Here is a 115,343-nt window from a genome sequence, read left to right as displayed (position 1 = left end):
TCGCGACAAGGGCAAGGACAAAGGCAAGGAAAAACCTGCCGCTGCAGCCGCCACTGGCGAACGCCCTGCAAGGCAGCCACGCGAAAAAAAACCTCGTGAGGGCACGCCTCGCAGCGAACAGCGTGCATCGCAGCCATCCATACCGCGCCCGGCAGCCGATCGTGCGCCGGACGAGTTCCGCGACGACGAAGTAGACAACTTCGGCAATCGTGCTGACTACGTCAGTCCTTATCAGGGCAAAGGCCAGAACCGTGGTCGTCGCCCTGCGGCCGCGCCCGGTGCAGCACCGGCTGCTGGCGGCGCAGCTCGCCCAGCCAATTCGGGTCGACCTGCGGGCGGCGCTCGTAACGGCTCCGGTACTGGCGCGCCAAAGCGCAACGGTTCGGGTTCGTCGGCTCCGCGTTCGCGTGATGGCCAGCCGCGCGGTCGTCGTCCGGCACGTGAAGACCAGCCTTTGCCACGTGAAGGTCAGGAGCCAGCCGTGCGTGCCCCGCGCGACGGTCAGCCTCAGCCGAAGATCGTGCACAAGGAATCCAAGATCGACCGTTTCCCGTCTGCCGAGCAACTGGACCAGTTGCCAACACGCCCACGCGGTGAAAAACCGGCGCTGCTGACCCGCAATCGCGACAGCTGATAGCCACGCAACACTAAAAACGCCCCGACTCGCTCGGGGCGTTTTTGTTTGTCGTGTCGTTCGTTGTGTCGATGATGATCATCGCTCCCACGCTCCGCGTGGTAGCGCAGTCCTGGACGCTCCGCGTCCGATCTTGAGACGGCAGCGCGGCGCCGATCTGTGACGCAAAGCGTCACGAACTGCATGTCAACGCGGAGCATTGACACGATAGTCATCTCAGGAAGTTTCATCGCACCCACAAAAACGCCGACCCAAGGGTCGGCGTTCTGTCGATCAAGCGTGCAATTACTTCTTCTGTACGCCTTCGAAGCTGATGTCCAGATCCAGCGTCTGCGACGTCGGGCCTGGGCCCTTGATGCCGAAGTCGTTCAGGTTCAGCGTCGAAGTACCGTTGAAGCCGGCACGGTAGCCGCCCCACGGATCCTTGCCTTCGCCGTTGAAGGTTGCCTTGATGACGATTGGCTTGGTCACGCCGTGCAGGGTCAGGTCGCCAGTGACGTCAGCCGTTTTCTCGCCAGTCGATTTGACTGCGGTGGAAACGAATTTGGCTTCCGGGTATTTGGCAACGTCCAGGAAATCCTTGCTGGAGATGTGTTTGTCGCGCTCGGCGTGGTTGGTGAACAGGCTGGCGGTTTTCAGCTCGACATTGATTTTGCTGGCTTCAGGCTTGGCAGCGTCGAAGCTGAACGTGCCGTCCCAGTCCTTGAAGGTACCGTGAATGAAGCTGTAGCCCAGGTGGCTGATCTTGAAGTCAACGAATGCGTGTTGACCTTCCTTGTCGATAACGTAGTCGGCGGCCATGGCCTGGCCAGCAGACAACAGTGCGGTACCCAGAGCCAGAGCGGCGAGAGACTTCTTCAACATGCTTTTATTCCCGTTTTGGTTGAACAATCAATTACGACCCAGCATGCGCTTGAGGGTCACATCGCGATCGATGAAGTGGTGCTTCAATGCAGCAAGACCATGGAGCCCCGCGAATATCACGATGACCCATGCCAGATACAGGTGAATCCAGCCCGCCGTTTCTGCCTGATCAGGAAGGCCCGAAACCAGCGCGGGCACATCGAACAGGCCGAATACCGGAATCCCCACGCCGTCGGCGGTGGAAATGAGATACCCGGCGAACATCACGGCAAACAGTGCGACGTACAAAAACAGATGGCCGAATGCAGCACCGATGCGCGTCAACTTACTGTAGCTGGTCAACGGCGGCGGTGGCGGACTGAGCAGACGCCAGACCACGCGGATCAGCATGATCGCAAACAGCGTGATGCCGATGCTCTTGTGCAGATCAGGGCCCGCCTTGCGCCACGTATCGTAGTAATCCAGCCCGACCATCCACAGCCCCAGCGCAAACATTCCAAACACGACAGCAGCCACACCCCAGTGCAGCACCATGCTGACCAGACCGTAGCGAGAGGATGAATTACGTAGCTGCATTACCAGTACCTTGTCAGAAGTGTTACCAGACTAGCTTTTTATCTATCGAATGAAAGCGCAAAATTTCGCTCGGACGTATCGAACAATACGATAGGTCTGCTTGACCTTTCGTACGCCGGTTCTGCTGGTTACACCAACACCTGACAGGCTTTACAGCATCTCAGGCTGTCCTCGCTGCGGCAGCATCTCGATAATTTGCTGTCAGTAATACTTTGCAATGACCATCGGCCGTTCGATACCGATGAACGGCATGATCCGCTCAGATATCCCCAGCCCACATAGACAGAACGAATTCAGCGCGCATAAAAAAAGGACGCGGTATACACCGCGTCCTCTTTCGCTCAGCTATTGCCCGGTCAGTTGTTAACGTCTGCGGGCGCTGTTTCAGCAGGGGTTTTGGCAGGAGCCGGCTTGCTCTGAGCCTTTTTCGCTGCCTCTTTTTTCGCAGCTTCCTTTTTTGCTGCTTCTTTCTTCGCCGCTTCTTTTTTGGCGGCTTCCTTGCTCTGCGGCTTTTTCGCAGGTTCAGCCTTGGTCGCCGGTTTCTTCGCAGGCTCGGCTTTAACCGGCGGCTTGGCAGGCTGAACAACCGGTGCAACCACGGGCGCCGGAGCAACAGCCGGTGCAGGCGCTGGAGCAAGCTCTACAGCCTTCTCTACCGGAGCAGGTGCCGGGGCCGGTTCTTCAGCACCACCAAACATGCGCGAGAAGAAGCCTGGCTTGTCGGCCTGCGGCTTGGCAGGTTCAGCCGGTTTGTCGGACGAACCGCCAAACATGTTGCTGAAGAAATTGCCTTCGGACTTCTGCGAAGCCGGGGCCGGCGCTTTCGGCGGTGCAACCTTGACCGGTTCGAACGACTTGCCAGCCGCCAGATCCTGGACTTGACCAGCCGCACGCTGACCGCTGCGCAAGGCACCTTCCAGAGTGCCGGGGTACAAGGTGTCGGTGTGCTCGCCAGCGAAGGCTACGCGCAGAATCGGCCGCTCCCACAGACGCCAGTATTTACTGATCTGGCCGGGACCGAATGCCAGGTAGGAACCACCCGTGGACGGGTCGACGCTGTAACGGCGAATTTCATAGCCGGTGTAGGCGCCACGTGCTTCAGGGTAGAACGCATGCAGACGGATCAATACCTGATCAACCATCTGCTTGTCGCCGAAGGCCTGCATGATGCGTGCGTTGTCGCCGGACAGGTTGATCACCACGTTGGCGCCGCCCTTGAGCGCGGGCTCTACCCACAGCATGCCCAGACCGGTGTTGCTGAACACTTCACCGGACATGCGTGCCTTGCTGTCCCAGACCGGAGTCTTGAACTTGAGCATGATCTGGTCGCGCCAGCCGTAGTTGGTGCTCTTGATCGCACCCATGTGCTGAGCGTCCAGCGCAGGTGTCATCTGGATCTTGCCCAGCGAGCGCAGCGGTACGGCCATAACCACGTAATCTGCGGTGTAGCTGGTTGCGCCAGCCTTGACGGTGACCTTGTCCTTTTCCTGAACGACTGCCGTCACCGGCGAGTTGGTCTTGACGGTCTTGAGCTGCTTGACGAACGCCTGGGTCAGCACCGCACTGCCACCGGGCAGGCGCGCAGCACGCAAGTCACGCTCGTCGACCGAGCGATAAACCCGCGATTGCTGGGCGAGGTACAGCAACGACAGGCGCGAAGGCTCGTCGTAGCGGGTACGGATCTGCTGGTTGATCAACTGACGCGCCGTGGCCGGCAGGTTCAGGCGGTCCAGCCAGTTGGCGACGTTGATCTGGTCCAGCGCGAACAAGGTGCTGTTGGACGCCGGGTTTTCCGGGTCGTCAACCGAGCGCGCGAGGTTATCCAGCGTGTCGTTGTAGCGCTTGATGGCTTCGGCGGTCGCAGGCTGTTTGATGGCCAGGTCAGCCTGGGTGAAGTACACACCGTCGATCAGGTAGCCGGGCGTGCGCACGAATTCAGGCGCGGGCACGGTCGTCAGCTTGAAGCTGTCCAGGTAGCGGTTCAGCACCGGCTGAGCCTTGGTGTTGCCGATCCACTCGCTGGGCGCCAGACCGGAACGTCCGCCCAGGCTGGGCTTGGCTTCCAGTAGCGTCACCTGCCAGCCTTTGGCCTGCAGTTCATAGGCAGCGGTCAAGCCTGCCAGACCACCACCGACGACAATGGCGGTTCGTTGTTTTTCATCGGCGAGCGTCGAAACGCTGACCAACCCTGCCACTATCAGCGCACAGGCGCGCAGCCACCCAGAAAGCATTCGGCGAACTCCAGAAAACATAGGGAAGATTGGGCAAGTCAGCCCGGCACATCGACTTGCTGCGCAGGATACGCGAGCCATCAAATAGCCGCCAGCAATGTCCATCAGCCGTTAAAACTGCATCAAAGGTTGTTCCGCAGCCGGGCATTGCATAGGCTTGCGCGATTGTTCGTCCTCGCATCAGGCGAGTCGCTACCCGGAGATTGAAAATGGGCCTCAATGACCAGTGGATGCAACGTGACCTGAAGGTCCTGTGGCACCCCTGCACCCAGATGAAAGACCACGAAAATCTGCCGTTGATACCGATCAAGCGCGGTGAAGGCGTATGGCTTGAAGACTTCGAAGGCAAGCGTTATCTGGACGCTGTCAGTTCCTGGTGGGTCAACGTTTTCGGGCACGCCAACCCGCGCATCAACCAGCGCATCAAGGATCAGGTCGACCAGCTGGAGCACGTGATTCTTGCCGGTTTCAGTCACCAGCCGGTCATCGAGCTGTCCGAGCGGCTGGTTAAACTCACGCCCGAAGGCCTGACCCGCTGCTTCTACGCCGACAATGGCTCATCGTGCATTGAAGTCGCGCTGAAGATGAGCTTTCACTACTGGCTCAATCGCGGCCAGCCGGACAAGAAACGCTTCGTCACCCTGACCAACAGCTACCACGGCGAGACTATGGCGGCGATGTCGGTGGGCGACGTGCCGCTGTTTACCGAAACCTACAAGGCGCTGCTGCTCGACACCATCAAGGTACCGAGCCCCGACTGCTATCACCGCCCGGACGGCATGAGCTGGGAAGAGCATTCGCGCAACATGTTCGCCGCCATGGAACAGACCCTCGCCGAACACCATGCCAGCGTTGCAGCAGTAATCGTCGAACCGCTGATTCAGGGCGCAGGCGGCATGCGCATGTATCACCCGGTCTACCTCAAGCTGCTGCGCGAAGCCTGCGACCGCTACGGCGTGCACCTGATCCACGATGAAATCGCCGTGGGTTTCGGCCGCACCGGCACCATGTTCGCCTGTGAACAAGCGGGTATCCGCCCGGATTTCCTCTGCCTGTCCAAGGCCCTGACCGGTGGTTACCTGCCGCTGGCAGCCTGTCTGACCACCGACGATGTGTACGACGCGTTCTACGACGACTACCCGACCCTGCGCGCGTTTCTGCACTCACACAGTTACACCGGCAACCCGCTGGCCTGTGCTGCGGCGCTGGCGACACTGGATATCTTCGAGCAGGACAACGTCATCGAGAACAACAAGGCCCTGGCGCAGCGTATGGCGACAGCCACGGCGCATCTGGCCGATCATCCGCACGTCGCGGAAGTGCGTCAGACCGGCATGGCCATCGCTATCGAAATGGTTCAGGACAAAGCCACCAAGACCGCCTACCCGTGGCAGGAACGACGTGGCATGAAGGTCTTTCAGCATGCGCTGGAGCGCGGTGCATTGCTGCGACCACTGGGCAGTGTGGTGTATTTTCTGCCGCCGTACGTGATTACCCCGGAGCAGATCGACTTTCTGGCCGAGGTGGCCACCGAGGGCATTGATATCGCTACGCGCAGCAGTGTCAGTGTTGCCGTGCGCGAGAACTTTCATCCGGATTTCAGAGATCCGGGCTAGGGCTGGAATTTGCGGCGCCGCGACTGACGCCTTCGCGGACAAGTCCGCTCCCACGAGCGGACCGGGCAACACCGCATTAATGTGGGAGCGGACTTGTCCGCGAAAGGGCCATCACAAAACAACACCGGAACCGAGACACACCATGAGACTCTCCCGCTTTTTTACTGAAGCGCCGCTTAGCCTGGGCGAGCACGAACTGCCTGAGGCCCAGGCGCATTACATCAGCCGCGTGCTGCGCATGACCGAAGGTGACGCGCTGCAACTGTTCGACGGATCGGGCCAGGAGTTTCGCGGCACCTTGCTGGAAGTCGGCAAGAAGCGCGTGCATGTGCAACTGACCGAAAGCTTTGCCGGGCAAGTCGAGTCAGGGCTGCGCATTCATCTGGGCCAGGGCCTGTCGCGTGGTGAACGCATGGACTGGGCTATTCAGAAGGCTACCGAGCTGGGCGTCGGCGAAATTACCCCGATTGTCAGCGAGCGCTGTGAGGTGCGTCTCAAGGACGAGCGCGCCGAGAAGCGCCAGGCGCATTGGCAACAGATCGCAATCAGCGCCTGCGAGCAGTGCGGTCGCTCGGTGGTGCCGGTAATTCATGCGCCGATGCCGCTGGCCGAGTGGATCAAGCATACCGAGGCCGACCTGAAACTGGTCCTGCACCCGGTGGCCGAGCCGCTGACCAGCCATGACAAGCCAGCCAGCCTGGCCTTCCTGATTGGTCCGGAAGGCGGCTTGAACGACGCAGAAGTCGATCAGGCGCAAGCCGCTGGCTTCCACGCCGCGCGCCTCGGCCCGCGCGTTCTGCGCACTGAAACCGCCCCGGTGGTCGCGCTCAGCGTGGCGCAACAGCTGTGGGGCGATTTTTGATCATTTGATGCGTCCTCAAACGCGCTGCACGCTCAGAATCAGACACCGGCTCGCTCCCACAAGGATTTGCATTTACCCAGCCATTGAGGCCTGAACCTGGCCATTTTCACAGCACATAAAAACAAATCGCCACGAAGTGCATCAAACTGCCGCCAATGACGAACAGGTGCCAGATGCCGTGAAAGTGGCGGATCTGGTCGTAGGCGAAGAACAGAATGCCGACGGTGTACAGCACACCGCCGCCGGCCAGCCAGATGAAGCCCGCCAGGCCGAGCGCAGCAATCAGTGGTTTGACCGCCACGAGGACGATCCAGCCCATCACGGCGTAGATCACGATGGACATGATTCGCGCTTCAGAGCGGGGTTTTATCTCCTGCACAATGCCGATCAGCGCCAGCCCCCAGACAATTCCGAACAGGGTCCAGCCCCATGCGCCGCGCAATGTCACTAGACAGAACGGCGTGTAACTGCCCGCAATCATCAGGTAGATCGAAAAGTGATCGACCTTCTGCATGATCGATTTCGAACGGCCCTTGACGCTGTGGTAGATCGTCGAAACGCTGTACAGCGTGACCAGACAGGCGCCATAGATCGCAATGCTGACCACCTTCCAGACATCGCCGTGCAGACTCGCCATCACCAATAGCCAGATTGCGCCGACACCGGCCAGTACTGCGCCCACCAGGTGGGACCAGGCGTTGAATTTTTCTCCGTAATACATCCGCTCAATACCCTCTTGTGGCAAAACACTGGGAGCAGAGGCTCGCGGTTATTGAAACAAATCGCAACACCCTGTTTCAGTGACGGATATTTTAAGCAGCTATCGGCGCACGACTTGTGCACAATCAGCGCACATCAATAACCAGCGCCACGACATGCAGATCGATGACGAACTGACGCTCAAGAAACTGGAAATATTCCTGGCCTTCATGCGCACCGGCAATCTGGCGCGGGCGGCGGAGGAGTTGCAGACCAGCAACGTCAGCGTGCACCGCGCCATTCACTCGTTGGAAAGCGCCCTGCGTTGCCCGCTGTTCAAACACGAAGGCCGCAACCTTACGCCGCTGGAAAGCGCGTATGTGCTGGAAGAGCGTGCGCAGAAGCTGGTGCAGGATGTGCTCGCCACCGTAGAGCTGACCCGTCAGGCGGCAGGCTTTTCGGCGGCACGCTTCCGCCTTGGGGCTTTGTATTCACTGACCGTCAAGACGGTGCCGCAGCTGATCATGGGCCTGAAAATCCGCCGCAGCGAGCTGAATATCGATCTGATTCTGGGTTCGAACATGGACCTGCTGTACAAGCTCAAGAACATGGAAGTCGACGCCATGCTGGTGTCGCTTGATGAAAGCACCCATGACCCGGACTGCGAGCAGCTGGCGTTGTTTTCCGACGATATCTTCCTGGCTGTGCCCACCGATTCGCCGTTTGCCGAGCACAGCGAGGTGGATCTCAGCGACCTGCGTGAAGCGACATTTATCACCCTCACCCAAGGCTTTGCCACTCATCGCGATGGCATACGGGTGTTTCAGCAGGCCGGGTTCGAGCCCAAAGTAGCGATGCAGGTCAATGACATCTTCACCCTGCTGAGCATGGTCAGTTCCGGCGTCGGCTATGCGCTGCTGCCGGGGCGCATAGCCGCAGTGTATGAAAACCGCGTGCGGCTGATTCCATTGCAGAGCCGCTACCGGATGCAGCAACACATCGGCATGGTCTTTCTCAAGTCCAGAGAGCGAGACCCTAACCTGCTGGCGCTGCTGGCCGAGTGTCGGATGTATGCGAATCGCCTGCTGGAGCAGGCGACCTGATCGAAGGGATCTAACCGACGATTGCGCGCACGATGAAATACAGCACCGACGGCCCCAACAGACAGCCCAGTCCGGTATGAAAAGTGGCGGTCAGCGCGCCATAAGGCACCAGACGCCGATCCGTTGCCGCCAGCCCTGCGGTAACGCCGCTGACAGTACCCGCCAGACCACCGAAAACCATCGCCGAACGCGGGTTGTCCAGCCCCATCCAGCGCGCCGCCACGGGCGTACCGACCATCACCAGAATCGCCTTGATCAGGCCGGTGGCAATCGACAGGGCCATCACGTCGGAGGTCGCACCCAACGCAGCACCGGTCACCGGGCCGACGATGTAGGTCACAGCACCCGCGCCAATGGTGGTCATGCTGATTGCATCGCGGTAGCCAAACACCCAGGCAATGCTCGCGCCCACGATAAACGGCAGAATCGTGCCCAACAGCAAGGCAATTGCTCCGATCAGCCCGGCCTTGCGTGCCTCGGTTGCCTGCACTTCAAAGGCAGTCGCCACGATGGCGAAGTCACGCAACATCGCCCCGCCCATCAGGCCGATGCCTGAGAACAGCGCCATATCGGCAAGCCCCTTCTGGCCGCCGGTCAACGTGCCGCCGACCCAGGCCAGAATCAGCCCGATGACAATCGCGATGGCCGAGCCATGCACCCGGCCGAACGTCAGGCGCTTTGAAAGCACCACCGAGACCCACATGATGATACCGACGAAGGCAAATGCGGTGATCAGCCCGTTGTGTTCAAGTCCTTTCTCGATGAGGTCCCACATATCAGCGACCTCCAGCCGGGGCTATTTCAGGCTTGATCACAGGCGTCAGCAGCGGCTCTTCCTTGGGTAAAGGCTCGCCGCGATTGGTGCGGCTGATCACTGCGATGGTGCAGGCGCAGAGCACCACAGAACCGACAGCGGCCAATACCGCCACCGGCCCGCCCTTGAGTGCGGTCACAACGTTTTGTTGCGCGGCCATCGCCACCACGACCGGTATGTACAGCGCGCCCCAGAAACCCACGCCCATTTCGCAGTCCTTGGTCATGCCGCCGTGTTTCTGCATCCACAGACGTGCGCAGATCAACAGGATCATGGCGATCCCGACCCCGCCCACATTGGATTTCACGCCCAGCAGAACGCCGAGCATGTCACCGAGAATCACGCCCGCGAGCGTGCAGATAGCCAGTAGTGCAACACCATAGATAATCATTGTTGTTATTCCTCTGTTTGCATTGCTGAAGTTGTTGTTTTTGTCCTTCGTAGCAGCTGCACGGCGGCTCTATGGAGTGCGGCGAACCTCCTCGTGCGACAGCGCGATCAGGCTGTCCAGACGCGCAGCCTGAAAGGCCAGCGCTGTTCCTTGCTGGAAGACTTTGCGCGCCAGCCCGGTCAACACGGCACCGGGCGGCAATTCGATGTGCAGGCGCACGCCTCGCTCCCAGGCAGTTTCCACGGTGCTGCGCCAGTCGATGACCCGGCACATGTTGAAGGCCAGGTCATCACGCAGTTTTTCGGCATTCAGCAGCGGACGCGCCGTGCTGCCGCTGAGGTAACGTATCTTCGGCGCCTGCAACGCAACCCTTGAAAAGGCTTCTGCCAGTTGCTGCGCGGGAGCTTCCAGCAAGGCGCAATGCGACGGCACGCTGACCGCAAGACGCTTGACCGCCGCGGCCCCCGACGCCTTGGCCAAATGACTGACCTGCTGCATCGCCTCGACGCTGCCCGAGATCACCATCTGGTTGTCGGCGTTGATATTGGCGAGAAACACCGGCATTTGCGGGCTGTGTACTTGCCTGATCAGCGCCTCGACCTGTGTCTGGTCCAGACCGATCACCGCAGTCATGCCATAACCTTCGGGCCAGGCGTTCTGCATCAACTCGCCGCGCAACGCGACCAGGCGCACGGCATCGTCAAAGGCCAGCGCCCCGGAGATCACCGCTGCCGGATAAGCGCCGATGGACAACCCTGCAACGTAATCCGGCACACAGTCACGCGCCTGCAACAGACGGGCGCAGGCGACACCGGCGATCAACAGGCAAAGCTGGACGGCGCGGGTCGCTTGCAGCGCCTGAGTGCTGTCCAGCGCCAGTACGTCTTCGCCCAGAGCATCGGCAGCTTCCTGCAGGCAATCGTGGACGACAGGGGCGTCGGGTAATTGATGCAGCATGCCGGCCTGCTGCGCGCCCTGACCGGGAAACACCCACAGGCTGCTCATGCGCACGCCCCGATCAGATGCCACGGATCTGCAACCAGCCGCGCCCCTGCTGCGGTCTTGAGCAACACCCGCCCCGCCGGGCGCGCCCATTCACGCAGCGCCACAGCGCCATGATCGAGTTGCAGCTGCACATCGACCCGGCAGACCGATGTTTCCAGCGCCTCGACCAATTCGGCTGCGCAACTGCGACTTAACGGCTCAGACGTACGCAAAATCAGGTCCAGATCGCTGTCCTGATTCAACGCCGCAATACCACTGGCCAATTCGAACCCGGCGCTGCCACCGACACCCCAGACCAGTTCCAGCGCATCCATCACCGGGCGGACCTGGCGCAAGGCACGCAATGCGGGCCAGTCCTGAGTATTCTCGGTCGGGCACAAGACCAGTTGCTCGGGGATTACCCGCCGATAGACATCAGCCAGCAGCATGCTCGCGGCATAGCGCTGCTCACGACCGTAGCCGCGCAACCCTACGGCCACCTGACCGGCTGGCATGGCCTGCCGACGCACCACGACCGGCTGCCCGGCCAACACCGTTTCAACCGCCCATTTGGGCGCATCGTCCGGCAAGGCAGACAGTGGCATGCCCCACAGCAAATCATGGGGCAGTACTGCGCAAGCGCTGTCGATCACCATTGCGCCCGCAGCAACTGGCGTACGGTGGCCGATGCCGCACGATTGCTCGCGCCCAGGCGGCTGCTCAGGTCGACCCCGCTGGCCCGTACGTCTCTGATCGCACTGCTGAGGACATTGCGAACCTGAGTCAGGTCATCCGCAGTGGGCTGCTCGATCTGGCTGACCGAGAGGGTTTCCCACAGCAGACCAAGGCTGGCATAGCTGTCGATGTCGTAGGCCATTGGCGGGATGCTGGCGGCGAGCTTTTCCAGGTCTTCGACACTGCGCAGCGTTACCCGAGCGGCGGAAGCCTTGCCCATCGCATGCACCATCACGCCGGGATCACGCAGTGCGATCAACCGATTGGCCTGATACCCGTGGGCCAGAAATGCGCCGGACATAGCCTTGCCGACCAGCAGACCAATCACCGCATGCCCAGCAAGACGCGCCCGCGCATAGCTGTCCACCGCACCGGCCAGCGCCTGATGAATGCCCAGCGCTTCTTCGCGGCGACCATAGGCCTGGCTCGGCACATCGACAATCGCAATCAGTGCACGTTTTTCGGCGCGGTCGCGGTCCTGCTCGATGGCATCATCCACAGCTTTGGCCAGGCCACAGCCTTCCAGCAGACCGACCTCGCCCTGACGCGCCCGAGGGAAACGATTGCCGGTATCGGCAACCACCGCCACAAAGCGCACTGGCTGGTCGCCCAGCAAGCCATCGGCGACCTTGAGCGAGGCAGGCAGACCGTCAACTTGCGTAGCACCTGCGCTCAACGCGTTGAACCAGTGCAAACCCCGTTGTGAATAGCTCATGACCGGGCTCCTTGATAAAGGGTACGTACACTCTGCGGATCGATTTGCGCTTCGGTGTGGAGGCTGGTGAGGCGCTGCAAAAACAGTTCGTACTGGCTGCTGCGATGCGCTGCCGGTACGCCCTGCTTGAGCCAGCCGCTGACCTGCTGCCGGATATCGGCCACATCGTCTGCGGCAAAACCGTCCACCAGATCACTGGCAAACCGCTGCTCGCCACCGGTCAGGCTCCAGATAAACGGGCGGTCACGGGAATCGTATTCTTCTATGCCGGCTTCCTGCTCGATCACCTGCGGGCCGTTCAGGCCCAAGCGGGCTTCCTGGGTCACCAGCAAATAGCTGCACAAGCCCGCAGCAATGGACATCCCGCCAAAACAGCCGACGCTGCCCGCCACTACGCCGATTACCGGCTGGTACTGACGCAAGTCGACCATCGCGGCATGAATCTCGGCAATCGCCGCCAGACCCAGATTGGCTTCCTGCAAACGCACACCACCGGTTTCCAGCAGCACGATGGCTGCGGTGGGAATACCGTTGCGGTTGTCTTCGGCGGCCAGCTCAAGCGCACCGGCCATTTTCGCACCGCCGACTTCGCCCATGCTGCCGCCCTGAAACGAGCCTTCAATGGCCGCAATGACTACCGGCCGCCCGTCAACAGTGCCCTTGGCAACCACCACGCCATCGTCGGCTTGAGGGACAACGCCTTGTCTGGCAAGCCAGGGCGACATGACGCGATCAAACGGGCCAAGCAATTCGCGGAAGCTGTCGGCATCCAGCAGAGCGCGGGCGCGCTGCCGGGCACCGAGCTCGATGAAACTGTGCTGGCTCAGCAAACGTGCGTTATCAGTCATGACCGATCTCCTCGAAGCCCTGATCCAGACGCAAGCGCACCACGCCGGGCGTGGCCCCGAAGTCGTGGATGTCGATGCTCAGCGCAGGCGGGGTCTGGCCGTCGAACATGCGCTCGAAAAGATGTTTCCAACGCAGCGAGGCACCGTTGACCGAGGTCACCACCTGAATTGATAGCTTGCCTGGCGAACCGGGCTCCAGCAGCACTTCCAGATCGCCCGAGCCAACCACACCTACCAGCGCGCGGCCTTTGGGCGGCTGTCCGGCAGGGAATTCAAAAGACAGGGTTTCCATTTCAGACACTCCTCGAAACACGGCCGAGCGCAGGCTCCAGGCCGTCGATAAACAGGCAGGCAGCCAGCAGATCAGCCGCGCCGCCAGGCGAAGCATTCAGCGCCAGCAGTTGCTGATCCAGTTGGTTCAGTGCGCGGCGCCCGGCAAGGCTGGCACTGCCGCCAACGTCCAGCACGTGCTGAGCGCCGCGCTGCATGGTGTGCAAGCCTTCGATACCGGCACGATGCAGCACGCAGGTGTCGGACAGGGTGGTCATGATCGCCAGCAGCGCATCCAGCCGGGCGTTCTGCTCGCCACTGCCCGCCGCGCGACTGCGTTGCAGTTGCGGCAAGGCGAAATCCCTGACTGCCGGGAAGCCTTGCTGCGCCTGTTCCCGGGCGCCCATTACACCGTAACGGCGAACCACTTCATTACCGTGACTGCCTTGCACGAGCACCTGGCGGTCCTTGATCTGCGCCAGGCTGGCAGCCCGCGCGAAGACGGCTTCGGGTGCGCAGTTGCGGGCATCCAGCGCGGCAGCTGTCACCAGCAGGCCCAGCGCCCAGATCGCACCTCGATGAGTATTCACGCCCAGGGTGGTGCGCAGCATCGTCGCTTCACCTTCGCGACCGAGACGGCCGAGCGCCTCACGTAATGGCTGGCCCACTGTGTTGAATTGCCCAGCGGCGTCAGCCATTAACTTGAAGGTCGGCCACAGTGACAGCGCCGAGGAGTGCATCAGGCCCAGGTGCAGGTCGGTGTGTGCGCCGCTGCCACGCCGGTCCACCAGTGCAGGTTTGGGCGACAGGTCGGCTTCGGCGATCAGGGCATCGACGGCCAGATCGGCCAGTCGCTCGGCAAGCGAAGCAGCTAGCGGTGTCAATTGAAGTGCGCTCATCACCAACTCCTGAATTTGGCAGGCGGGCTGTACAAACCACCGGACCACTGAACCAGATCGGCAATGCTCTTGGCCGCAAGCAGTTCACGGCTGGCATCGGTGCGCCGGATGCCGAGGTCTTCCGGCAGCGCGATCAACCCTTCACGACGCATACGTGCGGTGTCTTTCGGGTTATGGCGCAAGCCGATCACGGTCACGCCCGCCACGGCGGCAATCATCGCCTGACGCTCTTCCAGGCTGCGCGCCTTGTAGAGGTAGGCGATGCCTTCTTCGGTCAACAAATGAGTGACGTCGTCGCCGTAGATCATGATCGGTGCCAGCGGCATGCCGCTTTTCTTCGCCACTTCTACAGCGTCCAGCGTTTCAACGAAGGTCGGCTTGCCGCCCTCCTGAAACGTCTCGACCATCTGCACCACGAGCTTTTTGCCGCGCTCCAGATAGGCATCCGGGCCGCTCTCGTTCTGTTGGCGCATGTCCAGCCATGCCGGGGTGGCATGACGTCGGCCGCGCGGATCATGGCCCATGTTCGGTGCGCCGCCAAAACCTGCCAGCCTGCCACGGGTGACGGTCGAGGAATGCCCGTCTCCATCCACCTGCAAAGTCGCGCCGATAAACAGGTCAACGGCATATTGGCCAGCCAGCTGACAGAGTTGGCGATTGGAACGCAGCGAGCCATCGCGCCCGGTGAAGAACACATCCGGGCGCGCAGCAATGTAGTTTTCCATGCCCAGTTCGGTGCCGAAGCAATGCACGCTCTCGACCCAACCGCTTTCGATGGCCGGGATCAGTGTCGGATGCGGGTTAAGCGTCCAGTTACGGCAGATCTTGCCCTTGAGGCCCAGCGACTCGCCGTAAGTCGGCAGAATCAGTTCAATGGCTGCGGTATTGAAGCCAATGCCGTGGTTCAGCGACTGAACGTTGTGTTTTTCGTAGATGCCGCGAATCGCCATCATCGCCATCAATACGTGCACCGGCTTGATGTGGCGTGGGTCGCGGGTGAACAGCGGCTCGATGTAGAACGGCTTGTCGGCCACCACCACAAAATCGACCCACGAGGCCGGAATGTCCACCCGAGGCAGTTCGCTGACGTCATCCACCAATTGATTGACCTGAACGATGACGATGCCATCGCTGAACGCAGCCGGCTCGATCAGCGCGGGGGTGTCTTCGGTGCTCGGGCCGGTGTAGATGTTGCCTGCCCGGTCGGCCATGAAGCCTGCGGCCAGCACCACGTTGGGGATCAGGTCCACCACCAGCCGCGAATACAGTTCGATGTAGGTGTGGATCGCACCGATTTCCAACAGGCCGTCTTCCAGCAGTTGGCTGATGCGCAGGCTTTGTGTGCCGGCAAACGAGAAGTCCAGTTTGCGTGCGATGCCTTGCTCGAAAAGGTCCAGATGCTCGGCGCGGCCAACGCTCGGCATGATCATGTGCAGGTCATGCACCTTGCCCGGATCGACTTTGGCCAGCGCGCGGGACAGGAAGTCCGCCTGCTTCTGGTTGTTGCCCTCAAGCACCACCCGATCACCGGAAACCAGCAAGGCCTCCAGCGCCGCGACAATCTTGTCGGTCGGCAGCACTACGCCATCGGCCAGCGCCCGCACCTGCTCCAGACGCCGCTGCTTCTCGGTGCGACGACGTGTCCAGTGTGCGTCGGGGGAAGTTGTTGTCATGATCGCTCCACGATTTTGCTGTCGTGGGCCACCTTAGGAGCGATAGGGGCACGCATCAATCAAGCAGCGAGGCGAATCGTTACGGCTGGAGTAACGATAGTAAAAGTGTTCGTTTTTTGATCACCTTTATTGGTGCCCGTAACATCCGCGAAACGCCCTGCTGATCTTTGTGTAGGACCGGTCTTTAACAGAACTTCTGCGCACCTGAGTAGCGGTTTTACGCCTAGCCTTCAGGCTTCCAGAACTCAAAGGAAGCACTGCCATGTCGTTCATAGTCAGGGAAGGCGATCTCACCACCACGGGCGGCTTTGTGCTGGCCGCATCGGCAAGCGAGGTCATTGACCTGCGTCGCGTGGCCCGCATGGGCGACCCGGTGTGGTGTCCGGCATGCGGGGAAATTGGTTTCATTGCCCAGGGCAACCCGACATATGTCGACGATCTGGTGGCGGTTGCCACGCAGGGACATGCAGTGGAGTGCGGCTGCAAACCCGGCAGCAACCGCCTGAGCGCCTCGCAGGAACACGTTCAGGCCGACATGGACGCTGCTGTCACCATCTCCACCGAACTGGCCTCGGCCGCGCGGCTGCATGCAGAGCACCTGGCCTGCTCATTGAGAGACGGCAGCTATACGCCCGAGGTGCTCCGGCCACGATGATTTCTGTGTCTGAGCGTTATGCATAAGTCTTGAGATGCTCACAGATTGGCTTCTGCCCGCAGGGCGTGGGAGCGAACTTGTTCGCGAATACGGTAGTTCAGACGATACATTTTCTGTGACTATACCGGCCCTTTCGTGAACAAGTTCACTCCCACGGCCTTCGGCCAGAATCAAAAGCGGACTTGTGTATAACGCTGAGTGCTACGCGCGGTGCATACCCATCACGGATGGGCATTGGTCTCCAGCAAGTGATGCAGGTCAACGAACTGCTGCGTCAGCTTGTGACGGGGGTCCAGGTGGATCAGCAGCAGGCTGGCCTGATGCGACTCACGCATTTTCACCGATGCGCCCAGGTAGACCGGCAACACCGGCAGCCCCTCGGCTATCAGCTCGTCGAGCATCTGCTGCGGCAGGCTGGCTCGGGGCTGGAACTGGTTGACGATGATGCCTTCAACCTGAAGATCTTCGTTGTGATCCTCTTTCAGCTCCTCGATCTCGCGCATCAGTCCGTACAGCGCCTGTCGGGAAAAGCTGTCGCAGTCGAACGGAATCAATACACGATCAGACGCAATAAGCGCCGAAACCGCATAAAAGTTCAGTGCTGGCGGCGTATCCAGATAAATCCGCTCGTAATCCTCACTCAGTTCGTCGAGCAGTTTGCGCAGCTTGTTGATCTTGTGCTTTGCCTCAAGTTTGGGCTGCAAGTCGGCAAGCTCGGCAGTGGCCGTGACCACATGCAGGTTATCGAACGGTGTTTCATAGATATCGACGTGGTTTTTCTTGGCGAACGGTGCTGCTGACAGTGTGTTCTTGAAGAACTCGGCAATACCCATCGGAATATCCTGACCGGTAAGGCCGGTGAGGTACTGAGTCGAGTTGGCTTGGGCATCGAGATCGATCAACAACGTCCGATAGCCTTCGTGAGCGCTGACTGCAGCCAGATTGCAGGCGATGCTCGATTTGCCTACACCGCCCTTCTGATTGAATACCACGCGACGCATGCTTTGGGTTCCTTGACAGATGAAGAAACAGCAGGTGTGGCCGATAACGACCTTAAGAGGTGTAGAGTCTAGGCAGTACATATGACAACAGCGAGCTTATCGCAAAACGGCACGTACCTGCCTGTCATCCTAAAGCCAGACTTGAACTTTAAAATACACGTCTGTAAACGATTTTTTATGTAACAAATTTGCTAGTAATGACCCCCATCGGGATAATGCGCGCACTCGGTCAAATTACCGCACCCAGGCTGATATCTACCTGATATCGATGTAGCGAGAAACGAGCCCGCAGGGGCGGGAAGAGAAGTTTTGATCACCTTCAACATTGCACGATGGCATGCCTGGGCTCCGGGCCTGGCGAGCGCGGACGACTGGCTGCAATGGAGCCGCAATCCGACGCTACTGGAAACCAGTGATGCCGCGCCAGACGTGTCTTTCCTGCCTGCCATGCAACGTCGCCGCCTGGGCCGCATGGCCAGAATGGCATTTGCCGTCGGCTGGCCATTGACTGAAGGCTTGGGGCGCGTACCGCTGGTGTTTGTCTCGCGCCACGGAGAAACCCCGAGAACGTTTGAAATTCTGCGCGATCTGGCTGCGAACGAGCCGGTTTCACCGACCCAGTTCAGCCTTTCAGTGCATAACGCAGTGATTGGCCTGTGGTCGATCATGCGCGGTGAAACAAGTGAGATGACAGCCCTGGCCGCCGCAGGCGACGGGCTGGAGTATGGAGCGTTCGAGGCCGCAGCGTTGTTGGCCGAGGGTGCAGAAGCAGTATTGCTTGTGGTGACTGAAGAGCAGCCACCACACGCTTATGCACAATGGATTGATGACGTGCCCTTTCCCTACGCGGTCGGCTTGCTGCTGACGCCCGGCAACGAGTGGGAATTGTCTTTGCACAGCGACACACAAGGGAACCCGCAGACTCGATGGCCCCACGCATTGAATCTGCTGCAAGCCTTGCACACTGATCAATCCGTCTGCCTGCACCCCTGGAATAACCGGTTATGGAACTGGCAACGCAAGAACTGAAAAAACGTCAGGATGCTTATTACTGGCGTTTGCTGGCAACCGCCTTCAGCTTTGCCCTCTTCGGGCTCAGCGGCCTGTGCCTGCGCTTGTTCGTTTTTCCGGTACTGAGTTGCCTGCCCGGCAGTGTAGCCAGTCATCAGCGCCGCGCCAGGCGGACCATCAGCCGCCTGTTCTGGCTGTTCATCCGCATCATGGCGCGCATGGGCGTGTTGACCTACGAGGTACAGGGTGCCGAAAAGCTTGGCCGCCCCGGGCAGATGATCATTGCCAACCACCCGTCATTGATCGACGTGGTGTTCCTGATCGGGCTGGTGCGTGACGCCAATTGCGTGGTCAAGCGCAGCCTGTGGGAAAACTCGTTCACCCGTGGCCCGGTGCGCTCCGCAGGTTACATCAGCAACGACGGCAGCATGGACATGCTCGATGCCGCCGTGGAGCGCCTGCAAAGCGGCCAGACACTGATTATTTTCCCCGAAGGCACCCGCACCCAGCCGGGTCAGCCGCCGGTCTTTCACCGGGGCGCGGCCGCCATTGCACTGCGTGGCGCGAGCATGATCACTCCGGTGACCATCAAGGTCCAGCCGACCACTCTGACCAAGGCCGAGCCCTGGTATCGCATTGCACAACGCCGCGTGCACTTCAGTTTGCGCGTCGGTGCCGATATAGACCCCACCGCCTTCAGTTCGCTGGGTCCGCCGCCCGTGGCGTCCCGCAAGCTCAACGATTACCTGCATGACTATTTCACCAAGGAGCTCGCCTCAGATGAGCGATCTGCACCAGGACATTAAATTGTTGATCATCGATGCCCTGGGCCTCGAAGACATCACTCCGGAAGATATCGGCAACGATATGACGCTATTCGGCGAAGGACTGGGACTGGACTCGGTGGATGCGCTCGAACTGGGCCTGGCCATCCAGAAGCGCTATGGCATCAAGATCGATGCCGATGCAAAGGACACCCGTAACCATTTCGCCAGCGTCGACAGCCTTGCGGCCTTCGTCAGCGCCAGACAACCGGCCTGAGAATTGAACATGCAAACCCGTGAAGACATCTTCGAAATCCTGCGCGCCGCAATGGTGGAACTGTTCGAACTGGAGCCTGAGAGGGTCACACTTGAAGCCAACCTGTATCAGGACCTGGAAATCGACAGCATCGATGCCGTGGACCTGATCGACCACATCAAACGCAAGACCGGCAAGAAGATTGCCGCTGAAGAGTTCAAGTCAGTCAGAACCGTGAACGACGTGGTAGAGGCCGTCTACAAACTGGTCAACACGGCCGAATGAAGCGGCTGATTGGCCTGATTCTGGTGCTGGCCGGTGTGCTGTATCCGTTTGCCGTCTACTGGGGAACCGAACACTTCGCCCCGTGGCAGTTCGCGCTGCTGCTGGGCAGCCTGTGGCTGGCGCGCGCACTGACCGGCGAGCGCAAGCCCGGCAGCCTGGCGATGGCGCTCGTCGCCCTGGTTTTTTGCGTGGCGCTGGGCGTAATCGACAGCCACCTGATGTTGCGCTGGTATCCGGTACTGGTCAGCGCGTTCATGCTCGGCCTGTTCGGTTCAAGCCTGGTCTACGGCCCGCCTATCGTAGAAAGAATGGCGCGCATAAACCGCCCTGAACTGCCCGATTCCGGCATCCGCTACACCCGTAAAGTCACGCAGATCTGGTGCCTGTTCTTCCTCGCCAATGGCCTCACGGCAGCCATACTGACGCTCTGGGCACCGTTGTCCTGGTGGACGCTGTACACCGGCCTGGTTTCCTACGGATTGATGGGCCTGTTGTTCGCTGTTGAATGGATCGTCCGCCCACCCTCTGCGGGCGGCAAATGAAATGGATCGCATGAACTGGTTGAACCTTGAACACCTGCTGCTCGACGCCCTGCCCGACCGGCTGCTGACGCTGGCCCCGACCCTGGATCACGCGCAATTTCGTGATCAGGCATTGAGTGTGGCCGCAGGACTGCAAGCCCGCGGTATCAAAAACCTCGCGGTACACCTTGAAGATGCCGCTGACCTGGCTGTCGCCTTGTTCGGTGCCTGGCGCGCCGGTGTGCACGTGTTGCTGCCCGCGGACTTGCAAGGCCAGACCCGCGAGCGCTGGGCCAATCAGGTCGACCTGTGGCTGACCGACCTGACGCAAGACACGCATTTAAGCGATCTGCACGCCGCGCAGTTGGCTCCGGCAGCGCTTGACCTTGACCAGTGCCGGTTGAGCCTGTGCACCTCGGGTTCCAGCGGCGAGCCCAAACTGATTGAAAAACGCCTGCGCCAGCTGGCCAACGAAGTCTGCGGGCTGGAACAGCTGTGGGGCGCGCAGATTGGTTCGGCATGCATGATCGGCAGCGTTGCGACGCAACATATTTATGGGCTGCTGTTCCGTTTGCTATGGCCGCTGTGCGCCGCGCGCCCGTTCGTGCGCCGCCAGTTGCCGTTTGCCGAAGACCTGCAACGCGCCAGCCGCGAATACCCGTCCTTTGCCTGGGTCGCCAGCCCGGCACTGCTCAAGCGCATGGGCGACAACCTCGACTGGAGCAGCCTCAGTGCCGTGCGCCGGGTGTTTTCATCCGGCGGCGCATTGCCAGCCGAAGCGGCGCAAAGTCTGCAACAACGTCTTGGCCAGTGGCCGACGGAAATTCTCGGCAGTTCGGAAACCGGTGGCATCGCCTGGCGGCAGGGCGAACAGCACTGGCAAGCCTTCGACGGCGTAGAGCTGAGTCAGAACAACGAAGGGGCGCTGCGCATCAGCTCGCCCTATCTGCCGCCCGGTCACGTAGAGCAGACCGCCGATGCCGTGCAGATTGGCAATGATGGGCGATTCGAACTGCTGGGCAGGCTGGACCGCATCGTCAAACTCGAAGAAAAGCGCGTGTCGTTGCCACTGATCGAGCAGGCCCTTACGACTCACGAGTGGGTAAATGAAGCGCGCCTTGGCGTGGTTCAGGAAAACCGTGCGTCGCTTGGCGCGCTGCTGGTGCTGAGCGATGCGGGCTTGCTGGCCCTGCGTAATCAGGGCCGTCGAGCGCTTACCGAAGCCTTGCGCCAGTATTTGCGACCGCACTGCGAAACCATCGCTCTGCCGCGGCGCTGGCGTCTGCTGCGGCAAATGCCCCTCAATGCCCAGGGCAAACTGGCGCAGATGGACGTGCAGAACCTGCTCATGGCCTCACGCCCCAGGCAACCGCAAGTGCTTGACCAACAGACGGTCGACGGCGAATTGCACCTGCAACTGATGGTCCCGCCAGATCTGGCATTTTTCAGCGGCCACTTTCCCAAGGCACCGGTCTTGCCAGGCGTGGTTCAGGTCGAATGGGCGATCAGTCTGGGGCAGCGCCTGTTGAATCTGCCAACCGACTTTGCCGGCATGGAAGTGCTCAAGTTTCAGCAACTGGTGCGCCCCGGCGACCGCCTGAAACTGACCCTGCGCTTCGATGCCGCTCGCTCAAAGCTGCATTTCGCCTTTCACAACAGCGAAAACGCACCCTGCTCCAGCGGCCGGATTGTGCTGGAGGGAGATCATGCATAAGCCTTGCGTGATCATTCCGGTGTTCGACCACGAACTGGCCGTGCCCAGCGTGGTCAAGGCCGTCCGCAACGCAGGCTTGCCCTGCATATTGGTGGACGATGCCAGCAGCCCGGCTTGCGCCGCAGTGTTACAGCAGCTGGCGCAGGGTGAGGGTATTTACCTGTTGCGCCTGCCGGTCAATCAAGGCAAGGGCGGCGCGGTCATGGCCGGGTTCCGCGAGGCGGCACGCCTGGGTTTCAGCCATGCGTTGCAGGTCGATGCCGATGGTCAGCATGACCTGAACGATATTCCGGTGTTTCTGGAGCAGTCACGCCAGTACCCGCAAGCGTTGATCTGTGGCTATCCGCAGTACGACGAAAGCGTGCCCAAAGGCCGCCTGTACGCCCGTTATCTCACCCACGTCTGGGTATGGATCAACACCCTGTCACTGCATATTCGCGATTCCATGTGCGGCTTTCGGCTCTACCCGCTGGCCCCGGTTCTGGCGCTGATCGACAGCGTGCAGATCGGCAGGCGCATGGACTTCGACTCGGAAATTCTCGTGCGCCTGTCATGGCGTGGCCAGGCGATGCGCTGGCTGCCGACCCGCGTTCACTATCCGCAGGACGGCCTGTCGCATTTCCGCCTGTTTCACGACAACGCCCTGATCTCGAAAATGCACGCCAAGCTGTTCTTCGGCATGCTGATGCGTCTGCCGGTGATCCTCTGGCGGCGGTGGCGCTCATGACCATTGAAAAGTCGCCCAAGGAACATTGGGCCAGTCACGAAGAGCGTGGCAGCTTCCTGCTCATGAAGCTTACCGCCTGGGGCATGCGCGTGCTCGGTCGTCGCCTGCTCAGCCCGGTGCTGTATGGCATCGTTCTATATTTCTTCGCCTTCGGCCGCCGTGCCCGACACAGCATCTGGGAATACCAGCAGCGCCTGGCGGACTGGAGCGCCAGACCCGAACTGCGCCCCAGCCAACGGCGCGTGTTTGGCCAGTTCATGGCCTTCGCCGAGGCACTGCTCGACAAGCTTGATGTGTGGAACGGCAAGCTGGGCATCGAGCAGATCGAGATCATCGACCCAGCCCTGCTGCGCCACAACCTGCGCGGCGAGCGCGGACAAATGCTGGTCGGGGCACATCTGGGCAACCTTGAGGTGTGCCGCGCACTGGCCGAACTCGGCGAAAAAGTTACCATGAACGTGCTGGTGCACACCAAGCACGCCGAACGCTTCAATCGCCTGCTCGGTGAAGCCGGAGCGACCAACCTGCGGCTGATTCAGGTCAGCGAACTGGACCCGGCGATCATGCTGCAACTCAGCCAGCGTCTGGACGAAGGCGAGTGGCTGGCCATCGCCGGTGACCGCGTTGCCCTGCACGGCGGGCGCAATGTGCGGGTCGACTTTCTGGGCAAGCCCGCGACGTTTCCGCAAGGCCCGTGGCTGCTGGCCGGTCTGCTCAAGTGCCCGGTCAATCTGTTTTTCTGCCTTAAAGGCCCGAACGGCTATCGGGTGATTCTCGAACCGTTCTCCGACGCCATCGAATGGCGACGCAGCGACCGAGCCCAGGTCATCGCCCACTGGGCCACGCGTTATGCCGAGCGTCTTGGGCACTACTGCCTGGAAGCCCCGCAGCAGTGGTTCAATTTCTACCCATTCTGGAAGTCCGATGATGATTCAAGCTCCTGACCCGATCATTTTCGGCGAGCGCGCCCTGTGTATCGAAGACGTGCTGGCCCTGGCCAATCGGCAGGCACCGAGTGCGTTGCAAGGCGACGCTGAATTTCGCGCACGCATTGCCAGGGGCGCGCAGTTTCTCGATTCGTTACTGAACAAGGAAGGCGTGATCTACGGCGTCACCACCGGCTACGGCGACTCCTGCGTGGTGGCCGTGCCATTGGAACATGTCGAGGCGCTGCCGCAGCATTTGTACACGTTTCACGGCTGCGGGCTGGGCAAGCTGCTGGACGCCCAGGCCACCCGCGCAGTGCTGGCGGCACGTTTGCAGTCACTGTGTCAGGGCGTTTCCGGGGTGCGCGTCGAACTGCTTGAGCGTTTGCAGGCGTTTATCGATCAGGACGTGCTGCCGCTGATCCCGGAAGAGGGCTCGGTGGGTGCCAGCGGTGATCTGACCCCACTGTCTTACGTGGCCGCGACCCTGTCCGGCGAGCGCGACGTGATGTTCCGTGGCGAGCGCCGTCCGGCCAGCGACGTGCACCGCGAACTGGGCTGGACGCCGCTGGTGCTGCGCCCCAAGGAAGCGCTGGCGCTGATGAGCGGCACCGCCGTCATGACCGGCATCGCGTGCCTGGCGTTCGCCCGCGCCGATTACCTGTTGCAACTGGCGACCCGTATCACCGCCATGAACGTGGTGGCGCTGCAAGGCAACCCGGAGCACTTCGACGAGCGCCTGTTCGCCGCCAAGCCGCATCCGGGCCAGATGCAGGTAGCCGCGTGGTTGCGTCAGGACCTGGCCATCGACGCGCCAACCGCCCCACTGCATCGTTTGCAGGACCGCTATTCGCTGCGCTGCGCACCGCATGTGCTGGGCGTGCTGGCCGACAGCCTGAACTGGCTGCGCTCGTTCATTGAGATCGAGCTGAACAGCGCCAACGACAACCCGATCATCGAGGCCGAAGCAGAGCGCGTGTTGCACGGCGGGCATTTCTACGGCGGGCACATTGCTTTTGCCATGGACAGCCTGAAAACGCTGGTGGCCAATGTCGCAGACCTGCTCGACCGGCAATTGGCGCTGCTGATCGACGAACGTTACAACCACGGCTTGCCGAGCAATCTGTCAGGGGCCAGCGCCGAGCGGGCCATGCTCAATCACGGTTTCAAGGCGGTGCAGATAGGCACCAGCGCATGGACCGCCGAAGCACTGAAAAACACCATGCCGGCCAGCGTATTCTCGCGCTCCACCGAATGCCACAATCAGGACAAGGTGAGCATGGGCACCATCGCTGCGCGTGACGCCATTCGGGTGCTGGAGCTGACCGAGCAGGTTGCCGCCGCCACGCTGATCGCCGCCAACCAAGGTATATGGCTGCGCAGCAAGGCTGCCGATGCGCTCCCGCTGCCACCAGCACTGGCGGCCATGCACCAACAGCTGGGCGAGGACTTTGCCCCTGTCATCGAAGACCGGGCGCTGGAGAATGAACTGCGCCTGCGCCTGAAACATATTGCCAACCGCCGCTGGAGCTTGCATGCGCAGTAAGGGTTTTCTGCACGTCGACACCGAAATCGTGGTGCCGTTTTTCGACGTCGACATGATGAACATCGTCTGGCACGGGCATTACGTCAAATACCTGGAAGTCGCACGCTGCGCATTGCTCGACCACATTGGTCATAACTACATGCAGATGCTCGAATCCGGTTATGGTTGGCCGGTGATCGACCTGCAACTGCGCTACGTGCGCAGCGCGGTGTTCGGCCAGACACTGAACGTACGCGCCAGTCTGGTGGAGTGGGAGAACCGTCTGAAGATCAACTACCTGATCACCGACGCACACACCGGCGAACGCTTGACCCGCGCCAGCACCGTGCAGGTTGCGGTCGACAGCCAGAGCCGGGAAATGCAACTGGCATCGCCCCAGGTCTTTATCGATGCCGTGAAGAGAGCTTTGCCATGAACCGTCCGTTTCGCGCCTTGCTGCTATTGGGGTTGCTGTGCCTGTCTTCACTGGCGCAGGCTTTCGATCTACAACAACTGAGTGATCAGCTCGCTAAACCTGCGGTGGTGCAAGGGCGCTTCATTCAGGAAAAACACCTGCGCGCCCTGCCGCAACCACTGCTCAGCAAAGGCCGCTTCGTGCTCGCCAGGGATTTCGGGCTGCTCTGGCTGCTGGAAACACCGCTGAAACAGGATTACCGCATCAATGCCAGCGGCATTTCCCGCCGCGAAAGCGTGGGCGACATCAGCACCTGGAAGCCCGTACCAAACAAAAATGCCGGGGCCGAGCAGAACCGCTTGTTCCTTGCTGTACTGCAGGGCGACAGCAGCGGCCTGCAACGGGATTTCGACTTGCAGCTCAAGGGCGACGCGAACGCCTGGCAACTCACGCTCACACCGCGCTCGATGCTGCTGCAACAAGTGTTCAAACAGATCAACATCGATGGCGGAGAACTGGTCCAGCGTATCGAGTTGCTGGAAACCCAGGGCGACAGTACCGTCCTGAAAATGCTCGACAGCAGCAGTGCTTCCTCCCTGACCGATGCGCAGCGCAATGACTTCAACGACTGAGCGGCTATTGCCGCGACTGTTCCTGCTGATTCTGGCAAGCGTGCTGGCGCTGGCCGGCTGGCAGTGGCACGACCGCTCGCCGCTGTCGGCCAACCTCATGGAACTGGTGCCGGGCACTGACAACGACGAACTGGTGGTGAGCGCCGAAAAGCGCATGCAGGAACCGCTCAATCGCGAAATGCTCGTGCTGGTGGGTCACACCGACCGCCAGCAGGCTGTGGAACTGGCTCGCACGCTGGCGGAGCAATGGCAAGCGAGCGGCCTGTTCGAGAAGGTTCAGTGGTCGCTGCAAGCCGATCTGCCCGCGTTGCGCACCCAGTTGCTGCAAGGGCGAATCGCGATGTTGCCGGCAGCGGATCGCGCTCTGTTGATCGATGAGCCGAAGACTTTCATCGAGCAGCGTGTACAAACTCTCTTCGACCCGTTTGCCGGGTTCAGCCTGGTGCCGGGTCAGGATGACTGGCTGGGGCTGACCGGACGTATCCAGAACAGCTTGCCGAAACAGGGCTCGGTCGAGGCGGATCTGGCCAGCGGCGCGCTGATCGCCAGCGCCGAGGGCAAAAGCTGGGTACTGCTGCGTTCGCGAACCCGAACCGATGCTTTCGATCTGCACCTGCCCGGTCAGGTCGCCGACCTGCTGGCGCAAGCGCGGGTGCAGGCGCAGCAGGCCGGTGGGCAATTGCTCGCCGCCAGCGGCCTGCTGTACGCCGCCGACGGGCAGAAGCAGGCCAGCCGGGAAATCACCTGGGTCGGCGGGGGCGCCACACTCGGTATTCTGTTGCTGCTGTTGCTGGCATTCCGACGCTGGAGCGTGCTGCTGGCGTTTGTACCGGTGATAGTCGGCATGCTCTTCGGTGCAGTGGCTTGCGTGGCGCTGTTTGGCAGCATGCACGTCATGACGCTGGTGCTGGGTTCCAGCCTGATTGGTGTGGCGGTGGATTACCCACTGCATTACCTGTCCAAGAGCTGGAGCCTGAAACCCTGGCGCAGTTGGCCCGCCTTGCGCCTGACCCTGCCGGGCCTGACGCTGAGCCTGATCACCAGTTGTATCGGCTATCTCGCCCTGGCCTGGACGCCGTTCCCGGCACTGACACAAATTGCCGTGTTCTCCGCTGCGGGCCTGATCGGCGCTTACCTGACTGCGGTGTGTCTGCTGCCCGCGCTGCTTGCAAAGGTCGAGATCAACCCCGCGCAATGGCCGCTGAAACTGGCGAAACTGATGCTCGATTGCCGCGCAGCGCTGTTGCAGCGCATCAGCACGCCGATTCTGCTGGCGCTGCTGCTGGCCTTCTGCGGCGGCGGGCTCTGGCACCTGACCACCAAGAACGATATCCGCCAATGGGTGGCAGCACCTCAGGCGTTGACCGATGAAGCCCAGGCCATCGCACGGATCACCGGTTATCAGCCCACCAGCCAGTTTTTTCTGGTGCGCGGCAAGGACCAACAGCAGTTGCTGGATCGGCAGTCCGAACTGACCCAACGGCTCGACCAACTGGTCAGCATGGACAAGCTGCAGGGTTACATGGCCCTCAACCAGTTGCTGGATTCGCCTGCCGAGCAGCAACTGACCCGTGATGCACTGGGCAAATTGCCGCAACACTGGGAGCCACTGGTACAGCTTGGCGTTCCGGCCAACGCACTGAAAACCGAACTCGCGCAATTGCAGGCACTGCCAACGCAAGACATTGATCAGGCGCTTCAAGGCCCGCTCAGCGAACCGTGGCGCACGCTCTGGCTAGGCGCCAGCGAAGATGCCGAAGGCGACGCTCAGGTAGCCAGCATCGTCAGCCTGCGTGGCATGAACAGCATGGCGTTGCTGCGCGTGCAGGCCATCGGACTGGAGGGCGTGCAACTGGTCGACCGCCTGGGTGAGCTCAACGAGGTGTTTGCCCACACGCAGATCAGCGCAGCGGAATTGAAACTGGCATCGTGCGTACTGATCGTCCTGCTGCTGATCGCTCCGTTTGGCTTCGGCGGTGCGTTGCGCATCGTCGCCCTGCCCCTGCTGGCGGCCCTGTGCAGCCTCGCCAGCCTGGGCTGGCTCGGTCAGCCGCTGACTCTGTTCAGCCTGTTCGGCCTGTTGCTGGTCACGGCGATCAGCGTCGATTACGCCATCCTGATGCGCGAGCAGATAGGCGGCGCGGCGGTCAGCCTGCTGGGCACGCTGCTGGCAGCGGTCACCACGTGGCTGTCGTTCGGCCTGCTGGCTGTTTCCGGCACCCCGGCGATCAGCAATTTCGGCCTGTCGGTCAGCCTGGGGCTGGCCTTCAGCTTTCTTCTGGCACCGTGGGCCAGCCCGCGTAAAGCGCTTCATTCGCCAGCCAATGCTGAAGGGCCACACGCATGAGTCTTGCAGCGTTGTCGTCACTCCCTGCCACCGCCCAATCGGAAAGGAATACCTGTGCCCATCACTGATAGGGAAATTCGTCAGGTCGTCGTCATCGGTGCCGGCCCGGCCGGTTGCATTGCGGCAGCCCTGCTCAAACGCCAGGGCCACGACGTGCTGATTATCGAGCGTCAGCTGTTCCCGCGCTTCTCCATCGGCGAAAGCCTGCTGTGCCATTGCCTGGACTTCGTCGAAGAAGCCGGGATGCTCGACGCCGTGCAGGCCGCCGGTTTCCAGCTCAAGAACGGTGCTGCCTTTGCGCGCGGCGAGCAGTACAGCGATTTCGATTTTGGCGATACCTTCAGCAACGGCAAGCCGACCACCTTTCAGGTGCAACGCAGCGAGTTCGATAAGCTGCTCGCTGATCAGGCCGAGCTGCAGGGTGCGGAAATCCGCTATCAGCAGGAAATCATCAGCGCCGACTTCGACAGCCTGCAGCCGGTATTGCGGGTAAAACGCGAGGACGGCAGCGAATACAGCGTGCAGGCCAGCTTCGTACTCGACGCCAGCGGCTATGGCCGCGTACTGCCGCGCCTGCTGGATCTGGAAGCGCCGTCGGGCTTTCCGGTGCGTCAGGCGGTGTTTACCCATATCGAAGACCATATCGAAAGCCCGCCCTTTGACCGTCAGAAGATCCTGGTCAGCATCCATCCGCAGCACAGCGATGTGTGGTTCTGGTCGATCCCGTTCAGCGAAGGTCGCTGTTCGATAGGCGTCGTGGCCTCGGCCGAGCGCTTCAAAGACAAGCCCGATGACCTGGACGCCTGCCTGCGCGCCTTTATCGATGAAACACCGCAACTGGCCAGCGTGCTGAAAAATGCGGTCTGGGATACACCGGCAAGGACCATCGGCGGCTACTCGGCGAACGTCACAACCCTGCATGGAAAGGGCTTTGCGCTGCTGGGCAATGCGGCGGAATTCCTCGATCCGGTGTTTTCGTCAGGCGTGACCATCGCCATGCGTTCGGCGAGCATGGCCGCTGGCGTGCTGAATCGACAATTGCAGGGTGAGAGCGTGGACTGGGAAACCGAGTTCGCCGTTCCGCTGAAGCGTGGCGTCGATACCTTCCGGGCCTATGTCGAAGGCTGGTACGACGGCTCGTTCCAGAGCGTCATTTTCTACCCGGGAAGCGCGCCGGATATCCGCCGCATGATCAGCGCCATTCTGGCTGGCTATGCCTGGGACGAGCGCAATCCGTTTGTCAGCGAGCCCAAACGCCGCTTGCGCACGCTCTCGGAAATCTGCGCGGACGGTGACTCATGAATCGACCGTTCCTGAGTGACAGCTATGTCGAGGAAACCCGCTTCGGCCTGTGGTTTCTGCGCAGCCATACTTGGCAGTACCGCGTATTGCGTGTGGCGATAGACGATTTGCGCAGCCTGTTCGATAGCGCGCTTCCGGCCGCACCGGTTTTGCTCGACGCCGGTTGCGGGCAGGGCAAGTCGTTTCAGCACCTGAGCAGGGTTTTTCAGCCTTCAAGGCTGATTGGTGTCGATGCCGACCTGCACAGCCTGGAGATGAGCCGTCAGGAGGCGCGCGCCAGAGGCATAGAGGTCGAGCTGATCGGCAGTGACTGCGCGGCGCTGCAAGTGCCGGACGCCAGCGTCGATCTGCTGTTCTGTCACCAGACCTTTCATCATCTGGTCGAGCAGGAACAGGCGCTGACCGAGTTTTATCGCGTACTCAAGCCAGGCGGTTACCTGCTGTTCGCCGAGTCCACCGAGGCCTACATCGACACCTGGGTGATTCGCTGGCTGTTCCGCCACCCGATGCACGTTCAGAAAAGCGCGGCGCAGTATCTGCATATGATCCGCGACCAGGGTTTCGAGTTCGGCGCACAGCATGTTTCGTACCCTTACCTGTGGTGGAGCCGCGCCAGGGATTTCGGCCTGCTCGAAGCCTTGAAACTGCAAAAACCCAGGCCGTTCGGGCAACGGGAAGAAACGCTGGTCAATGTCGTGGCCCGCAAACCGCTACAAGGTGGCGCATTATGATCCGGGTATTATTTCTGGCCTTTCTGCTGCTGGGCGGCTGCGCTGCACAGGCACCGCTGCCGACTACCGCACCGACGATGCAATTGCCGATGCAGCTGCACATCGAACGCCGACAGGCTGATCAGCGGCAAGACTGGATGCTGGTCATCCAGCGCGAAAACGCCGGGTTGCGCTGGTCGATGATGGACCCGCTGGGTATCCCCCAGGCTCGCCAGTTGCTGATCAACGGACAATGGCAAGCCGACGGTCTGCTGCCCCCCAACCCCGAAGCACGCGAGCTGTTTGCGGCAATAATGTTCGCCATGACCTCGGATCTGGAAATGCATGGCCGCTACCCCACGGCGTACCGCCAGGGCATGCAGCGGCGTCTGGATGATCGCTGGCTGGTCGAATATCAGTCAGCCAACGCCTACACCATCCGTCTCAAGGACGGGTTGAGCTACAGGGTTACACCGCTGAACGACGAGAGCATGCCATGACTGCCTATCTCAATGCGCTGGGCCTGATCTGCTCGCTGGGCGACAGCCGTGAAGAGGTGTCGCGCAGACTGTTCGCAGGCGACAGCTCGGGCATGGTGTTCGAAAGCGGCTGGGTGCCGGAACGCGCATTGCCGGTCGGCGCGGTAAAATCCGCATTGCCGCCCATTCCGCCCGCCATGCAATCGCAGCGCAGCCGCAACAACCAGTTGCTGCTGGCCGCGGCCTTGCAGATCGAAGATGACATTCGTCAGGCTATCGCGCGCTACGGAGCCGGGCGGATTGGCGTGATCGTCGGCACCAGCACCTCGGGTATCGATGAAGCAAGCGAGAGCATGGCAAGCTGGCTGCGTGATAAGACCTTCCCCGACGATTACGATTATCGCCAACAGGAACTGGGCGCACCGGCGAACTTCCTGGCCGGCTGGCTGCAATTGAGCGGCCCGGCCTATGTGATTTCCACAGCCTGCACGTCCAGCGCGCGGGCGCTGCTCAGCGCACGACGGGCGCTGGACATAGGCCTGTGCGATGCGGTGCTGTGCGGCGGCGTCGACAGCCTGTGCAGGTTGACCCTCAATGGGTTCTCGGCGCTTGAAGCCATGTCGCCACAACTGTGCAATCCGTTTTCCACGCACCGCAACGGGATAAACATCGGCGAGGCGGCAGCGCTGTTTCTAATGACCCGCGAAGCTGGCAACAGCCACTCGATTGCCCTGCTGGGCGCGGGTGCCAGTTGCGACGCCCACCACATCTCGGCCCCGGAACCTACCGGCCGAGGTGCGCAGGATGCCATGCTGCAAGCGTTGGGCAGTGCCCGACTCGATGCCGCACAGATCGGTTACCTGAACCTGCATGGCACCGCTACGCCACATAACGATGCGATGGAAAGCCTGGCCGTGCAGGCGGTATTCCCGAACGGTGTGCCTTGCTCGTCGACAAAGCCGCTCAGCGGCCACACGCTGGGTGCCGCGGGAGCGCTGGAAGTGGCGTTTTGCTGGTTGAGCCTGGCACCGGACAACAGCGAACAGGCCCTGCCCCCGCACCTGTGGGACGGCGAAGCTGACCCGCTATTGCCTGCACTGCAATGGACACTGCCAGGTTCGCGCCTGGCACCTGCAAATGCTCGTTACATGATGAGCAATTCGTTTGCCTTCGGTGGCAACAACATCAGCCTGATTATCGGAGATGCCCCATGACCGAGTGGTCGCTCGCCGAACTCATACCCCATGCTGGCGACATGATTCTCATCGATCAGGTGCTGAGTTTTGACCAAGAGCAGATTCAAACCCGCCTGACCGTGCGCGCCGATGGTCTGTTCAACCAGCCGGACGGCAGCCTGCCCGCCTGGCTTGGCATAGAGCTGATGGCCCAGAGCGTCGCGGCCTATGCCGGTTGCCAGGCGCGCACCAAGGGTGAAGCGGTCAAGCTCGGGTTTCTGCTCGGCAGCCGCAAGTTCGAATGCAACGTAGCGCGCTTCCCGCTGGGCAGCGAACTGCATATCCATGCCGTGCGCTCCTTGCAGGACGACAGCGGCATGGGCGTGTTCGAATGCACCCTGACCGGACCGGATATCAAGGCTTTTGCCCGACTCAATGTATATTGCCCGCCCAACACTGCTGACTATCTGGCTGAAGGAGCCCCGGCATGACTGAATCGATACTGGTCACCGGCTCCAGCCGTGGCATCGGCCGCGCCATCGCTCTGCGTCTGGCCCAGGCCGGATACGACCTGATCCTGCATTGCCGCACCGGCCGCAGCGAAGCCGAAGCCGTGCAGGCCGAAGTCGTTGCGCTGGGCCGTCAGGCACGCGTTCTGCAATTCGATGTCTCGGACCGTGCCGCCTGCAAGGCAATTCTGGAACAGGATGTGGAGACGCATGGCGCCTATTACGGCGTGGTACTCAACGCCGGGCTGACCCGCGACGGCGCGTTTCCGGCACTCAGCGATGATGACTGGGATCAGGTGCTGCGCACCAATCTGGACGGTTTTTATAACGTGCTGCACCCGCTGACCATGCCGATGATTCGTCGTCGTGCGGCGGGCCGTATTGTCTGCATCACCTCGGTTTCCGGCCTTATCGGCAACCGTGGCCAGGTCAATTACAGCGCCTCCAAGGCAGGCCTGATCGGTGCCGCCAAGGCCTTGGCCATCGAACTGGGCAAACGCAAAATCACTGTCAACTGCGTCGCTCCGGGGCTGATCGACACCGCAATGCTGGACGAGAACGTGCCAGTCGACGAACTGATGAAGATGATCCCGGCGCAACGCATGGGCACGCCCGAGGAAGTGGCGGGTGCCGTGAATTTTCTGATGTCGGCCGAAGCGAGCTACATCACTCGTCAGGTGCTGGCCGTCAACGGAGGGCTGTGTTGATGAAGCGTGTGGTCGTCACCGGGATGTCCGGCATTACCTCGGTGGGCAGCGACTGGCCGACTATCGATGCGAGCTTCACCGCCAATCGCAGCGGCATTCGCCGAATGGACGAGTGGAACCGTTTCGCCGAACTGAATACCCGACTGGCTGGCCCCATCGACGATTTCGCGGTGCCCGCACACTGGACACGCAAGCAACTGCGCAGCATGGGCCGCGTATCGCGACTGGCAGTGGCTGCTGCGGAACAGGCGTTGATCGACGCCGGGCTGCTGAATGATCCGCTCATTCGCGATGGGCGCATGGGCACCGCCTGCGGCTCGTCAACCGGCAGCACCGACGAGATCAAGGCCTTCGGCAACATGCTGATCAACTCGGTGGCAGTAGGCCTGAACGCCAACTCCTACGTGCGGATGATGCCGCACACCACCGCCGCCAACATCAGCATTTTCTTCGGCCTGACCGGACGCCTGATTCCGACTTCCAGCGCTTGTACCAGTGGCAGCCAAGGCATTGGCTATGCCTACGAGGCGATCAAGTTTGGCCGTCTGCCGCTGATGCTGGCGGGCGGGGCCGAAGAGCTGTGCCCGACCGAGGCCATGGTGTTCGACGCGCTGTACGCCACCAGCCTCAAGAATGACGCGCCACACAGCACGCCACGCCCCTACGACAGCGGGCGAGACGGACTGGTGATCGGTGAAGGCGGCGGCATGCTGGTACTCGAAGAACTTGAGCACGCTCAGGCACGTGGCGCGCACATCTATGCCGAAATCGTCGGCTTCGGCAGCAATGCCGACGGCGCCCACAGCACTCGTCCCGAGCAGGCCACCATGCGTCGCGCCATGGAACTGGCCCTGGAAGATGCCAACCTGTCGCCCGACGCCATCGGTTATGTAAACGGTCACGGCACTGCCACCGAACAGGGCGACATCGCCGAAACCCTGGCCACCAGCAGCCTGTTCGGCTCACGCATGCCACTGAGCTCACAGAAAAGCTTCCTCGGCCACACACTGGGAGCCTGCGGCGCACTGGAGTCATGGTTCAGCATCGAAATGCTCAACAGCGACCGCTATATCCACACGCTAAACCTGGTCGACGTCGACTCACAGTGCGGCGAACTGGACTACATCGTCGGAGAACCCCGGCGGATGAGTAATGAATATGTGATGAACAACAACTTTGCCTTTGGCGGGGTGAATACGTCATTGATATTCAAGCGTTGGGGGTGAGATCACGCACGTCTCAACTCTCTTACGTCGCTCCGCGTCGCATGCCGTTCTGAACGCTCTGCGTCCGGTCTTGAGTCTGCGGCGCGGCGCAGATTTGTGACGCAGAGCGTCACGACAGGCATTCCCACGCGGAGCGTGCGGAACGATAACCTCAACTATCGTGCGACATTGCGCGTTAAAAGCTCGGTAAACGCCTTGGCCATCGGTGACTGTTCGTCCTTGCGCTGTACCAGCCACACCGCGCTTGTAGCGCCGGGGTCGAGGACATTGCGATAGACCACGCCGTCGATGCGCATTCGGCGGTAGGACGCTGGCAGCACGGTGACGCCCAGTCCAGCCGCCACCAGGCCGATGATGGTCATCACTTCACCCGCTTCCTGAGTGATCAGCGGGCTGAAACCCGCGGCGCGCGCCAGACTCAGAACCTGCGCGTAAATGCCGCTGCCATAAGTGCGCGGGAAGAACACGAACGGCTCAGCGGCCAGGGCCGACATATAGATCCCGTTCTCGCTTTCTGCCGCCAGTGGATGGTCAGCACGCATGATCGCCACCAGTGGCTCGTTCAGCAGTTCAAACACCACCAACGAATCGGGTAACGCCAACGGGCGCATGATGCCGACCTGAATGGTCTTGTCCTCAAGCCCTGCTGCCACTTCCTGGCTGGTGATTTCGGTCAGGGTCAGGTGCACATCCGGATAAGCCTGACGGAAGGCAAAAATCGCCTGTGGAATGCTGGAAGTGAACGGTGCCGACGAAGTAAAGCCAATCTTCAGCTCGCCGATTTCACCCAGTTGCGCACGCCGGGCAACATCAGTGGCTTTATCGACCTGCGCCAGCACCAGACGCGCCTCATCCAGAAACAACCTGCCGGATTCACTCAGCTCGACACGCCGGTTGGTGCGATCAAACAGACGCGTGCCCAGCTCCTGCTCCAGCGTCTGGATCTGCTGACTCAGCGGCGGCTGGGAGATACCTAGCGCCTGTGCCGCACGACCGAAATGCAACTCTTCGGCAACCGCGATGAAGTAACGCAGATGGCGCAATTCCATGCGGCCTCCATTAAGTCGTTTTACCTATCAAACAGGTCGAACAATATATTGGATGGAATGATTGGCGGGCTATATGATTTTTTCATTGCCTGCCCAATCGTGCTCCGAGGTTTCCCTTGAATCCTGCCGTCGCCCCGCCCACCACAGACTTGAATGCCTCCGCTAAACCGTCTGGCGACACTTACATCGAGAAAAACACGCCGCTTTTCAAACGCACCGCATTGGCGCTTTTCGCTGGCGGGTTCTCGACATTCACCCTGCTGTATTGCGTCCAGCCGATGATGCCAACGCTGTCCGGCGAGTTCTCCCTTTCGGCAGCCCAGAGCAGCCTGATTCTGTCCGTCGCCACGGCGATGCTCGCCATCGGCCTACTGATCACTGGACCGATATCCGACCGGCTGGGGCGCAAATCGGTGATGGTCATGGCGCTATTCTGTGCATCGCTGTTCACCATCGCCAGCGCGCTGATGCCCAGCTGGGAAGGCGTACTTATCACACGGGCAATGGTGGGCCTGTCGCTGAGCGGTCTGGCGGCAGTGGCGATGACTTACATGAGCGAGGAAATCCACCCCACGCATCTGGGCCTGGCAATGGGGCTGTATATCGGCGGCAGCGCGGTCGGCGGGATGAGCGGGCGGCTGATCGTCGGGGTCATGATCGATTACGTAAGCTGGCACGCGGCGATGCTGGTGGTCGGTGGGCTGGCCCTGATCGCAGCCGTGGTGTTCTGGAAGATCCTCCCGGAATCGCGCAACTTCCGCCCCCGCTCACTGCACCCTCGCAGCCTGCTGGACGGCTTTGTGGTGCAGTTCAAAGACGCCGGGTTGCCGCTGCTGTTTCTGGTCGGGTTTCTGCTGATGGGCGCATTCGTCACGCTGTTCAACTACATCGCCTACCGCTTTTTGAGCGCCCCCTACAACCTGAGCCAGGCCGTGGTCGGGGTGTTTTCCGTGGTGTATCTGTCGGGAATTTACAGCTCGGCAAAGATCGGCTCATTGGCCGACCGTCTTGGCCGCCGACGGGTGCTATGGGCCGTGATCGTGATGATGCTGGCTGGCCTGCTGCTGACCCTGTTCACACCGCTGCCACTGGTTATCACAGGCGTACTGATATTCACCTTCGGCTTTTTCGGTGCGCATTCGGTAGCCAGCAGTTGGATGGGACGCAGAGCGGCAACGGCCAGAGGTCAGGCTGCTTCGCTTTACCTGTTCTGCTATTACGCGGGCTCAAGCGTAGCCGGAACCGGTGGCGGAGTGTTCTGGCATTACGCGGGCTGGAACGGCATCGGGCTGTTTATCGGGGTGTTGCTGTTGATTGCCCTCGGGGTAGCGTTGCGGCTGGCGAGGTTGCAGCCGCTGGGGGCGAAGGTTTAGTCACAGATAGGGCGATGGCGGATAGAGTGAGCCAAGGTACACTGGCGCATCCGCCAGTTCTGGTAAAGGAAACCGACATGCGCCTCGACCACCTCCATCTGCAGAATTTTCGTTGTTACGAAGATGCTCATTTTGATTTCCAGCCGGGGTTCAATTTGGTGGTGGGGGTTAATGGCAGTGGGAAGACGTCGCTGTTGCTGGGTGTCGCGGGATGCTTCGGGAATTTACTTGGAAGCATTGGCGTCCATCAGCCATCGATAGCTGAGTCCGATGTTCGGTTCGCGTTAGTAAAGTTCGAAGACAGGATTCGTTTCGAACGCAGCTATCCTCTTGTATTGACTGCCCAAGGTGGCGCGTTTGAGCGTCAGGAATGGCACGTATCGCTGGAACGCAGCAGTCTTCAGACAAATTTCAGCGCGCTGAACAGTCTCGTATTTTCGGAAAATCTGATTAGCATCGATGTAAGTACCCACGGGGATTTGCCTGTATTCGCCGTCTATCAAGCCAATCGACGCTGGCTGACGATGAGTGTAACCGCTGAGCTTGCTGCACAGAGCAAACCATCAAGACTGGATGCATACACCTCTTGGTTCGATGCCGCCTCCAATTTGAAAAACTTCGAGACCTGGTTCATCGGCAAAACACTGGAGCGCTTTCAAAGACTATCCCGAGCAGGTTCTTCCAGCGTTTTCAACGACGAACTGACCTGGATAAACTCAGCCATCCAATGCGCACTACCCGACGCCAAGGGAATAGAGTACGACATGGAGCTACGTGCGTTGGTAGTCGATATGTATGATCGAAAAATCCCGTTCAACGACCTGAGCGACGGACAACGCGGAATGGTCGCACTCTTCGCCGATATCGCTCGCCGTATCTGCTTGCTCAACCCGCACATGGGGAAGGATGTTCTAAGCAAGACAAACGGCATCATCGTCATCGATGAGCTCGATATCCATCTTCACCCCGGCTGGCAACGCACCATTGCTCCAGCACTGAAAAAAGCATTTCCCAGCATCCAGTTCATCGCCGCCAGCCACTCGCCACAGGTCATCGGCAGCCTGCAACCGGGCGAGGTCATCCTGCTGAATAACCATGACGGCTCTCATCCAAGAGCAACCTATGGCCTGGACTCCAGCACTATTCTGGAAGAAGTCATGGGCGTACTGCAGCGCGAGCCTGAAATTGAAGAACTGCTCGACGAGCTATTCAGCACACTGGAAAACGACGAGCTTGAAAAAGCCAGACTGCAGCTTGATGCGTTAAAACAGAAAGCGCCCGATCTGCCCGAGTTCGCAGGTGCCGAAGCGTTGCTCAAACGCAAGGAGCTCATTGGACGATGAGACGCGTTATCAAGGGAACTGAGCCTGCGTCACTCACCGAATGGAAAGCCAGCGCAAACGAAGACTGGACGCCCACCTATCCAACCCTGCAGAACCCGCAAAAACGCGACTTGCATAATTGCTTGCTGCAAGAGCAGAACTTCTCATGCTGCTATTGCGGCAGGGAAATAGAGCTTGATAGCAGCCACATCGAACATTTCAGACCGCAGGATCATTATCTGCCATTGGCACTGGAATACAGCAATCTTCATGCGTCTTGCCTGCGCGAGACCACACCAGGAAACCCGTTGCACTGCGGCCACTATAAAGGCAACTGGTTCGATGAGGACCTGCACATTTCCCCGACAGAGGACGATTGCGAACAGCGCTTCCGTTATCTGCTAACAGGGAAAATCCAAAGCACGTCCCACACAGATCTTCCCGCCACGACGATGATCGAAAAGCTCGCACTCGATATCGCGTACCTGACAAAAAGACGCCAAGAGGCAATCACGCGCGTGTTTGATGAGCAAATCTTAGCCAGCATCAGCGACACAGAGTTGACACTTTTGGTACAAGGCCTCCGCTCTGGGGATGCCAACAAACAGCTCGCCTTTAGCCACGTTGTCGCCCGCTATGCGGAGCAGTTTCTGGCGTCTTTAAACCCTCCTCCCGAAAAAAGCTCGGTCAAGAATACGTGACACGCGTCGTCCTGCGCACGTACGCGGAAAGAAAATTACTTTCATATATTTGTTTATATTTCATATTCGTATAATTTATTTTCATCACGAAAACAGAGATAAAAATAATGAATACCTGAACCGCCCCGGGTTTCTCGGAGACCCTTTTGTTTGAGTCATGCCACCTGGGCAGACTCGGTGAGTTGCTGATAATAGATTGCTTCTGCTTCGACCGGTGGAATATGACCGATTGGCTCCAGCAGGCGGCGGTGATTGAACCAGTCCACCCATTTCAGGGTTTCCAGCTCCACCGCCCCCCGTGTGGGCCAAGAGCGTCGATGAATCACTTCAGCCTTGTAAAGACCATTGATGGTCTCAGCCAAAGCATTGTCGTAAGAGTCACCGACACTCCCGACCGATGGCTCAATACCGGCTTCGACAAGACGCTCGGTATAGCGAATGGACACGTACTGCACGCCACGGTCACTGTGGTGAATGAGTCCACCCTGCTTGACTGGGCGACGGGCGTAAAGGGCTTGCTCCAGTGCATCGAGTACAAAATCGGTACGCGCTGAACTGGACACCTTCCAACCGACGATGAATCGGGCAAAGACATCAATGATGAAGGCCACGTAAACAAAACCCTGCCAGGTACTGACGTAGGTAAAGTCCGATACCCATAGGGCGTTCGGGCACTCAGCCACAAACTGACGGTTGACATGATCCTGCGGGCACGGCCTGGCTTGGTCGCTGACCGTCGTCTTGACGGGCTTGCCGCGTACCACGCCTTGCAGGCCCAGCTCTCCCATCAGACGTTGCACCGTACAGCGGGCGACTTGCAGTCCGTCACGCAGCAATTGTCGCCAGACCTTGCGCACGCCATATACCTGGAAGTGCTCATCCCAGACTCGCTGGATGTGCTCACCCAGTTCCTGGTCACGCTGCGCACGCGCTGACTGCTGGCTGGGGTCAGCCTGCTGAGCAGCGTACCGGTAGTACGTCGACGGGGCGATTGGCAACACCTTGCAAATCGGCTCGACCCCGTAAGACTGGCGGTTTTCATCAATAAACGTCTTCATCGTTTGAATGGGCGGTCGAGCTCCGCCTGGGCAAAATAGGCTGAGGCCTTACGCAAGATCTCGTTAGCTTGACGCAACTGACGGTTCTCACGCTCCAAGAGCTTGACTCGCTCACGTTCGACTGTGCTCAGCCCATCACGCTGGCCGCTGTTGCGCTCAGATTGGCGAACCCACAGCCGTAATGTCTCGGGCGTGCAGCCGATCTTGGGGGCAATGGCACTGATGGTGGCCCACTGCGACTCGTACTCAGGAAGGTGTTCGAAAACCATCCTGATGGCCCGCTCACGGACCTCTGGGGAATACTTCGGTAGTTTTTTCATCGCTCCATCCTCTCAAAGGTTGGAGTCTCCGAGAAACCCGGGGCGGTTCAACCTGTGATCGCCTCGAAACCTGCTTCACTCCTTTTCCTGCGTCATCCCTGCCGAGTACTCCCGAGTCGCCTTCCGGCTGACGGCTTCAGCCGTCGGTATTGCGCCCTCGCCTACCCATTCTGCAAGGAACCGCCGCTATGTCGCCGTCACCCGGTATTTCGCTGTTGGTCTACGCCGCTGTCGCAATCATTGCCTTGATCGTTCTGATTGCGCGGTATCGCCTCAATCCGTTTATCGTCATTACGCTGGTGTCGGTCGGTCTGGCGCTGGTTGCCGGGATGCCGGCCAGTGGCGTGGTCGCCTCTTACGAAGCGGGAGTGGGCAAAACGCTGGGGCATATCGCGCTGGTCGTCGCGCTGGGCACCATGCTCGGCAAAATGATGGCCGAGTCCGGTGGTGCCGAGCAGGTGGCGCGCACTTTGATTGACCGCTTTGGCGAACGTAACGCGCACTGGGCCATGGTCTGCATTGCGTTTCTGGTGGGTTTGCCGCTGTTTTTCGAAGTGGGTTTCGTTCTGCTGGTGCCGATTGCCTTTACTGTGGCCCGACGTGTCGGGGTGTCGATCCTGATGGTCGGCCTGCCGATGGTCGCCGGTCTGTCGGTGGTGCACGCGTTGGTGCCGCCACACCCTGCGGCAATGCTCGCCGTTCAGGCTTATCAGGCGTCGGTAGGGCAAACGCTGTTCTATGCCATTCTGATCGGCATCCCTACGGCCATTATCGCCGGTCCGGTGTATGCCAAATTCATCGTGCCGCGTATCCATCTACCGGCTGAAAACCCGTTGGCGAAACAGTTTCTCGACCGCGAACCAAGAGCAAAACTGCCCAGTTTCGGCCTGACCATGGCGACCATTCTGCTGCCGGTGGTGCTGATGTTGCTGGGTGGCTGGGCCAACCTGATCAGTACGCCGGGCAGTGCGTTCAATGGCTTTTTGCTGTTTATCGGCAACTCGGTGATCGCCCTGCTGCTGGCCACCCTGCTGAGTTTCTGGACGCTGGGCATCGCTCAGGGTTTCAATCGCGACTCGATCCTGAAATTCACCAATGAGTGCCTGGCACCGACCGCCAGCATCACGTTGCTGGTCGGTGCCGGTGGCGGTTTGAACCGTATTCTGGTCGACAGCGGCGTCACCAACCAGATCGTTGGTCTGGCGCAGGACTTTCATCTCTCGCCTTTGCTGATGGGCTGGCTGTTCGCGGCGCTGATGCGTGTTGCGACAGGCTCGGCAACGGTGGCTATGACCACCGCATCGGGGATCGTTGCACCAGTGGCGATGGGCCTGGGTTACCCGCACCCCGAGTTGCTGGTGCTGGCGACAGGCGCAGGCTCGGTGATCTTTTCCCACGTCAACGACGGCGGTTTCTGGCTTATCAAGGAATATTTCAACATGACTGTAACGCAAACCTTCAAGACCTGGACGGTACTGGAGACACTGATTTCCATCGTCGCTTTCGCCTTGACGCTGGGCCTGGCGCAGGTGCTCTGAGTGGACATTCTGTACCAGATACGTGCCCGTCAGGATTCACTCAGCGCGGGAGAAGGCCGGATCGCCAGGCTGGTGCTCAGCGATATCGCCTTTGCCGCAAGTGCCAGTCTGGACGAGCTGGCCAGCCGCGCCGGGGTCAGCAGCGCGACGCTGTCACGCTTCGCTCGCAGCATCGGTTGTCGGGACCTGCGCGACTTGCGCCTGCAACTGGCTCAGGCGAGCGGCGTGGGCAGCCGATTTCTCAACCCTGAACCGGCCCCGGAGCAGTCGGCCTTTTTCATCCGGATTGTCGGTGACATAGAAGCCACTCTGCATCAGCACCTGGCCGGGTTTGATGAGTCGCGCTTTGCCGCAGCCGTAGCGTGCCTTAGCGATGCACGCATGATTCATGCGTTCGGCATGGGCGGTTGCTCCAGCCTGTGCAGCGAGGAGCTGCAAACCCGATTGGTACGTTTGGGCTACCCGGTGGCGGCCTGCCGCGACCCGGTGATGATGCGCATGATTGCGGCCACGCTTGGTCCGCAACACAGCCTGATTGCCTGCTCGCTCAGCGGGCGCACGCCGGAGCTGCTCGACGCAGTAACCCTGGCGCGTAGCTATGGCGCGCGCGTGCTGGCCATTACCTTGCCTGACTCCCCTCTGGCGCAACTGGCCGAGGTGGTGTTGCCGTTGCAAATTGCTGAGACCAATTTCATTTATAAACCCACCGCCGCGCGCTACGGCATGCTGCTGACCATTGATGTGCTGGCCACTGAACTGGCGCTGCTGAGCCCTGAAGACAATCAGGAACGGCTGCGTCGGATCAAGCTTGCACTGGATGAATACCGTGGTGGCGAAGACGGCCTGCCGTTGGGAGACTGAAGCATGATTTACGACCTGATCATCCGCGATGCGCTGGTCATCGATGGCAGCGATACGCCCGGAGTGCGCGCCGATGTAGCGATTAGCGACGGGCGCATCCAGCGCATCGGCAACCTGATCGATGCCACTGCGCAGGAAGAGGTCAATGCTGCCGGTCGTGTGCTGGCCCCCGGCTTTATCGACGTCCACACCCATGACGACACGGTAGTGATTCGCAAGCCCGACATGCTGCCCAAGATCAGCCAGGGCGTAACCACGGTTATCGTCGGCAATTGCGGGATCAGCGCATCACCGGTCTCGCTGCGCGGCAATCCGCCAGACCCCATGAACCTGCTGGGCGACGCGGCAGCGTTTGTCTATCCGCGCTTCGCCGACTATCGCGCAGCCGTGGATAACGCCCGGCCCGCCGTGAACGTGGCCGCTTTGATTGGCCATACGGCGCTGCGCAGCAATCACATGGATGATTTGTTTCGCAGCGCCAGCCCGGAAGAGATTGACGCGATGCGCGAGCAGTTGCGCGACAGCCTCGAAGCCGGCGCGCTGGGTTTTTCGACCGGCCTTGCTTACGCTTCGGCCTTCTCGGCCGAGACCAGCGAAGTCAAGCAGCTGGCTGAAGAGCTCAGCGCTTTTGGCGCGATCTACACCACCCACTTGCGCAGCGAATTCGAGCCGGTGCTGGAGGCGATGGCGGAGGCCTTCGACATAGGCCGCCATGCGCGCTCGCCAGTGGTGATTTCCCACATGAAATGCGCTGGCGCGGGTAACTGGGGCCGCAGCCCGCAACTGCTGGCGGCCCTGGAAAAAGCTGCGCAGGACCATCCGGTCGGTTGCGATTGTTACCCTTATGCGGCCAGCTCTTCGACGCTGGACCTGAAACAGGTCACCGACGCATTCCGTATCACCATCACCTGGTCAACGCCGTACCCGGATCAGGGCGGCCGGGATCTAAAGGACATTGCCGCCGACTGGGGGTTGTCATTGCTGGACGCTGCACGCAAGTTGCAGCCTGCGGGCGCGGTGTATTACGGCATGGATGAGGGCGACGTCGAGCGCATCATGTCTCACCCGCTGTCGATGATCGGCTCCGATGGCCTTCCGGAAGATCCGTTTCCGCATCCGCGCTTATGGGGCGCATTCCCCAGAGTGCTCGGCCATTTCAGCCGCGACAAAGGATTGTTTGCGTTGCACACCGCCGTACACAAAATGACCGGGCTTTCGGCAACGCGCTTTGCCTTGCACGAGCGCGGCTTTATTCGCGAGGGCTATTGGGCGGATCTGGTGCTGTTCAACCCGCAAACCGTGCGCGATGTGGCGGATTTCAAAGACCCTCAGCGAGCGGCACAGGGCATTGACGGCGTCTGGGTAAACGGCCGATTGAGCTATGCCGAAGGCAAGCCGCAGGGCGAGCGACAGGGTAGATTCCTGCCGCGCAGCGGTTCGCTGCTGGAGGGCTTTACGGATGGAAAAGCGCCGACGTAAGCGTCGGCGCTGAAAAGAGCCGATGAGCCCTGATGTATCGACGCATCGTCAGCCGGACAATTACTGGTGATACTGCGCCGACAACTCATGTACTGCGTTGATGAACGCACCAGCATTGGCCGGGTCGACTTCAGGGGTGATGCCGTGGCCGAGGTTGAAGACGTGGCCGGTGCCGCTGCCGTAGCTGGCGAGGATGCGTGCAACTTCCTGGCGGATGGCTTCCGGGCGTGCGTAAAGCACGGTCGGGTCCATGTTGCCCTGCAGCGAAACCTTGCTGCCGACACGCTGACGTGCTTCGCCGATGTCGCAGGTCCAGTCCAGGCCCAGAGTATCGGCGCCGATGTCGGCGATGCTTTCCAGCCACAGCCCGCCGCCTTTGGTGAACACGATGACCGGCACCTTGCGCCCGTCGTGCTCGCGAATCAGGCCGTTGACGATCTTGCGCATGTAAGCCAGCGAGAATTCCTGATACGCCGCCGAAGACAGGCTACCGCCCCAGCTGTCGAAGATCTGCACGGCTTGGGCACCGGCCAAAATCTGACCGTTCAGATACGACGTTACCGACTGCGCCAGCTTTTCGAGCAGCAGGTGCATGGCTTGCGGGTTGTCGTAGAGCATGGCCTTGGATTTGCGGAAGTCCTTCGAGGAGCCGCCTTCGACCATATAGGTCGCCAGGGTCCAAGGGCTGCCGGCAAAGCCGATCAGCGGCACACGGCCGTTGAGTTCGCGACGGATGGTGCTGACCGCGTCCATCACATAGCCCAGGTCCTTCTGTGCATCCGGGATGGGCAGTGCTTCGATATCAGCCAGCGTGCTGACGGTTTTCTTGAAGCGCGGGCCTTCGCCGGTCTCGAAGTACAGGCCCAGACCCATCGCGTCGGGAATGGTCAGGATGTCGGAGAACAGAATCGCCGCATCCAGCGGGTAGCGATCCAGTGGCTGCAGCGTGACTTCACAGGCGAACTGCGGGTTCTTGCACAAGCTCATGAAGTCCCCGGCACTGGCGCGGCTGGCGCGGTATTCAGGCAGGTAACGGCCTGCCTGGCGCATCATCCATACCGGCGTGACGTCTACGGGTTGCTTGAGCAAAGCGCGAAGGAAACGGTCGTTCTTCAGGGCAGTCATGTCGGCATCCGCAATAAAAGTGCCGGCATTTTCTCAGAGCGCGACGCAAAAGGCACGGCAAGAGCCGTGCCTTTTGTCTATCGTGCCGATTTGCTGTGCCAATACAGCTCCGCGCCCGGCGTAAGACTATGGCGGGCCTGCGCTATTTGTGGGGATCTATGACGTCAAACGCCTTGATAACGCCTTTTTCAGCCGGGGCAAGTATCAGGCGCCAGGCACCTCTGCCGGTACTCCTGCCAATACCGGGAAGGTCCAGCGAGAACTGGCTTTTACCATACTTGTGCAGACTGCCATTGCCATCCAGCACATATCTATCAACTGCTTTTTTGACAGCAGCTTCAAGGTCATCGTTAGGGAGGTCATTTTCCGCATGCCTGAAACGCCGACTTTCAAAAAAGCCATCGATGTCCACTTTGTATCTTTTTATCCGATTGCTATCCGAGGAATCGCCATCACTCCCCGAGCCGTTCGATGGTCTGCCTTTTAATCGTTTGTTGCCGCCGCGCAACCCTGCCGACGCATGTACCCAGACCCCTTGCCTACCAAGTTGAATCGGCAATTGATAATGCGCATCTGGCCGCCGGGGATCGATCACCCTCCATGCTGCGAAATCGGCATCGTATCTGACGGCATAGGTCTTACCTTGTTGCACAGCATAAAAGCGGCTTGGCGCACCTTCCTGGGTCTTTTCATAAACGCCGTTGTCGAGCTGTTTCAATCCACCGGGTGTTTTTGCCACTGCTGTTTTCGGATCAAGGACAGAACGGCCGATTGATGTGGTCGACGATGTCTGAACCCTTCGTGCTCTGGGCAGCGTCAAACCATCAGCCAGCAGCAACGCCGCCTGGACAAAATACAAGGGGCACCTTGCTCTTCACCGCCAGCTTTTGCGACGCCCTGCCAGATGGCATAAAAGCTGCGCAATGCTGCAATCGGCAGCCTTACCTTGAAAGGCGCGAAGGTGAGCACGATGTCGCCAACGACTTTGGTGATTTCCCAGGCACTTTCCCAATAGGTTTCCCAGTTGGTTTTGGTCTGTTCATCGACAGCAGAAATCACCCTCCCGACTTCAGAGTCATAGACGGCCTCAAGAAAACTTCCAGTGCAGGGCTGCAGTTCCATGAACAGCGTTTCACGGCGGACGGTCAGAATATGCCTGACATCGTCCTGGGAGGCCAAAGGCGCCCTGCCCACCAGATAGTCCAGCAAATCCGGTTCAAGCAGTATCCGCTGCTGAAACTCCTGCGGATCGCTCATTTCCCGGAAGCATATTCCGTCAGGAGCCTGCGGGGTAAAAACCACAAAAGCGGCGACGCTGGAGCGCGACTCTGCGCCGATCACCAGTACACCGCTCAATGACACGTCATTGATGGATAACTGGCTGACCTGAATGCGATGCCCCTCCACCGTTGCACGGTCATCACTGTCAATTGGGTGATCAAGCACGGCAGCAACCCATTTGTAGCCCCTGCTCGCCAGCTCGGGAGGAAGTCCGCCATCGCCCAGAAAGTCACCCGCCATCTTCGCCTCTATCACATCGAGGCGCATTTGCGCGCGCATGACGCGCGCATAACGTTCACGGTGCCATTGCCCTGCCGCCGACGTGGACAGTACTGTGCGGAGGTATCTTGAATAATCTTCGCCAATGTTCAGATCACGAATCAGGCCGAACAGATAACCGGCGTTGAGGAAACTGACCAGTTGCCCCTGATCGTCAAACGCGCGGCTGGTGAGCAGAAAGTTGATATTGGTGAGTGCAATGTTTTCCAGCGACAGATCTGTAAGGCTGCGCTTATGCGTTTCATAATGCGGCTCCAGTTCTGAAGGGCCGATATATTCGTAATCGGTATCAATAATAATGCCTGGATCAATCTCGATGCTGACGGTATGCACGCTGATATGGTCAGGATCCACTGCAATACCGTGGTCGAGCAAAATCCGTTCCTGCAGCTTTTGCCGCGCATATTTGCGCAATTGGTCGGGCTGTCCGTAGCCGGAAGGATCCAGCAGGTCAGGTGCCTGAGCTTCGAGCAAGGCTTGGCTGTAGTCCTGCACCGCCATTTTCCAGCTTTGTTTTTCGGCAGCCGTCGCGTTCGCGAACCAATCAGGCAGAAACCCGCTTTCGATTTCGGTTGGTTTGCCGGGGTCGAACCAGCCGCGATTTTCCTCGATCGCGTGCTGGGTCAGAACATCGCGAAAGCCCTGTACGTCCTGCTCGAATTGCATACCCAGCGATGACCGCTCGTCAGCCTTCAATTGCGAACTGATTGCCAGATAGAAGCTGTCGGCGCCCTGTTTGAATGAAGTTATCTCACCGTTGCCGGTGTCCTTTGCGCTGTAATTTCCGTAGTTGTCATGCAGCAGAATAATACGGTTATCGTCAGTATCTGCCGGGGCGTAATTGCTCGCGCCAGCGTCGAATATCAACACGTCCCGGCCCGATTCGGCCGCCAGTAATTTGCGGACAATACTGCGGGCCAGCTCATCCGTGTACGAATTGAAGCTTCGCGTTCGCGACAGCCCATCGATAGCCAGACTGTTGCTCCACTCATCCAGCGAAATGTTCATTGCCTCGCCAAAAGCGTCCGGCAGAACAAGATTATTCAGGAAATCGGCCTCTTCCTGTTCTGTCAGCGGCATCTGCTGCAACAGCTCTTCGAGACGTCCTGCCGGAACCTCGGGGCATAAGGCGCACAGCGCGCTAAGGGCCGGAGACAGCGGCGTCTGCTGACGAACCCACAGAGGCAGGAAAGGATTGCGCGCGCGGATATCCAGCTGGCCCTTTGAGGTGCCTTCATCAGCTGCCACCAGCGCATCGAACAACAGCGGTCTCTGGTCTTTTGCCAGCCCCGCTATTTGCTCACGCAGGGTAACGATTCGTCCGGCATCACTGCTACTGCCCGGAAAGTTACCCCCCATTCCAACGCTGGAACCTGCCGGCAACTGACTGAACACCCAGCGCAGTAACGGCTCGTCATCGGCGACCTGAACATTGTCCGGGACGATGTAAGCGTCGACATTTTGCGTCAGGACAATGCTGTCTTGAACGACGCTTTCATCACTGCCTTTCAGAAAGACCGCGAGTACTTCATCGTTTTCGTTGTGAATCCTGATGGACAGGTCTGCTGGCCAGTCTGGCAACTGAACCAGCAAGGAGAACAGCGCGTCTTCACCGTCCTCAGGAAAAAAATCCTTTTCTGTAAAGCGCTCGACGAACTGGTCGATTATCCGGTCCGCGCGTTCTCGGGTCCGGTGTTCGCGCACGGCAACCGTGCTGGGCGTGAACCTGTCCGGCCCGAGAGATTTCTGCTCATTGGATCGAGCAAGTTTGCCCATGGGTGCTGCTTTCAACATGGCTATTTCCTTATAGCGACATGGATGGCGGGAGTATCTAAGGCGATGAACTCCCCAAAAGGATCAGGAGCCTAAACCTTTTTAAGAGCAGGTACAGAGGGCGGAAAACAGCTGTAAACAATCGCTTGTCGCAGACGCCGGAACAGGCCTCGATCGGGACCTGGACAAGAGGGTTGAAACCTTGATGCGCCGCCTCTGGCGGGGCGACGCAACTTAATGAAAGGCGGTTGTAATTCCGGGACCGGATTATTTCAAAACGCCACAAAACCGTTTTTCCCGAGCCCCGTCCCCGCCATCCAGGCCTGGCCTGCACCAGACTGGGATAGGGAATCAATCAGCCTGGCTGATACCCGAATGAACCGAAGCTGCCGATGTTGCAAGCGCCTGTTCGAGTGCGTAGGCATAGCTCAGCAAAGCACCTTCATCCCAGGCAGTGGAAAGAAAATACAACCCTCTTGGCAGGCCATTCTCTTCGAGCCCGACAGGCACGGTTATTCCCGGATAACCGGCGATAGCGCCAACCGCTTTGAAAGAAACCTCTGACCAGTCAATGAGCACGTCGAGCGAGTGTTGCTGCAAGAGCCCATCGATCAATTGTCGATGAGCAGCACGCAAGCTGGTTGCAATCGACAGGTAATCCTCCTGATCTACAGACACGCTGGAGGAGTCAATCAATAAATCCTGATCATAAGCTTGCGCCCCAGGAAACGCGGTGTTGAATGCAATGATCTCATCCAGCGTGCTGACACCCAGCCCGGTGCGTGTGCTCAAGTAAGCGTTAAGCTCGCGCTTGAAATCACGCAGCAGCACTAAAAACTCTGAAGTGCTATCAATCGACGGAACATCGACGGGAACCAGTATCGCCCCGGCAGCACTCAGACGACTCTTCACCTTTTGGAATTCAGGATCGTCGTCCATTGGCATGCCGTCATGGGTGTGGTTTGGATAGCCCAGGCGCTTGCCGCTCAAGGCGTCCGTTCTGAGGTGGTCGACATAGTTCACTACATCGGTGGAGGCTCGGGCGGTAGCTTCGTCGAGAGGGTCGTTGCCGCTCATCGCCGTCAGCAGGATCGCGGTATCCGTGACCGTTCGCGCCATTGGGCCGGGGGTGTCCTGACGACTGGAGAGCGGAATCATACCGGTACGACTAAGCAGACCCAGCGTAGGCCTAAGCCCTATGACACCACTCGTGGCGGCAGGTTGAATGATCGAACCATTGGTCTCGGTGCCTACCGCCAAAGGTGAAAATCCAGCTGCAAGACCCACTGCCGAACCTGAGCTGGAGCCAAGCGGATCAGCGCTCAAGTCATAGGGATGACGCGTCTGTCCGCCTCGGCTGCTCCAGCCGCTAGGTACCTCGTACCCACGGAAATGCGCCCATTCGCTGAGATTGGCCTTGCCGATAATGATCGCGCCGGCATCGCGAAGCCGCTGCACCACAAAAGCATCGCGTGGAGCAGGCAATCCGACCATTGAGAGAGCGCCCGCAGTGGTCTGCATCTGATCGCCCGTATCAAGATTGTCTTTTACCAGTATGGGGATGCCATGCAGCGGCCCACGTTTCTCCCCGCGAGAACGCTCCCCGTCCATTTGCGCGGCTATCTGCAGAGCGTCGGGGTTGATTTCAATGACAGCGTTGAGCGCCGGGCCATTTTTGTTCAGCACTTCGATGCGCTGAAGCAAGTCTGTCACCAGCCCGACAGAGGTCAGGTTGCCTGCACTCATGCGTCGCTGAAGCTCGACACCGGATTCAAAGTAAACAGCCTTGTTTTCGATGATCGAACCGAAAACAGGTCCATCGAAGTTGGCGGGTGTCTGGCTGGCAAATGCAAAGAGCGCTATCGAGAGCGCGAGGCAGAAACCAAACTGATTTTTCATGATGTCCTTCCCTGGTTGCTAAAACGCTCGTCTTGATCGAGTTACACCAAGCTTAGGAAGGAGGTGGCAGAGGGGATGTCAGAAAAGTCGGTAAATCACCCGTGGTGGGTAGACGCCTGTTGTCAGAGCGCGCCTCAGTAACGGCGCGCTCTGGCAACACAAGGCTCAGACGCCCAGATAATCCAGAATCCCTTCAGCCGCATTACGGCCTTCGAAGATAGCGGTCACCACCAGGTCAGAGCCGCGCACCATGTCGCCACCGGCGAAGATCTTCGGGTTGCTGGTCTGGTGCTTGTACTGTGCTTGTTCCGGGGCCACGACACGGCCCTGACTGTCAGTACTGATCGTGAACTGCTCGAACCATGGCGCAGGGCTTGGGCGGAAGCCGAATGCGATGACCACGGCTTCTGCCGGGATAATCTCTTCGGAACCCGGAATCGGCTCCGGGCTGCGACGACCACGAGCATCGGGCTCGCCGAGACGCGTCTCGACCACCTTCACGCCTTCAACCTTGCCATCGCCCACGATGGCGATAGGCTGACGGTTGTAGAGAAACTTCACGCCTTCTTCCTTGGCGTTCTTCACTTCCTTGCGCGAGCCTGGCATGTTCTCTTCGTCGCGACGATAAGCGCACGTCACCGACTTGGCACCCTGACGGATCGAGGTGCGGTTGCAGTCCATCGCGGTGTCGCCACCGCCCAGAACCACAACACGCTTGCCTTTCATGTCGACAAAATCTTCCGGGGCCTTTTCAAAGCCCAGGTTGCGGTTGACGTTGGCGATCAGGAAGTCGAGCGCATCGTGCACGCCTGGCAGGTCTTCACCGGGGAAGCCGCCTTTCATGTAGGTGTAGGTGCCCATGCCCATGAATACAGCATCGTATTCTTCGAGCAGTTGATCGATGGTGACGTCCTTGCCGACTTCGGTGTTGAGCCGGAACTCGATGCCCATGCCGGTGAACACTTCACGGCGATGGCTGAGTACGGATTTTTCCAGCTTGAACTCGGGGATGCCGAAGGTCAGCAGACCACCGATTTCCGGATTCTTGTCGAACACCACCGGCGTCACGCCGCCACGCACCAACACGTCGGCACAGCCCAGGCCTGCAGGCCCTGCACCAATGATGGCGACGCGTTTGCCGGTTGGCACGACTCTGGACATGTCCGGACGCCAGCCCATGGCAAACGCGGTGTCGGTGATGTACTTCTCGACCGAACCGATGGTGACCGCGCCGAAACCGTCGTTCAGCGTGCAGGCACCTTCACACAGGCGATCCTGCGGGCACACGCGGCCGCAGACTTCCGGCAGAGTGTTGGTTTGATGAGACAACTCCGCCGCCGCGAGGATGTTGCCCTCGGCGACCAGCTTGAGCCAGTTGGGAATGAAGTTGTGCACCGGGCACTTCCACTCGCAATACGGGTTGCCGCAACCCAGGCAGCGATGCGCCTGATCGGCGGACTGCTGGGGCTTGAACGGTTCGTAGATTTCCACGAACTCCTTCTTGCGTTGACGCAGCAGTTTCTTCTTCGGGTCTTTACGTCCGACGTCGATGAACTGGAAGTCGTTACTGAGACGTTCAGCCATTCTCTGGAGCCTCTTTACGGCAGCTTCAGGTTACAAGCCTGAAGCTGCAAAAAATCGTGATCGCAGGCAATTAGCGCACTGCCGTTGGCTTGCGGTTTGAAGCTCACCGCTAGCAGCTGCTTTTATTGCGGATTCGCCCGAGTGCTGGAGAGCAGCGATTTCAGGTTGGCAGCCTTGGGCTTGACCAGCCAGAAACGACGCAGGTAGTCGTCCAGGTTTTCCGCAAGATTGCGGCCCCATTCGCTGTCGGTTTCAGCCACGTACTCGTTGAGAACGCTCTGCAAGTGTGTGCGATAGGCTTCCATCGACTCGCCGCTGATGCGCTGGATCTCGACCAGCTCATGGTTGACCAGGTCAACGAAGGTGTTGTCCTGGTCGAGCACGTAAGCGAAACCGCCCGTCATACCGGAACCGAAGTTGTAGCCGGTCTTGCCCAGTACGCAGACGAAACCACCGGTCATGTATTCGCAGCAGTGATCACCAGTGCCTTCCACAACGGTGTGGGCACCCGAGTTACGCACCGCGAAACGCTCGCCCGCCGTGCCCGCCGCAAACAGCTTGCCGCCGGTTGCGCCGTACAGGCAGGTGTTGCCGATGATCGCGCTCTCGTTGGTCTTGAACGGGCTGCCCTTTGGCGGCACGATCACCAGCTTGCCAGCGGTCATGCCCTTGCCGACGTAGTCGTTGGCATCGCCTTCCAGATACATGTTCAGGCCACCGGCGTTCCACACTCCGAAGCTCTGACCGGCAGTGCCTTTGAAGCGGAAAGTGATCGGTGCCTTGTTCATGCCCTGGTTGCCGTGCAATCGGGCGATTTCACCGGAAATCCGTGCGCCAATGGAACGGTCGCAGTTGCAGATGTCCAGTTCATACTCGCCACCGCTGAGCGATTCAATGGCCGGCTTGGCCATCTCCACCATCTGCTCGGCCAACAGACCCTTGTCGAACGGCGGGTTGCGATCCACCAGGCTGAACTGAGGCTTGTCAGCCGGAATGTGGTCGCTGCCCAGCAACGGTGTCAGGTCCAGATGCTGCTGCTTCTCGGTTTCGCCCGGCAGGATATCCAGCAGGTCGGTACGGCCGATCAGTTCTTCCAGCGAACGGACACCCAGTCTGGCCAGCCACTCACGGGTTTCTTCAGCCACGTAGGTGAAGAAGTTGATCACCATGTCGACGGTGCCGATGTAGTGGTCCTTGCGCAGCTTTTCGTTCTGAGTGGCAACGCCGGTAGCGCAGTTGTTCAGGTGGCAGATACGCAGGTATTTGCAGCCCAGCGCGATCATCGGCGCGGTGCCGAAACCGAAGCTTTCAGCACCGAGAATGGCCGCCTTGATCACGTCCAGTCCGGTTTTCAGGCCACCGTCGGTCTGCACCCGGACCTTGCCGCGCAGGTCGTTGCCGCGCAGGGTCTGATGAGTTTCGGCCAGACCCAGCTCCCACGGCGCGCCAGCGTACTTGATCGAGGTCAGCGGCGATGCGCCGGTGCCACCGTCGTAACCGGAAATGGTGATCAGGTCGGCATAGGCCTTGGCCACGCCAGCGGCAATGGTGCCAACGCCCGCTTCTGCCACCAGCTTGACCGAAACCAGCGCCGCCGGGTTGACCTGTTTCAAGTCAAAAATCAGCTGCGACAAGTCTTCGATGGAATAGATGTCGTGGTGCGGAGGCGGCGAAATCAGCGTCACGCCCGGTACGGCATAGCGCAGCTTGGCGATCAGGCCATTGACCTTGCCACCCGGCAGCTGCCCGCCCTCGCCTGGCTTGGCACCCTGTGCAACCTTGATTTGCAGCACATCGGCATTGACCAGGTATTCGGGCGTTACACCAAAGCGGCCCGTGGCGATCTGCTTGATCTTGGAGCTGCGGATGGTGCCGTAACGCGCAGGATCTTCGCCGCCTTCACCGGAGTTGGAACGCGCGCCCAGGCGGTTCATTGCCTCAGCCAGCGCTTCGTGAGCCTCCGGCGACAAGGCACCCAGAGAAATACCGGCCGAATCGAAGCGCTTGAGGATTTCGCTCAGCGGCTCGATTTCGTCGATGCTCAGCGGCTGGTCAAGCGTTTTGACCTGTAGCAGGTCGCGAATCATCGACACCGGACGCTGGTCTACCAGCGAGGTGTATTCCTTGAACTTGCTGTAGTCGCCCTGCTGCACGGCGGCTTGCAGGGTGCTGACCACGTCCGGGTTGTAGGCATGGTATTCGCCACCAAACACGAACTTGAGCAGACCGCCTTGCTGGATCGGCTTGCGCGTGCTCCAGGCTTCGGCTGCCAGCGCTTTCTGTTCGGCTTCAATATCGACGAAACGCGCGCCTTTCAGGCGGCTCGGCACACCGCGGAAACTGGTGTCGCAAACCTCCTCGGACAGACCGATGGCTTCAAACAACTGCGCGCCACGGTAGGACGCAACGGTCGAGATACCCATCTTCGACAGGATCTTGAGCAGGCCCTTGGTGATGCCTTTGCGGTAGTTCTTGAAGACTTCGTACAGATCGCCCAGCACTTCGCCAGTACGGATCAGATCGCCCAGCACTTCATAGGCCAGGAACGGATAGACCGCCGACGCGCCGAAGCCGATCAATACGGCGAAATGATGCGGGTCACGCGCGGTTGCGGTTTCGACCAGGATGTTGCTGTCGCAGCGCAGGCCCTGTTCGGTCAGACGGTGGTGAACCGCGCCGACCGCCAGCGAAGCATGCACCGGCAGTTTGCCCGGTGCGATGTGTCGGTCGCTCAGCACGATCAGGGTACGACCGGCACGCACGGCCTCTTCGGCCTGATCGGCAACGCTGCGCACAGCGGCTTCAAGACCCAGGCTTTCATCGTAGTTCAGGTCAATGATGTGGCGTTCGAAGCCCGGACGCTCCAGGTTCATCAGCGAACGCCATTTGGCTGGCGAAATGACCGGCGAACTAAGGATTACGCGTGAGGCGTGCTCTGGCGATTCCTGGAAGATATTGCGCTCGGCACCGAGGCAGATTTCCAGCGACATGACGATGGCTTCACGCAGCGGGTCGATCGGCGGGTTGGTGACCTGCGCGAACTGCTGGCGGAAGTAATCGTAGGGCGAACGCACACGACGCGACAGCACCGCCATCGGCGTGTCGTCACCCATCGAGCCCACAGCTTCCTGTCCCTGTTCACCCAGCGGGCGCAGCACCTGATCGCGTTCTTCGAACGTGACCTGATACATCTTCATGTACTGCTTGAGCTGCTCGCTGTCATAAAAAGCCGAGCCGTGGTCGTTGTCTTCCATGGTGGCCTGAATGCGCAGGGCATTCTTGCGCAGCCATTGCTTGTACGGATGACGCGACTTGAGACGGTTGTCGATGGCGTCGGTGTCGAGGATCTGACCGGTTTCAGTGTCCACGGCAAAGATCTGCCCAGGACCGACGCGGCCCTTGGCGATAACGTCTTCAGGCTTGTAGTCCCACACGCCGATTTCCGACGCCAGGGTGATGTAGCCGTTCTTGGTCGTGACCCAGCGCGCCGGGCGCAGGCCATTGCGGTCGAGCAGGCAGACGGCATGACGACCTTCGGTCATCACGATGCCGGCCGGGCCGTCCCACGGCTCCATGTGCATGGAGTTGTATTCATAGAAGGCGCGTAGATCCGGGTCCATGGTCTCGACGTTCTGCCACGCAGGCGGAATGATCATGCGCACGCCACGGAACAGGTCGATGCCGCCGGTCACCATCAGCTCAAGCATGTTGTCCATGCTCGATGAGTCCGAACCCACGCGGTTGACCAGCGGGCCCAGCTCGTCCAGATCCATCAGATCGTTGGTAAACTTGGTGCGACGCGCCTGTGCCCAGTTGCGGTTGCCGGTGATGGTGTTGATCTCGCCGTTGTGGGCAAGAAAGCGGAACGGCTGCGCCAGCGGCCATTTCGGCAGGGTATTGGTGGAAAAGCGCTGGTGGAACACGCAAATGGCAGTCTGCAGACGCTCGTCGCTCAGGTCCGGGAAGAAGGCCGTGAGATCGGCCGGCATCATCAGGCCTTTATAAATGATGGTCTTGTGCGAAAAGCTGCAGATGTAATGATCGGTATCTGCGGCGTTGGACACTGACGAACGGCGGCGCGCGCTGAACAGCTTGATGGCGAATTCCTGATCGCTCAGGCCTTCACCACCAATGTACACCTGCTCGATTTTCGGCAGGCGCTCCAGTGCCAGACGGCCAAGGACGCTGGTATCGATCGGCACCTGACGCCAGCCGACCAGTTCCAGGCCCTCGGCGAGGATCTCGCGGTTCATGTTTTCGCGTGCGGCGTCCGCCTTGGCGTCGTCCTGATTAAGGAACACCATGCCCACAGCATATTGGCGGGGCAGATCGGCACCGAAGTGCTCTTTGGCCATCGCACGCAAGAAGCCATCGGGCTTCTGAATCAACAGACCGCAACCGTCACCGGTCTTGCCGTCGGCGTTGATGCCGCCACGGTGGGTCATGCAGGTCAGGGCCTGAACGGCCGTCTGCAACAGGTGATGACTGGGCTCGCCCTGCATATGAGCGATCAGGCCGAAGCCGCAGTTATCCTTGAATTCATCTGGTTGGTACAGACCTGCTTTCATAGACACTTTCTCACCAGGCTGCCTCTATGCGAGGCAAATTTCCTTTTAATTCAACCAATTACCTGTCACGCCGAACGTACGCCAGCTTCGGACAGGCAAAACGGAGGTCATTGTACACAGCGACACAAGGGCTAACAAATTTAACGACGACTGGTTGATAATTAATGTCGCAATTATGAAAGTTTTAAAACGGGTCGCTGTGCTAGTCAAAGCATTTCTTCAAGTATCTGACTGACGCGACGGGAGACTGTAAAGCGCTTGTAACGCAGACGCCGCAAGGCGCGCACCAATCAGGTGGCGCGCTTTGCGGGTTAAGTCAGGCTGGCTGGGTGAAGCGGCCCGGATAAGGCCGCTGCGACTTCAGCGACTGGCACCAAGCTCTTGTTGGACGCTGGCGACAGTACGGGGCCAAGGTTTACCAGCCTGAACCTTGGCTGGCAATACTTTGATGGCTGCCAGGGCGGCAGCACGGTCAGGAAAGTTGCCATACGTGATGACGTACAGCGGCTTGCCCTGCAGGGTTTTCTTGAAATAACGGTACTCGCCACCTTGCTCTGCGATGTAGGCCTGAGCGGTCGCTTCGGAGCTGGTGCCCAGAATCTGTACCACATAATGGCCTGGCGCCTGACTGCTGTACCAATTGCTACCGGCAGCCGGTTTGGCGGCTGCTGGCGCAGGTTTTTCCGCAGGCTTGGCAGCCGGGGCCGGAGCTGGCTTGGCTGTGGCGACCTGAGCAGGCGCAGGTGCAGGCGCTGGCTTGGCGGCTGGGGCAGGAATAGACGAGGGTGGCGTCTGGGCGGCAGCCTGACCGGCAGGCACGCCCGCAGGCGGCGCAGTGGTGGTCACGGTCGGCGGCTGGGCAGGAGAACCTGTCGGCACCGCGTCTTCGTCGGAATCACTCGACCCGGCCGCTTCAGCCAGCGGGCCGCGCATCACCGGTTGCGAGTTGCCATTCATCGGCAGCGGCATCGGCTGGGAATTGCCCGCGAACTCGATGGCCGGGCTACCGTTGTTCGATTGCTGAGCAGTTGGCTTGCCCTCGCCCAGCGGCAATTGCGCCTGAGCAGAAGCAGGGGCATTGGCTGGTGTGCCCGTTTTGTCACCGCGACCCGGGATCAGCACTGCTGCTGCCACGGCCACTATGACGACGGCACCCAAGGCCAATACGTGTTTTTTCGGCATGTTGAACCCCACACTTGGACGCTTGACCGCGGAACGACTCGCGATCATCGCCTCGATCATTGAATCGCGGGCTACCTGGTTGATTGCCCCAGGCCAGCCATCGGACTGTTCATGAATATCGGTGATCTGGTCGGCAGTGAACAACGCGATTCCTTGCCCTGCACCCTCCAGACGCTGAGCCAGATACTCTCGGGTTTCCTCTTCCGTATAGGGTTGCAGCTCGATGACGTGAAAGCGTTCGCCTTCGACATCGCCCTGCAGGTCGGCACACATCTGATCGAGACGATCGAGCAGCGATGGCTCTCCGAACAGGAATACATGCGGACGCCCTTCAGGCGTTCCCGCAGCAAGACCCAGCAACGCTTCGAGCGCCGAATCGCCCAGTTGTTCCGCGTCGTCAACCAGCAAGTAGACTTCCTGGCCGGTCAGCCCGAGCTGCACGACCTGCGACAGGATCGCCTGCATTTCAGCCTGGGCAACGCTCAGCGCCTGGGCAACCTGCTGCAGCACACCTGCCGCATCGCCAGCGCCGCGTGCAGAAACCACAACGCTTTGCACAGACTGCTTGTTGGTGCTTGCTACCAGCGCCTGACGCAGCAGGGTCTTGCCGCTGCCCTGCGGCCCGGTCACTGCCAGCAACAACTGGCTGTAACGCGCCAGATGATGAAGCTGACCCAGTACAGGCTTGCGCTGGGCAGGAAAGAATTTGAAGCCAGGTACCCGCGCTGCAAAGGGGTCATGACTCAACTGATAATGGCCGAGGAAGGCCTCGTCGGCATGCAAACTAGTCATGGGTTTTCCGTTAACCTCTAAGCTGATCCACCAGGGCGCGATAGTCCGCAACCAGAGTGGCCTGTAATACTTCTTTTGGATAATCGTCCGTGATAACCGCTTCACCCATCTGGCGCAACAGCACCAGACGCAAGCGACCGTCGATGACTTTCTTGTCGATCGCCATGTGTTCGAGGAAATTGTCTTCCGTCATGTCCTGTGGTGGCACCACCGGCAGCCCGGCGCGCTGAAACAGGCGAATACCGCGATCCCGATCCTGCGTGCTGATCCAGCCCAGACGCGAGGACATTTCCAGCGCCATGACCGTACCGGCAGCTACCGCCTCGCCATGCAGCCAGACACCATAGCCCATATGCGTCTCGATGGCGTGACCGAATGTGTGACCCAGGTTCAATGTGGCGCGAACACCGGACTCACGCTCGTCGGCGCCGACCACCAGCGCCTTGGCCGCACAGGAGCGTTCGATGGCCACGGTCAGCGCCGCCTGATCCAGCCCGCGCAGCGCGTCGACGTGCTCTTCAAGCCAGGTCAGAAACGGCTCGTCGCAGATCAGGCCGTACTTGATGACCTCTGCCAGCCCGGCGGACAGTTCACGCTCGGGCAGGGTGTTGAGCGAGGTGGTATCGATCAGCACGACGCTCGGCTGATAGAAGGCCCCCACCATGTTCTTGCCCAACGGATGATTGATGCCGGTCTTGCCGCCCACCGAGGAGTCCACTTGGGACAGCAACGTGGTGGGGATCTGGATGAAATTCACGCCGCGCTGATAACAGGCGGCAGCAAACCCGGCCATGTCGCCAATCACACCGCCACCCAGGGCGATGACCGTGGTGCGGCGGCCATGACGAGCGGTCAGCAGGCCATCGAAAATGGTCTGCAGGGTTTCCCAGTTCTTGAACGCCTCGCCATCGGGCAGAACAATCGGAAGAACGTTGTAACCGGCCAGGGTCTGCGTCAGACGCTCCAGATACAGAGGTGCCACTGTCGTGTTGGAAACGATAGCCACCTGACGCCCGACGATATGCGGGGTCAGGAGCTCTGGCTGATCCAGAAGGCCTTCGCCAATATGGATCGGGTAGCTACGCTCACCAAGCTCGACCTTAAGTGTCTGCATGTGTCCCCACATTGATTACCGGTTGGACGGTTTGTGCTTCAGCAGGTCATGACGCAAGGCCATGCACCGTCGCTGTTTTGCTGGTCGACGAGAATAGCGCATTTTCGCCTGCGCTTTAACGGGGAGGAAGCTCTGCAAGGCGCGCCAATATCTCGAGAACCACCATTCGGGGTGGCCGCTCATCGGTTTCAATCACCACGTCGGCGATTTCCCGATAAAGCGGGTCGCGGATAGCCAGCAATTCACTGAGCACCCGGGCCGGATCAGCGGTACGCAACAAAGGACGATTTCGGTCACGCGCGGTGCGCCCGACCTGCTGTTCTATGGAAGCATGCAGATACACCACGCGCCCACCGGCACGCAACGCCTGACGGTTTTCACCGCGCATGACCGCACCGCCACCGGTGGCCAGAACCAGGCCATCGGCTTCGCACAGCTCGGCAATCATGGCCTGCTCGCGCTCACGGAAACCCGGCTCGCCTTCCTTGTCGAAGATCCACGGGATATTGGCGCCCGTGCGCAACTCGATTTCCTTGTCGGAATCCTTGAACGGCAGTCGCAACTCTTTGGCAAGCAAACGGCCGATGGTGCTTTTGCCAGCACCCATCGGCCCCACAAGTATTAAATTTCGCACAAAATCAACGACTCACAGAAATCGCCTGGTTGTTCATGATACGCGGAGTCAAAAATACCAACAGCTCGGATTTGGACTCGGATACCACATCGCGCCTGAAAAGCCGGCCAAGATACGGTACATCGCCAAGAAATGGCACTTTATCGACAACTTTACTTTGCGTATTTGAGAACACACCACCAATGACGATGGTTTCGCCATCGGAAATCAGCACTTTGGCGTTGACCTCGTTTTTCTTGATCGGTGGTACACCAAGCAACGCATTCAGGTAGTCCGGCTCATCCTTGGTGACCTTGACCTCCATGATGATGCGGTTATCCGGCGTGATCTGTGGCGTTACCTCAAGCGACAGCGAGGCCTCCTTGAAGCTCACAGTGGTTGCACCGCTGGAGCTGGATTCCTGATACGGAATCTCGGTGCCCTTGAGGATCTTGGCGGTTTCCTTGTCGGAAGTGACTACCTTGGGCTGGGAGACGATTTCACCGTTACCGGTCTTCTCCATCGCGCTCAGCTCAAGGTCCAGCAACGTATTGTTGGTGACGAAGCCCAGGCCAATGCCGGAGGTTGCGCCAGATGCGCCCATATCGACAAACGGCACGTTGGAGGTCACGTTGCTGCCAGTGTTACTTGCCTCATCGCCATTATTATCAAGGCCATAGGTTGTCCATTTTCCATTGCCGCTGGTGTTGGTCGAGCCGCCCCAGCGCACACCCAGTTGCTTGTTGTAATCGACGTTGGCCTCGACGATGCGCGCCTCGATCATCACCTGACGCACCGGAATGTCCAGTTGCGAGACGATGCGACGCAGTTCGTCGAGCCGGTCCTGGGTTTGATAGGCAATGATGTTGTTGGTCCGGTCGTCCACAGTGATCGAGCCACGCTCGTCGGTCTTGGACTCGGCGCTGGTCACCGACTGGAACAGCTTGGCGATATCGGCAGCCTTGGCGTAATTGACCTGCAACAATTCACGACGCAGGGGCGCCAGCTCGGCGATCTGCTTGAGCGATTCAAGCTCCTGACGCTCGCGGGCAGCAATTTCATCGGCGGGCGCGACCAGCAGAACGCTGCCGACCTTGCGCTTGTCCAGGCCCTTGGTTTTCAGCACCAGGTCCAGCGCCTGATCCCATGGCACGTTCTGCAGACGCAGGGTAATACCGCCCTGAACCGTGTCGCTGGCTACCAGATTGAGGTTGGTGAAGTCGGCAATCAGTTGCAGCACCGAGCGTACGTCGATGTCCTGGAAGTTCAGCGACAGCTTTTCACCGGTGTACACCGGTTTGTCAGCGGCGCGGCGGTCCAGATCCTCATTGGTCAACGGCCGTACACTGATGGTCAGCTTGTTTTCGGTCTGGAACGCCGAGTAGTCGAAGGCACCCGACGGTTCGATCAGGATACTGGCCTTGTCGCCCGTAGCCGACGCACTGACAAACTGCACCGGCGTGGCGAAGTCCTTGACGTCCAGCCGCACGCGCAGCGGTTCGGGCAGTTGGGTCTTGGCGAAGTCGACGCGAATCTTGCCGCCCTGCTCCTGAATATCCGGGGCAATGCCGGGGTTGCTCAAATCTATGATCACATTGCCTTCACCCAGCTCGCCGCGCTGGAAATCGACATTCCTGATGGCCTTGACGCCCGCGGGGATAAACGGTCTGGCAGATGCCGGAGTGGGTGGCGGCACCGCTACCCGTTGCGCGCCCATCGCGGTGGTTGGCTGGGAAGCCTGCGCAGCGGCTGCGCCCTGACCGATAACCACGTAAAGGTTGTTGCCGTCGACGCGGGAGCTGTAGGGCGAAAGCGTGGTCAGGTTGATGATTACCCGCGTGCGGTCCTGAGCCTGTACAACGACCACGCTGCGTGCGTTACCGTTACCGAGTTCTCGGCTTTTGGTCGCCAACTGACTGGTCACGCCCGGCAGGTCCAGCGCAATACGCGCAGGTTGCGCCGTGGTGTAACCGCGCGGCGCAGGCACCGGCGAGTCGAATGCCAGCTTGAGCTCGATGCGATCACCCGGCAGGGCGGCGACATCCAGAGTCTTTAGGTTGGCAGCCTGGAGAACCGGCGAAAGCATCGCGATGCATAACGACACGCCGATAATCGAGAAAATCCGGGTCATGATCAATTTCCGTTGAGCGCTACTGTGCATACTTGGTCTTGCCCACTTCATGAGCGTTCTTTGAGGGCGATAGTGCGCGGCCTTTCCAGCCAGGCCCCCTCTCCATCAGGAACAATTTCAATGACATCTACCTGCGCATCACCGATTGACACTACCCGGCCGTTGTTACGGCCCAGGTAATCTCCCACCTTGACGCGATGAACGCCTCCCGCACCGCGCAGCAGGGCAAATGTCCCTGACTCGTTGCCAATCGTGCCGACCATCTCGAACGACTCGATATTGAACCCTTCCAGGAACTGCCTGACCCGGTGCTCGTCCGGTGCTACCAGCCGCGAGCCCTTCTGGCGGTTGAGCAGGTCGATCTTGACCGGAGGCTGAAAAGGACTGCGCAGCGTAGAGGCGTTGTAGGTGAACGCTTCATACGGACGAAACTTCGGCAGGGCCTCGATAGTGCCGCTCGGGCGCGCTCTGGCCTGATCCATGAACGCCGACAGGTCGGCAAAATCATTGTCATTACCGCAACCGGCCAACCCTGTCATAACCACACTGACGCACAGCAATCGCGCCGCCCTCATTTCTTCAGCCCTTCATCGTTGTAGCGGTAGGTCTTGGCCAGAATGCTCATGCGCAACTTGGTCGGCACCTTCGGGTCGACCGGTTTGATCTCGAAATCATGCAGCGTGACGATGCGCGGCAGGCTGGCGACACCGCTGACGAAGGTCGCCAAGTCGTGATAACCACCGACTACCGTGATCTGTATCGGCAGCTCGATGTAGAACTGCTGGACCGCCTCGGGCAGCAGCTTGATTTCCTCGAACTCAAGCCCGCTTCCCAGCCCGGTCCGGGTTATATCCTCAAGCAAGCCAGGCACTTCGGTGTCGCTGGGCAATTGCCGCAGCAGAGCACCGAAGGTGTTTTCCATTTCTTCCATCTGCTTCTTGTAAGGCTCAAGGTTGGCAGCCTGGAAGGCCTTGTTGGAAAACTGCTCCTTGAGCGTCACTTCACTGTTCTGTGCGCTTTCCAGCTGGGTTTCCAGGTCCTGGATAAAGAAGAAGTAGCCCAGTGCGAAAATCAGTACCGCGACCAGCACGCCGGCAATGGCCTTGACCGCTGCGGGCCAGGAACCCAGGTTGTTCAGGTCCAGCTCGCTCAGGTCAACCTTGCGAAGCCCTTCCAGCCATTCAGACATATTCATGGCTTGGCTCCTGTAGCGGGCGTGGTTGCGGCAGGTGCAGCCGCGGCAACCGGCGGCTGGGTCTGACGCACTGTCAACTGAAAGACGTTGGCCTGATCCACAGCCCCTGCAGTCGTGGCCTTCACTTCAGTCAGGCTCGGCGCTTCCAGCCAGTCAGAGGCTTCAAGGTTGCGCATCAGGTCGGAAACCCGGTTATTCGATTCGGCAACGCCACTGATGGCAATCAGCTTGTCGGTCATTTTGACCTGCGAGAAATAAACGCCATCCGGAAGAGTGCGCGCCAGTTGATCGAATACACGCCCCGTGATCGGGCGGTTGCCTTGCAGGTCCTGAATGATCTTCATGCGCTCAAGTAACTGTTTGCGACGCGCCTTCAGGTCGCTGATCTCCTTGATGCGTATATCGAGCTGAGCGATCTGCGTCTGCACAAACGCGTTGCGCGCCATCTGATGCTCAATGGCGTTGCTGACGTAACGATCAATCAGAAACAGAATACCGACTGACACCACCAACACGCCGACCAGTGCGGTCAGGAAGCGTTTTTTTCGTTCTTCGCGAAGCTCTTCGCGCCACGGTAATAAGTTGATCCGCGCCATCAGTCGAAGCTCCTCAACGCCAGACCGCACGCGATCATCAACGCGGGAGCGTCACTGGCCAGCGCCCCGGCATTGACCTTGGAGCTCAGGGCCATGTCGGCAAACGGGTTGGCGACCATCGTCGGGGTGCCAATGCGTCGTTGAATCAAATGCTCCAGCCCTGAAATCGAAGCCGTGCCGCCTGCCAGCATGATGTGATCCACGGAGTTGTATTGACCGGCCGCAAAGAAGAACTGCAAAGAACGAGAGACCTGCTGCACCAACGCATCCTTGAAGGGGTCCAGCACCTCGCTGACATAGTCGTCGGGCAACCCGCCCTGCTTCTTGGCAAGCCCGGCCTCCTCCATGGAAAGCCCATAGCGGCGCTGGATTTCGTCAGTCAGCTGGCGGCCACCAAACAGTTGCTCGCGGGTATAGATGATCCGGCCATGATGCAGCACGCTGAGGGTGGTCATGGTGGCACCGATATCGACCACCGCCACGGTAAGCTCGTCATGACCGTTACCCAGTTGCGCAGCCAGCAGGCCGAACGAGCGCTCCAGGGCATAGGCCTCGACGTCCACCACGCGCGCGGTCAGCCCGGCCAGAGCCAGCGCCGCCTCACGCACTTCGACATTCTCTTTGCGGCAGGCAGCCAGCAATACTTCGACGCGTTCGGGATTGCGCACCGAGTAGCCCTGCACTTCGAAATCGATGGCGACTTCTTCCAGCGGATAAGGGATGTACTGATCAGCCTCAAGCTTGAGCTGGTTTTCCATGTCGTCGTCGGAAAGACCGGCGTCCATTTCAATCGTCTTGGTGATCACGGCGGAACCGGCTACGGCGACCGCCACGATCTTGACGCTGGTCTTGGCCTTGGCGAGCACGCGAGACAGCGCCTGACCAACCCCTTCGAGCTCGGCAATATTCTTTTCGACGACAGCGTTGGCCGGCAACGGCTCGACTGCGTAAGACTCGACCTTGTAACGAGTGCCGGAACGACTCAATTCCAGGAGTTTTACCGAGGTGGAGCTAATATCGATCCCTAGAAGGGTGTTGGCCTTCTTACTGAAGAGTTCGAACACAACCTGATTCCTATGAGTTTCCGCCACTTACGGAGTTATTTCGGGCCAACGTCACTGTCGACAGCCTTGACAGTAGCGCAAATCACGCTCGTAGACGAAAAATGCTTATAATGCCCAGCGATTTTTTCATTTAAGAAAGCCTCAAGGCGTGTTCATTTGTAAATGCCTGCGCTTAACCCATTATTTTTTCTGGAAATCCAAAAGCCTTGATACGCCTGCTGAAGTTTTTCTGGTGGTCCCTCGTCGCGGTATTCTGCTCGCTGTTGCTTGGCCTGAGTGGCGCGTTTCTCTACCTGAGCCCGACCCTGCCATCGGTTGAAGCGCTGCGAAGCATTCAACTGCAAATCCCCCTGCGCGTATTCAGCAGCGACGGCAAGCTGATTGCCGAGTTTGGCGAAATGCGCCGCACGCCGATTCGCTTCGCGGAAATTCCGCCCAACTTCATCAACGCCCTGCTATCGGCCGAAGACGACAACTTCGCCAACCACTATGGCGTCGACCCGAGCAGCCTGATGCGCGCTGCCACACAACTGGTAAAAAGCGGCCATATTCAGTCAGGCGGCAGTACCATCACCATGCAGGTCGCGAAAAACTTCTTCCTGACCAGCGAAAGAAGCTTTTCACGCAAAACCACCGAGATTCTGTTGGCCTTGCAAATCGAGCGCCAACTTACCAAAGACGAGATTCTCGAGCTGTACGTCAACAAGATTTATCTGGGTAACCGCGCCTACGGAATCGAAGCCGCGGCGCAAGTCTACTATGGCAAATCGATTCGCGATGTAAGCCTTGCGCAAATGGCCATGATTGCCGGTCTGCCCAAGGCGCCGTCACGCTTCAACCCGCTGGCCAACCCGACCCGCGCCAAGGAACGCCGCGACTGGATCCTCGGCCGCATGTATCGCCTGGGCAAGATTGACCAGACTGCTTACCAGACAGCCTTGAACGAACCACTCAACGCCAGTTATCACGTGCCAACCCCGGAAGTGAACGCGCCGTACATTGCTGAAATGGCACGCGCCGAAATGGTCGGCCGTTACGGCAGCGAGGCCTATACAGAGGGCTTCCGCGTCACTACCACGGTGCCGAGCGACCTTCAGGAGCACGCCAACAAGTCCATCCAGCAGGGCCTGATCGATTACGACCAGCGCCACGGCTATCGCGGCCCGGAAAGCCGCTTCCCGGGCATGACCCGCGCCAACTGGGTACAGGAACTGACCAAACAACGCATGATCAACGGCCTCGAGCCCGGCATCGTGACCCAGGTCGACAAGACCGGCTTGCGCGTGCTGACCCGCAACGGCGAGAAGGAAGAAACCGTCGACTGGGCCACCATGAAGTGGGCGCGGCCTTACCTGAATACCAACAGTCTGGGGGCAAATCCGAAGCAGCCAGGCGATGTTGCCAAGGTGGGCGACCTTGTTCGCCTGTTGCGCCAGGGCGACGGCTCGCTGAAATTCAGTCAAATTCCCGTCGCGCAGAGCGCCCTGGTCTCGCTTGACCCGCAAAACGGCGCCATTCGTGCGCTGGTCGGCGGCTTCGCTTTCGAGCAGAGCAACTACAACCGCGCCATGCAGGCCAAGCGTCAGCCGGGCTCAAGCTTCAAACCGTTCATCTACAGCGCTGCACTGGATAACGGTTACACCGCCTCCAGTCTGGTGAACGACGCACCTATCGTGTTTGTCGACGAGTATCTGGACAAGGTATGGCGTCCGAAAAATGACACCAACACCTTCCTTGGCCCGATCCGCCTGCGCGAGGCGCTGTACAAGTCTCGCAACCTGGTATCGATCCGCCTGCTCCAGGCCCTCGGTATCGACAGCACCATCGACTACATCACCCGCTTTGGCTTCTCCAAGCAAGACTTGCCGCGCAACCTGTCGCTGGCACTGGGCACGGCTACATTGACCCCGATGGAAATCGCCACTGGCTGGGCCACCTTTGCCAATGGCGGTTACAAGGTCAGTCCTTATCTGATCCAGACCATCGAGAACCGTGACGGGCAGACCCTGTTTGTGGCCAATCCGCCAAGCGTTCCGGCCAACGACGTCAATACTGCGCCCAACACGTCGACCTTTGCCGTGCATGACAGCCCGAGCGTGATCGCAGGCCCACCAGGGACACCGGCCCAGCCGCAAGCGCCCGCCGTTGCAGAGCGCGTTGTGGATGGCCGCACGACCTACATTCTGAACAGCATGCTGCAGGACGTAATCAAGCGCGGCACCGGGCGGCGCGCTCTGTCGATGAACCGGCCGGATATCGCCGGCAAGACCGGTACGACCAACGATTCCAAGGATGCGTGGTTCTCCGGTTACAACGCGGACTATGTGACAACTGTCTGGAGCGGCTTCGATCAGCCTGAAAGCCTTGGTCGTCATGAATTTGGCGGTACGGTCTCCCTGCCGATCTGGATGGACTACATGAGCGCTGCACTCAAGGACAAGCCACCGCATCAGCAGGCAGAACCGCCGGGCATCCTCAGCCTGCGTGTAGACCCGTTGAGCGGGCGCGCTGCCACACCTAGCACGCCGAACGCGTTCTTCGAACTGTTCAAAAGCGAAGACACACCGCCAAGCGTCAACGAACTGGGCGGCAGCAGCGCACCGGGCAGCCCGTTGCCAGCGGATGAGTCAGCACCGATCGATTTGTTCTGATAGCACTGCGCAGGTAGGTGACGCAGAGCGTCACCCAAGGCATTCCCACGCTGGAGCGTGAGGAACGATGATCCCCACTATCGTGCGACGCTCCGCGTCGCATGCCGTTCTGGACGCTCCGCGTCCTCTTTTGATTCAGCGGCGCTGCGCAGATTTGTGATGCAGAGCGTCACCCAGGGCATTCACACGCCGGCGCGTGAGGAACGATAATCTCAATTCCAGGCATAAAAAAACCCCTGCATCGCTGCAGGGGTTTTTTATTGCATCAAGGATCAGCCCTTGAACACATCGTCCACGCTGGTCAGCGGGTAGTGCTTCGGATACGGCAGGGTGGCAACACCGCTCTCGATGGCTGCCTTGGCAACTGCATCGGCGATCAAGCCGAGCAGGCGGGTGTCCATTGGTTTCGGGATGATGTACTCACGACCGAATTCCAGTTTGATGCCGCCGTAGGCATCGCTGACTTCCTGAGGAACAGGCAGTTTGGCCAGTTCGCGCAGGGCGTTGGCTGCAGCGATCTTCATTTCTTCGTTGATACGCTTGGCGCGAACGTCCAGAGCACCGCGGAAGATGAACGGGAAGCCCAGAACGTTGTTGACCTGGTTCGGGTAATCCGAACGGCCGGTCGCCATGATCACATCGCTACGGGTGGCGTGAGCCAGCTCCGGGGAGATCTCCGGGTCCGGGTTCGAGCAGGCGAACACGATCGGGTCCTTGGCCATCAGCTTGAGGTTTTCAGCGCTCAACAGATTAGGACCTGACAGGCCCACGAATACGTCAGCGCCATCCAGCGCATCGGTCAGCGAGCGTTTCTCGGTCGCGTGAGCGAACACAGCCTTGTACTGGTTCAGGTCGGTACGGCCAGAGTGAATGACGCCGGTACGGTCGACCATGAAGATGTTTTCGATCTTCGCGCCCATGCTCACCAGCAGCTTCATGCAGGAGATGGCTGCAGCGCCAGCGCCCAGGCAGACGATCTTCGCGGAATCGAGGGTTTTACCGACAATTTCCAGTGCGTTGATCATGCCGGCAGCAGTCACGATAGCGGTGCCGTGCTGGTCATCGTGGAAAACCGGGATGTCGCACTGTTCGATCAGTGCCTTCTCGATTTCAAAGCATTCAGGTGCCTTGATGTCTTCCAGATTGATACCACCGAAGGTGATGGAGATACGCTTTACGGTGTCGATGAACGCCTGCGGGCTTTCGGAATCGACTTCGATATCGAAAACGTCGATACCGGCGAAACGCTTGAACAGAACCCCTTTACCTTCCATGACCGGCTTGGAGGCCAATGGGCCCAGATCGCCGAGGCCGAGAATAGCGGTGCCATCGGAAATAACTGCTACCAGGTTGCCTTTGCCGGTGTACTTGTAAGCCAGCTCGGGGTCACGGGCAATTTCACGCACGGGTTCAGCAACGCCAGGGCTGTAGGCCAGAGCCAGGTCACGAGCGGTTGCAGTCGGCTTGGTGAGTTCGACGCTCAGCTTCCCCGGACGAGGATTGGCATGGTATTCGAGCGCGGCAGTTTTCAAATCTGACATGTATTGGATTCCGCTTTTTTACTGTGGGACAGACGGACCGCCGAGGATACGCAAGATGCATAGTCCTAACAAGACTGACCAGTCACTGCTGTCAATAGGCACAGGATTAGACTTTACGCTTAGATGCCTGAAACGTGAACAACCGGCCACCCATCACCAGACAACTGGCCAAAAGGCAGTATCTATCGACCTGACGGGCTCAGCATCGCGGGGTGGGTCAGTGGCAGCAGCCAGCGTGCCTGCCCTGATTTCAGAGCACCGCGCCGGGACCGATCGACCACCCAGCCGCGCGCCTCGACCTGCCGGCCCTTGAGGCGCTCCAGCATTGCCGTGTCGAATGAGTTCACGTTAGCCGGGGCAACACGCAGGACCAGCGAGCCTTGCAACTCGATCCAGATACCGCCGCGATTGCGCTGCACGCTCTTGACCTGACCGGACACAATCGCAAAGCCGCTTTTGCTCAGCCTGGTCGAGGGCTGAACCGGCGAGTCGCGCCACACACCCAATTGCGCCTGCCGCGCCGCACCTTCGGCAACTTGCTGGCAATCGACCAGCGCAACGTTAGGCGCAACGGCCACCAGATACCCCAGCCCTTCGCTGAGCAACTGCGCCTCAAGGTTTGCCCCCTTGCGATCGTAAACGTTGGCCAGAGTACGACCGTAATGGTCCTTGCCCTGCTGGCCGACACGCAAACCGACCTGACCGCCGCTTTCATCCACCAGTGCCTGCAAACGTCTTTTCGCAGCCTCGGCAAACGGCTCGGCAGACTGGCCTTTCTTGCCGGTTTCAGGCGTGTTGAGCCCAATCATCCGCACGCTGCGGCCATCGCTCAGACGCAGCGTGTCGCCATCAACCACGCGCTGCACCTGTGCAACCGGCAACGAAGCAGGTGCCGGGCAGAAGGCCTGCGCGCCGGACACCCAAATCGCGGGCACAAAAAAGACGCCCACAAGGAGCGCCTTTTCAAGCAGCCTGGAGATGCCCATGGGGCAGCCAGTCTTACTTCGCTTTGGTAGCGCCGAACGCACCGAAACGGGATTTGAACTTGTCGACACGGCCGCCAACGTCAAGCGTCTTCTGCTTGCCGGTGTAGAACGGGTGGCACTCGTTGCACACGTCCAGGCTCAGCGGAGCGGCCAGGGTGGAACGGGTCTTGATGACATTGCCGCAGCTGCAGGTAGCGTCAATGGCTTCGTAAACTGGATGGATATCAGCTTTCATCGGTACTTCCTCGGTCTAACGCGCCGCCATCCAACACTATTGTTGAATACCGCACGGAAATAGGCTGCGGATAGTACCAGACAATTGCAACGACGCAAGCGAACCTTCACACCGGTCGTCTGCTAAGATCGCGCCTCCGTCATCACTCATCATCACAGGGAAACACCGCGTGCCCGACGCCATCCTGCGCCTTGCCCTGCCCTCGCCGCTTCGCCGCCTGTTCGACTACCGCGCTCCTGCGGGCGTGTCGCGTAGCGCCTTGCAGCCTGGCATGCGTCTGCGGGTGCCATTCGGGCGACGGGAAATGATCGGCATTCTGGTGGAAGTGGTCGATCACAGCGAAGTGCCTGCCGACAAGCTCAAACCGGCCATCGCCCTGCTCGACAGCGAAGCGCCATTGCCGCCCGCGCTGTTCAAGCTGTGCCTGTGGACCTCGCAGTATTATCAGCACAGCCTGGGCGACACGCTGAGCTGGGCCTTGCCGGTGTTGCTGCGTCAGGGCGAACTGGCCGAAAGTCGCCAGGAACGCTTCTGGCACGTTGCACCGGGCGCCAGCGTCGGCGACCCGCGCATCGCGCGAGCGCCCAAGCAACGCGAAGCGCTGACCACCCTCGCCCAGCACCCGCATGGCGTGGCGCATCAGTTGCTGAGCAAGCTGATGCTTAATAAAGACAGCCTCAACCTGCTGCTGGCCAAGGAGCTGGTGTATGTCGAGGTTCGCAGCCACGCACCCAGCGCACGCCATGAACACTGGCTGGCCCAGCCTGAATTGCCGCTCAACACCGAGCAACGCGCTGCCTACGAAGCCATCCGTGCCGGGTTCGACAGCTTTCATGCGTTTTTGCTGGCTGGCGTCACTGGCAGTGGCAAGACTGAAGTCTATCTGCAACTGATCCGCGAAACGCTTGAGGCCGGCAAACAGGCGCTGGTGCTGATTCCGGAAATCAACCTGGGGCCACAAACCCTGACGCGTTTCGAACAGCGCTTCAATGCCCGCATCGCGCTGCTGCATTCGGCAGTCAACGACCGCGAACGACTGGATGCCTGGCTGGCGGCTCGCGATGGCGAAGCCGACATTATTATCGGCACGCGCTCGGCACTGTTCACGCCGATGAAGAACCCCGGCCTGATCATCATCGACGAAGAACACGACGGCTCCTATAAACAGCAGGAAGGTCTGCGCTATCACGCCCGTGATCTGGCCCTGGTGCGGGCGCGTCAGGAAAACATTCCGATTGTCCTGGGCTCGGCCACCCCGTCCCTGGAAAGCCTGCACAACGCCTACACCGGCCGCTACGGCCTGTTACGCCTGAACCAGCGTGCAGGCGGTGCGCAACAGCCGCGTTTCATGCGCCTGGACGTCAAAAGCAGGCCACTGGACAGCGGCATTTCCGGGCCGATGCAGCAGGCTATCGGCCAGACGCTTGCGGCAGGTCAGCAGGTGCTGGTCTTCCTCAACCGTCGCGGCTTCGCACCCACCTTGTTGTGCCACGACTGCGGCTGGATGTCTGGCTGCCAGCGCTGTGATGCGCGCATGACCGTGCACCAGCGCTCGGGCGAGCTACGCTGCCATCACTGCGGGTATGTCGAACGTGTACCGCGCCAGTGCCCGTCCTGCGGCAAGGTGGATTTGCGCCCGGTAGGCGCGGGCACCGAACGTGCCGAAGAGCGCCTGGCGATCCTGTTTCCGGACTTTCCCGTGCTGCGCGTGGATCGCGACAGCACCTCGCGCAAGGACGCCATGAATCAGTTATTCGCGACCATCCAGCGCGGCCAGCCCTGCATTCTGGTGGGTACGCAAATGCTCGCCAAAGGGCATCACTTCCCACGGGTAACGCTGGTGTCGATCCTGGATGCCGACGGCGGGCTGTTTTCCGGTGACTTCCGGGCCAGCGAGCGCATGGCGCAGTTGATCGTGCAGGTTGCAGGTCGTGCCGGCCGCGCGGAAGAGCCGGGCAAGGTGATCATCCAGACCCACCTGGCCGACCATCCACTGCTGATCCAGCTGACCGAGCAGGGTTATTTCGCCTTTGCCGAACAGGCCTTGAGCGAGCGCCGTTCGGCGGGTCTGCCACCGTTTTCACACCTCGCACTGCTGCGCGCCGAAGCGCACAAGCCGGGACAGGCCGAGGCCTTTCTCGATCAAGCCTGCAGTGACGCCGAGCAACTGGTTGCGCAAATGGGCCTGGGCGGCATCGAGCTGCTGGGCCCGGTTCCGGCACCGATGGAACGCCGCGCCGGGCGTTATCGTGCGCAACTGCTGGTGCAGTCCAGCGCACGCGCGCCACTGCACAAATTGCTTGCCACTTGGTTGCTCGCGCTGGAGCAAATGCCCAGCGGACGACAGGTCAGATGGTCGCTGGATGTGGACCCGGTGGATCTTTATTAAGCCACGCCGTTGGCAAGCAGGCTTGAGCAACGGATAATGCAGAGTTTTTCCACCCGCGCATCAAAGCGCCACCGCGCTTGCGGTCGAAGAGAGCACAATGAAAGACACCATTCGCCAGCTGGTTCAACAAGCCCTGACCCGTCTCGTCACCGAGGGCGTCTTGCCAGAAGGGCTGACGCCGGCGATTCAGGTGGAAAACGCCCGCGACAAGACGCACGGCGACTTCGCCAGCAATATCGCGATGATGCTCGCCAAGCCTGCCGGGATGAAGCCGCGGGACCTGGCTGAAAAGCTGATCGCCGCCCTGCCTGCCGACGAGCAGGTCAGCAAGGTCGAAATTGCCGGCCCGGGCTTTCTGAACTTCTTCCAGAACACTGCGGCGCTGGCCGCACGCCTCGACGCTGCACTGGCCGACGCGCACCTGTCAGTCCGCAAGGCGGGCGCTGTACAGCGCGTGGTCGTCGATCTGTCGGCACCGAATCTGGCCAAGGAAATGCACGTTGGCCATTTGCGCTCGACCATTATTGGCGACGGCGTGGCGAACGTTCTGACGTTTTTAGGCGACACAGTCATTCGCCAGAACCATGTGGGCGACTGGGGCACCCAGTTCGGCATGCTGCTGGCCTATCTACAGGAAAAACCGGCGACCAGCGACGAGCTGTCCGACCTGGAAAACTTCTACCGCGCCGCCAAGCAGCGCTTTGACGAATCCGAAGAGTTCGCCGAGCGGGCGCGAGGCCTGGTGGTCAAGTTGCAGGCAGGCGATGCCGAGTGTCTGGCCCTGTGGACACGCTTCAAGGACATCTCGCTGTCGCACTGCCAGGAAACCTACGAGCGCCTCAACGTCAAGCTGACCCCGGCAGATGTGATGGGCGAAAGTGCCTACAACGATGACCTGGCCAACGTGGTCAACGATCTGAAAGCCACTGGCCTGCTGGTCGAGAGCAACGGCGCGCAATGTGTGTTCCTCGAAGAATTCCGTACCGCCGATGACACGCCTCTGCCGGTGATCGTGCAGAAGGCCGGTGGCGGCTACCTGTACGCCACCACCGATCTGGCCGCCATCCGCTACCGCAGCAAAGTGCTCAAGGCTGACCGCGTGCTGTATTTCGTCGACCAGCGTCAGGCCCTGCACTTCCAGCAGGTGTTCGAAGTCGCTCGCCGCGCCGGTTTCGTCCACGACGGCATGCAGCTGGAACACATGGGTTTTGGCACCATGAACGGCGCCGATGGCCGCCCGTTCAAGACCCGCGACGGCGGCACGGTCAAACTCATCGACCTGCTCGATGAAGCCGAAGAACGTGCATACACGCTGGTGAAGGAAAAGAATCCGGAAGTCGCTGAAGCAGAATTGCGCAGCATTGCCAAGGCCGTGGGCATCAGTGCGGTGAAATACGCCGACCTGTCCAAGCACCGCGCCAGCGATTACAGCTTCAACTTCGATCAGATGCTCAGTTTCGAGGGCAACACCGCGCCCTACCTGCTGTACGCCTACACCCGTGTGGCGGGCGTGTTCCGCAAGCTGGGCAGCGCGTTTGACGCCAGCAAGGGCCAGATTGTCCTCGCAGCGCCGCAGGAACAGGAACTGGCCGCACGTCTGGCGCAATTCACCGAAACACTGAACAACGTCGCAGAAAAAGGCACACCGCACGTACTTTGTGCTTACCTGTATGACCTTGCGGGTCTGTTTTCGAGCTTTTACGAAAACTGCCCGATCCTTGGTGCGGAAAATCCCGATCAGCAGCAAAGCCGTCTGCGTCTGGCTGCCCTGACCGGCCGCACCCTCAAGCAAGGCCTGGACCTGTTGGGTCTGGAAACTCTGGAGCGTATGTAAGTTGGCAGTTGCGAAGAAGAAACCGGCACCCAAGCGGGGCGCCAGCCGTTATCAGGCACCCGCGAAGAAGCCGATTCCAGGATGGTTGTGGCTGGCGATTGGCTTGACCGTGGGCGCGTTCGTGGTCTTTCTGATGAAGCTTGAACCGGGCGGCGAAGACGTCAAGCGGGTCAAGGCGGACGCCAAGGCCGCGAAGATCGCCGAGGCGAATAAAACACCACCGAGCCCGACGGCTCCGGTCAAGCCGAAGTACGACTTCTACACATTGCTGCCGGAATCGGAAGTGATCGTGCCGAACGAAGCCGTGCCGGAGAAGACCCCGCCGCCTGTGGCACCCACAGCACCGGTCTCGCCGGAGCAGGCAGCCAAGATCGACACGGCACGTGCCCAGGCAGCCCTCAGCGGCTTGACGCCTCCGCCAGCGCCACCGGTTGCCACGACCAAGCCGGCAGCAGTCACGACGTTCTTCCTGCAGGCGGGCTCGTTCCGCAAACAGGCTGACGCCGAGAAAGTCCGCGCGCAGATCATCCTGCTGGGCCAGACGTCTACCGTCGAGTCAGGCACTGTGAAAGATGAAACCTGGTACCGCGTACTGGTCGGCCCGTTCAGCAACCGCGAACAACTGACCACCGCCCAGAAACAACTGGCAAGCGGTGGATTTAGTAACCTGTTGTTGCAACAGCGTCAGAGCCGTTAGTCAAAGCCCCTCTGTTTCCGTGCTCATCGCGATGTTTCGATGAGTACAAAGAACGGAGCTTCTGCCCGCTCGTCGTAGGAGCGGACTTGTCCGCGATCTGCCGGGAACCGGCAGCAAAACCAGCCGCATCGGTTTATCAGGCGCAGCCGAGGCAGCCTATTCTGGGGCCGCTTCGCAGCCCGTCGCGGACAAGTCCGCTCCCACAAAAGCAGGGAGATCGCGGACAAACGAAGCGTCGTCCGGTCCGCTTAAAGGGTTGGGACAAGAATCATACGATCATTTCCCCCCGATTTACCCCCAAGGTTGAAATACTCACCCACACCCCCATATGAGTTTGCATCAGGGCATTTTCGCCCCGCAGTGTGGAGACTCTACCTTGACCACCATCGTTTCAGTGCGCCGCCACGGTAAAGTCGTCATGGCTGGCGACGGCCAGGTTTCTCTGGGCAACACCGTCATGAAAGGCAACGCCAAGAAGGTGCGCCGTCTTTATCACGGCGAAGTAATCGCCGGGTTCGCTGGCGCAACCGCCGATGCATTCACGCTGTTCGAACGCTTTGAAGCCCAGCTGGAAAAACACCAGGGCCATCTGGTTCGTGCAGCTGTCGAGCTGGCCAAGGACTGGCGTACCGATCGCTCGCTGAGCCGTCTTGAAGCAATGCTGGCCGTCGCCAACAAGGACGCCTCGCTGATCATCACCGGCAACGGCGATGTGGTCGAGCCCGAGGACGGCCTGATCGCCATGGGCTCCGGCGGCGCATTTGCTCAGGCCGCCGCACGCGCCCTGCTGCTCAAGACCGACCTGTCGGCACGCGAAATCGCCGAGACCTCGTTGCATATCGCTGGCGACATTTGCGTGTTCACCAACCACAACATCACCATTGAGGAGCAGGACCTCGTCGGCTAAGCCCTTGCCGGGCCGCACAGTCTGCGGCCCCTTCGGCTTGACCGTACCAGAGGACCGTGAATTACCATGTCCATGACTCCCCGCGAAATCGTCCACGAACTTAACCGCCATATCATCGGCCAGGACGATGCCAAGCGCGCCGTCGCCATTGCCCTGCGCAATCGCTGGCGCCGCATGCAGCTGCCTGAAGAGCTGCGCGTTGAAGTGACGCCCAAGAACATTCTGATGATCGGCCCGACCGGTGTCGGCAAGACCGAAATCGCCCGTCGCCTGGCCAAGCTTGCCAATGCGCCGTTCATCAAGGTTGAAGCGACCAAGTTCACCGAAGTGGGCTATGTAGGTCGTGATGTCGAGTCGATCATCCGCGACCTGGCCGATGCGGCTATCAAGCTTCTGCGTGAACAGGAGATCATCAAGGTCCGTCATCGCGCCGAAGACGCGGCCGAAGACCGTATTCTCGATGCCCTGTTGCCGCCTGCGCGTGTCGGTTTCAATGAAGACCCTGCGCAAAGCAATGATTCCAACACCCGTCAGCTGTTCCGCAAGCGTTTGCGCGAAGGCCAGCTGGACGACAAGGAAATCGAGATCGAGATCAACGAAGCCGTAGGTGTGGATATCTCCGCGCCACCCGGCATGGAAGAAATGACCAATCAGCTGCAGAGCCTGTTTGCCAACATGGGCAAAGGCAAGACCAAGAGCCGCAAACTCAAGGTCAAGGACGCGCTCAAGCTGGTACGCGAAGAAGAAGCGGGCCGTCTGGTCAATGACGAAGAGTTGAAGGCCAAGGCGCTGGAAGCCGTCGAGCAACACGGCATTGTGTTCATCGACGAGATCGACAAGGTTGCCAAGCGCGGTAATTCGGGCGGTGTCGATGTGTCCCGCGAAGGCGTACAGCGCGACCTGCTGCCGCTGATTGAAGGCTGCACCGTGAATACCAAACTGGGCATGGTCAAGACTGACCACATCCTGTTCATTGCATCTGGTGCGTTCCATTTGAGCAAGCCAAGTGATCTGGTCCCCGAGCTGCAAGGTCGTCTGCCGATCCGCGTTGAACTCAAGGCGCTGTCGCCGCAGGACTTCGAACGCATTCTCAGCGAGCCACATGCGTCGTTGACCGAACAGTATCGCGAGCTGCTCAAGACCGAAGGCCTGAAGATCGAGTTCAAGCCTGAAGGCATCAAGCGTCTTGCCGAGATTGCCTGGCAGGTCAACGAGAAAACCGAGAACATCGGTGCCCGTCGCCTGCACACGCTGCTTGAGCGTCTGCTTGAGGAAGTCTCGTTCAGCGCTGGCGATCTGGCTATCAGCCCTGACGCAGCACCGATTGAAATCGATGCAGAATACGTCAACAGCCACTTGGGCGATCTGGCCGAAAACGAGGACCTCTCGCGGTATATCCTTTAAAGCTGCAAGCGGTTAGCTACAAGCTGCAAGAGGTTCTCCTCTTGCAGCTTTTTTGCTTCTGCCTGTAGCTTGTAGCTGCTATTCCTTGAGGCTGCTTTCAATGCTCCCCACCGCCATCCAGCTGCACAAAGCTTCCAAAACCCTGACGCTGAAGTACGCGCCGGATGAGGAATATCATCTGCCCGCCGAATTTCTGCGCGTGCATTCCCCTTCTGCCGAGGTTCAGGGCCATGGCAGGCCGATCCTGCAATTCGGCAAACTGGGCGTCGGTCTGAGCAAGGTCGAGCCGGCTGGGCAATATGCACTGAAATTGACCTTTGATGATGGCCACGACTCAGGACTGTTCACCTGGGAGTACCTGTACGAGCTGGCAAGACGCCAGGAGTCCCTCTGGGAGGACTATCTGCAAGAGCTGAAAAAAGCCGGCAAATCCCGCGATCCCTCCGAGCAAGTCATCAAGCTGATGCTCTGATCCCGCCCGCCCGCGCGATCCTCACAGAACATTCAAAACCGTGCAGCCTCACCGCTCGCCGTTTTAGGACGCGCTTTCTAATCGTTTTTGTTTCAATGTTCCGTGCAGCGGCCAATGAGTGGCTGACGCTGCTTGCGATTTTTTGAAATCTCGCGTAACCAATAACCTTGGCAAGTTCCCTGCATCGAAGTCGATGCGAGAAACAGCCTGCAAGGCATGAGTTACACGAGCAGTAGTGCTGGCTAACCGCCTGTGTCACTGGTTCACGGGCAAGGAATGTCAGTGTTCGCATCAAGACAATGGAGCGTCGTAGATGAGTAACGCGAAAGACGATGACCTGCAGCGCCAGGCTTCCGAGCACACCCTGGGCCTCAACCCGGTCGTTGGCCTGCGGCGCAAGGATTTACTGAGCACTGCACGGATGGTTTTGCGTCAGGCTTTCAAACAACCGATCCACAGCATCAAGCACGTCGCACACCTGAGCGTCGAACTCGGCAACGTGATCTTCGGCAAATCTGCCTTGCAGCCAACACCGGATGACCGCCGCTTCGCTGATCCGGCCTGGAGCCAGAACCCGCTGTATCGCCGTTACCTGCAGACTTACCTCGCCTGGCGCAAGGAACTGCATGACTGGATCGGTGGCAGCGATCTCACCCCGCAAGACATCAGTCGCGCGCACTTTGTGATCAACCTCATGACCGAGGCCATGTCACCGACCAACTCTGCCGCTAACCCGGCCGCCGTGAAACGGTTCTTTGAAACCGGCGGTAAAAGCCTGCTCGATGGTCTGTCGCACTTGGCCAAGGACCTGGTGAACAACGGCGGAATGCCTAGCCAGGTCAACATGGACGCGTTTGAGGTTGGCAAAAACCTGGGCACCACTGAGGGGGCCGTGGTGTTTCGCAATGACGTACTGGAACTGATCCAGTACAAACCGATTACCGAGCAGGTTCACGAGCGACCGCTGTTGGTGATCCCACCGCAGATCAACAAATTCTATGTCTTCGACCTGAGCCCGGAAAAAAGCCTGGCGCGCTTCTGCCTGCGCAGTAACGTGCAGACCTTCATCATCAGTTGGCGCAACCCGACCAAGGCGCAACGCGAATGGGGGCTGTCGACCTATATCGAGGCGCTCAAGGAAGCGGTCGATGTGGTGCTGGCGATCACCGGCAGCAAAGACCTCAACATGCTGGGTGCCTGCTCCGGCGGCATTACCTGCACGGCGCTGCTGGGCCACTACGCAGCCTTGGGCGAAAAGAAAGTCAACGCCATGACCCTGCTGGTCAGCGTGCTCGATACAACGCTGGATACCGAGGTCGCGCTGTTCGTCGACGAGCAGACTTTGGAAACCGCCAAGCGCCACTCCTATCAGGCGGGCGTGCTGGAAGGTCGTGACATGGCCAAGGTTTTTGCCTGGATGCGCCCTAACGACCTGATCTGGAATTACTGGGTCAACAATTACCTGCTGGGCAACGAGCCGCCCGTCTTCGACATTCTGTTCTGGAACAACGACACCACACGCCTGCCCGCCGCCTTTCACGGCGACCTGATCGAAATGTTCAAAAACAACCCGCTGACCCGCGCCAACGCGCTGGAAGTCTGCGGCACGCCGATCGACCTCAAGCAGGTAACGGCCGACGTGTTCTGCCTGGCTGGCACCAATGACCACATCACGCCGTGGGCCTCATGCTACAAATCAGCACGGCTGTTTGGTGGCAAGACCGAGTTTGTACTGTCCAGCAGCGGCCATATCCAGAGCATCCTCAACCCGCCGGGCAACCCCAAGTCGCGTTACATGACTCACGACGAGTTGCCAGCAGACCCGGCGGCCTGGCAGGAAAACGCGACCAAGCACACCGATTCCTGGTGGCTACACTGGCAAGAATGGCTGGCCACGCGCTCGGGCAAGTTGAAAAATGCGCCTGCCGGGCTCGGCAACAAAGCCTATCCGGCAGCCGAGGCAGCGCCTGGAACCTATGTTCACGAGCGTTAGACCCGTCAGTCTTGAAAAAAACCGGGGTGCGTTCCCGGCGGTTAAATCAACAGGGCTTAGCGCATGCCGCAACCGTTTGTTTTTCGCTCCATCGACCTGAACGGACACACAATTCGTACGGCCGTGCGCCCAGGCAAGAGCCACCTGACACCACTGCTGATATTCAACGGCATCGGGGCCAACCTGGAGCTGGTGTTCCCGTTTGTCGAAGCACTGGATCCGGACCTGGAAGTCATCGCGTTCGATGTGCCGGGGGTCGGTGGTTCGTCGACACCCAATCGGCCTTATCGCTTTCCGGGGCTGGCCAAGCTCGCAGCGCGCATGCTCGATTACCTCAACTACGGGCAGGTCAATGCGATCGGTGTTTCGTGGGGCGGGGCGCTGGCCCAGCAGTTCGCTCATGACTACCCGGAGCGCTGCAAGAAACTGGTGCTGGCCGCCACGTCGGCAGGCATGGCGATGGTGCCGGGCAAGCCTCGGGTGCTGTGGTTGATGGCCAGCCCGCGTCGCTACATTCAGCCGTCGCATGTGATCCGTATCGCGCCGGAGATCTATGGCGGGGCGTTTCGACGTGACCCCAATCTGGCGGCCAATCATGCTGCCAAGGTGCGCTCGTCCGGCAAGCTGGGCTATTACTGGCAATTGTTCGCGGGCATGGGCTGGACCAGCATTCACTGGCTGCACAAGGTTCACCAGCCGACCCTGGTTCTGGCCGGTGATGACGACCCGCTGATTCCGCTGGTGAATATGCGCCTGTTGGCCTGGCGAATACCCAATGCCCAGCTACACATCATCGATGACGGGCATTTGTTCCTGATCACGCGTGCCGAAGCCGTGGCACCGATCATCATGGGTTTTCTGCAACAGGAACGGCAGCGCGCAGTCATGCACCCGCAGCCAACGCCGCCCAGAACGCGCTGATAGCGCCAGCACGCCCGTTAATGTGAACAGCCCGAGAGAAACAACGTCACCCACTGCGCAACACACTGGAGTTTCAACCGCGCAGAACGACGCCAGCCCCTTCGCAAGCGGACTGGCGCCAACCCATGAGTTGCCTGACGAAGGAGTGTTGCCCTCATGCAAGAAAAATCGGCGAAGGTTGCCAGCGCTGCACCCACAAACTTCATCAACGCGCAGAGCGCCATCACCGGCCTGCGCGGGCGAGACCTGTTTTCTACCTTGCGCAACGTCGCAGCCCAGGGTTTGCGGCACCCGTTTCGTAGCGCTCGCCATGCTCTGGCGCTGGGCAAGCAGTTGGGGCGGGTGGTGGTGCTGGGCGAAACACCCTATCCGCACAACCCCAAAGACCCCCGCTTCGCCGACCCGACCTGGAGCCTCAACCCGCTTTATCGCCGGGGCCTGCAGGTGTATCTCAGTTGCCAGCATCAGGTCAGACAGTGGATCGATGACAGCGATATGTCCACAGAAGACCGGGCGCGCGCGCACTTTCTGTTCACACTGATCAACGATGCGCTGGCCCCTTCCAATACGCTGCTCAACCCGCAGGCCGTCAAAGAGCTGTTCAACTCGGGTGGTACCAGCCTGATCAAGGGCCTGAGCCACATGGCCGATGATCTGTTGCACAACAGCGGGCTACCCAGCCAGACCACCAAAGACGCTTTTGAGGTAGGCCGAACCGTAGCGACCACGCCCGGTGCGGTGGTGTTTCGCAACGAAATGTTCGAGCTGATCCAGTATCGACCGATGAGCGAAAAGCAGTTCAGCCGACCGGTCCTGATCGTGCCGCCGCAGATCAACAAGTTCTACATCTTCGACCTCAGCCCAACCAACAGCTTTGTGCAATATGCCCTCAAGAACGGCCTGCAGACCTTTGTCATCAGCTGGCGCAACCCGGATATCCGCCATCGGGAGTGGGGGCTGTCCAGTTATGTCGAAGCGACCGAGCAGGCGATGAATATCTGCCGGGCGATTAGCGCAGCACGCGAGGTCAATCTGGTGGGCGCCTGCGCGGGCGGTCTGACCGTTGCCGCGTTGCTGGGTCACTTGCAGGCCAAGCGACAGACACGCCGCGTGGCCAGCGCAACCTATATGGTCAGCCTGCTGGACAGCCAGATCGAAAGCCCCGCCACGCTGTTTATCGACGAGCAAACGCTTGAAGCTGCAAAGCGCCGCTCCTATCAGCGCGGCGTGCTGGAGGGCAGCGAGATGAATCGGGTGTTTTCCTGGATGCGCCCCAATGACCTGATCTGGACTTACTGGATCAACAATTACCTGCTGGGCAAATCGCCACCGCCGTTCGACATTCTTTACTGGAACAACGACACCACACGCCTACCCGCTGCGTTGCACGGCGATCTGCTGGACTTCTTCAAGCACAACCCGCTCAGCCATCCGGGTGGCCTGGAGGTCTGCGGGACCCCCATCGACCTGCAGAAAGTCACGGTGGACAGTTTCAGCATCGCTGGCATCAACGACCACATCACGCCATGGGACGCGGTGTACCGCTCTACGCTGCTATTGGGCGGCGAGCGGCGCTTCGTGCTGTCCAACAGCGGCCATGTGCAGAGCATTCTCAACCCGCCGGGCAACCCGAAAGCCAACTATGTCGAGAACAGCAAGCTGAGCAGCGACCCGCGCGCCTGGTACTACGACGCGCAGCATCATGATGGCAGCTGGTGGCCGAACTGGTTGAAGTGGATTCAGGAGCATTCCGGGGCCGAGCACGACACCAGGACGGAGATGGGCAACGCCACTTACCCGCCAATGGAGGCTGCGCCCGGGACTTATGTGCATGTGCGCTGAAACGCTGGATTGCGCCCTGCCCGATCAGGCAAAGCCGGCCCTTTGACTCTTGAACAAGAAGACTGGATGAAAACCCGCGACCGTATCCTTGAATGTGCCTTGACGTTGTTCAACCAGCAGGGCGAGCCGAACGTTTCTACGCTGGAAATTGCCAATGAAATGGGTATCAGCCCCGGCAATCTGTATTACCACTTTCATGGCAAGGAGCCGTTGATTCTGAGTCTTTTCGAGCGGTTCCAGGCAGAGCTGGCACCCCTGCTCGATCCGCCTTCGGATGCCAGGCTTGAGGCCGAAGACTACTGGATGTTTCTGCACCTGATTGTCGAGCGGTTATCGCACTATCGTTTCCTGTTTCAAGACCTGTCCAACCTCGCCGGAAGGTTGCCAAAGCTGGCCCGCGGCATTCGCAACCTGCTCAACTCGATCAAGAAAACTCTCGCGTCACTGCTGGCCCGTTTGAAATCGCGGGGGCAACTGGTCAGCGAAACCCAAGCGTTGGGGCAACTTGTGGAACAGATCACCATGAACCTGCTGTTTTCGCTGGATTACCAACGCATTCTGGGCCGCGAGGGTGATGTGCGGGTGGTGGTCTACCAGATCATGATGCTCGTGACCCCACACCTGCTGCCCACCTCGAGGCAGGCTGCCGAACAGTTGGCGATGGAGTATCTGGGTAGGTAAACCTGGGCACGATAAGAAAACGCATCGGCAGGCTGAACGCAACCCCTTGTGGGAGCGAGCTTGTTCGCGAAGTCGGTGGTTCAGGCGATACATATTCGCGGAATGTGCAGGCCCCTTCGCGAACAAGTTCGCTCCCACGGCCTCCGGCCAGAAGCATTGGCACAGGCGGTGTTCGGGATATCAAAAAAGCCCGGACTGCTTGGCAGGCCGGGCTTCGATGTTGCAGCTGTCTGTCAGGACTGGCTGGCGGGTGTTGCCGGTGCTGATGCAGCGGGGGCCGAACCGGTTGCCGGAGCCGCCGATGCAGCGGGCTTGGCAGCCGGTTTTCTGGCTGCTGGTTTCTTCGCCGTGGCCGGTTTGGCAACCGTCTTGGCCTTGCTGGCGGTGACAGCAGCGGCCTTGCTGGCTGCATCGACCGGTTTGGCCGCAGCTTTCTTGACTGCTGGCTTGGCCGCTGCGGTTTTCTGCGCCGTTTTATCCGCTGTTTTGGCGACGGTTTTAGCCGCAGCCTTGACCAAAGGTTTTGCCGCAGTTTTCGGTGCAGGTTTAGCCGCAGCAGCACGCGAAGCGACCGGTTTGGCTTTCTCACCCGTCAACAGCTCGATCTGCCGGGTCAGTTGGTCGACCTTGCTGTGCAGCGCCTGAACTTCATTGCGGCTCGGCACGCCCAAACGCGAAATGGCACTGTTCAGGCGCTTGTCGAAGGCCCCTTCCAGCTCATTCCATTTACCCACCGCAAGGTCTTTCACATCACCGACCCGCGATTTCGCGGTCTTGGCGGTGTCCTTGACCTCATCCAACTGCTTCTGCGCCTCGACCTTGGTCTGCTTCTCGGCTTTCTCGCCGTCTTTGACCAGTGTCTCGAAAAGCTTGCTGCCGTCATTGCTTATCTTGGAATAAGCGCCCAGGCCCGCCAGCCAGATCTGGCGAGAGTATTTCTCGACCTCACCAATCCATGAGCTGCCGTCTTTGTCGGTTTTTTTCTTGCCAGCCATCCTGCTCTCCTTATTGTCCAGACTCTGAACGTTCGAATCGTTTCGACCCGGAGCGTTCAAGCTTTTTAGGCACGACACGTTCAAGCAATGCCGTCAGCTCGTCGAGCTTGGCAGATAGCGTGTCAACATCATGTTTAGACGGGATTGCGATGCGGTTCAAGGCTTTTGCGACGCGACGGTCGAAAGCACTCTCGATTCTGCCGAGTTGCGCCTCGACACGACCTTTGGCGTAAGACACTTCGCCCTTGATCGAGTCGATTTCGCTGTTGGCCGCAAGACGCTTTTCATCGACCGTTTTGACGACTTCCTTTTCGGCCTGCTCGCCAGTCCTGATCAAGTCCCTGACGTACTGTGTGCCTTCCTCGTTGACCCTGGAATAGGCCCCCAGACCGGCCAGCCAGATCTTGCGGGCATACAGCCTGACGTCGGAAAGCGTGGAGAATTGCTGGTCTTGGATGTTTTTCTTCGTGTTCGCTCTGGCCATGGTGCACCTCATGCTCGAAAGTTGAAGGAACCGCCCAGCTATGGGCATAAGCACAACGTTACGGAGAAAAATTAGAATGCTCACCCTAGGGCGAATGCTCAGGCGGCCAGTGCTTTATCCAGGACGCGCTCGACTTCAGTCTTGATGGAGCCGCTCATGGCCGACAGGATGAAGTTCAGCTCGATGTTGATACGGATCAACGCGTCTTCGACTTCAACCTTGCCCTTGGCCCCCTTGCCTTCCAGTTTTACGGTATCGCCTGCCCATTCGTGGGCCAGTCCGTATTTGTCGGAAAGCTTCTCGACCAGTTGCTCGGCCCTCTCGCGAGCCTTTTCCCGGCCCAGTGCGTGCGGGCGTTCAACGGTTATCTTGGCCATGCAGGCTTCCTTGATGATCAGATGAAATGCGGCGCAACTATATACAGCCGCCTGCATCCAAGAAAGCGTTGCCGGTGAGCCTTGTCAAGACAAAGCCGGCCCTGGCGATTAGAATGACCCGCACTCTATTCCGGTGAAGCGATATGAACGATCAGCGCAAAGGCAGCGATGCCGAACCTACGACTCACTTCGGTTACAAAAATGTACCGGAAAGCCAGAAGGCAGAAAAAGTCGCTGAGGTTTTCCATTCGGTTGCAGCCAAGTACGACCTGATGAACGACCTGCTGTCCGGTGGCATGCATCGTCTGTGGAAGCGTTTTGCAATCGAGCTTTCGGGCGTCCGTACCGGCAATCGTGTGCTCGACATTGCGGGCGGCACGGGCGATCTGACTCGCAAGTTCTCTAATCTGGTCGGTCCGACCGGGCAGGTCGTGCTGGCAGACATCAACGCCTCCATGCTCAAGGTCGGCCGTGACCGCCTGCTGGACCTTGGCGTGTCGGGCAACGTCGAGTTTGTCCAGGCCGACGCCGAGAAACTGCCCTTCCCGGACAACCATTTCGACTGCGTGACCATCGCCTTCGGTCTGCGCAACGTGACGCACAAGGAAGACGCTCTGCGTTCCATGCTGCGCGTGCTCAAGCCCGGTGGACGCCTGCTGGTGCTGGAGTTTTCCAAGCCGACCAACAAGCTCATGTCCAAGGCCTATGACGCCTACTCGTTCGCGTTCATGCCGCTGATGGGCAAGCTGGTCACCAATGACTCGGAAAGCTATCGCTATCTGGCCGAATCGATCCGCATGCACCCCAACCAGGAAACCCTCAAGTCGATGATGGTGGAAGCCGGTTTTGACCGCGTGACCTACCACAACATGACGGCGGGCGTCGTGGCCTTGCATCGCGGTATCAAACCCTGATGTTGCTTCGGGGGCTGCTCGCCAGTATCGAGCACGGCATCAATCGCGTGTTGCGCCTGGACAGCACCGCGCTACCGCGTATGGCGCGCTTGTCCGGGCATGTCATTGCCGTGGACTGTCGCGATCCGTCCCTGAAAATCTTTATCCTGCCCAGTGACGAAGGTCTGCTGCTGGCCGCAGACTGGGCTGCCGACGCCGACTGCACCTTGCGTGCCCCAGTCTCCAGCCTGCTGCGTCTGGCCCTGAGCAAGGACAAGACCGCTGTGCTGCATGGCCCCGACGTCGAGCTGGACGGTGACAGTGGCGTACTGCTGGAACTGGTCGGCATTCTTCAGGATCTGGAACTGGACTGGGAACACGAACTGTCCAACTGGGTCGGCCCGGTGGCCAGTCAGTTGTTCAGCAGCCGACTGCGCAACAGTGGACGCTGGACACGTGAAAGTTTCACCAGCCTCAGCCAGAACGTTGCCGACTACCTCAGCGAAGAATCGCGTACGCTGGTGGGTAAGCACGAAGCTGAAGCACGATTCGCCGAACTCGATCAGATCAAACTCGATCTGGACCGTCTCGAGGCGCGCTTTGCCCGCCTCGCCCACTCCCTCAATACCAGCGATAACGCATGAAGCTGCTTGCCGTCCGCCGTTTGTTTCGCATTCAACGTGTCGTTATCCGCTATCGCCTTGATGACCTGTTGTTCGCCCTGCCCCTGCCCTGGTGGATGCTCGCGGTGCGTTTCGTGCTGCCCTGGCGCTGGCTGCCGCGGCGTAAATCCGAGCTGAGCCGTGGTGTACGCTTTCGTCTGGCATTGCAGGACCTGGGGCCGATTTTCATCAAGTTCGGGCAACTGCTGTCTACCCGGCGCGACTTGCTGCCCGAAGACATCGCCGACGAACTGATGCTGCTGCAGGACCGCGTGCCGCCGTTCGATCAGCAACTGGCGATCAAGCTGATCGAAGAACAGCTCGGCGCGCGCATCTGTGACGTGTTCAGCCGCTTTGACGAGAAGCCTTTGGCATCCGCTTCGGTCGCTCAGGTGCATGCCGCCTGCCTGAAGACCGGCGAAGAAGTCGTGGTCAAGGTGGTACGCCCCGGCCTCAAGCCGATCATCGGCCAGGATCTGGCGTGGCTGTTCATTCTCGCCCGCACCGCCGAGCGCGTCTCCGCCGATGCCCGCCTGCTCCACCCGGTGCAGGTGGTGATGGATTATGAAAAGACCATCTACGACGAACTCGACCTGCTGCGTGAAGCGGCCAACGCCAGCCAGTTGCGGCGCAATTTCGAAGGCTCCGACCTGCTTTACGTGCCACAAGTCTACTGGGACTGGTGCCGCCCGAAAGTGCTGGTCATGGAGCGCATCTACGGGCTTCAGGTAACCGATCTGGCCGCGCTGGCCGATCAGCGCACCGATATGAAACTGCTCGCCGAGCGCGGTGTGGAGATTTTCTTCACGCAGATATTTCGCGACAGTTTCTTCCACGCCGACATGCACCCCGGCAACATTTTCGTCAGCACGGTCAACCCGTGGGCGCCGAAGTACATTGCCATCGACTGCGGTATCGTCGGCAGTCTGACCCCGGAAGATCAGGATTATCTGGCGCGTAACCTGTTTGCCTTTTTCAAACGAGATTATCGTCGCGTTGCGCAACTGCACATCGATTCGGGCTGGGTGCCGGCAGAGACCAAGCTCAATGAATTCGAAGCGGCCATCCGCACGGTCTGTGAGCCGATTTTCGAGAAGCCGCTCAAGGATATTTCCTTCGGCCAGGTGCTGATGCGTCTGTTCCAGACCGCGCGCCGCTTCAATATGGAAGTCCAGCCGCAACTGGTTCTGCTGCAAAAGACCCTGCTCAACATCGAAGGCTTGGGTCGTCAGTTGTACCCTGATCTGGACCTGTGGAGCACCGCGCAGCCTTATCTGGAGCGCTGGATGCGTGAACGGGTCAGCCCGAAGACCCTGCTGGGCAATCTGCAATCACAGGTCGAGCAACTGCCGCACATCGCGGGCATGACCCGTGACCTGCTGGAGCGCATGTCCCGCCCGCACGCCTCGGATCCGCCGCGCCCGTGGCACGATCGCAAGGACGAGCCGGTCCTGCGGCTGATCGGCGCGGCATTGCTGGTCGGCGGCGCGATACAGTACTGGGTGATGAGCGAGGCCGCTACCCAGTTGCTGACGCTCACCGCGTGGCCGGCGGCGATCATGCTCATCGCCGGGCTGTATCTGATCGTTCGCCGATAGCCAGCAGCGGATGGCGCTGGCACACTGTTCAATCCGCCGGGCATGAACGCCGGCTGCCGGAGGAGATATGAAAGACTGGCTGGACGAGATTCACTGGAACAGCGACGGTCTGGTGCCTGCAATTGCTCAGGATCACAAGACCGGTCGAGTATTGATGATGGCCTGGATGAACCGCGAAGCCCTGAGCCTGACGGCGTCGGAGAATCGTGCCATCTATTGGTCGCGTTCGCGTGGCAAACTCTGGCGTAAAGGTGAAGAATCAGGTCATGTGCAAAAGCTGCACGAACTGCGCCTGGACTGTGATGCCGATGTCATTATCCTGATGGTCGAGCAGATCGGCGGTATCGCGTGCCACACCGGCCGCGAAAGTTGCTTTTACCGAGTGTATGAAAACTCAGGCTGGAAGACCGTCGACCCGGTTTTGAAAGATCCTGACGCTATTTACTCAGCAGGCCACTGAACATGACTGATACGTTGTCCCGTCTGGCCGAGGTGCTGGAATCACGCAAGGACGCCGCTGCCGACAGTTCCTACGTCGCCAGCCTGTATCACAAGGGCCTGAACAAGATTCTGGAAAAGCTCGGTGAAGAATCGATCGAGACCATCATCGCTGCCAAGGACGCTGCAGTCAGCGGAGATTGCAGCGACGTGATCTATGAAACCGCTGACCTGTGGTTTCATAGCATGGTGATGCTCGCGGCGCTGGGTCAGCACCCACAAGCCGTGCTCGATGAACTGGACCGCCGATTCGGCCTGTCCGGCCACGCGGAAAAAGCCGCTCGCACGGCAGAATAACGCTCACCCCTTTCAAGCTTGAAATCTTTTACGAGGACTGTTTCATGGGTATTTTTGACTGGAAACACTGGATCGTCATCCTGATCGTCGTGGTACTGGTTTTCGGGACCAAGAAACTCAAGGGTCTGGGCAGCGACGTCGGCGAATCGATCAAGGGCTTTCGCAAGGCGATGAATGACGATGACAAGCCAGCAGAACAGCCTGCACCTCAGCCACAGCAGGCACAGGCTGCCCCTCAGGGTTCGCCATTGAATCAGCCGCATACCATCGACGCGCAGGCGCACAAAGTCGACGAGCCGATCCGCAAAGACCAGGTTTAAGCCCATGTTCGGTATCAGCTTCTCTGAACTGCTGCTTGTCGGCCTGGTTGCCTTGCTGGTACTGGGCCCAGAGCGCCTGCCGGGTGCGGCACGCACCGCAGGCTTATGGATCGGCCGGTTGAAGCGCAGCTTCAATGCGATCAAACAGGAAGTTGAACGTGAAATCGGGGCCGACGAAATTCGTCGGCAGCTGCACAACGAGCACATTATTTCGCTGGAAGACGAAGCGCGCAAAATGTTCGCGCAGAATCAGCACCCCGAGACCACCTACGAGCCGGTTAGCCCGCAGCCGGCCTCGGTGCAGCCCGACGCCGCCAACACCGGTCACAACACCCTCGGCCCAGCGGAGCCTGCGGCACCAAAACCCGCGCTATCGCTGGAGAAAACCGCGAAGCCAGTCGATGCCGATACACCGGTCCCGACGCCTCCCGTCCACGATTCGTCATTGCCACCGCGAGCCCCATGAGCGCTGATACCCCGGAAAACGATCAGCAAATGCCGCTGATCTCGCACCTCACCGAGTTGCGTACACGTCTGTTGCGTTGTGTTGCGGCAGTGTTCCTGATTTTTGCCGGTCTGTTCTACTTCACGCAGAAGATCTACACATTGGTCTCGGCGCCGCTGCGCGTCTATCTGCCTGAAGGCGCGACAATGATCGCCACCGACGTGGCCTCGCCGTTCATCACGCCGTTCAAGCTGACCATGATGGTCGCGCTGTTTCTGTCCATGCCGGTCATCCTGCACCAGATCTGGGGCTTTATCGCGCCGGGCTTGTATAAGCACGAGAAGCGCGTTGCAGTGCCACTGCTGGTGTCGAGCATCATCCTGTTCTACGCAGGCATGGCCTTCGCGTACTTTTTGGTCTTCCCGCTGATTTTCCACTTCTTCGCCAGCGTTACACCGGAAGGCGTGTCGATGATGACCGACATCGCCAGTTATCTGGACTTCGTGATGACGTTGTTCTTCGCCTTTGGCGTGGCCTTCGAAATCCCGGTGGCCGTGGTGCTGCTGGTGTGGATCGGTATTGTCGACGTCAAGTACCTGAAGAAGATCCGTCCTTACGTGATCATCGGCTGCTTCGTGGTCGGCATGATCCTGACGCCGCCGGACATCTTCTCGCAGACGCTGTTGGCAGTACCGATGTGGCTGCTGTTCGAGCTGGGCGTGCTGTGCAGTTCGATGATCAAGAAGCGTGGTGAACATCCGGACGATCAGGCCGAGGACGCTGACAAGCAGGATCAGCCGCCCGCGACCACACCGTGAACCTGCTGTTGCTTGAGGAAGCCGATTTCATTGCGGCTGACCGGGTGGTCCTGCGTGACCGCCGTCTGAAGCACATGCAGGAGGTGCATCGTGCAGAGGTCGGCGACAGTCTGCGCGTCGGCCGCATTAATGGCCTGCTGGGCAATGCCGAACTGCTGCGCCTTGAACCCCATGAGGCAGAGCTGCGTGTCGAACTGCAGAGTGCTCCGCCGACAAAACTGCCGCTTACCCTGCTGCTGGCGTTGCCACGCCCCAAGATGTTACGCCGGGTGTTTCAGACCGTCGCGACCATGGGCGTGCCGAAAGTCATCCTGCTGAACAGCTACCGGGTAGAAAAAAGCTTCTGGCAGACGCCGTTTCTAGAGCCTGAAGCCATCCGCGAGCAACTGATTCTGGGCCTGGAACAGGCGCGCGATTCGGTGCTGCCTGAGATTGTGATCGAAAAGCGCTTCAAGCCTTTCGTTGAAGATCGCTTGCCACAGATCGCGCTCGACACACTGGGCCTGGTTGGCCATCCCGGTGATTTCCCCGCCTGCCCTCGTGCGGTCACAGAGCAAGTCACGCTGGCCATCGGCCCTGAAGGGGGCTGGATACCCTACGAAATCGATCTGTTGCGTCAGTCGGGTTTGCAGCCTGTGCAATTGGGCGAACGTATCCTGCGCGTCGAAACCGCTGTAACGGCCCTTCTCGCCCGCTTGTTCTAAGCTGTCAGTGTCGACTCAATCGCTTCAGTTAACCGATAACTGGCCGATGCAATTGCATACTTAGAGCAAAAGACGTCAAGGAGTGATCATGTCTCGTGGGTTATCCAAAAGCCTCGCCAATGCGAGTGTCAGCCTGAAATTGGCGATCGGCTTTGGCCTGGTGCTGTTGATGACGCTGATGATTTCGGCCACCGGCTGGTTCAGCAATCAGGCTCTGATCGATCGAGGGGACCGTGTTACTGCGATTGCGCAGGTCAATGAGCTGACCCTTCAGTTGCGCATCAACCGTATGAGCTACGAGGCGCTGTACAACGCAGAGACCGCAGCGCAGGTCAGAAGTACGCTCGATCAACTGGACGCCGCGCTGCAAAGCGCCAGGAACCTGCTGCGATCCCCCGAGAACCTGCAATTGCTGGATGCCCAGACTCAGGCCACCCGCGACTATCGCCAGTCGTTTGAGGACATGAGCAAGGCAATCGAAACCCGCGAAGCGAGCCGCAGCCAGATGGGCGAAAACGCCGACAAGGCGGTGGATCAGGCCGACAGGATCGAAGCCGAGCTGCTCAAGGCAGACAACATTCTGGCCTTCAATGGCATCGTCGGCGTCAGCAAGCTGATTCAGCAGGCGCGTTTTCAGGTACGTGGTTACACCTACAGCGGCCGTCCCGATTTCGAAAAGGACGCCAATAAGGCCATCGATGACGCAGTGACCGGAATCAATACGCTGGCTGGCGATATTTCCTCCGATTATTCGCCCATGCTGCAGCAGGCCATTGCCGGGCTGAATGGCTACCGCGCGGCTGTAGGCAAATACCGCGATGCCCAGGCCGCCTCCAAGGCCGCGCTGGAAAAAATGACCACACTGGGCGTCAGCATGCTCGACACCAGCAACGACCTGATCATCCGGCAGAACAAGAGCCGTGACGCAGACAGCGCCAAGTCGGTCACGATGATCGCTGCCGCTACGGCGTTGGCGCTGGTGCTGAGCATTCTCGCGGCGTGGGTCATCACTCGCCAGATCACCACCCCGTTGCAGGAGACCCTCGAAGTAGTGGAGCGGGTGGCTTCGGGCGACCTGAGTCGCAACCTCAAGGTTGATCGCAAGGACGAACTGGGCAAACTGCAGGCCACGATTCAACGTATGACGGTGAGCCTGCGTGAGCTGGTCGGCGGGATTCGCGATGGCGTCACCCAGATCGCCAGCGCGGCGGAAGAGCTGTCAGCGGTCACAGAGCAGACCAGCGCCGGAGTCAACAGCCAGAAGGTCGAAACCGATCAGGTCGCCACCGCCATGCATGAAATGACGGCAACGGTTCAGGAGGTTGCGCGCAACGCCGAGGAAGCCTCGCAAGCAGCAGTGGCGGCAGACCGTCAGGCCCGTGATGGCGAACGAGTGGTCAACGAGGCCATTGCGCAAATCGAACGTCTTGCCTCCGCGGTGGGCAACTCCAGCGAAGCGATGGGCGCGCTGAAACAGGAAAGCGACAAGATCGGCAGCGTGCTGGACGTCATCAAATCAGTCGCCGAACAGACCAACCTGCTGGCCTTGAACGCCGCTATCGAGGCAGCCCGCGCCGGTGAGGCCGGCCGGGGCTTTGCTGTGGTTGCCGATGAGGTGCGCAGTCTGGCGCAGCGCACGCAGAAATCCACCGAAGAGATCGAAGCACTGATTGCCGGCCTGCAAAGCGGCACACAGCAGGCCACAAACGTCATGGACAGCAGTCGCGAGCTGAGCACCAGCAGCGTGGAACTGACACGTCGGGCCGGAGGATCGCTGGAAAGCATCACCAAAACCGTCTCGGCGATCCAGGCGATGAATCAGCAGATCGCCGCCGCCGCCGAAGAACAGAGCGCCACCGCCGAAGAGATCAACCGCAGCATCATCAATGTCCGCGATGTGTCCGAACAGACGTCTGCGGCCAGCGAAGAGACCGCGGCGTCCAGTGTCGAACTGGCAAGACTTGGCAACCATCTTCAATTGCTGGTGAGTCGCTTTACTGTCTGACCTGGCAGCATCCAGCCCGCGCCAGCACTGAGCGCGGGCTTCTTTTCCCGTAAAAACGTGACACCGTTCACCCCTCCTTCGTGCTCGGAAATATCCTACGACCTTCTCAGGTCACGCAATGAATCACCACGCCGATGCGCTCACAACGCATGTTCTGACTCGCCCGGAACATGCTTTTGTTCGCTCATTGCAGGAGATTCCTATGTTCCGACTGATCAATCACGCGCTCGGCAACATGAACGTCAGATTCAAGCTGTCCCTGGGTTTCGGCCTGGTGCTGTTATTGACGCTGATCATCACACTGACCGGCTGGCATGGTCTGTACACCATGATCGACCGCTCCGAGTCGCTCTCGGACATCGCCCAGCTCAACGGTCTGACCAAAGACCTACGCGCCGAGCGAATCACCGACCGCGTCGAAAAAACGCCGGAGAGCACCGCGCTGGTCACAGAAAAGCTCAATGAAATGAAAGCCCAACTCACCCTGCTGCACACACAGAGTGAGGAGGAGGCAACCATCAAGCTGCTAAACGGCCAGTTCGAGATGCTGAACAGGCTGGAAAAGACCTTCGCGGACGTTCGCACCAACCGACAAACCCGCAACCAGATACGCGCGCGCCTGGAGCAGACGTCCGAACAGGCCTTGCAGGCCATCGCGCAGGTTGAGGTAGAGGTACTCAAAAGCGTCAGCCAGGAACAGGACAGCAGCGAGCGGATGGAGGAGTTCACCAACATTTCCCAACTGAGGCAGCAGGTGCAGACCGCTCGTTATCAGGTGCAGGCGTATACCTTCACCACCCGCGACGCGGATGAGCACGCGGCCATTGCGGCCATCGACGAAGCGCTCAAGGAGATCGGGCAGATCGCTCAGGATCAGGGCAATGAAAGCCTTCAGGGCCTGACCCCGGCGACCGCCGCCTTGCAGAGTTATCGGGAACGGCTTGGCGAGTTCAAGCAGATACAGACCAAGGCCGAAGCGGATCAGGAAATCATGGAAGGTCTTGGCGAAACGCTGCTGGACTCCGTCGCGGCGCTGAACCGCCTGCAGACTGCCCAGCGTGACAGCGAGGCGGCCAACTCCAGCGCCATGCTGAGCAGTGTTGCAGGCCTGGCATTGCTGATCGGATTGCTTGCCGCCTGGATCATGACCCGGCAGATCACCGTGCCGTTGCAGCAGACTCTGGGGGCCGCAGCACGCATCGCCCAGGGCGACCTGAGTCGGGACATATCGGTTACACGCCGTGACGAAATGGGTCAGTTGCAACGCAGCATGCAGACCATGACCATCAGCCTGCGCGAACTGGTTGGCGGCATCAGCGAGGGCGTATCGCAGATCGCCAGCGCAGCCGAGCAGTTGTCAGCAGTGACCAGGCAGACCTGCATCGGGGTCACCAGTCAGAAAGACGAAACCGATCAGGTGGCCACGGCCATGAATGAAATGGCCGCAACCGTGCAGGAAGTCGCGCGCAATGCGCAGGAAGCGTCGCAGGCGGCCGCTCAGGCGGATCAACAGGCGCGCAGTGGCGATGAAGTGGTCGGGCAGGCGATCAGTCAGATCGAGCAGCTGGCTCTCGAGGTGCTGAACTCCACGCAGTCGATGAGCGCGCTCAAGCAGGAAAGCAACAAGATCGTTGGCGTTCTGGATGTGATCAAGTCTGTTTCACAGCAGACCAACCTGTTGGCCCTCAATGCGGCCATCGAGGCAGCCCGCGCGGGAGAGGCCGGGCGCGGCTTCGCGGTGGTTGCCGATGAAGTCCGTGGTCTGGCGCAACGCACGCAAAAGTCCACCGAGGAAATCGAAGAGCTGATCGCCGCCCTGCAAACCGGCACCCAACAAGTCGCAACCACCCTGGATAACAGCCGCACCCTGACCGACAACACGGTTGAGCTGAGCCGTCGCGCGGGTGGCGCACTGGAGCAGATCACCCGCACCGTGGCGACGATCCAGCACATGAACAAACAGATCGCTACCGCCAGCGAGGAACAGAGCGTAGTCGCCGAACAGATCAACCGTAACGTCATCAGCGTACGCGACATCTCCGAACAGACCGCCGCCGCCAGCGAGCAAACCGCAGCCTCCAGCGTCGAACTCGCCAGACTGGGAACTCACTTGCAGACACTGGTGGGGAAATTCAGGGTGAGTTGAACCACCATTGCACCAGCAGGCGGCCCGGCTAACACTATCGTGCCCATGCTCCGCGCGGGCATGCCGGTCTGGACGCTCCGAATCCTCTTGCGACGCAGAGCGTCGTGAACTGCATTCCCACGCTGGAGCGTGAGGAACGAGCGTCGTCAGGGATAACACTATCGTGCCCATGCTCCGCGTGGGCATGCCGGTCTGGACGCTCCGCGTCCTCTTGCGACGCAGAGCGTCGTAAACTGCAATCCCACGCTGGAGCGTGAGGAACGAGCGTCGTCAGGGATAACACTATCGCGCCCATGCTCCGCGTGGGCATGCCGGTCTGGACGCTCCGCGTCCTCTTGCGACGCAGAGCGTCGTAAACTGCAATCCCACGCTGGAGCGTGAGGAACGAGCGTCGTCAGGGATAACACTATCGTGCCCATGCTCCGCGTGGGCATGCCGGTCTGGACGCTCTGCGTCCTCTTGCGACGCAGAGCGTCGTGAACTGCATTCCCACGCTGGAGCGTGAGGAACGATCGGGGTTCTGGAGAACCCGTCTTGACCATGTCCTGTGCATTTATGTGCCGCAAAGCCCAATAAAAAGCCCCCGACGCGCTAAGCGTCAGGGGCTTTTTTCGTAGCCGGGCGGTTTTAGACCGGGACCGGCTCCGATGCTTTACCTACTGGTTGCAAAGGCAGCAACGGCGCATGTGGATCAGCTTCGATGGAAGCTCTCCAGGCGGCCAGCCACTCTTCGTGACCTTCGCTCCAGACGCGCTCATGCAGGCGCCCAAGGGCGACCGGGTCGCTCAGCAGCATCAGACGTTCCTGATTGCCGAGTTTGGCCGGACCTACCTTCAGAGCATGATCAACACGCTCCATGCGCACCACTTCGATCGGCTGTGCCTGACGGTGACGCGAGGTTGCCAGGGCGCAGGCCAGAGCATTCTGGCGAGGATCCACCACAGCCCGAATGAAGCCTTGTTTCAGCGCATGCCAGCGGTTCTCGTAGGTGTACTGATCCGTCGAGATCAACTCTTGCGGCGGTTCGAACTCTTCAGGAATCAGGAAGAACTTCTCGTCACGCGCCTTGACGCCCAGATTGGTACGGCTGGAAATCACCGATACCGGAATCGACAGCATCAACGAGACCACAATCGGCGCAAGCCACCACAGGAAGCTCGGGTTCAACCAGAACACCAGCAAGGCCCAGCACGCGCCCAGCAGTGTCTGTGGACCATGACGCTTAACGGCTTCGATCCACGGCGTGGAGTCGTCGTCGCGTTGCGGAGAGTTCCAGGTTGCGGCCCAGCCCAGGAAAGCGGCCAGTACGAAGCGGGTGTGGAACAGCATGCGCACCGGTGCCAGCAGCACCGAAAAGAGCATTTCCAGCAGCATCGAAACGGTGACCTTGAACTTGCCACCGAAGCCTTTCGCGCCCTTGGCCCAGATCAGAATGACGCTGAGCAGTTTAGGCAGGAACAGCAGGACGATGGTCGTCGAGAACAACGCAACAGCTTTTTCCGGGTGCCATTGTGGCCACAGCGGATACAACTGACGCGGTTCAAGGAAGTAGGTCGGCTCCATCAGTGTGTTCACCGCCAGCAAGGCCGTGGACAGCACGAGGAAGAAGAACCACAACGGTGCCGACAGATACGACATCACACCGGTCAGGAACACCGCACGGTGAACCGGGTGCATGCCCTTGACCAGGAACAGCCTGAAGTTCATCAGGTTGCCGTGGCACCAACGGCGGTCACGCTTGAGTTCGTCCAGCAGGTTGGGCGGCAATTCTTCATAACTGCCCGGCAGGTCGTAAGCAATCCACACGCCCCAGCCGGCACGGCGCATCAGCGCAGCTTCGACGAAGTCGTGAGACAGGATCGCACCGGCAAAGGCACCTTTACCCGGCAGCGGCGCCAAGGCGCAATGCTCGATAAACGGCTTCATGCGGATGATCGCGTTGTGACCCCAATAGTGGGATTCACCCAACTGCCAGAAGTGCAGACCGGCCGTGAACAGCGGACCGTAGACCCGCGTAGCGAACTGCTGCATGCGTGCATACAGCGTGTCCATACCCGACGCACGTGGCGCGGTCTGGATGATACCGGCGTCCGGCGTGGCTTCCATCAGGCGAACCAGACTGGTCAGACACTCTCCGCTCATGACGCTATCGGCATCGAGCACGACCATGTAGCGGTATTCACCACCCCAACGACGGCAGAAGTCGTCCAGGTTGCCGCTTTTGCGTTTTACGCGACGACGACGACGGCGATAGAAGATCTTGCCGAAACCTTTGGTCTCGCGGCATACGTCCAGCCAGGCCTGTTGCTCGGCAACGGCAATGTCGGTCTCGTTGGTGTCGCTGAGTACGAAGAAATCGAAACGATCCAGATCACCCGTAGCCGCGACCGACTCGAACGTAGCGCGCAGGCCGGCGAAAACCCGTGGCACGTCTTCGTTGCAGATCGGCATGACCAGCGCAGTACGTGCGCCCTTTTCGATCGGCTCGTTGCCAGCACTGGCACCCGAGATACGGTATTTGTCGCGACCGGTGAGCAGCTCAAGGAAGCCCATCAGTGCGGTCCAGAAACCGGCCGACACCCAGCAGAAGAGAATCCCGAATAGCAACAGAATGCTGGTCTGCAAGGCATAAGGCATGACCTGCAAAGCAGTCTGCACGAAGGTCTGACGGGTGATTTCGTCGAGCGAAACCAGCGACCAGCCCTGATACGGGAGAATGCCCTTCATATACCAGCCAGCCACGATCGTTTGACCCAGCATCAGGATCAGCAGGATGTAACGACGGATCGAACCGACGGTGCGCCAGCGCGCCTTGGGCAGATCACGAGGCAGATCGTCGGGCTCTGGCTTGGGCGGGTTGGTCTTGCCGGTCAGGCGACGCCAGCCGCGTACCAGAATGTTGGTGCGCCATGGCTCTGGCACGACCTTGGTCCGGCGAATCGGCGGTGTGGCCTTGAGGCACAGGCGACCGCTGGCATCGACGCCGAGCATCTCGGCGTCCTCCAGCTGGTCTGCGGTGGTCAGCGTAAGGCGGCGACCCACCGAAGCCTGAGCGGCCTCGGCAGGGTCATTGACCGGCTGCGCAGAAAGACGCTCATGCAACTCGGCGAAGGTCTTGCAGCCGGCAAGTTCTGCCCGCTGCTCGTCGCTCATCGGTAAATGCGCCAGGTACTCGTTCAGAGACACTGGCACCGGTAGAGAATTACTCATCGCTCGGCAACTGATAGCTCCAGGTCTCGGTCATGACTTGCAACGTCTTGGCCGGTTCCGGATGGGTGGGTGCTGCCTCGGTTTCAGGCTGCTGAATCTCTTTACCGTCCTTGTCCTTGGCTGCATCGGTTTTGGCAACTTCGCCTTTACCTTTCGCAGCGTCGGCCTTGCCAGCTTCAGGCTTGGCGGTCTCGGGTTTGGCGGCTTCAGGCTTCGGCGCGTCGGCCTTGGCGATTTCTACCTGGTCGTTGGCAGATTCCTTGGCAACTGCCGGTTTGGCAGCTTCCTTGGCAGCAGCCTTCTTCTCTTCAGCTTTGTCTGCAACGAGCAGCGCAGGTTCCTTGCCCGGTTCGGTAGGGATCTCACGCAGCAGGTAAGCGCGCATTTCGGTTGGCTTGCCGGAATCCTTGACCTTCACACGCAGGGTCAGGCGGTAGCCTTTGGTGACCGGGTTATAGCGCAGGTTGTTTTCCACCAGTTCGACGTTGTCGTCAGTGGTCACCTGGCTGCGAATGGTCTTGTCTTCCGGCAATGCGGCCAGTACCGGGCCCACGAAGTCGACCAGGAAGGCAAGGCTGCCATCCGGCTGACGGATCAGGTTGGACTGACGCACATCACCGATGGAGCGTTGGGTCTGCTTGACCCAGCCCAGATCCGGCGAGTGGATCGAGTTTTCCTGCATGGTCCAGTGCAGACGGTAATCGAATGCCATTTCCTTGCCCGGCTCTGCGAGAGTCTCAGGCTTCCAGTAGGCCACGATGTTGTCGTTGGTCTCGTCGGCAGTCGGAATTTCGACCAGCTCGACGGTGCCCTTGCCCCAGTCACCTTTCGGCTCGATCCAGGCGCTTGGACGCTTGTCATAGCGGTCATCCAAGTCTTCGTACTGGCTGAAGTCACGGCCACGTTGCAGCAGACCGAAACCACGCGGGTTTTCGACCGAGAAGCTGCTGATGGACAGATGTTTAGGGTTGTTCAGCGGACGCCACAACCACTCACCGTTGGCAGCCTGAATCGACAGACCGCTGGAGTCGTGCAGCTCGCGACGATAGTTAGGTACACGCGAAGGCTGGTTGGCACCGAACAGGAACATACTGGTCAATGGCGCAACACCGAGCTTGTTGACCTTGTCACGCAGGAACATGCGCGACTTGACGTCAACCAGAGTGTTGGTGCCAGGACGCAGGGTCAACTGATAAGCACCGGTAGCGCGCGGCGAGTCGAGCAGCGCGAAGATCACCAGATGATTGTCATCCGGACCCGGCTTCTCGATCCAGAATTCCTTGAAGCGCGGGAACTCCTCACCAGACGGCGATGCAGTGTCGATTGCCATGCCGCGTGCGGACAGGCCATAGACCTGACCCTTGCCGATCACGCGGAAGTAGCTCGCGCCCAGCATGGTCATGATTTCGTCCTGCTTGTCATCCTTGTTGATCGGATACAGGACACGGAAACCGGCATAACCCAGTTTCTCGGTGGATTTGGGGTCGATCTTCAGATCGCCGAAATCGAAACGACTGGAGTCGTACTTGATTTCGTCGACGCTGGTAGCGGTCACTTCGTTGATCTTGACCGGCGTGTCGAAGTGCATGCCCTGGTGGTAGAAAGACACTTTGAACGGAGTCTTCTCGCCCGCCCATTCGGCCTTGTCATCACGGAAGCGAATCTTCTGATAGTCGGCAAACTTCATATCGCGAAGCTCGTTCGGCAGATTGCTCCTTGGAGCCTCGAACTTCTGCCCGGCCAGTTCTTTGGCTTTTGCCGTTACATCATCAAGATTGAACGCCCACAGCTGACCTGCACTGAACAGGCATACAAGGGCCGAGCTTGCCAGAAGTGCACTACGCAACCGCTTGACAGGTGTCTTTGGAGCATCACAGGGACTAACAATCACGAGCAACCCTCGCCGAAAAACAGATGAAAAAACCAACGGCCAGCTATCAATGCCGGGTTGGCGAGCATTGTTCCGACTCCGAATGGGCTTAATGATTCCCCAACCCGGTGCCAGAACCGCTTTTGTCATACCAAATGGACCAACAGTGTCGATCCCCGTAACGCGCGATTATCCAGCAGCGCGCGCCACAACGCATCAGGTATGACAAAGAAATTTATTTCCCGTGCGACCGGAAAATTCAGGGGAGAAACGATGAAATCGTAGCTTATGTATCGAACAAAAATATCACTGGGCCATCATTTATCAAATGCACTTGCATGTCCGCACCAAATTGGCCCGCAGCCACAGTGGTATGCGCGATTCTGGCCTGACTCAATAGATAGTCGAACAGCTCGGCGCCCAGCGCTGGAGCAGCGGCTTTCGAGAACCCCGCACGCAACCCGCTTTTGGTATCCGCGGCCAGCGTGAACTGCGAAACCAGCAACAAGCCACCGCCTACCTCGCGCAAGGATAGATTCATCTTGCCGTCGGCATCGCTGAACACTCGATAATTAAGCAGCTTGTGCAGCAACTTATCGGCACTGGCGCGGGTGTCTTGAGGCTCTATGCCCACCAGCACCAATATGCCCTGATCGATAGCACCGACAACTTCGCCGCCCACCTCAACGCGTGCGTTTCGCACGCGCTGCAACAAACCTTTCATAAATGCCTTTCCAGACTCAAAACCAATACCAGGCTGCTGTCATGCTTCTTCGGGCGGGAGGTCGAGCAGGTTGCGCGCAATTTCTGCAGCGGCACGCACCAGCGCATCGGCGATACCGGATTCCGACGCCGAATGGCCAGCCTCACGAATGACCTGCAGTTCGCTGCCGGGCCAGTTCTGATGCAACTCCCAGGCATTATCCAGCGGGCAGATGACGTCATAACGACCGTGAACGATGATTGCCGGCAGGTGCGCGATCTTTGGCATGTCGCGAATCAACTGGTTTTCCTCAAGGAACGCCTTGTTCATGAAGTAATGGCATTCGATGCGCGCAATGGACAGCGCACGGTGCGGTTCGGCGAAGCGATCGACCACTTGCGGGTTGGGGCGCAAGGTTGCACAACGCCCTTCCCAGGTCGACCAGGCTTTGGCAGCGTGCATCTGGGCGATCTGGTCCGGCCCCGTGAGGCGCTTGTGGAAGGCAGCCAGTAGGTTATCGCGCTCATCCAGCGGGATCGGCGCTACATAATCCTGCCAGTAATCAGGGAACAGACGGCTGGCACCCGCTTGATAGAACCAGTCGATTTCTTGCTGACGGGCCAGGAATATGCCTCGCAGGATCAGCGCGTGTACGCGGTCTGGATGGGTCTGCGCGTAAGCCAGGGCCAGAGTCGAGCCCCACGAGCCGCCGAACAGCACCCATTTGTCGATTCCGAGGTGCTCGCGAATCCGCTCCAGGTCCTCCACCAGTTTCCAGGTGGTATTGTTCTCAAGACTGGCATGCGGTGTGGAGCGACCGCAGCCACGCTGATCGAACGTTACGATACGGTACAGGTTAGGATCGAAATAGCAGCGACTGTGCGCATCGCATCCGGAACCAGGGCCGCCATGAATGAATACCACTGGCAACCCTTCTGGCGAGCCACTTTCATCGACGTAAAGCACATGCGGTTGTTCCACGGCCAGATCGTGCCGAGCGTAGGGTTTGATCTGCGGGTACAAAGTCTGCATAAGTGCTCCATAAGTCCAGTTCAGAGGCTTCTATTATTCTGCCGTTGGCATCATAAACCCGAAACGAAGAATCAGCATGCTGCACGTCATTGATCGGGATGGAACGATCGATGCAAGCGTTTTGCCAATTTGGTCAGCGCGCGAACCAGAGCCGTTGCCCTGGGTCGAAGCGAGGGCGCTGCCTTCAATTATTTCTACTATTTTCAGGAAATAACTGACGACACGCCTACAGTCTAAGAATCCCGTTTTCCATTCGTCAGACTACTTGAGGTTGTACCGATGTCTCAGGAACCACTTGTTCGTGACGCTGATGTGGCTGCTTTCCGCGCCGCTGTGCTCGCCAAACTCACCTATTCGGTGGGCAAGGACCCCGACCATGCGTTTGAGCATGACTGGTTTGAAGCTGTTGCCCTTGCCGCCCGCGACCACATGGTCGAACACTGGATGGACCACACGCGACAGATTTATCGCAAGGTCCAGAAGCGCGTTTACTACCTGTCTCTGGAATTCCTCATTGGCCGACTGCTCTACGACAGCCTGAGCAACCTCGGCCTGCTGGAAGTGGCTCGCGAAGCATTGACCGAGCTGGGTGTGGATATCGAACGTATCCGCTTGCTTGAACCGGATGCTGCGCTGGGCAACGGCGGCCTGGGTCGTCTGGCAGCGTGCTTCATGGAAAGCATGTCGACCCTGGGCATTGCCGGGCACGGTTATGGGATTCGTTACGAGCACGGGCTGTTTCGTCAGGGCATCGTCGACGGCTGGCAGCAGGAACAGACCGAAAACTGGCTGGACTTCGGCAACCCGTGGGAATTCGAGCGTCCTGAGGTGGTTTACTCCATCGGTTTCAGTGGCAGCGTCGACACTGTGGTGACCGAAGCGGGCGACTCGCGTCAGGTCTGGCGTCCGGGCGAAACCGTTCGGGCCATTGCTTACGACACCCCTGTGGTCGGCTGGCGCGGGAAAAGCGTCAACACCCTGCGCTTGTGGCGCGCCCGTGCGGTGGAAGACCTGCATCTGGAACGCTTCAACGCTGGCGACCACTTTGGCGCCGTCGCCGAAGTAGTGCGCGCCGAAAGTATTTCCCGCGTGCTGTACCCGAACGATGCAACCGAAGCGGGCCAGGAACTGCGCCTGCGCCAGGAATACTTCTTTGTTTCCGCATCGCTGCAGGATTTGCTGCGCCGCCATCTGAACCAGCACGCCACGCTGACCGATCTGCCAGACCATGCAGCGATTCAGATGAACGACACGCACCCGTCCATTGCAGTGGCCGAGCTGATGCGTCAGTTGATCGACAACCACAACATCCCGTGGGACACCGCCTGGAAAATCACCGTCGGCACCCTTGGCTACACCAACCATACGCTGCTGCCGGAAGCGCTGGAGACCTGGTCGGTCGGCCTGATGGAGCGGATGCTGCCGCGCCACATGCAGATCATCTACCTGATCAACGCACAACACATCGACACACTGCGCGCCAAAGGCGTCGACGACGTCAACGTGCTGCGTGCGGTATCGCTGATCGAAGAAGACAATGGTCGTCGGGTACGCATGGGCAACCTGGCGTTCCTCGGCTCGCACAGCGTCAATGGCGTTTCGGCGCTGCATACCCAACTGATGCGCAAGACCGTGTTTGCCGAGCTGCACAAGATCTATCCGGAGCGGATCAACAACAAGACCAACGGCATCACCTTCCGCCGCTGGCTGTTCCAGGCCAACCCGAAGCTGACCGAAATGCTCGTCGAAGCGCTGGGTGAGGACGTTCTGGATAATGCCGAGACTCGCCTCAAAGAGCTTGAGCCGTTCGCCGATAAGTCTTCGTTCCGCAAGCAGATGGCCGACCAACGCCTGCACAGCAAGCGCGCACTGGCAGCGATCATTCATGAACGCTTGGGTATTGCCGTCAATCCTGCAGCGATGTTCGACGTCCAGGTCAAACGGATTCACGAATACAAACGCCAGTTGCTGAACCTGTTCCACACCGTCGCGCTGTATCAGGCGATTCGTGCCGAGCCAGGCACAGACTGGGTTCCGCGGGTGAAGATCTTCGCTGGCAAGGCGGCGGCCAGTTATCACTCGGCCAAGCTGATTATCAAGCTGACCAACGATATCGCCCGGACCGTGAACAACGACCCGACGGTGCGTGGCCTGCTGAAAGTGGTGTTCATGCCCAACTACAACGTCAGTCTGGCGGAGAGCATCATCCCGGCAGCCGACCTGTCCGAGCAGATTTCCACGGCAGGCCTGGAAGCTTCAGGGACCAGTAACATGAAGTTCGGCCTCAACGGCGCACTGACCATCGGCACGCTGGACGGTGCCAACGTGGAAATGAGCGAGCAGGTCGGGCTGGAGCACATGTTCATCTTCGGCATGTCCTCGCAACAGGTCGAAGCCCGCAAGCGCGCAGGCGAATTCAACGCACATGGAGACGTGGCGGCATCGGGGCGTTTGAACGATGTACTACAAGCGATTCGTGGTGGCGTGTTCTCGCCGGATGATCCGAACCGTTACGTGGGACTGATCGATCAGCTGCTGGATTATGACCGCTTCCTGGTCTGTGCCGACTTCGATTCGTACTGGGCAGCACAGGCCAAAGTCGAGGAACGCTGGCACGATTCCAAGGAATGGTGGCGCTCGGCGGTGCTCAACACCGCACGCATGGGCTGGTTCTCTTCGGACCGGACTATTCGCGAGTACGCCGGCGACATCTGGAAGGCGCTGGACTGACTCGGAGCCTGAACATACTTACACAACCCCCGTGGGAGCGAGCTTGCTCGCGAAGAGGCCATTAAGGTCTCCGCAAAGAAGGCGCTCGAAACGACGCCTTCGTGAGCAAGCTCACTCCCACAAGCGCCTCAAGGATCTGTCTCAGTCCTGCAGAGACTCTGGTGCCCCCCGGCATAAAACATTACAAACGATGTCCGCCCGCCCCTATATACTGCGCTCGATGAACCTTCACACATCGAAAAGGATGTCGTCGCGTGCTTTGGATTTGTCTGGTGGTGGGCGGTGCAGCGCTGGGCTACGCGCTGAGCTATGACGAGTGGGCAGGTGCGCTGATCGGCGCAGTCATGGGCTGGGCCGTCTGGGCAGGCATTCGCATGCGCCTGCTTGGCAGGCAATCCGCCGACCAACTGCAACAACTGCTCGCAACCCGCCAATCCCTCGACGCCGTTCAACAGCGCCTGAGCGTGCTCGAACGTCAGTCCGCGCCCGGCGTGCCACCTGCGCAGGACGCCGCACCGCTCCCAGTGGATGCGGTCATTATCGAGACACCCACTGAAGGCCCAGAGCTGATCTGGGACTTGCCGGACGAAGAGCCGCAGGTAGCAAAGCCTGTCGAACCCGCTCCCGATATCCACCAGCCTTCAAAGGCCGCTCAGCCCAATCTGCTGGACAGCGCCATCAATCGCGCAAAAGACTGGCTGCTGGGCGGCAATACGGTACTGCGCGTGGGCGTAGTGGTGCTGTTTCTCGGGCTGGCCTTTCTGTTGCGCTACGCCACCGAAGGCATGGTCGTACCGATTGAAGCACGCTACGCCGCAGTCGCCGCCAGCGCGCTGGCCTTGCTCGGTCTGGGTTGGTGGCTGCGTTTGCGCAACGGTCCTTACGCGCTGATGTTGCAAGGCGCAGGCGTAGGCGTGCTATACCTGACCGTCTTTGCGGCGATGAAATTGCACGCCCTGCTCGATCCGGCACCGGGCTTTGTGCTGCTGGTAGCGATCACCGCTTTCTCGGCCATTCTGGCGTTGACACAGAATGCTCTGGCCCTGGCCTGCGCCGGTGCGCTGGGTGGATTCGCAGCACCACTGCTTGCTTCGACCGGGCAAGGCAGCCACATCTCGCTGTTCAGTTACTTTGCCCTGCTCAACGCGGGCATCATTGCCATCGCCTGGTTCAAGGCCTGGCGTATTCTCAACCTGATCGGCTTTTTCGGCACTTTCGGCATCGGTTTCGCCTGGGGCATACGGGCTTACACCCCCGAGCTGTTCTGGAGCACCGAGCCCTTTCTGATTCTGTTCTTTGTGATGTACCTGGCCATCGGCCTGCTGTTTGCGCGTCGCAAGCTGCTGGAACTCACTGACGCGCCACCGGATGCCAGTCGCGAAACACTGCTGCGCTGGTCGGCACGTCAGGGTGATTACGTCGACGGCACCCTGCTGTTTGGCACGCCAATCGTCGGGTTCGGCCTGCAATACGCGCTGGTCGAACACCTTGAGTTCGGTGCCGCGCTCAGCGCGCTCGCGCTGGGCCTGATCTACATGGGTCTGGCACGCTGGCTGGCGGCACGTGCGAACGGCCGAACCGTTTTGTTGATGGAAACCTGCCTGGCGCTGGGCGTGGTGTTTGCCACGCTGGCCATCCCGCTGAGTCTCGGTTCGCAATGGACGACCTGCGCGTGGGCCGTGGAAGGCGCAGCGGTTTTCTGGCTGGGCCTGCGCCAGCATCGCAAACTGGCCCAGGTTTTCGGCCTGGTGTTGCAGGTGTGCGCCAGCGCAATGCTGATCAGTGATTCAGACAATTCCAGCTGGGCTGGCGACTACTGGACACCGATGATTCTGGCCATCGCGGCCCTGATCAGCGCCTGGAGCGTGTTCCGTTTCAACACCCTGATGATCATCGATCAGAAAATCGCCAGAACGGTACTGACGATATGGGGCGCGATCTGGTGGGCGGCTTCATTGATCAGCGTCGTGCAACTGTACGCACCGAACAGCGTGCAGACGCCACTGCTGTTGATCGCGGCTGCGCTCAGCGTAGCTATCTGGGCAGTGCTGGCCCTGCGTTTGCACTGGCCAGACCTCGCCGTATTGTGCAGCGTACTCACCCCAGTCAGCGCCCTTCTGTTACTGGGCTCGCTGAGTGAGCATTACCACCCGGCCGCGAACTGGGGCTGGCTGGCCTGGGCAGCCGTGTTCGCCATGCATCTGCTGACCTTGCACTATCTGGCAGACACGCTGCCGATCCTCGCGCAACGTATCGCTCACACCACAGGCTGCCTGTTGATCATCAGCGTACTGGCACTGGAATTGCGTTTCGGCCTGTTGCAGCTGTCCGAGTCTTACAACGCCTGGCGCTGGCTGGGCTGGGCGATTCTGCCCAGCCTGTTCCTGCTGGCGATGAGCTCAGAGCGTCAGTGGCCATGGCCGGTGAAGGCTTGCCCCGAGGCCTACCGTGTCGGGGCCGCGGCACCACTGGCGGCATTGATGCTGGCGTGGTTCTGGCTGGCGAACACGTTCAGCGACGGTGCGGCGGAACCGCTGCCCTATATCCCGCTGCTCAACCCGCTGGAAATCGGCCTGCTGCTGGCTCTGGCCGGGGTATGCCTGTGGATGCGCAAGTACCTCACACGCCCTCGCAATGCTGCCTTGCTGGTGGCAGGCGCTTCACTGTTTGCACTCGTCACGGCAATGGTCATGCGCACGGCCCATCATTGGGCTCAAGTGCCGTGGCACACCGAGGCGCTGCTTGAGTCGATGCGCGTTCAGGCCGGGTTATCGATCGTCTGGACGCTGATGGCACTGGCCCTGATGATCGGCGGTCACATGCGCAGCAACCGCGAGCTCTGGCTGGGCGGCGCAGCATTGATCGGCGTGGTGGTGATCAAGCTGTTCTTCGTCGAGCTGAGCAACCGTGGCGGCATGGAGCGAATCGTCTCGTTCATCGGTGTTGGCATTCTGCTACTGGTGGTGGGATATTTCGCACCATTGCCGCCGAAACACTCTGCCAGAGAGGTCGGCGAAGAACCCGGCCCAGGCCCGACCGCCGCGCCGGATAAGCTATGAGGAAAACGTTCTTGAGTCATCCCGCCATGAAGATCGCCGTGCTTGGCCTGGCCTTGTGCACGGCGATAACTGCCGTCGCCCAGGACAAACCGACGGACTTTGCCAGCCAGACCCCACTGAGCCTCAGCGGCGACGGGCCTTGGTATCGCATCGAGTTACCGCTTGCCGTGCAGTTGAATGCCCGGCAGAGCGACCTGGGTGATCTGCGCGTGTTCAATGCCGAAGGCCAGCCGCAGGCTTATTCGATCACGCCGCGACAGCCTGCACGCGAGCAGGAACCCACGCCAATCCCGGTCAAATGGTTTGCCCTTTACAGCACGCAGGAAGCAGGCGATGCCGCGCCGGTCATCCGTATCGAGCGCTCAAGCAACGGCAGCGTGATCGAGGTCCAGCCGCAAAGCGATATCGAGGCTGGTGAAGAAGTGCTGCGCGGCTGGTTGCTGGACACCAGCGCGATCAAGGCGCCACTGGAGCAGCTGGTGATCGACTGGAGCACCGAGCGTGAAGGTTTCCAGAACTTCAGCATCGAAGCCAGCGATGACCTGCAGCACTGGCGCAACTGGGGCGAAGGGCAGGTTGCCCGGCTGTCATTTGCCGACGAAGTGATCGAGCAACTTGAAGTCGGCCTGCCCGGCCAGAGCGCCCGCTACCTGCGTCTGTTGTGGCGCGCCCCGCACAGCGCCCCCCTGTTGATCTCCGCCCACCTGCTCAGCGCCAGCACTGAAAGCCCGACCCCGCCGCTGACCTGGTCGCCACCGGTCAAGGGCGTCGTCGAAAGCCCCAACGAATATGTCTGGCAACTGCCGAGCGGCTTGCCGGTAGGGCGCGTCAAGGTCGATATTGCCCAGCCAAACAGCCTCGCACCGGCGACGCTTTACGGTCGGATGGACGCGAAACAACCCTGGCAGCCGATCAGCAGTGGCCTGTTGTACCGGTTATCGCAGAACAACAGCGATGTCTTGCAGGACCAGCTGCAATTGTCCGGGCGCATCGTTCAACAGCTAAAACTGGTGGTGGATGATCGCGGCGGCGGGCTGGGCAGTGAAGCGCCGCAGTTGAGCGTGGCCGTGCCTGCCACGGAAATCGTATTCCTGGCACGCGGTGAAGGGCCCTTCACGCTGGCCATCGGCAACCCGAACGTCAAAGCGGCGAACCTGTCGCTGGCCACCCTGATCCCCGACTTGAGTCCGGAAAAACTGGCCTCGCTCGGGACAGCGGAACCCGCTACGGCATCTGTTGCCAACATGGCAGCTGCGCCGATAGCGGTGCCGCAGAGCATGGACTTCAAACGCCTCGGGCTTTGGGCTGTTCTGCTGCTCGGGGTACTGTTTCTGGGCTGGATGGCGTTCAGCACGCTGCGCGCATCAAAACGCTGAAACACACAGGCTGTCGGGTGCGCTTTGCCCGACATCTGAACTGAAACAGTCATAAGCCAGTCTGATAGCAGTATTACGTCGCCACTCGCGTTAAACTGCGCGGGTTTTCATACCCCCTATTTTCGGAGCTATCCATGTCCCGCGTTACACTAAGTCGTTACTTGATTGAGCAGACTCGCAGCAACATTGAGCAGACTCGCAGCAACAACACCCCTGCCGATCTGCGCTTCCTGATCGAAGTTGTGGCGCGCGCATGCAAGGAAATCAGCCACGCCGTCTCCAAAGGCGCGCTGGGCGGCGTACTTGGCAGCATGGGCACCGAAAACGTTCAGGGCGAAGTGCAGAAAAAGCTCGATGTGATCTCCAACGAGATCCTGCTCGAGGCCAACGAATGGGGCGGTCACCTGGCCGGCATGGCGTCCGAAGAAATGGACAACGCCTACCAGATCCCGGGCAAATACCCGAAGGGCGCGTACCTGCTGGTTTTCGACCCGCTGGACGGCTCGTCGAACATCGACATCAACGCTCCGGTCGGCACCATCTTTTCGGTACTGCGTTGCCCGAACGAATACCTCAGCCAGAACGAAGCGCTGAATGAAAAGGCCTTCCTGCAGCCGGGCACCGAACAGGTCGCCGCCGGTTACGCCATCTACGGCCCGCAGACCATGCTGGTGCTGACCCTGGGCGACGGAGTGAAAGGCTTCACCCTGGACCGCGAAATGGGCAGCTTCGTGCTCACTCACGAAGACATCAAAATCCCGGAGTCCACCCAGGAATTCGCGATCAACATGTCCAACCAGCGCCACTGGGAAGCCCCGGTACAGCGCTACGTGAACGAGTTGCTGGCCGGTGCAGACGGCCCGTTGAAAAAGAACTACAACATGCGCTGGGTCGCTGCGATGGTGGCCGACGTGCACCGTATCCTGACCCGTGGCGGTCTGTTCATGTATCCGCGCGACAGCCGCGAGCCTTCCAAGCCGGGCAAACTGCGTCTGATGTATGAAGCCAACCCGATGTCCTTCCTGGTCGAGCAGGCTGGCGGCGCGTCCACCGACGGTCATCAGCGCATTCTCGACATTCAGCCGGAAGGCCTGCACCAGCGCGTAGCGGTGTACCTGGGTTCGAAAGAAGAAGTCGAGCGCGCTACTGCGTATCACAAAGAGTAAGAAGGCTTGCTGTGCGCCAGTGGTGATTCGGCCCGTCTGAATCACCACCCGGCGACAGGCAAACGAGCATTCGATGTTGCGTTCGGCACAGGCCTGCGGGCCAACCATCTGATCTACGGCATAAATCCTTGCGCCGTCCGGGAACCAGATTCCCTTTTTCTCTTCTAAGCTTGCGGTACTGCGCCAGCCTGCCTCCGCTTGCACTGCGACGCGACCCCCTTCCGTTCAGGAGCTACACCCATGTCCTTGCGCACTGTCGCGTTACTCTCGTTCTGCGTATTTCTGGCTGCCTGCAGCAAGATCACCCAGGAAAACTACTCGAAAATTTCAGCCGGCATGCCCAAGGCACAGGTCGAATCCTTGCTGGGCAGCCCGACGGAATGCTCCGGCGCACTGGGCATGTCCAGTTGCACATGGGGTGACCAGAACACCTTTATCAGCGTGCAGTATGCGGCAGACAAGGTTGTCCTGTTCTCGGGTCAGGGTCTGAAATAAAACATGATCAAGGTACTGGTACGTTTCGGAATTTTTGTCATGGCCAGCTTTCTGGCCATCGGTTTTGCCCACTCGGCTGACAACCTCGAGCCAAGGACAGTCGACAGCGTCGACCTCAAGCAGTATCAGGGCACCTGGTACGAGATCGCCCGCCTGCCAATGTTTTTCCAGCGCAAGTGCGCCCAGTCCGAGGCGCTTTACGCGCTCAAGGACGACGGCAACATTGCAGTGACCAACCGTTGCCGCACTATCGAGGGCAAGTGGGAAGAAGCAAAGGGCACTGCCTCGCCCCAAGTACCGGGCAAGACCGACAAGCTGTGGGTAGTGTTCGATAACTGGTTCTCGCGCCTGCTGCCGGGCGTTGCCAAGGGTGACTACTGGATTCTGGACGTCAGCGAAGGCTACCGGACCGCCGTGGTCGGCAACCCGGACCGCAAATACCTGTGGCTGCTGTCGCGCACGCCGACAGTGTCTGCATCGGTCAAGGAAAACATGCTGAGCAAGGCTCGCCAGCAAGGCTACGACACCTCCCGCCTGATCTGGCGCGAAGATGATTCGAAGATCGGCAAGGGCGAGAAGTAAGCGGACTCCGCTTATTGTGCTCACGCTTGATCATTGTGCGACGCTCTGCGTCGCATGCCTTTCTGGACGCTCCGCGTCCGATTTTCGATTGGCGGCGCGACGCAGATTTGTGACGCGGAGCGTCACCCACGGCATTCCCACGCTGGAGCGTGAGGAACGATGAGCGTCGTGGCTGGAAAGTGAGGAACGCCAAGCGTCCGCAAGAACACTATCGTGCCCATACTCCGCGTGGGCATGCCGTTCTGGACGCTCCGCGTCCGATTTTCGATGGGCGGCGCGGCGCAGATTTGTGACGCGGAGCGTCACCCACAGCATTCCCACGCTGGAGCGTGAGGAACGATAAGCGTCGTGGCTGGAAAGTGAGGAACGCCAAGCGTCCGCAAGAACACTATCGTGCCCATACTCCGCGTGGGCATGCCGTTCTGGACGCTCCGCGTCCGATTTTCGATGGGCGGCGCGGCGCAGATTTGTGACGCGGAGCGTCACCCACAGCATTCCCACGCTGGAGCGTGAGGAACGATAAGCGTCGTGGCTGGAAAGTGAGGAACGCCAAGCGTCCGCAAGAACACTATCGCGCCCATGCTCCGCGTGGGTATGCCGTTCTGGACGCTCCGCGTCCGATTTTCGATGGGCGGCGCGGCGCAGATTTGTGACGCGGAGCGTCACCCACAGCATTCCCACGCTGGAGCGTGAGGAACGATAAGCGTCGTGGCTGGAAAGTGAGGAACGCCAAGCGTCCGCAAGGACACTATCGTGCCCATGCTCCGCGTGGGCATGCCGTTCTTGACGCTCTGCGTCCTCTCTTGCATCAGCCGAGCAATTCCCTCAATACCTGCGCGAACTCGCGGTTGCTTTGCTCTTCTGCGGCATGTCGCCCTTCGCGTATGACCCAGCGCCCATTCACGGCTACGTCGCGAATCTGTCGGTCGCTGCCGGCGAACAGCCAGCGGTTGAGGATGGCGTCGCCCGAAGCCGTGGCGATGTACGGGTCGTTGCCATCCAGCACCAGCCAGTCGGCGCGTTGCCCCACTTGCAGCGTACCAACCTGCTGCCCCAACGCCTGCGCGCCACCCGCGAGCGCGGCGTCGTACAAAGTGCGGCCAACCATCGGCTGATCACTGCGATACAGCCGGTTACGACGCTGATCGCGTAGACGCTGGCCGTACTCCAGCCAGCGCAACTCCTCGACCACGCTGAGCGAAACGTGACTGTCCGAGCCAATTCCCCACCGGCCACCCTGGGCAATGTAGTCCACCGCCGGAAAGATACCGTCGCCCAGATTGGCCTCGGTGGTCAGGCATAACCCGGCCACCGCGCCACTTTGCGCCATCAGTTGCACCTCATCTGCCTCGGCGTGGGTCGCATGCACCAAGCACCAGCGGTTATCCACAGGGGCATTTTCATACAGCCATTGCAGCGGACGCCGACCGCTCCAGCTCAGGCAGTCATCGACTTCCTTCTGCTGTTCCGCAATATGAATATGCACAGGGCACTGCTGGTCGCTGGCCGCCAGTGCTTCACTGATCTGCTGTGGCGTCACCGCACGCAGCGAGTGGAAGCACAGACCCAACTGCTGCGTGGGCTGAGCCGCCAGAAGCGGGCGTAGACGAGCCTGCAAATCCAGATAGCTGTCAGTGCTGTGGATAAACCGCCGCTGCCCTTCGTTGGGTGCCTGCCCGCCAAACCCCGAGTGGCTGTAAAGCACCGGCAGCAGGGTCAGGCCGATGCCGACCGAACTTGCCGCCTGACTGATCTGCACGGCCAGTTCGGCAGGATCTGCATAGGGTTTGCCATCCAGGTCCTGATGCACGTAATGAAATTCGGCAACCGAGGTGTAACCGCCCTTGAGCATTTCGATGTACAGCTGACGAGCGATAACGCCCAACTGCTGCGGGCTGATGCGCCCCACCAGGCGATACATGAGGTCGCGCCAGGTCCAGAAACTATCGTTGGGGTTGCCCGCCACTTCCGCCAGCCCGGCCATCGCCCGCTGAAACGCATGAGAGTGCAGGTTCGGCATGCCAGGCAGCAACGGGCCACTGACGATTTCGGCACCCTGCCGATCCGCATTGGCCTCGACGCGGGTCAAAACGCCTTCCTGGCTGACCTCCAGACGCACATTGTTGGCCCAGCCGTCGGGGAGTAACGCGCGCTCGGCAAAGAAGGCTGACATTGACTTCACACCTCATCACTGTAATTTGTATATACATATACAGACGTTTAAGCGACCGGTAAACCTTCGGCACGCTTGCCGAGCAGCAGGTTAATGGTTAGCGTGGCGCTCTCAGGCGTCTGAATCATCGTCAAAACGTCATTTTGAAAACAAGGACTCACACGTGTCGACTCCGCCCGCCTCTTCTTCCCTGACAGCCCAGATGGGCGAAAGTCCCGCACCCTTGTACGCCCGCGTCAAACACATGATCGCCCTGCAGATCCAGAATGGCACCTGGCCGCCGCACCATCGCGTACCGTCGGAAAGCGAGCTGGTGACGCAACTGGGTTTCAGCCGCATGACGATCAACCGCGCCCTGCGTGAGCTGACCGTTGAAGGTTTGCTGGTGCGCATGCAGGGTGTTGGCACTTTTGTCGCCGAACCCAAAAGCCAGTCGGCGCTGTTCGAAGTGCAT

98 protein-coding genes, 3 pseudogenes and 1 other annotated feature (2 of these 102 running past the window's edge) are annotated in these 115,343 nt (G+C 59.8%); of the genes and pseudogenes, 61 read left to right on the top strand and 40 right to left on the bottom strand.

Annotated elements, in window-relative coordinates:
- Nucleotides 1-634: the 3' portion of an RNA helicase RhlE2 gene (gene rhlE2 / locus AC4ANE_RS02380; protein WP_002551708.1), read on the top strand. Its footprint begins 1,244 nt before the window's first position; only the last 634 of its 1,878 coding nucleotides appear in the window; its start codon lies off the left edge, out of view; the stop codon is at nt 632-634.
- A 285-nt stretch (nt 635-919) separates the two neighbouring features.
- On the opposite strand, the gene AC4ANE_RS02375 is transcribed toward rhlE2, so the two are convergent.
- The 3 genes from AC4ANE_RS02375 to AC4ANE_RS02365 form a co-directional block, all read right to left on the bottom strand.
- Entirely contained in the window at nt 920-1,498 is a 579-nt protein-coding gene (locus tag AC4ANE_RS02375) for a YceI family protein (RefSeq protein WP_002551707.1), read from the bottom strand.
- A gap of 27 nt (nt 1,499-1,525) precedes the next feature.
- On the bottom strand, nt 1,526-2,074 hold the full coding sequence (locus tag AC4ANE_RS02370; RefSeq protein ID WP_002551706.1) for a cytochrome b: 549 nt from the start codon (nt 2,072-2,074) through the stop codon (nt 1,526-1,528).
- Between the two features lie 356 nt (nt 2,075-2,430).
- Nucleotides 2,431-4,305: a flavin monoamine oxidase family protein gene (locus AC4ANE_RS02365; protein ID WP_002551705.1), complete on the bottom strand. Its 1,875-nt coding sequence runs from the start codon at nt 4,303-4,305 to the stop codon at nt 2,431-2,433.
- A gap of 209 nt (nt 4,306-4,514) precedes the next feature.
- Here AC4ANE_RS02365 and AC4ANE_RS02360 point away from each other — a divergent pair, with 209 nt between their 5' ends.
- A complete protein-coding gene (locus tag AC4ANE_RS02360; RefSeq protein ID WP_002551704.1) occupies nt 4,515-5,921 on the top strand; it encodes an adenosylmethionine--8-amino-7-oxononanoate transaminase in 1,407 nt (468 codons plus the stop codon).
- Nucleotides 5,922-6,063: 142 nt separating this feature from the next.
- Nucleotides 6,064-6,783: a 16S rRNA (uracil(1498)-N(3))-methyltransferase gene (locus AC4ANE_RS02355; protein WP_002551703.1), complete on the top strand. Its 720-nt coding sequence runs from the start codon at nt 6,064-6,066 to the stop codon at nt 6,781-6,783.
- Between the two features lie 106 nt (nt 6,784-6,889).
- Here the strand turns inward: AC4ANE_RS02355 and trhA are convergent, their stop codons facing one another.
- Nucleotides 6,890-7,504, bottom strand: a complete 615-nt coding sequence (trhA, locus tag AC4ANE_RS02350) for a PAQR family membrane homeostasis protein TrhA (protein ID WP_002551702.1) — start codon at nt 7,502-7,504, stop codon at nt 6,890-6,892.
- A gap of 154 nt (nt 7,505-7,658) precedes the next feature.
- On the opposite strand from trhA, the gene AC4ANE_RS02345 reads away from it, so the two are divergent.
- Nucleotides 7,659-8,585 (top strand): LysR family transcriptional regulator, encoded by a 927-nt coding sequence (locus tag AC4ANE_RS02345; RefSeq protein WP_005731031.1) that lies wholly within the window; start codon nt 7,659-7,661, stop codon nt 8,583-8,585.
- 10 nt (nt 8,586-8,595) lie between these two features.
- Here the strand turns inward: AC4ANE_RS02345 and madM are convergent, their stop codons facing one another.
- The 9 genes from madM to mdcA form a co-directional block, all read right to left on the bottom strand.
- Nucleotides 8,596-9,360 carry a malonate transporter subunit MadM gene (madM, locus tag AC4ANE_RS02340; RefSeq protein WP_002551700.1) on the bottom strand — a complete coding sequence of 255 codons (765 nt, stop codon included), beginning with the start codon at nt 9,358-9,360 and terminating at the stop codon, nt 8,596-8,598.
- 1 nt (nt 9,361) lies between these two features.
- The gene (madL, locus tag AC4ANE_RS02335) at nt 9,362-9,790 is read right to left on the bottom strand and encodes a malonate transporter subunit MadL (protein ID WP_002551699.1); all 429 of its coding nucleotides are present in this window, start codon (nt 9,788-9,790) and stop codon (nt 9,362-9,364) included.
- 69 nt (nt 9,791-9,859) lie between these two features.
- The gene (mdcH, locus tag AC4ANE_RS02330) at nt 9,860-10,795 is read right to left on the bottom strand and encodes a malonate decarboxylase subunit epsilon (RefSeq protein WP_002551698.1); all 936 of its coding nucleotides are present in this window, start codon (nt 10,793-10,795) and stop codon (nt 9,860-9,862) included.
- Nucleotides 10,792-11,430: a malonate decarboxylase holo-ACP synthase gene (locus AC4ANE_RS02325; RefSeq protein ID WP_031594996.1), complete on the bottom strand. Its 639-nt coding sequence runs from the start codon at nt 11,428-11,430 to the stop codon at nt 10,792-10,794. The genes mdcH and AC4ANE_RS02325 overlap by 4 nt, the downstream gene beginning before the upstream one ends.
- A complete protein-coding gene (mdcE, locus tag AC4ANE_RS02320; RefSeq protein ID WP_002551696.1) occupies nt 11,424-12,224 on the bottom strand; it encodes a biotin-independent malonate decarboxylase subunit gamma in 801 nt (266 codons plus the stop codon). The genes AC4ANE_RS02325 and mdcE overlap by 7 nt, the downstream gene beginning before the upstream one ends.
- Complete coding sequence (locus AC4ANE_RS02315; protein WP_002551695.1) at nt 12,221-13,072, bottom strand: biotin-independent malonate decarboxylase subunit beta; 852 nt, start codon at nt 13,070-13,072, stop codon at nt 12,221-12,223. Before AC4ANE_RS02315 ends, mdcE begins: the two co-directional genes overlap by 4 nt.
- The gene (locus tag AC4ANE_RS02310) at nt 13,065-13,364 is read right to left on the bottom strand and encodes a malonate decarboxylase subunit delta (RefSeq protein WP_002551694.1); all 300 of its coding nucleotides are present in this window, start codon (nt 13,362-13,364) and stop codon (nt 13,065-13,067) included. The genes AC4ANE_RS02315 and AC4ANE_RS02310 overlap by 8 nt, the downstream gene beginning before the upstream one ends.
- Before the next feature lies 1 nt (nt 13,365).
- Complete coding sequence (locus AC4ANE_RS02305; RefSeq protein WP_002551693.1) at nt 13,366-14,241, bottom strand: triphosphoribosyl-dephospho-CoA synthase; 876 nt, start codon at nt 14,239-14,241, stop codon at nt 13,366-13,368.
- Nucleotides 14,241-15,914 carry a malonate decarboxylase subunit alpha gene (gene mdcA / locus AC4ANE_RS02300; RefSeq protein ID WP_178090259.1) on the bottom strand — a complete coding sequence of 558 codons (1,674 nt, stop codon included), beginning with the start codon at nt 15,912-15,914 and terminating at the stop codon, nt 14,241-14,243. Before mdcA ends, AC4ANE_RS02305 begins: the two co-directional genes overlap by 1 nt.
- Nucleotides 15,915-16,176: 262 nt before the next feature.
- Here mdcA and AC4ANE_RS02295 point away from each other — a divergent pair, with 262 nt between their 5' ends.
- Entirely contained in the window at nt 16,177-16,569 is a 393-nt protein-coding gene (locus tag AC4ANE_RS02295) for a PAAR domain-containing protein (protein ID WP_002551691.1), read from the top strand.
- Nucleotides 16,570-16,790: 221 nt separating this feature from the next.
- Here the strand turns inward: AC4ANE_RS02295 and AC4ANE_RS02290 are convergent, their stop codons facing one another.
- Complete coding sequence (locus AC4ANE_RS02290; protein ID WP_002551690.1) at nt 16,791-17,570, bottom strand: ParA family protein; 780 nt, start codon at nt 17,568-17,570, stop codon at nt 16,791-16,793.
- 309 nt (nt 17,571-17,879) lie between these two features.
- On the opposite strand from AC4ANE_RS02290, the gene AC4ANE_RS02285 reads away from it, so the two are divergent.
- From AC4ANE_RS02285 to AC4ANE_RS02195, 19 genes are read left to right on the top strand one after another with little or no spacing between them, the layout of a single operon-like run.
- Nucleotides 17,880-18,599: a beta-ketoacyl synthase chain length factor gene (locus tag AC4ANE_RS02285; protein ID WP_002551689.1), complete on the top strand. Its 720-nt coding sequence runs from the start codon at nt 17,880-17,882 to the stop codon at nt 18,597-18,599.
- Nucleotides 18,575-19,387, top strand: coding sequence for a lysophospholipid acyltransferase family protein (locus AC4ANE_RS02280; RefSeq protein ID WP_002551688.1), 813 nt, complete (start codon nt 18,575-18,577; stop codon nt 19,385-19,387). Before AC4ANE_RS02285 ends, AC4ANE_RS02280 begins: the two co-directional genes overlap by 25 nt.
- Nucleotides 19,362-19,622: a phosphopantetheine-binding protein gene (locus AC4ANE_RS02275; protein ID WP_002551687.1), complete on the top strand. Its 261-nt coding sequence runs from the start codon at nt 19,362-19,364 to the stop codon at nt 19,620-19,622. The genes AC4ANE_RS02280 and AC4ANE_RS02275 overlap by 26 nt, the downstream gene beginning before the upstream one ends.
- 9 nt (nt 19,623-19,631) lie before the next feature.
- The gene (locus AC4ANE_RS02270; protein ID WP_002551686.1) at nt 19,632-19,886 is read left to right on the top strand and encodes an acyl carrier protein; all 255 of its coding nucleotides are present in this window, start codon (nt 19,632-19,634) and stop codon (nt 19,884-19,886) included.
- The gene (locus AC4ANE_RS02265; protein ID WP_002551685.1) at nt 19,883-20,428 is read left to right on the top strand and encodes a COG4648 family protein; all 546 of its coding nucleotides are present in this window, start codon (nt 19,883-19,885) and stop codon (nt 20,426-20,428) included. The genes AC4ANE_RS02270 and AC4ANE_RS02265 overlap by 4 nt, the downstream gene beginning before the upstream one ends.
- Nucleotides 20,429-20,438: 10 nt before the next feature.
- Nucleotides 20,439-22,121, top strand: coding sequence for an acyl-CoA synthetase family protein (locus AC4ANE_RS02260; protein WP_031594995.1), 1,683 nt, complete (start codon nt 20,439-20,441; stop codon nt 22,119-22,121).
- Complete coding sequence (locus AC4ANE_RS02255) at nt 22,114-22,848, top strand: glycosyltransferase family 2 protein (RefSeq protein WP_002551683.1); 735 nt, start codon at nt 22,114-22,116, stop codon at nt 22,846-22,848. Before AC4ANE_RS02260 ends, AC4ANE_RS02255 begins: the two co-directional genes overlap by 8 nt.
- Nucleotides 22,845-23,792 carry a lysophospholipid acyltransferase family protein gene (locus tag AC4ANE_RS02250; RefSeq protein WP_002551682.1) on the top strand — a complete coding sequence of 316 codons (948 nt, stop codon included), beginning with the start codon at nt 22,845-22,847 and terminating at the stop codon, nt 23,790-23,792. The genes AC4ANE_RS02255 and AC4ANE_RS02250 overlap by 4 nt, the downstream gene beginning before the upstream one ends.
- The gene (locus tag AC4ANE_RS02245) at nt 23,773-25,320 is read left to right on the top strand and encodes an HAL/PAL/TAL family ammonia-lyase (protein WP_031594994.1); all 1,548 of its coding nucleotides are present in this window, start codon (nt 23,773-23,775) and stop codon (nt 25,318-25,320) included. Before AC4ANE_RS02250 ends, AC4ANE_RS02245 begins: the two co-directional genes overlap by 20 nt.
- Complete coding sequence (locus AC4ANE_RS02240; protein WP_002551680.1) at nt 25,310-25,735, top strand: acyl-CoA thioesterase; 426 nt, start codon at nt 25,310-25,312, stop codon at nt 25,733-25,735. The genes AC4ANE_RS02245 and AC4ANE_RS02240 overlap by 11 nt, the downstream gene beginning before the upstream one ends.
- A complete protein-coding gene (locus AC4ANE_RS02235; protein WP_002551679.1) occupies nt 25,732-26,346 on the top strand; it encodes an outer membrane lipoprotein carrier protein LolA in 615 nt (204 codons plus the stop codon). Before AC4ANE_RS02240 ends, AC4ANE_RS02235 begins: the two co-directional genes overlap by 4 nt.
- Nucleotides 26,330-28,693, top strand: coding sequence for an MMPL family transporter (locus tag AC4ANE_RS02230; RefSeq protein ID WP_031594993.1), 2,364 nt, complete (start codon nt 26,330-26,332; stop codon nt 28,691-28,693). Before AC4ANE_RS02235 ends, AC4ANE_RS02230 begins: the two co-directional genes overlap by 17 nt.
- 54 nt (nt 28,694-28,747) lie before the next feature.
- Nucleotides 28,748-29,995 (top strand): NAD(P)/FAD-dependent oxidoreductase, encoded by a 1,248-nt coding sequence (locus tag AC4ANE_RS02225; protein ID WP_002551677.1) that lies wholly within the window; start codon nt 28,748-28,750, stop codon nt 29,993-29,995.
- Entirely contained in the window at nt 29,992-30,726 is a 735-nt protein-coding gene (locus AC4ANE_RS02220) for a class I SAM-dependent methyltransferase (RefSeq protein ID WP_460408683.1), read from the top strand. The genes AC4ANE_RS02225 and AC4ANE_RS02220 overlap by 4 nt, the downstream gene beginning before the upstream one ends.
- The gene (locus AC4ANE_RS02215; RefSeq protein ID WP_002551675.1) at nt 30,723-31,205 is read left to right on the top strand and encodes a hypothetical protein; all 483 of its coding nucleotides are present in this window, start codon (nt 30,723-30,725) and stop codon (nt 31,203-31,205) included. The genes AC4ANE_RS02220 and AC4ANE_RS02215 overlap by 4 nt, the downstream gene beginning before the upstream one ends.
- On the top strand, nt 31,202-32,398 hold the full coding sequence (locus tag AC4ANE_RS02210) for a beta-ketoacyl-[acyl-carrier-protein] synthase family protein (RefSeq protein ID WP_002551674.1): 1,197 nt from the start codon (nt 31,202-31,204) through the stop codon (nt 32,396-32,398). The genes AC4ANE_RS02215 and AC4ANE_RS02210 overlap by 4 nt, the downstream gene beginning before the upstream one ends.
- Entirely contained in the window at nt 32,395-32,850 is a 456-nt protein-coding gene (locus AC4ANE_RS02205) for a hotdog family protein (RefSeq protein ID WP_002551673.1), read from the top strand. Before AC4ANE_RS02210 ends, AC4ANE_RS02205 begins: the two co-directional genes overlap by 4 nt.
- Nucleotides 32,847-33,575: a 3-oxoacyl-ACP reductase FabG gene (gene fabG / locus AC4ANE_RS02200; RefSeq protein ID WP_003366033.1), complete on the top strand. Its 729-nt coding sequence runs from the start codon at nt 32,847-32,849 to the stop codon at nt 33,573-33,575. Before AC4ANE_RS02205 ends, fabG begins: the two co-directional genes overlap by 4 nt.
- Nucleotides 33,575-34,801, top strand: a complete 1,227-nt coding sequence (locus tag AC4ANE_RS02195) for a beta-ketoacyl-ACP synthase (RefSeq protein WP_031594992.1) — start codon at nt 33,575-33,577, stop codon at nt 34,799-34,801. The genes fabG and AC4ANE_RS02195 overlap by 1 nt, the downstream gene beginning before the upstream one ends.
- A 155-nt stretch (nt 34,802-34,956) precedes the next feature.
- On the opposite strand, the gene AC4ANE_RS02190 is transcribed toward AC4ANE_RS02195, so the two are convergent.
- On the bottom strand, nt 34,957-35,850 hold the full coding sequence (locus AC4ANE_RS02190) for a LysR family transcriptional regulator (protein WP_005731006.1): 894 nt from the start codon (nt 35,848-35,850) through the stop codon (nt 34,957-34,959).
- Nucleotides 35,851-35,966: 116 nt separating this feature from the next.
- Between AC4ANE_RS02190 and AC4ANE_RS02185 the strand changes: the two genes are divergently transcribed.
- From AC4ANE_RS02185 to AC4ANE_RS02175, 3 genes are all read left to right on the top strand, one after another.
- Entirely contained in the window at nt 35,967-37,223 is a 1,257-nt protein-coding gene (locus AC4ANE_RS02185; RefSeq protein WP_460408682.1) for an MFS transporter, read from the top strand.
- A 77-nt stretch (nt 37,224-37,300) separates the two neighbouring features.
- A complete protein-coding gene (locus AC4ANE_RS02180; RefSeq protein ID WP_002551668.1) occupies nt 37,301-38,566 on the top strand; it encodes an AAA family ATPase in 1,266 nt (421 codons plus the stop codon).
- The gene (locus AC4ANE_RS02175) at nt 38,563-39,246 is read left to right on the top strand and encodes a retron system putative HNH endonuclease (RefSeq protein ID WP_002551667.1); all 684 of its coding nucleotides are present in this window, start codon (nt 38,563-38,565) and stop codon (nt 39,244-39,246) included. The genes AC4ANE_RS02180 and AC4ANE_RS02175 overlap by 4 nt, the downstream gene beginning before the upstream one ends.
- A 155-nt stretch (nt 39,247-39,401) precedes the next feature.
- Here AC4ANE_RS02175 and AC4ANE_RS02170 read toward each other — a convergent pair.
- Nucleotides 39,402-40,624 (bottom strand): IS3-like element IS51 family transposase gene (locus AC4ANE_RS02170; RefSeq protein WP_095178853.1). Its coding sequence is split into 2 segments (ribosomal slippage): nt 39,402-40,339 and nt 40,339-40,624, totalling 1,224 coding nucleotides; the frame shifts between segments, so codons are not numbered across the junction.
- Nucleotides 40,230-40,346, bottom strand: a sequence feature (AL1L pseudoknot). (Overlaps the previous gene by 117 nt.)
- A gap of 188 nt (nt 40,625-40,812) precedes the next feature.
- On the opposite strand from AC4ANE_RS02170, the gene AC4ANE_RS02165 reads away from it, so the two are divergent.
- Genes AC4ANE_RS02165 through AC4ANE_RS02155 form a run of 3 tightly spaced genes read left to right on the top strand, consistent with a single transcriptional unit; the run spans nt 40,813 to nt 44,502 of the window.
- Nucleotides 40,813-42,162 carry a GntP family permease gene (locus tag AC4ANE_RS02165; RefSeq protein ID WP_002551666.1) on the top strand — a complete coding sequence of 450 codons (1,350 nt, stop codon included), beginning with the start codon at nt 40,813-40,815 and terminating at the stop codon, nt 42,160-42,162.
- Nucleotides 42,163-43,023, top strand: a complete 861-nt coding sequence (locus AC4ANE_RS02160; RefSeq protein ID WP_031594990.1) for a MurR/RpiR family transcriptional regulator — start codon at nt 42,163-42,165, stop codon at nt 43,021-43,023. It begins immediately after the preceding gene.
- A gap of 3 nt (nt 43,024-43,026) precedes the next feature.
- Entirely contained in the window at nt 43,027-44,502 is a 1,476-nt protein-coding gene (locus AC4ANE_RS02155) for an N-acyl-D-amino-acid deacylase family protein (protein WP_031594989.1), read from the top strand.
- A gap of 60 nt (nt 44,503-44,562) precedes the next feature.
- Here AC4ANE_RS02155 and hemE read toward each other — a convergent pair whose 3' ends face one another.
- From hemE to AC4ANE_RS02090, 13 genes and pseudogenes are all read right to left on the bottom strand, one after another.
- Nucleotides 44,563-45,627 (bottom strand): uroporphyrinogen decarboxylase, encoded by a 1,065-nt coding sequence (gene hemE, locus AC4ANE_RS02150; RefSeq protein ID WP_002551663.1) that lies wholly within the window; start codon nt 45,625-45,627, stop codon nt 44,563-44,565.
- A 142-nt stretch (nt 45,628-45,769) separates the two neighbouring features.
- Nucleotides 45,770-48,981 (bottom strand): annotated as a pseudogene (locus AC4ANE_RS02145) (dermonecrotic toxin domain-containing protein).
- A 330-nt stretch (nt 48,982-49,311) separates the two neighbouring features.
- Nucleotides 49,312-50,859: an amidase family protein gene (locus AC4ANE_RS02140; RefSeq protein ID WP_005730997.1), complete on the bottom strand. Its 1,548-nt coding sequence runs from the start codon at nt 50,857-50,859 to the stop codon at nt 49,312-49,314.
- 165 nt (nt 50,860-51,024) lie between these two features.
- On the bottom strand, nt 51,025-52,443 hold the full coding sequence (locus AC4ANE_RS02135; protein ID WP_002551661.1) for an FAD-dependent oxidoreductase: 1,419 nt from the start codon (nt 52,441-52,443) through the stop codon (nt 51,025-51,027).
- A gap of 122 nt (nt 52,444-52,565) precedes the next feature.
- Entirely contained in the window at nt 52,566-57,011 is a 4,446-nt protein-coding gene (gltB, locus tag AC4ANE_RS02130) for a glutamate synthase large subunit (RefSeq protein WP_002551660.1), read from the bottom strand.
- A gap of 360 nt (nt 57,012-57,371) precedes the next feature.
- Nucleotides 57,372-58,985 (bottom strand): SPOR domain-containing protein, encoded by a 1,614-nt coding sequence (locus tag AC4ANE_RS02125; protein WP_002551659.1) that lies wholly within the window; start codon nt 58,983-58,985, stop codon nt 57,372-57,374.
- A 10-nt stretch (nt 58,986-58,995) separates the two neighbouring features.
- Entirely contained in the window at nt 58,996-60,099 is a 1,104-nt protein-coding gene (gene aroB, locus AC4ANE_RS02120; protein ID WP_460408681.1) for a 3-dehydroquinate synthase, read from the bottom strand.
- A gap of 115 nt (nt 60,100-60,214) precedes the next feature.
- Nucleotides 60,215-60,733 (bottom strand): shikimate kinase AroK, encoded by a 519-nt coding sequence (gene aroK, locus AC4ANE_RS02115; RefSeq protein WP_002551657.1) that lies wholly within the window; start codon nt 60,731-60,733, stop codon nt 60,215-60,217.
- A 4-nt stretch (nt 60,734-60,737) separates the two neighbouring features.
- Nucleotides 60,738-62,843, bottom strand: coding sequence for a type IV pilus secretin PilQ (locus AC4ANE_RS02110; protein ID WP_002551656.1), 2,106 nt, complete (start codon nt 62,841-62,843; stop codon nt 60,738-60,740).
- Nucleotides 62,844-62,890: 47 nt separating this feature from the next.
- Nucleotides 62,891-63,418 carry a type 4a pilus biogenesis lipoprotein PilP gene (pilP, locus tag AC4ANE_RS02105; RefSeq protein WP_002551655.1) on the bottom strand — a complete coding sequence of 176 codons (528 nt, stop codon included), beginning with the start codon at nt 63,416-63,418 and terminating at the stop codon, nt 62,891-62,893.
- Nucleotides 63,415-64,038: a type 4a pilus biogenesis protein PilO gene (gene pilO / locus AC4ANE_RS02100; protein ID WP_002551654.1), complete on the bottom strand. Its 624-nt coding sequence runs from the start codon at nt 64,036-64,038 to the stop codon at nt 63,415-63,417. The genes pilP and pilO overlap by 4 nt, the downstream gene beginning before the upstream one ends.
- Nucleotides 64,035-64,634: a PilN domain-containing protein gene (locus AC4ANE_RS02095; protein ID WP_002551653.1), complete on the bottom strand. Its 600-nt coding sequence runs from the start codon at nt 64,632-64,634 to the stop codon at nt 64,035-64,037. The genes pilO and AC4ANE_RS02095 overlap by 4 nt, the downstream gene beginning before the upstream one ends.
- Nucleotides 64,634-65,698, bottom strand: a complete 1,065-nt coding sequence (locus AC4ANE_RS02090; RefSeq protein WP_002551652.1) for a pilus assembly protein PilM — start codon at nt 65,696-65,698, stop codon at nt 64,634-64,636. The genes AC4ANE_RS02095 and AC4ANE_RS02090 overlap by 1 nt, the downstream gene beginning before the upstream one ends.
- Nucleotides 65,699-65,907: 209 nt before the next feature.
- On the opposite strand from AC4ANE_RS02090, the gene AC4ANE_RS02085 reads away from it, so the two are divergent.
- Nucleotides 65,908-68,349 (top strand): penicillin-binding protein 1A, encoded by a 2,442-nt coding sequence (locus AC4ANE_RS02085; protein WP_369812045.1) that lies wholly within the window; start codon nt 65,908-65,910, stop codon nt 68,347-68,349.
- Nucleotides 68,350-68,621: 272 nt separating this feature from the next.
- Here AC4ANE_RS02085 and AC4ANE_RS02080 read toward each other — a convergent pair whose 3' ends face one another.
- The 3 genes from AC4ANE_RS02080 to rpmE all read right to left on the bottom strand — a co-directional run bounded on the left by AC4ANE_RS02080 (nt 68,622) and on the right by rpmE (nt 71,111).
- Nucleotides 68,622-69,890 (bottom strand): malic enzyme-like NAD(P)-binding protein, encoded by a 1,269-nt coding sequence (locus tag AC4ANE_RS02080; RefSeq protein ID WP_002551650.1) that lies wholly within the window; start codon nt 69,888-69,890, stop codon nt 68,622-68,624.
- A 182-nt stretch (nt 69,891-70,072) separates the two neighbouring features.
- Entirely contained in the window at nt 70,073-70,876 is an 804-nt protein-coding gene (locus AC4ANE_RS02075) for a thermonuclease family protein (RefSeq protein ID WP_002551649.1), read from the bottom strand.
- Between the two features lie 13 nt (nt 70,877-70,889).
- Complete coding sequence (rpmE, locus tag AC4ANE_RS02070; protein ID WP_002551648.1) at nt 70,890-71,111, bottom strand: 50S ribosomal protein L31; 222 nt, start codon at nt 71,109-71,111, stop codon at nt 70,890-70,892.
- Nucleotides 71,112-71,280: 169 nt separating this feature from the next.
- Here rpmE and AC4ANE_RS02065 point away from each other — a divergent pair, with 169 nt between their 5' ends.
- From AC4ANE_RS02065 to AC4ANE_RS02020, 10 genes are all read left to right on the top strand, one after another.
- Entirely contained in the window at nt 71,281-73,500 is a 2,220-nt protein-coding gene (locus AC4ANE_RS02065; protein WP_002551647.1) for a primosomal protein N', read from the top strand.
- A 97-nt stretch (nt 73,501-73,597) separates the two neighbouring features.
- Complete coding sequence (gene argS, locus AC4ANE_RS02060; protein ID WP_002551646.1) at nt 73,598-75,334, top strand: arginine--tRNA ligase; 1,737 nt, start codon at nt 73,598-73,600, stop codon at nt 75,332-75,334.
- Nucleotide 75,335: 1 nt separating this feature from the next.
- Nucleotides 75,336-76,031, top strand: coding sequence for an SPOR domain-containing protein (locus AC4ANE_RS02055; RefSeq protein ID WP_002551645.1), 696 nt, complete (start codon nt 75,336-75,338; stop codon nt 76,029-76,031).
- Between the two features lie 376 nt (nt 76,032-76,407).
- On the top strand, nt 76,408-76,938 hold the full coding sequence (gene hslV / locus AC4ANE_RS02050) for an ATP-dependent protease subunit HslV (RefSeq protein WP_002551644.1): 531 nt from the start codon (nt 76,408-76,410) through the stop codon (nt 76,936-76,938).
- Nucleotides 76,939-77,004: 66 nt separating this feature from the next.
- Entirely contained in the window at nt 77,005-78,342 is a 1,338-nt protein-coding gene (hslU, locus tag AC4ANE_RS02045) for an ATP-dependent protease ATPase subunit HslU (protein ID WP_002551643.1), read from the top strand.
- Between the two features lie 100 nt (nt 78,343-78,442).
- A complete protein-coding gene (locus AC4ANE_RS02040; protein ID WP_002551642.1) occupies nt 78,443-78,814 on the top strand; it encodes a gamma-butyrobetaine hydroxylase family protein in 372 nt (123 codons plus the stop codon).
- A gap of 313 nt (nt 78,815-79,127) precedes the next feature.
- On the top strand, nt 79,128-80,807 hold the full coding sequence (phaC, locus tag AC4ANE_RS02035; RefSeq protein ID WP_031594987.1) for a class II poly(R)-hydroxyalkanoic acid synthase: 1,680 nt from the start codon (nt 79,128-79,130) through the stop codon (nt 80,805-80,807).
- A 63-nt stretch (nt 80,808-80,870) separates the two neighbouring features.
- A complete protein-coding gene (gene phaZ, locus AC4ANE_RS02030) occupies nt 80,871-81,728 on the top strand; it encodes a poly(3-hydroxyalkanoate) depolymerase (protein ID WP_004654231.1) in 858 nt (285 codons plus the stop codon).
- 156 nt (nt 81,729-81,884) lie between these two features.
- Nucleotides 81,885-83,570 (top strand): class II poly(R)-hydroxyalkanoic acid synthase, encoded by a 1,686-nt coding sequence (gene phaC / locus AC4ANE_RS02025; protein ID WP_031594986.1) that lies wholly within the window; start codon nt 81,885-81,887, stop codon nt 83,568-83,570.
- A 66-nt stretch (nt 83,571-83,636) separates the two neighbouring features.
- Entirely contained in the window at nt 83,637-84,251 is a 615-nt protein-coding gene (locus tag AC4ANE_RS02020) for a TetR/AcrR family transcriptional regulator (RefSeq protein ID WP_002551639.1), read from the top strand.
- A gap of 233 nt (nt 84,252-84,484) precedes the next feature.
- On the opposite strand, the gene AC4ANE_RS02015 is transcribed toward AC4ANE_RS02020, so the two are convergent.
- The 3 genes from AC4ANE_RS02015 to AC4ANE_RS02005 form a co-directional block, all read right to left on the bottom strand.
- A complete protein-coding gene (locus AC4ANE_RS02015) occupies nt 84,485-85,246 on the bottom strand; it encodes a phasin family protein (RefSeq protein ID WP_460408680.1) in 762 nt (253 codons plus the stop codon).
- A 10-nt stretch (nt 85,247-85,256) separates the two neighbouring features.
- Nucleotides 85,257-85,730: a phasin family protein gene (locus AC4ANE_RS02010; protein ID WP_002551637.1), complete on the bottom strand. Its 474-nt coding sequence runs from the start codon at nt 85,728-85,730 to the stop codon at nt 85,257-85,259.
- A 98-nt stretch (nt 85,731-85,828) separates the two neighbouring features.
- On the bottom strand, nt 85,829-86,107 hold the full coding sequence (locus AC4ANE_RS02005; RefSeq protein WP_002551636.1) for a polyhydroxyalkanoic acid system family protein: 279 nt from the start codon (nt 86,105-86,107) through the stop codon (nt 85,829-85,831).
- A gap of 143 nt (nt 86,108-86,250) precedes the next feature.
- On the opposite strand from AC4ANE_RS02005, the gene ubiE reads away from it, so the two are divergent.
- The 13 genes and pseudogenes from ubiE to AC4ANE_RS01940 all read left to right on the top strand — a co-directional run bounded on the left by ubiE (nt 86,251) and on the right by AC4ANE_RS01940 (nt 96,493).
- Nucleotides 86,251-87,021 (top strand): bifunctional demethylmenaquinone methyltransferase/2-methoxy-6-polyprenyl-1,4-benzoquinol methylase UbiE, encoded by a 771-nt coding sequence (gene ubiE / locus AC4ANE_RS02000; protein WP_002551635.1) that lies wholly within the window; start codon nt 86,251-86,253, stop codon nt 87,019-87,021.
- A complete protein-coding gene (locus AC4ANE_RS01995) occupies nt 87,021-87,644 on the top strand; it encodes a ubiquinone biosynthesis accessory factor UbiJ (protein ID WP_031594985.1) in 624 nt (207 codons plus the stop codon). The genes ubiE and AC4ANE_RS01995 overlap by 1 nt, the downstream gene beginning before the upstream one ends.
- Nucleotides 87,641-89,260 carry a ubiquinone biosynthesis regulatory protein kinase UbiB gene (gene ubiB / locus AC4ANE_RS01990; protein WP_002551633.1) on the top strand — a complete coding sequence of 540 codons (1,620 nt, stop codon included), beginning with the start codon at nt 87,641-87,643 and terminating at the stop codon, nt 89,258-89,260. Before AC4ANE_RS01995 ends, ubiB begins: the two co-directional genes overlap by 4 nt.
- Before the next feature lie 67 nt (nt 89,261-89,327).
- Nucleotides 89,328-89,720 (top strand): phosphoribosyl-AMP cyclohydrolase, encoded by a 393-nt coding sequence (gene hisI / locus AC4ANE_RS01985; protein ID WP_002551632.1) that lies wholly within the window; start codon nt 89,328-89,330, stop codon nt 89,718-89,720.
- Nucleotides 89,721-89,722: 2 nt separating this feature from the next.
- Nucleotides 89,723-90,055, top strand: a complete 333-nt coding sequence (locus AC4ANE_RS01980; protein WP_002551631.1) for a phosphoribosyl-ATP diphosphatase — start codon at nt 89,723-89,725, stop codon at nt 90,053-90,055.
- Nucleotides 90,056-90,099: 44 nt separating this feature from the next.
- Nucleotides 90,100-90,375, top strand: coding sequence for a twin-arginine translocase TatA/TatE family subunit (locus tag AC4ANE_RS01975; RefSeq protein ID WP_002551630.1), 276 nt, complete (start codon nt 90,100-90,102; stop codon nt 90,373-90,375).
- A 4-nt stretch (nt 90,376-90,379) separates the two neighbouring features.
- Nucleotides 90,380-90,841 (top strand): Sec-independent protein translocase protein TatB, encoded by a 462-nt coding sequence (gene tatB, locus AC4ANE_RS01970; protein WP_002551629.1) that lies wholly within the window; start codon nt 90,380-90,382, stop codon nt 90,839-90,841.
- Nucleotides 90,838-91,638, top strand: a complete 801-nt coding sequence (gene tatC / locus AC4ANE_RS01965) for a twin-arginine translocase subunit TatC (RefSeq protein ID WP_002551628.1) — start codon at nt 90,838-90,840, stop codon at nt 91,636-91,638. Before tatB ends, tatC begins: the two co-directional genes overlap by 4 nt.
- A complete protein-coding gene (locus AC4ANE_RS01960; RefSeq protein ID WP_002551627.1) occupies nt 91,635-92,342 on the top strand; it encodes a 16S rRNA (uracil(1498)-N(3))-methyltransferase in 708 nt (235 codons plus the stop codon). The genes tatC and AC4ANE_RS01960 overlap by 4 nt, the downstream gene beginning before the upstream one ends.
- An 88-nt stretch (nt 92,343-92,430) precedes the next feature.
- Nucleotides 92,431-93,444 (top strand): annotated as a pseudogene (locus AC4ANE_RS01955) (methyl-accepting chemotaxis protein); the annotation flags it as partial.
- A 39-nt stretch (nt 93,445-93,483) separates the two neighbouring features.
- Nucleotides 93,484-94,347, top strand: a complete 864-nt coding sequence (locus AC4ANE_RS01950) for a methyl-accepting chemotaxis protein (RefSeq protein ID WP_445939972.1) — start codon at nt 93,484-93,486, stop codon at nt 94,345-94,347.
- 118 nt (nt 94,348-94,465) lie between these two features.
- Nucleotides 94,466-95,635: pseudogene (locus tag AC4ANE_RS01945) on the top strand (methyl-accepting chemotaxis protein); the annotation flags it as partial.
- Nucleotides 95,618-96,493 (top strand): methyl-accepting chemotaxis protein, encoded by an 876-nt coding sequence (locus AC4ANE_RS01940; protein ID WP_369812043.1) that lies wholly within the window; start codon nt 95,618-95,620, stop codon nt 96,491-96,493. The pseudogene AC4ANE_RS01945 and the gene AC4ANE_RS01940, both read left to right, overlap by 18 nt.
- Nucleotides 96,494-97,120: 627 nt before the next feature.
- Here the strand turns inward: AC4ANE_RS01940 and mdoH are convergent.
- The 4 genes from mdoH to pip all read right to left on the bottom strand — a co-directional run bounded on the left by mdoH (nt 97,121) and on the right by pip (nt 103,308).
- Nucleotides 97,121-99,703 (bottom strand): glucans biosynthesis glucosyltransferase MdoH, encoded by a 2,583-nt coding sequence (gene mdoH / locus AC4ANE_RS01935; protein ID WP_002551624.1) that lies wholly within the window; start codon nt 99,701-99,703, stop codon nt 97,121-97,123.
- Nucleotides 99,696-101,600: a glucan biosynthesis protein G gene (locus AC4ANE_RS01930; protein WP_274521415.1), complete on the bottom strand. Its 1,905-nt coding sequence runs from the start codon at nt 101,598-101,600 to the stop codon at nt 99,696-99,698. The genes mdoH and AC4ANE_RS01930 overlap by 8 nt, the downstream gene beginning before the upstream one ends.
- A 259-nt stretch (nt 101,601-101,859) precedes the next feature.
- The gene (gene dtd / locus AC4ANE_RS01925) at nt 101,860-102,297 is read right to left on the bottom strand and encodes a D-aminoacyl-tRNA deacylase (RefSeq protein WP_002551622.1); all 438 of its coding nucleotides are present in this window, start codon (nt 102,295-102,297) and stop codon (nt 101,860-101,862) included.
- A 39-nt stretch (nt 102,298-102,336) separates the two neighbouring features.
- Nucleotides 102,337-103,308 (bottom strand): prolyl aminopeptidase, encoded by a 972-nt coding sequence (gene pip / locus AC4ANE_RS01920; RefSeq protein ID WP_005730969.1) that lies wholly within the window; start codon nt 103,306-103,308, stop codon nt 102,337-102,339.
- Nucleotides 103,309-103,587: 279 nt separating this feature from the next.
- Here pip and AC4ANE_RS01915 point away from each other — a divergent pair, with 279 nt between their 5' ends.
- The 6 genes from AC4ANE_RS01915 (at nt 103,588) to AC4ANE_RS01890 (ending at nt 112,716) form a co-directional block, all read left to right on the top strand.
- Nucleotides 103,588-106,038, top strand: coding sequence for a glycogen/starch/alpha-glucan phosphorylase (locus tag AC4ANE_RS01915; RefSeq protein ID WP_002551620.1), 2,451 nt, complete (start codon nt 103,588-103,590; stop codon nt 106,036-106,038).
- 254 nt (nt 106,039-106,292) lie between these two features.
- Entirely contained in the window at nt 106,293-109,097 is a 2,805-nt protein-coding gene (locus tag AC4ANE_RS01910; protein ID WP_031597672.1) for a DUF2339 domain-containing protein, read from the top strand.
- A 26-nt stretch (nt 109,098-109,123) separates the two neighbouring features.
- A complete protein-coding gene (locus tag AC4ANE_RS01905) occupies nt 109,124-110,473 on the top strand; it encodes a DUF3999 domain-containing protein (RefSeq protein ID WP_031597673.1) in 1,350 nt (449 codons plus the stop codon).
- A 134-nt stretch (nt 110,474-110,607) separates the two neighbouring features.
- Nucleotides 110,608-111,639, top strand: coding sequence for a class 1 fructose-bisphosphatase (locus AC4ANE_RS01900; RefSeq protein ID WP_460408679.1), 1,032 nt, complete (start codon nt 110,608-110,610; stop codon nt 111,637-111,639).
- Between the two features lie 240 nt (nt 111,640-111,879).
- On the top strand, nt 111,880-112,134 hold the full coding sequence (gene bamE / locus AC4ANE_RS01895) for an outer membrane protein assembly factor BamE domain-containing protein (protein ID WP_002551616.1): 255 nt from the start codon (nt 111,880-111,882) through the stop codon (nt 112,132-112,134).
- Nucleotides 112,135-112,137: 3 nt separating this feature from the next.
- Nucleotides 112,138-112,716 carry a lipocalin family protein gene (locus AC4ANE_RS01890; protein WP_002551615.1) on the top strand — a complete coding sequence of 193 codons (579 nt, stop codon included), beginning with the start codon at nt 112,138-112,140 and terminating at the stop codon, nt 112,714-112,716.
- Between the two features lie 808 nt (nt 112,717-113,524).
- Here AC4ANE_RS01890 and AC4ANE_RS01885 read toward each other — a convergent pair.
- A complete protein-coding gene (locus AC4ANE_RS01885) occupies nt 113,525-114,889 on the bottom strand; it encodes a formimidoylglutamate deiminase (protein WP_460408677.1) in 1,365 nt (454 codons plus the stop codon).
- Nucleotides 114,890-115,091: 202 nt separating this feature from the next.
- On the opposite strand from AC4ANE_RS01885, the gene hutC reads away from it, so the two are divergent.
- Nucleotides 115,092-115,343, top strand: partial view of a histidine utilization transcriptional repressor HutC gene (gene hutC, locus AC4ANE_RS01880; protein ID WP_161796169.1) — the 5' portion only. 459 nt of this gene lie beyond the right edge of the window; the window shows 252 of its 711 coding nt (coding positions 1-252); it begins with the start codon at nt 115,092-115,094; the stop codon falls past the right edge of the window.

It is taken from the genome of Pseudomonas sp. Pme6b (assembly GCF_058129925.1).
This window is presented reverse-complemented; position numbering and strand designations above follow the sequence as displayed.

What these genes read in the sequence shown, in the direction of transcription:
- pilO (WP_002551654.1), bottom strand. Translation starts at nt 64,038, where the DNA reads ATGAATATGTCTGAATGGCTGGAAGGGCTTCGCAAGGTTGACCTGAGC.
- AC4ANE_RS02375 (WP_002551707.1), bottom strand. Translation starts at nt 1,498, where the DNA reads ATGTTGAAGAAGTCTCTCGCCGCTCTGGCTCTGGGTACCGCACTGTTG.
- rpmE (WP_002551648.1), bottom strand. Translation starts at nt 71,111, where the DNA reads ATGAAAGCTGATATCCATCCAGTTTACGAAGCCATTGACGCTACCTGC.
- AC4ANE_RS01900 (WP_460408679.1), top strand. Translation starts at nt 110,608, where the DNA reads ATGTCCCGCGTTACACTAAGTCGTTACTTGATTGAGCAGACTCGCAGC.
- AC4ANE_RS02220 (WP_460408683.1), top strand. Translation starts at nt 29,992, where the DNA reads ATGAATCGACCGTTCCTGAGTGACAGCTATGTCGAGGAAACCCGCTTC.
- bamE (WP_002551616.1), top strand. Translation starts at nt 111,880, where the DNA reads ATGTCCTTGCGCACTGTCGCGTTACTCTCGTTCTGCGTATTTCTGGCT.
- AC4ANE_RS02230 (WP_031594993.1), top strand. Translation starts at nt 26,330, where the DNA reads ATGACTTCAACGACTGAGCGGCTATTGCCGCGACTGTTCCTGCTGATT.
- ubiB (WP_002551633.1), top strand. Translation starts at nt 87,641, where the DNA reads ATGAAGCTGCTTGCCGTCCGCCGTTTGTTTCGCATTCAACGTGTCGTT.
- AC4ANE_RS02175 (WP_002551667.1), top strand. Translation starts at nt 38,563, where the DNA reads ATGAGACGCGTTATCAAGGGAACTGAGCCTGCGTCACTCACCGAATGG.
- hemE (WP_002551663.1), bottom strand. Translation starts at nt 45,627, where the DNA reads ATGACTGCCCTGAAGAACGACCGTTTCCTTCGCGCTTTGCTCAAGCAA.
- AC4ANE_RS01885 (WP_460408677.1), bottom strand. Translation starts at nt 114,889, where the DNA reads ATGTCAGCCTTCTTTGCCGAGCGCGCGTTACTCCCCGACGGCTGGGCC.
- AC4ANE_RS02235 (WP_002551679.1), top strand. Translation starts at nt 25,732, where the DNA reads ATGAACCGTCCGTTTCGCGCCTTGCTGCTATTGGGGTTGCTGTGCCTG.
- AC4ANE_RS02355 (WP_002551703.1), top strand. Translation starts at nt 6,064, where the DNA reads ATGAGACTCTCCCGCTTTTTTACTGAAGCGCCGCTTAGCCTGGGCGAG.
- AC4ANE_RS02190 (WP_005731006.1), bottom strand. Translation starts at nt 35,850, where the DNA reads ATGGAATTGCGCCATCTGCGTTACTTCATCGCGGTTGCCGAAGAGTTG.
- AC4ANE_RS02370 (WP_002551706.1), bottom strand. Translation starts at nt 2,074, where the DNA reads ATGCAGCTACGTAATTCATCCTCTCGCTACGGTCTGGTCAGCATGGTG.
- AC4ANE_RS01980 (WP_002551631.1), top strand. Translation starts at nt 89,723, where the DNA reads ATGACTGATACGTTGTCCCGTCTGGCCGAGGTGCTGGAATCACGCAAG.
- AC4ANE_RS02290 (WP_002551690.1), bottom strand. Translation starts at nt 17,570, where the DNA reads ATGCGTCGCGTGGTATTCAATCAGAAGGGCGGTGTAGGCAAATCGAGC.
- mdcE (WP_002551696.1), bottom strand. Translation starts at nt 12,224, where the DNA reads ATGAGCTATTCACAACGGGGTTTGCACTGGTTCAACGCGTTGAGCGCA.
- AC4ANE_RS01915 (WP_002551620.1), top strand. Translation starts at nt 103,588, where the DNA reads ATGTCTCAGGAACCACTTGTTCGTGACGCTGATGTGGCTGCTTTCCGC.
- AC4ANE_RS02280 (WP_002551688.1), top strand. Translation starts at nt 18,575, where the DNA reads ATGGAACTGGCAACGCAAGAACTGAAAAAACGTCAGGATGCTTATTAC.
- AC4ANE_RS01975 (WP_002551630.1), top strand. Translation starts at nt 90,100, where the DNA reads ATGGGTATTTTTGACTGGAAACACTGGATCGTCATCCTGATCGTCGTG.
- madL (WP_002551699.1), bottom strand. Translation starts at nt 9,790, where the DNA reads ATGATTATCTATGGTGTTGCACTACTGGCTATCTGCACGCTCGCGGGC.
- ubiE (WP_002551635.1), top strand. Translation starts at nt 86,251, where the DNA reads ATGAACGATCAGCGCAAAGGCAGCGATGCCGAACCTACGACTCACTTC.
- AC4ANE_RS02040 (WP_002551642.1), top strand. Translation starts at nt 78,443, where the DNA reads ATGCTCCCCACCGCCATCCAGCTGCACAAAGCTTCCAAAACCCTGACG.
- AC4ANE_RS02110 (WP_002551656.1), bottom strand. Translation starts at nt 62,843, where the DNA reads ATGACCCGGATTTTCTCGATTATCGGCGTGTCGTTATGCATCGCGATG.
- AC4ANE_RS02275 (WP_002551687.1), top strand. Translation starts at nt 19,362, where the DNA reads ATGAGCGATCTGCACCAGGACATTAAATTGTTGATCATCGATGCCCTG.
- dtd (WP_002551622.1), bottom strand. Translation starts at nt 102,297, where the DNA reads ATGAAAGGTTTGTTGCAGCGCGTGCGAAACGCACGCGTTGAGGTGGGC.
- AC4ANE_RS01950 (WP_445939972.1), top strand. Translation starts at nt 93,484, where the DNA reads ATGACGGTGAGCCTGCGTGAGCTGGTCGGCGGGATTCGCGATGGCGTC.
- phaZ (WP_004654231.1), top strand. Translation starts at nt 80,871, where the DNA reads ATGCCGCAACCGTTTGTTTTTCGCTCCATCGACCTGAACGGACACACA.
- AC4ANE_RS02135 (WP_002551661.1), bottom strand. Translation starts at nt 52,443, where the DNA reads ATGGCTGAACGTCTCAGTAACGACTTCCAGTTCATCGACGTCGGACGT.
- hslU (WP_002551643.1), top strand. Translation starts at nt 77,005, where the DNA reads ATGTCCATGACTCCCCGCGAAATCGTCCACGAACTTAACCGCCATATC.
- AC4ANE_RS02315 (WP_002551695.1), bottom strand. Translation starts at nt 13,072, where the DNA reads ATGACTGATAACGCACGTTTGCTGAGCCAGCACAGTTTCATCGAGCTC.
- trhA (WP_002551702.1), bottom strand. Translation starts at nt 7,504, where the DNA reads ATGTATTACGGAGAAAAATTCAACGCCTGGTCCCACCTGGTGGGCGCA.
- AC4ANE_RS02305 (WP_002551693.1), bottom strand. Translation starts at nt 14,241, where the DNA reads ATGAGCGCACTTCAATTGACACCGCTAGCTGCTTCGCTTGCCGAGCGA.
- tatC (WP_002551628.1), top strand. Translation starts at nt 90,838, where the DNA reads ATGAGCGCTGATACCCCGGAAAACGATCAGCAAATGCCGCTGATCTCG.
- AC4ANE_RS02310 (WP_002551694.1), bottom strand. Translation starts at nt 13,364, where the DNA reads ATGGAAACCCTGTCTTTTGAATTCCCTGCCGGACAGCCGCCCAAAGGC.
- AC4ANE_RS02215 (WP_002551675.1), top strand. Translation starts at nt 30,723, where the DNA reads ATGATCCGGGTATTATTTCTGGCCTTTCTGCTGCTGGGCGGCTGCGCT.
- aroB (WP_460408681.1), bottom strand. Translation starts at nt 60,099, where the DNA reads ATGCAGACACTTAAGGTCGAGCTTGGTGAGCGTAGCTACCCGATCCAT.
- AC4ANE_RS02155 (WP_031594989.1), top strand. Translation starts at nt 43,027, where the DNA reads ATGATTTACGACCTGATCATCCGCGATGCGCTGGTCATCGATGGCAGC.
- phaC (WP_031594987.1), top strand. Translation starts at nt 79,128, where the DNA reads ATGAGTAACGCGAAAGACGATGACCTGCAGCGCCAGGCTTCCGAGCAC.
- AC4ANE_RS02345 (WP_005731031.1), top strand. Translation starts at nt 7,659, where the DNA reads ATGCAGATCGATGACGAACTGACGCTCAAGAAACTGGAAATATTCCTG.
- fabG (WP_003366033.1), top strand. Translation starts at nt 32,847, where the DNA reads ATGACTGAATCGATACTGGTCACCGGCTCCAGCCGTGGCATCGGCCGC.
- AC4ANE_RS02265 (WP_002551685.1), top strand. Translation starts at nt 19,883, where the DNA reads ATGAAGCGGCTGATTGGCCTGATTCTGGTGCTGGCCGGTGTGCTGTAT.
- AC4ANE_RS02295 (WP_002551691.1), top strand. Translation starts at nt 16,177, where the DNA reads ATGTCGTTCATAGTCAGGGAAGGCGATCTCACCACCACGGGCGGCTTT.
- AC4ANE_RS02250 (WP_002551682.1), top strand. Translation starts at nt 22,845, where the DNA reads ATGACCATTGAAAAGTCGCCCAAGGAACATTGGGCCAGTCACGAAGAG.
- AC4ANE_RS02365 (WP_002551705.1), bottom strand. Translation starts at nt 4,305, where the DNA reads ATGCTTTCTGGGTGGCTGCGCGCCTGTGCGCTGATAGTGGCAGGGTTG.
- AC4ANE_RS02205 (WP_002551673.1), top strand. Translation starts at nt 32,395, where the DNA reads ATGACCGAGTGGTCGCTCGCCGAACTCATACCCCATGCTGGCGACATG.
- AC4ANE_RS02210 (WP_002551674.1), top strand. Translation starts at nt 31,202, where the DNA reads ATGACTGCCTATCTCAATGCGCTGGGCCTGATCTGCTCGCTGGGCGAC.
- AC4ANE_RS02165 (WP_002551666.1), top strand. Translation starts at nt 40,813, where the DNA reads ATGTCGCCGTCACCCGGTATTTCGCTGTTGGTCTACGCCGCTGTCGCA.
- pilP (WP_002551655.1), bottom strand. Translation starts at nt 63,418, where the DNA reads ATGAGGGCGGCGCGATTGCTGTGCGTCAGTGTGGTTATGACAGGGTTG.
- madM (WP_002551700.1), bottom strand. Translation starts at nt 9,360, where the DNA reads ATGTGGGACCTCATCGAGAAAGGACTTGAACACAACGGGCTGATCACC.
- AC4ANE_RS02075 (WP_002551649.1), bottom strand. Translation starts at nt 70,876, where the DNA reads ATGGGCATCTCCAGGCTGCTTGAAAAGGCGCTCCTTGTGGGCGTCTTT.
- AC4ANE_RS02125 (WP_002551659.1), bottom strand. Translation starts at nt 58,985, where the DNA reads ATGACTAGTTTGCATGCCGACGAGGCCTTCCTCGGCCATTATCAGTTG.
- AC4ANE_RS02240 (WP_002551680.1), top strand. Translation starts at nt 25,310, where the DNA reads ATGCGCAGTAAGGGTTTTCTGCACGTCGACACCGAAATCGTGGTGCCG.
- tatB (WP_002551629.1), top strand. Translation starts at nt 90,380, where the DNA reads ATGTTCGGTATCAGCTTCTCTGAACTGCTGCTTGTCGGCCTGGTTGCC.
- mdoH (WP_002551624.1), bottom strand. Translation starts at nt 99,703, where the DNA reads ATGAGTAATTCTCTACCGGTGCCAGTGTCTCTGAACGAGTACCTGGCG.
- AC4ANE_RS02005 (WP_002551636.1), bottom strand. Translation starts at nt 86,107, where the DNA reads ATGGCCAAGATAACCGTTGAACGCCCGCACGCACTGGGCCGGGAAAAG.
- pip (WP_005730969.1), bottom strand. Translation starts at nt 103,308, where the DNA reads ATGCAGACTTTGTACCCGCAGATCAAACCCTACGCTCGGCACGATCTG.
- AC4ANE_RS02270 (WP_002551686.1), top strand. Translation starts at nt 19,632, where the DNA reads ATGCAAACCCGTGAAGACATCTTCGAAATCCTGCGCGCCGCAATGGTG.
- AC4ANE_RS02095 (WP_002551653.1), bottom strand. Translation starts at nt 64,634, where the DNA reads ATGGCGCGGATCAACTTATTACCGTGGCGCGAAGAGCTTCGCGAAGAA.
- argS (WP_002551646.1), top strand. Translation starts at nt 73,598, where the DNA reads ATGAAAGACACCATTCGCCAGCTGGTTCAACAAGCCCTGACCCGTCTC.
- AC4ANE_RS02080 (WP_002551650.1), bottom strand. Translation starts at nt 69,890, where the DNA reads ATGTCAGATTTGAAAACTGCCGCGCTCGAATACCATGCCAATCCTCGT.
- AC4ANE_RS02140 (WP_005730997.1), bottom strand. Translation starts at nt 50,859, where the DNA reads ATGAAAAATCAGTTTGGTTTCTGCCTCGCGCTCTCGATAGCGCTCTTT.
- mdcH (WP_002551698.1), bottom strand. Translation starts at nt 10,795, where the DNA reads ATGAGCAGCCTGTGGGTGTTTCCCGGTCAGGGCGCGCAGCAGGCCGGC.
- hisI (WP_002551632.1), top strand. Translation starts at nt 89,328, where the DNA reads ATGAAAGACTGGCTGGACGAGATTCACTGGAACAGCGACGGTCTGGTG.
- AC4ANE_RS02015 (WP_460408680.1), bottom strand. Translation starts at nt 85,246, where the DNA reads ATGGCTGGCAAGAAAAAAACCGACAAAGACGGCAGCTCATGGATTGGT.
- AC4ANE_RS02180 (WP_002551668.1), top strand. Translation starts at nt 37,301, where the DNA reads ATGCGCCTCGACCACCTCCATCTGCAGAATTTTCGTTGTTACGAAGAT.
- AC4ANE_RS01905 (WP_031597673.1), top strand. Translation starts at nt 109,124, where the DNA reads ATGAAGATCGCCGTGCTTGGCCTGGCCTTGTGCACGGCGATAACTGCC.
- AC4ANE_RS02020 (WP_002551639.1), top strand. Translation starts at nt 83,637, where the DNA reads ATGAAAACCCGCGACCGTATCCTTGAATGTGCCTTGACGTTGTTCAAC.
- mdcA (WP_178090259.1), bottom strand. Translation starts at nt 15,914, where the DNA reads ATGACAACAACTTCCCCCGACGCACACTGGACACGTCGTCGCACCGAG.
- gltB (WP_002551660.1), bottom strand. Translation starts at nt 57,011, where the DNA reads ATGAAAGCAGGTCTGTACCAACCAGATGAATTCAAGGATAACTGCGGC.
- AC4ANE_RS01995 (WP_031594985.1), top strand. Translation starts at nt 87,021, where the DNA reads ATGTTGCTTCGGGGGCTGCTCGCCAGTATCGAGCACGGCATCAATCGC.
- phaC (WP_031594986.1), top strand. Translation starts at nt 81,885, where the DNA reads ATGCAAGAAAAATCGGCGAAGGTTGCCAGCGCTGCACCCACAAACTTC.
- AC4ANE_RS02325 (WP_031594996.1), bottom strand. Translation starts at nt 11,430, where the DNA reads ATGGTGATCGACAGCGCTTGCGCAGTACTGCCCCATGATTTGCTGTGG.
- AC4ANE_RS02260 (WP_031594995.1), top strand. Translation starts at nt 20,439, where the DNA reads ATGAACTGGTTGAACCTTGAACACCTGCTGCTCGACGCCCTGCCCGAC.
- AC4ANE_RS01940 (WP_369812043.1), top strand. Translation starts at nt 95,618, where the DNA reads ATGCAGACCATGACCATCAGCCTGCGCGAACTGGTTGGCGGCATCAGC.
- AC4ANE_RS02195 (WP_031594992.1), top strand. Translation starts at nt 33,575, where the DNA reads ATGAAGCGTGTGGTCGTCACCGGGATGTCCGGCATTACCTCGGTGGGC.
- AC4ANE_RS02360 (WP_002551704.1), top strand. Translation starts at nt 4,515, where the DNA reads ATGGGCCTCAATGACCAGTGGATGCAACGTGACCTGAAGGTCCTGTGG.
- AC4ANE_RS02245 (WP_031594994.1), top strand. Translation starts at nt 23,773, where the DNA reads ATGATGATTCAAGCTCCTGACCCGATCATTTTCGGCGAGCGCGCCCTG.
- AC4ANE_RS01890 (WP_002551615.1), top strand. Translation starts at nt 112,138, where the DNA reads ATGATCAAGGTACTGGTACGTTTCGGAATTTTTGTCATGGCCAGCTTT.
- AC4ANE_RS02255 (WP_002551683.1), top strand. Translation starts at nt 22,114, where the DNA reads ATGCATAAGCCTTGCGTGATCATTCCGGTGTTCGACCACGAACTGGCC.
- AC4ANE_RS02010 (WP_002551637.1), bottom strand. Translation starts at nt 85,730, where the DNA reads ATGGCCAGAGCGAACACGAAGAAAAACATCCAAGACCAGCAATTCTCC.